Here is a 114393-nt window from a genome sequence, read left to right as displayed (position 1 = left end):
AGGCCTTCGTCTTCAACACCGGACAGTTCTGCATGGGCGGCCCCCGCCTGCTGGTGGCCCGCTCCGTCCACAACACCCTGCTGGGCATCCTCGCCCAGGCCGTCCCCGGCGTCCCGGTGGGCGACCCCCGCGACCCCGAGACCGTCGTCGGACCGATGGCGGGACCGAAGCACCTGGCGAAAGTCGAGGAGTACGTCGACCTGGCCCGCAAGGAGGGCGGCCGCATCGTCTGCGGCGGCGAGCGGCTCGACCTGGACGGCGGCTACTACTACAAGCCCACGGTGATCGCCGACCTGCCGAACGACTCCCGCGTCGTCCAGGAGGAGGTCTTCGGCCCGGTCCTCACCGTGCAGCCCTTCGACTCCGAGGACGAGGCCGTCGAGCTCGCCAACTCCACGCCGTACGGCCTGGCCTCGGGCATCCAGACCGGCAACCTCGCCCGCGCGCACCGCGTCGCCGACCGGCTCCAGGCCGGCATCGTCTGGGTCAACGACTGGGCGATGCTCGACCCCGCGGTCCCCTTCGGCGGTGTCAAGGACTCCGGGTTCGGCCGCGAGTACGGCCCCGAGGCGCTCACCGCCTACACCAAGGTCAAGTCCGTCGTCGTCTCGCTCGACTGAGCGCCGCCCTCAAGGAGTTCCTGCGATGTCCATCACCACCCGCGCCGCGGTCGTCGAGTCCGGCGGCGCACCCTTCACCCTCTCCGACGTCGTCCTCGACGAGCCCGGCCCGCACGAGGCGCTCGTCCGCATGGTGGCGACCGGCCTGTGCCACACCGACCTCGGCGTCGCGAGCGGCGGACTGCCCTTCCCGCTCCCGGGAGTTCTGGGACACGAGGGCGCCGGGGTCGTCGAGGCCGTCGGTGCCGCCGTCACCGGCGTCGCCCCCGGCGACCACGTCCTGCTGTCCTTCACCTCCTGCGGCGGCTGCCGCAACTGCCGGGGCGGGCACCCCGCGTACTGCGCGACCTGGCTGCCGCTGAACCTCATCGGGGGCCGACGGGCGGACGGCAGCAGCACCGTCAGCCGGGGCGGCGAACCGCTCGGCGGCCACTTCTTCGGCCAGTCCTCCTTCGCCGAGCGGGCCCTGGCGGACGAGCGCAGCCTCGTCAAGGTCGACGCGGACGTACCACTGGACTCCATCGCACCCCTGGGCTGCGGGGTGCAGACCGGAGTGGGGGCCGTCTGGAACGTCCTGAAGCCGGTCACCGGCAGCACGGTCGTCGTCCTCGGCGCCGGAGCCGTCGGCCTGTCCGCGGTGATGGCCGCCGCGCTGACTCCGGCCACCACGATCATCGCGGTCGACAAGGTCGGCGAACGGCTGTCCCTCGCCAAGGAGTTGGGCGCCACCCACACCGTCGACGCCGGTGAGTCCGACCTCGGCGAGGCGATCGCGTCGCTCACGGGCGGCCAGGGCGCCGACGGCATCGTCGAGACCACCGGCAGCGTCGCCGTGCTGCGCCAGGGCGTCGACGCGCTCGCCGCCCGCGGCACCCTGGTCGTCGTCGGCGCCCCGCCGTTCGGCACGGAGGTGTCCCTGGACGTGAACGGGCTGCTCGGCGGCAAGCAGATCGTCGGTCTCACCCTCGGCGACAGCGAGACGCAGACCCTCATCCCGGCCCTGGTCCGCATGGTGAAGGAGGGCCGCCTCCCGCTGCACCGCCTGATCAGCACGTACCCGTTCGCCGACATCGACCAGGCGGTGCGCGACATGAAGGCGGGCAAGACGATCAAGCCCGTGCTCACGTTCTGACCGACGTCAGTCGACCAGCAGGACCAGCTTTCCCGTGGTCCGGCCGGTGCCGCCGAGCCTGTGTGCCTCGGCGGCATCGGCCAGCGGGAAGGTGCCGGCGATCGCGGGGCGCAGCTTCCCCGCCTCCACCAGCTCCGTGATCGCCGCAAGGCCGCTGTACGAGGCGTCCACGAGCATCCGCAGCGACCGGACACCGAGCCGCTCGGCCTCCTCGTGGAAGTCGTCCGAACCCACCGGCAGGATCGACACGACGATCCCGCCCGGGCGCAGCACGCGCAGCGAGCGCGTCGAGGTGTCGCCGCCGATCGTGTCCAGGACGACGTCTACGTCCTTCACGGCCTCGGCGAAGTCCGACTCCCGGTAGTCGACCGCCTCGTCCACACCGATCCCGCGCAGGAACTCGTGCTTGCCCGCGCTCGCCGTGCCGATCACATACGCGCCCCGCGCCTTGGCGATCTGCACGGCCACGTGCCCGACCCCGCCGGCCGCCGCGTGGATCAGCACCCGCTGCCCGGGCCGCACGTCCGCGTACTCGACGAGCGCCTGCCAGGCGGTCAGCGACACCAGGGGCAGCGCACCCGCCTGCGTGTGGTCGAGCGAGGCCGGCTTGTGGGCGAACCAGCGCGCCGGGGCGGCGACGTACTCGGCGTGCGAGCCGTGGCCGAACGGGTACGACAGCATGCCGAAGACCTCGTCGCCGGGCTGGAAACGGGCGACGCCGATCCCCACGGCCTCGACGGTGCCGGAGACGTCCCAGCCGAGGACGAAGGGCGGCTCGCCCAGGAAAGCGCCGGTGGCGCGGTGCTTCCAGTCGGTCGGGTTGACTCCGGCGGCGCGCACCCGGATCAGTACTTCGTTGGTCCGCGGCGCGGGCCGCTCGATCTGCACTTCCTTGAGGACCTCGGGACCGCCGAGGACGTCCTGGCTGATGGCTCGCATGGTGTTCACAGTGCTCATGGTCGTCCAGCCTGCCGGGAGCCGCCCCTCGGGACAATGGCATGATGGCCACCCTTCGATAGGATCGTGCCATGCGACATGTGGAGCGGGTCGTGGTCCTGGCCCTCGACGGCGTCTATCCCTTCGAACTCGGCATCCCCAGCCGGATCCTCGGCGCGGCGGACGGCCGGTACTCCGTGCTCACCTGCACCGTCGACGGGCGCCCGGTCCGCACCAACGCGGACTTCTCGATCACCGTGGAACACGGTCCGGAGGTGCTGGCCACGGCCGACACCGTGATCGTCGCGCCGGTCTCACCGTCCCTCGTCACCGCGGAACTCCCCGACGAGGTGGCGGCCGCACTCGCGCTGATCCGGCCGGAGGCGCGCATCGTCTCCATCTGCACCGGCGCGTTCGTGCTGGCCGCGGCCGGACTGCTCGACGGCCGGACGGCGACCACGCACTGGCACCTCGCCGACACCTTCCGGCGCATGTTCCCGCACCTCGCGCTCGACCCGGACGTGCTGTTCGTGGACGACGACCGGATCCTCACCTCGGCCGGGGCCGCCTCCGGCGTCGACGTCTGCCTGCATCTCGTACGCAAGGACCACGGCAGCGAACTGGCCAACACGGTCGCCCGCCGCTGCGTGGTCCCACCGTTCCGGGACGGCGGCCAGGCGCAGTACATCGAGCAGCCGGTCCCGGAGGCCGGCGCCGCGAGCACCTCCGCCACCCGTGCCTGGGCCTTGGAACACCTCGACGAGCCGCTCACGCTCGCCGACCTCGCCGCCCACGCCCGCATGAGCCTGCGCACCTTCGCCCGCCGCTTCCACGACGAGGTGGGCCTCAGCCCCGGCCGCTGGCTGATCCAGCAACGTGTCGCCAGGGCCCGGCACCTGCTGGAGGCCAGCGACCTCTCCGTGGACCAGATCGCCGCCCGCATCGGTTTCGCGACCGGAGCCTCACTGCGCCAGCACCTGCACGCCGCGATCGGCGTCTCGCCGCAGGCGTATCGGCGGACGTTCCAGGCGGCTCGCTGAACGTGGTGTCGAGCCGGCTTCGAGTCCTGGCATGGCTCCCTCTGCCCGTCGGGATGTCGGGGTATTCGTTGATTCACCAGATGGTGTAGATCAATCACCGTTTGACCGTCTCGCCGTTCCTCTCCGCTGATGCTCGGAGAGCGCCCGTTGCCATCCCGGGGGGAGCGTTGTCCGTGACCTTTGGGATGCCCGGCCGCACGCAAGATCCGACCAACAGAGACGAGTCACCGTGCACTTGACTCCGCATGAGCGGGAGCGCTTGCTGATCCACGTCGCGGCCGATGTGGCCGGCAAGCGCCGCGACCGGGGGCTGCGTTTGAACTACCCCGAGACGATGGCCCTCTTGACCATTCACGTCTTCGAGGCGGCGCGCGACGGTAAGACGGTCAGCGACATCATGGACTCGGGCCGACGGGTGCTCACCCGTGACGACGTGATGGACGGCGTCCCGGAGATGATCAAGAACGTCCAGGTGGAGGCGACCTTCCCGGACGGCACCAAGCTGGTCACCATCCACGACCCCATCCCGGAGGCCACGGAGAAACCTGAGGTCTACCCGGGCAAGGTCGAGCACCCCCAGCCACCCCGCAAGCCGGGCTCCCCGGTCGACTGCGACGACAGCGGCAACTCGTCCGCACGCTCCGACGAGGACGACGAGATTGCCTGCCGGTACGACGCGATCTGCTTCAACGTGCACCTCGACGGGGCCACGCAGGGCGTCAGCCTGCAGACGGACGCCACCACCTTGCCGGGGCCGGGCAAGACGAAGATCAAGGTGAAGAACGAGTCGGACCGTCCCATCCAGGTCGGCTCCCACTATCACTTCGCCGAGGTCAACCCCGGGCTCAAGGTCGTCAGCGTCGAGGTCCCCGCCGGTGGGACAGCTCCCCAGGACCGCAGTCTGTGGAACTGCGATGCGGCGAGGGGCCGGCGGCTCAACATCGCCGCGGGCACGTCCGTGCGTTTCGAACCGGGCGACGAGTGCTGCGTGGAACTGGTGCAGATCCAGGGTGAGGTCACGGCCGGCGGCAGCGACATCAGCGACCTCACCAAGATCCAGGGACTGCGCGAGGGGATCGTCCGATGAGCAATCCGCAGGAACGAGACCGGGGTCGGGCGCCGAAGCCCAGGAAGAGCCGGCCGAAGCCGAGTAATGAGCTGACGCGGGCGGACTACACCGCGCTGTACGGGCCGACCACGCGGGACCGGGTCCGGCTCGCCGACACCGACCTCACGCTGGAGATCGAGGCCGACTGGAGCGGCGGTCCCTCGTACAGCGGCAATGAGATGATCTTCGGCGGCGGCAAGGTGATCCGCGAATCGATGGGGATGTCGCACCTCGCCAGGGACGGGCGGAACAGCAAAGGCGACGCCACGGACCACAGGCCCGTGGACACCGTCATCACCGGCGCGCTGATCCTCGACTGGTGGGGCGTGGTCAAGGCCGACATCGGCATCCGCGACGGCAGGATCGCGGCCATCGGCAAGGCGTACAACCCCGAGACGATGGACAAGATCTCGAGCTTCGAGACGCCGGATCGCGGGCCCACGAAGGAAGCCCCGCCGGTGACGCCGACAAACTTCGTGATCGGGCCGAGCACCGAGGTCATCTCCGGCAACGGGCGGATCCTCACCGCGGGCGGGGTGGACACCCACGTTCACTTCATCTGCCCCGAGGAGATCCACGAGGCGCTGGCCTCGGGCGTGACCACGCTGATCGGCGGCGGCACGGGACCGGCCGAGGGCAGCACGGCCACCACCGTGACACCGGGCGCCTGGCACATCACCCGGCTCTTCGAGGCGCTGGACGAGTTCCCGGTCAACATCGGCCTGCTCGGCAAGGGCAGCACGATGAACAAGCACGAGCTCAACGCGCAGGTGGACGCCGGTGTCTGTGGCTTCAAGGTCCACGAGGACTGGGGCGCCACGCCCGCGGTGATCGACCGGGCCCTGGACGTCTGTGAAGAGCGCGGTGTCCAGCTCGCTCTCCATGCCGACTCACTGAACGAGTCGGGGTTCCTGGAGAGCACACGGGCAGCCTTCACCGGCGACGCCAGGAACGCAGACGGGAAGTTCTCGGCGAAGAAGGCACGCTCCCTCCACGTCTTCCATGTCGAGGGCGCCGGCGGCGGTCACGCGCCCGACATGATCGAGCTGGTCAAGGACCCGAACGTCCTGCCGGCCTCGACCAACCCGACGCGTCCCCTGACGGTCAACACCGTCAAGGAGCACGTCGACATGATGATCGTGTGCCATCACCTCAACCCGGAGATCCCGGCAGACAGGGCCTTCGCCGATTCCCGGATCCGGCCGTCCACCATGGCCGCGGAGGACCTCCTCCACGACATGGGCGCCATCTCGATGATGTCCTCCGACGCCCAGGCAATGGGCCGCATCGGCGAAATGATCATGCGTACCTGGCAGACCGCGCACGTCATGAAGTGCCGCTACGGGGCCCTGAAGGAGGACCTCGAAGCCGCGAAGGTCCGCACGATCACCGATGACACAAACCACTCCCTCAACGACCAGCAACTCCAGCCCAACGACAACTTCCGCGCGCGCCGGTACGTCGCCAAGTACACGATCAACCCCGCGATCACACACGGCATCGACCGCCACACCGGCTCCGTTCAGACCGGGAAGCTCGCCGACCTGGTGCTGTGGGAGCCGAAGTTCTTCGGCGTCAAACCGCACATGCTCCTCAAGGGCGGCCAACTCGCCTACGCCCAGGTCGGCGACGCCAACGCGTCGATCACCACGCCACAGCCCTACCTGCCGCGCCCGGTCTGGGGCTCCACCGGCCGCTCCCCGGGACGCAACTCGGTCAACTTCGTGGCCCCTGGCGTTGCCGGCAACCTCAACGGAGACGGCACCAGCAGCAATCCGGGTCTCGGACTCGACAAGGACTTCGTGGACATCACCAGCACCCGGCACGTCACGAAGGCCGACATGAAACTGAACGACACAGTCCCCGACAGCCTCGACGTCGACCACAACAGCTTCGAGGTCACCATCGGCGGTGCGACGACGAGTGACGCCCGCACCGAACTCAACGGGGCAACCGTGCCGCGCTCCTACGTCACCGAAGTCCCCCTGGCACAGCGGTACTTCCTCTTCTGAACGGCCGCCGGACCCGCTGTACGGCCCCGGGCGGGTTCGATGTGCCCGCCCGGGCCACCGCGTCACCATCCGACCCTGCGAAAGGTCAGCCGCTCACCCATGAGCCGCGCAGCCCTGCTTCTCCTGGCCGACGGCCGCTTGCCTGCCGGCGGGCACGCCCACTCCGGCGGCGTCGAAGCCGCCGTCGCCTATGGAGCCGTACACGACAAGCACAGCCTGGAGGCGTTCTGTCGCGGACGTCTGCACACCGCCGGCCTGACGGCGGCGGGGCTGGCCGCCGCGGCCGCCGCCGGCGTCGATCCGCTGCTGCTGGACGACGCCGCTGACGCGCGTACCCCCGTTCCAGCACTGCGTGCCATCGCCCGTCGGCTCGGCCGGCAGATGATGCGTGCGGCCCGTGCCACCTTCCCGTCCGCAGACCTGGAACTGCTGGCCGCCGCGCGTCCCCAGGGCGCCCACCAGCCCATCGTCCTGGGCCTCGCTGCCCGGGCCGCCGGGCTCACCCCGCTGGACGCCGCCTACGCCTCCGCGTACGAAAACATCGGCGGCCCGGCCACCGCGGCAGTGCGCCTGCTGAGCCTCGACCCGCTCGACGCCTCAGGGCTGCTGGCCCGCCTCAGCTCCGACACCGACGCCGTCGCCGCAGCTGCCGCCCAGGCGGCGGACCGCGTCACGGCCGAGGGCATCGACGTCCTGCCGTCCGCGTCCTCGCCACTGCTGGACATCGCCGGTGAACAGCACGCCGCCTGGACCGTCCGGCTCTTCGCCTCCTGAAACCGCCCCTTCCCGCCTGGAGTTCTTCGTGCACCTCGACCACCCCGGGACCATGCCGCAGCGCCACACCCACAGCGCCGAGCCGCTCCGCGCCGACGGCAGCCGCCGCGCCCTTCGCGTCGGCCTGGGCGGCCCCGTCGGCTCCGGCAAGACCGCGACCGTCGCCGCGCTCTGCCGCACCCTGCGCGACCGATGGCCCATCGCCGTCGTCACCAACGACATCTACACCCGCGAGGACGCCGAGTACCTGCGGCGCGAAGCCGTCCTGCCGCCCGAGCGCATCACCGCAGTCGAAACCGGCGCCTGCCCCCACACCGCGATCCGCGACGACATCTCCGCCAACCTGGAAGCCGTCGAACACCTCGAAGCAACCCTCCACCCCCTCGACCTCGTGTTCATCGAGTCCGGTGGCGACAACCTGACCGCCACCTTCTCCAAGGGACTTGTTGACGTGCAGATCTTCGTCATCGACGTGGCCAGCGGCGACGACATCCCCCGCAAGGGCGGCCCCGGCATCACCACCGCCGACCTCCTCATCATCAACAAGACCGACCTCGCCCCGCACGTCGGCGCCGACCTGGACACCATGGCCATCGACGCGAAACGACAGCGCGGTGACCTTCCCGTCATCTTCACCAGCCTCACCTGCGACGACGGCATCCGCGCAGTCGCCGACTGGGTCACCGGCCACCTCACCCAGTGGCGTGCCGGGGCAGCCGTATGAGCCCCTCCTCCCAACTCGCCGCCACATCCGGCCCCGCCATTCCTTCACCGGGTGCCCAGGAGCCCGCCGGACACCTCGACGGCGTACGTGCCACGGCCCGGATCCGCGCCGCGCACAACGGACGCGTCACCACCCTCCCGCAGCTGCGCAGCGACGGCCCCTTCCACCTACGGCGCCTGCGCACCCACGGCAACACCGCCAAGGTGGGAATCATCGGCGCGATGAGTGCCCCACTGGGCGGCGACCGGCTCACCCTCGACATCACCGCCGCGGACCGGGCCGAACTGGAGGTCACCACAGCCGCCGCCACACTCGCCCTGCGCGGCCCCACCACCGACGCCGCCACCTACGACGTGCGGCTCACCGTTGGGGAGCACGCCACCCTGCGCTGGCTGCCGCAGCCCCTGATCAGCGCCGCCGGCAGCAACCTGCACCAGACGTACACCGTCGAACTCGCCGCCACCGCACGGCTCGTGCTGCGAGAAGAGCAACTCCTGGGCCGGGCCGACGAGGAACCCGGCCACCTCGTCAGCCGGATCCTGGTCCACCGCGCCGGACGCCCGCTGCTCGACCAACACACGGCGTACGGGGCTCCGGAACCCGGCTGGGACGGCCCAGCCGTCCTGAACGGACACCGCGCCGTCGGCCAACTCCTCGTGGTGGGCCCGCGCTTCGACGTCCGACGAGACCCCGTACTGCTCGGCGAAGGAGGCAAAGACGGGTGCGCCGTCCTCGCACCGCTGGCAGACGGCCCGGCACTGCTCGCCACCGCCATCGCACCCACCACCTCAACGCTGCGAGAACTGCTCGACGAGGCATACGCACACGCGCTCGATCGCTCATGCGGATAGGCCGCCGCCCCATATACGAGGTTTGCGAACCAGAGCCGGTGAAGCTGAGCCGATGTGCTGCCCAGTAGCAGCCTGCGGACGCAGCCGACGCTCGCGTGCGTCACGAATGCACGGCACCTCGAATTACGGCACGGTCCCGTCCATCGCGCCGGTACGTTCCAGGCGGCGCACTGATCCGTTACGGACGGCCGACCTTCACCGGCTGGCGTGCAGGGCGACCAGCAACTGCCAGATCTGGTCGGCGACTTGCTCGGGAGAGCCTTCGAGGAGCCCGTGCAGCCAGTCGGCCAGGACGCCGGCGAAGGTCGCGGCGACCGCGGAGGCGACCAGCGGGGCGTCCGCCGCGCCTGCGAGGCGGCGCTCGGTCAGGCTGCGGGCCCGTAGATCGCGGTGCAGGACGCGGCCGAGCGGGCCGCCGCCGCCCGGGGTCAACAGGGCGCGGTACAGGGCCGCGTGCGGGGCAAGGCCCGCGAAGAACTCCAGCAGCGCGGCAGGCGCGTGGACCGGATCGGGCCGGCCCCGCCAGGCGTGCAGCGCATCGACGGCGTCCCGTACGACATCCGCGCAGGCGTCCACGGCCAGCGCTTCCAGGTCGGCGTAGTGGACGTAGAACGTGGCCCGGCCGACACCGGCCCGGCGTACCAGCGCGGCGACCCCGACCTCCGCCAACGGCCGCTGGGCGCACTCCGCGAGCAGAGCCTCGCGCAGCCGCGCCCTGGTGCGGGCGGCGCGGGGATCCTCGGGCACGCCGCGGGTCACCGCGCGACGAGGACGGCGGCCAGGGCGAGGGCGCCGGGGAGTGCCTGCGCGAACAGGATGCGGATGTTCGCGGTGACCGCGCCGTACACGCCCGCGACCACGACGCAGGACAGGAAGAACACCTGCGCCCTGAACCCGGTCGGATCAGCGGCGATCAGACCCCACACCAGACCGGCGGCGAGAAAACCGTTGTAGAGGCCCTGGTTGGCGGCCATCGGTGCGGTCGCCCGCGCCATCTCACGGTCGAAGCCATGGAACGACCTGCCCGGCTTCTTCTGCCACAGGAACATCTCCAACACCAGGATGTACGCGTGCAACGCGGCCACCAGTCCGACCAGCACGCTCGCGACGGTCTCCATGCCTCACCTCTATTTTCTGGACGCCTGTCCACTATAGCTGGACGTCTGTCCAGGAAATGCCTGCTGGCGGAGAGTGACGGAATCCTCACTTCCGGGAGGCCGTGAGGTTGATCCTTTCGGGTGAGGACCCGATAGGCTCCCCATCGGCGCTGCGAGTTGACGCGGTCACGATCCGTCGTCTCGCGGTGCGTACTCATGAGTGCGCCGCCCCTGCACACCCCCCCCGTTGTTCGACGTGTTGCCTCGAAGGATGCAGATGGAACTCGCCACTCCGCCGCCGGCGGCGCGGGCCCCGGTCACCTGGTACAGCTGGTGGCTGATGCCGCTGTCGCTGGGAGGCGGGACGGTTGCCGCCACGTTCATGAGCTCCGAGCGGATCACCGTGGCCGTCGCCGGTCTCGCGGCGACGGCGGCGAGTTCCGTGTGCGTACGCCTGCTGCTCCGCACCCGCGCGCAACTGCGCCGCACGGAGAGCTCGTTCCGCACCACACAGGCCGAGCACTCCCAGCAGTGGCAGCAGCATGTCGCGGGCCTGGAGCGGCGGTACTCCGCCGAACGCGCCGCGCAGGAAGCGCAGTTCGCGGACCAGGCCGGCGCCTATGAGGCCCGGCTCGGCGAACTGCGGGAAGGCTACGAGGCGAGGCTGGCCGAGCAGGCGGAGGCGTACGAGGCCCGGATCACGGACCAGATCACGTCGTACGAGGCACAGCTCGCCGACCAGGCCGCGGTCTGGCAGGAGCAGCTGGCGCACCAACTCGCCGCGGTCGCCCGGCTCGCCGACGAGCAACTGCCCGAGTCGCTGGACCGGCTGCGTTCCGGTGAGGCCATCGACGACATCCTGCCGACGGTCGCCCAGTGCGCCAAGGTCGGCGCCGACCTCCAGGCCGAGCTGCGCAAGCTGCTGCGGACCGCGCTGATCGGCGTCGAGCGGGAATTCGACCGCTCGACCTCCGCCGAGCACGCCGTGATCAGCATCGGCAGCCGCATCCACGTCCTGACCAGCAAGCTGCGCGGCCGGCTGCACGAACTGCAGGGCGAGCACGGCAGGTTGCCGGCCGTGGCGCGTGGCCTGATGGAACTCGACCAGGAGATCGGCCCCGCCGACTGTCTCGCCGCCAGCATCGGCGTGCTCGGCGGTTCGGACCGTCCCGGCCGGCAGTGGCAGGAGCCGCAGCGGCTGCTGAGCGTGGTGCGCGGCGGCATCGGCCGGATCAAGGACTTCCACCGCGTCGACGTACGCCATCTGCCCGAACTCGGCGTCGACGGCGGCCTGGTGGACCACCTGACGCTGATCTTCGCGCACCTTCTGGACAACGCGGCGCGCTATTCGCCGCCCACCGAACCCGTCGTTGTCTCCGGCAAGGAGGTCCCGAACGGCGTCGGCATCGAGATCCAGGACTCCGGCAAGGGCCTGAGCGAGGAGAAGAAGCGCGAGGCCGAGCAGGCCCTCACCGGCACCGAGGCCGGTCCGGGCCTCGGCGGTATCTCCGAGGACGCGAACATCGGCCTGCGCGTCGTCGGTGCGCTCGCCCGCCGCTACGGCATCCGTGTCACCTTCGCGGACTCGCCCTGGCTCGGCACCTCGGTGGTCGTCGTGGTCCCGCACAAGTACTTCAGCCCGCTCCCCGCGACCACGCAGACCCAGGCACCGGCCGCCCCCGCGGCCCAGGCCGCTGTGACCGCCCCGGCCCGTGAACTGGCCCCCGCCGACACCGTGGCCGAGCCCGCCGGCGATGACGTCGACACGACGCCGGGCGGGCTGCCCCGGCGCCGGAGCAAGCGAGGCGAGACGGCCGGACACCAGCCGGCCGAACGGACCGGCGAGCGTGCCGTCGTCGCCGTACCGCCGGACGCGTCCTTCGCCGGTCTGGCAGCCTTCGCCACCGCCGGACGTGAGCCCGCAGAGCCCGGCCGGGCCGTCGGCACGGCCGATGGCCGCGAGTCCACCGAGCCCCGCACTGAAGAGAGCGACTAGTCCACATGACGCAACAGGGAACCGACGTGAGCTGGGCGCTCCGCGATCTGGTGGAGTCCATCCCGGAGATCCGCTTCGCCCTCGTGGCCTCCAGTGACGGCAAGGCCATCACCTCCTACGGTGCCGAAGACCCCGACGACGTGGACCGTTTCGCCGCCGTGGTGGCCGGCCTGCAGGCGCTGGCCCAGCCGGTCGCCGAGCAGTTCCCCAAGTACGCGGGGCAGTTGCGGCTGGCGATGATCGAAGTCGACGGCGGTCATCTCTTCGTCGTCCGCGCGGGTGTGGAGACGTATCTCGGAGTCCTGGCCCGCGAGGGCCTCGACCAGGGCCTGCTCGGACACCAGATGAGGGATCTGGCCCGCAGGATGGGAGAGCTCCTCGGCACCACTCCGCGCCTGGAGGAGCACTCTGGATGAGTGCTCCCCGCCGGCCCGCGGACCCCTCCGGTCTCGAGCGCTACTACGTCGTCACCCGGGGACGTAGCGGACCGGTCGGTTCGGCGTCGAGTCTCGACGTGGCGACCCTCATTGTCTCCCTCTCCGCCCCCGTACCGGGCATGCAGCACGAGCACGAGGACATCCTCCGGCGCTGCCGCGATCCGCTGTCGGTGGCCGAACTCGGCGCCCACCTCGGACTGCCGTTCAACATTCTCGCGGTGCTGCTGGCGGATCTGCTCGAGGCAGGCCGCGTCGAAGCCCGTGACCCCATCCCGGCGCACGACGCCGGTCGCGGGCCCGACCTCGCGCTCCTTGAGGAGGTACTCAGTGGACTTGAAAGGCTTTGACCATCCTGGCCGGACGGCCGGTGACGGCACCCGCTCGGTGAAGGTGATGATCGCCGGGGGCTTCGGCACCGGGAAGACCACCATGGTCCGCTCGGTCAGCGACATCAAGCCGCTCACCACCGAGGAGACCCTGACCCAGGCCAGCGCCGACGTCGACCACCTCATCGGGGTGGCCGACAAGGCCGAGACCACGGTGAGCCTGGACTTCGGCAAGATCGGTATCAACGACGAGCTGGTCCTTTACCTGTTCGGCACCCCGGGCCAGGAGCGGTTCTGGTTCCTGTGGAACGGCCTGTTCAAGGGCGCGCTCGGCGCGGTCGTCCTGGTGGACACCCGCCGCCTCGCCTCCAGCTTCCGGGCGATCGAGGAGATGGAGCGGCAGGACGTCCCCTTCGTCATCGCGCTGAACGTGTTCCCCGACTCCAAGGACCACCCGGTCGACGAGATCCGGGACGCCCTCGACATCGCCCCGCACATCCCGATCGTGGCCTGCGACGCCCGCGACCGGGCCTCCAGCCGTGACGTACTCGTCGCCCTGATACGTCACTTGAAGGAACGCTCGGCCGTCGCAGGGGAGCCCCGATGAACGACCAGCCCCTGAACGATCCCGACGCGCCCGGCGGCTGCCCCGTCGCCCACGGCGACGGCATCACCCGGCTCTACGGCCCCGAGTCCGCGACCGACCCGCACGGCATCTACGCGCGGCTGCGCAAGGAGTACGGTGCCGTCGCGCCGGTCCTGCTGGAGGGCGACGTCCCCGCCTGGCTGGTGCTCGGCTACCGGGAGAACCGGCGGGTGCTGGACAACCCCCTTCAGTTCAGCCGGGATTCACGGATCTGGCGGGACTGGAACGAGGGCCGGGTCAGCGCCACCTCACCACTCATCCAGATGGTGGGCTGGCGCCCCGACTGTGTCTCGCAGGACGGCGAGCCGCACCGCAGGCTGCGCGGTGCCGTCACCGACAATCTGCAGGCCGTTTCGGGCCGCGGTATCCGCCGCCATGTCACGCACTTCGCGAATAAGCAGATCGACGCGTTCGCGGGTGAGGGCCGCGCCGATCTGGTGGCCGACTTCGCCGAGCATCTGCCCATGCTGGCGCTCACCCGCGTCCTGGGGCTCGCCCAGGCCGAGGGACGCACGCTCGCCGAGTCCTGCGCCCAGGTCATCAAGGGCGGCGCGGACGCCCTCGAACACAACGACCGCATCGTGGGCATCCTCACCGAACTCGCCGAGCGCAAGCGCGTGGAGCCGGGCTCCGACTTCACCACCGGGCTCATCGGGCACCACTCCGGTCTCGACGAGGACGAGATCGTCCAGCATCTGCGGCTGGTGCTGATCACCGCGCACACCACCACCAGCAACCTCCTTGCCCGGGTGCTGCAGCTGATCCTCACCGACACCTCCTGGCTCTCCGGGCTGGTGAGCGGCCAGCTCAACGTCTCCGGCGTCGTGGAGGAGGTCATGTGGAACACTCCGCCGCTCGCCGTGCTGCCGGGACGTTTCGCCACCGCCGACCTCGAACTCGGCGGCTGCCCCGTCAAGGAGGGCGACCTCCTGGTCCTCGGCCTCGCCGCCGGCAACCTGGACCCCGAGATCAGACCGGACGCCGCCGTCTCCGTCCAGGGCAACCAGTCCCACCTTGCCTTCAGCGGAGGACCCCACGAATGCCCGGGCCAGAACATCGGCCAGGCCATCATCGAAACAGCCGTGGACGTCCTCCTCCACCGACTCCCGGGCCTACGCCTGTCGGTACCGCCGGAGGACCTCACGTCGACCGCTTCCACCTGGGAGTCGAGGCTGGACAGCCTGCCGGTCGAGTTCGCAATCTGAGGGGACTGATAGCGCCCCGAAGGGGCGCGGGGCTGTATCGATATGCGGCTCCGCCGCGTGGGCGCGCCCAGCCCCCACCGGCCCGCAGCCAGCGAAGCCACGTCACACGGCCAACAGATCGTCCACAGACCCCCGCCCCGCCAGCTCCGCCACCGCGGCCGGCCCCTCCTTCGCGGCCGCATAACGGCCAGTGACCAGCGCCCACTCGTAATTGCCGTTGATCCAGTGCTGAATGGCCTCCACCCCCATCCGCACCCGCGCCCGCTCACCCTCATCGAGCCGCAACTCGTCGCACATCTCGGGGACACGCGCCTGAAGGCCGACGTACTCGTCGAGGCACTCGGTCGTTATCCGGTACGCCTCCCGCCCCGCCTCCTCCCACGAGCAGCCCCGCTCCCGGTGCAGCACGGCGATCAGGTTATGGCCGTCCCCACGGCGCCGCTCGCGCTCGAAGGAGTGGATGTCGTTCATGAACCCGATGGTGTCCGAGGCCAGATCCCGCATCCGCTCCATCACTGGATGCGCCATCGCCTGAGCGGGCACCTCGAAACCCCGGCTGCGCTCACCCGCGTCGATGCTGTGGTGGATGCCGACCGTACGGCGCCGGAACAGCGCGTACTCGTCGAGGTCCAGGGTGCTTTCCAGACCCCGGGCGGCCAGGTCGACCTCCTCGCAGTGCGCCACGAGGAACCGCCCCCAGGACGCGGCGAACCGGGTCCGCCAGGTCAGGGACATGCCATCAGAGAGGTGATTCCAGACCTCCGCCCAGGCCAGGGTGATCGGGCAGACGACCCGGGGTCGGAAGCCCGCCGGCCGCAGCGGCGTGACGATGAGCTCGCGGGCGACCTCGGTTATTCGGTCGGCGCGGTCCGGCTGGTTCGCGTCGAACTGGTCGTCGAAGAGGAAGGCGAGGGAGAACCAGTTCATCAGGACGACCATGTCGTTCGCCGAGGCGTACGGATAGGTGCGCGCGGCGGCCTGCGGCAGGTCCCAGGACCTGTACTCCTCGAATCCGGCCTGGCTGCGCACCAGACCCATGTCCCAGATCCAGCGGAGATGACGTGCCCGGGCGTACTCGAGGTGCTCGCTGACGGGAGTCTCGAAGGGGAGGTCGAACCGGACGTCCTGCGACATGCGCTTCCTTTCGGGGGTCGGAACGCAGAGCCCCCCGCCCCTGCGAGCGGGCGGTCGCCGCGACCGCCCGCGCCCTCGAACTCGGCTTCGCGGTACGAAAGTTGAACCGGTAAGCGGTACGAGGCTGCCCCGAGCGTAAATGATCTATACCGTAACCGGACGGTGATCTGTGTTACTGCCCGTGCTCTCTGAGCTGCGTATACTCGCGCGCCCTCGACGTAAGTGAGAGATACACGAGCCTCCGCGATCGCGCCCAGGCTCACCCGGCCCGTCCGCGGTGCGCGCGGCACGGCCACACTGAGGGCACGCCATCCCCGTACGACATTCCTTCAGGAGGCCGGCCCGACGATGACCACACCACCCGCACGCTCCGCCAAGCAGCGCCTGCAGGACACGCTTCACCGTCTGGAGAACGACGTCGACACCTGGGTCGCCACGGCCGACGGCGCCGGGGGAATCCCGTATCTCGTGCCGCTGTCCTTCTCCTGGGACGGCACGACGGTCCTCCTCGCCACCCCGCCCACGAGCCCGACCGGCCGGAACCTGCGCGAGACGGGCAGAGCGCGGCTCGGGTTCGGGCCGACCCGGGACGTGGTGATCGTCGAGGGCACGGTGCAGCCGGTGGAGCCCGGCGACCTGCCCGAGGAGGAGGCCGATCTCTTCGCGGCCCGGACCGGCTTCGAGCCGCGCCGCCAGTCCACCCCGTACCTGTACTTCCGCATCCGCCCCCGCCGCGTCCAGGCCTGGCGGGAGGCCGACGAACTCGTCGGACGCGACCTGATGCGGGACGGGGAGTGGCTCGTGGCCGACTGAATCCGCGGAACGGGGTTAACCGGGACGTGCGGGGAACCGTACGTCCCCGACCCTTACGGAGGAGACATGGCACTGGTGGAAGCGGGCCTCGTGGTGCTCGACTGTGCCGAGCCCGAGAAGCTCGCCGTGTTCTACAAGGAACTCCTGGAGGCGGAGGAGACGCACGCGACCGCCAACCGGGTGGAGATCAAGGGCGCGGGCGGCACGCGGCTGGCGTTCCGCCGCGATGTGAACGCCACGCCGCCGAGTTGGCCCCGTCCCGAGAACTCCCTCCAGGCCCACCTCGACTTCGTCGTGACCGATCTCGACGAGGCCGAGCGCAGGGTCGTCGGGCTCGGCGGGCGCCCGCTGGAGACCAAGGACGCGTCCGGTCCCTTCGAGGAACGCGGCTACGCCGATCCGGCCGGCCACTCCTTCACCCTGCGCTGCGTTCCGCCCACGGCACCGAAGCAGGGGTAAGCGGGCCGGTGCGTCACGTGCGGGTTCGTCGTGGCTGGTCGCGCCCGCGCGGCGGAGCCGCATAGTTCATGCAGTCCCGCGCCCCTTCGGGGCGCTCCTGTCCCCGGCCGGCCACACCCCGGTTGAGCGCTCCACGGCCTTCGCTCCCGTGCGGTTCAGGGCGCTGCGGACCACGGCGAAGATGGCGCCCTGGATGGCGGAGGCCAGCAGGATCTCGCCCCAGCCTCGCTCCCGGTCCAGGGGGTCGGGTGCGTCGTCCTCGTGCCGGATCGCCTTCCACGTCGCGTTGAAGGCGAGGGTCGCCAGCGCTCCGCCCGCCCAGCCGATCACGAACCCCATGGGTTTGTAGGCGAGGGGGAGTTTGAGCTTCTGCTGCTTCTTGCCCACGTCTGCCTCCTGTGTGGTCAGGGCCGCCCTCGCGCCGGAACCTCCTCGGCCGGGGGCACCGGCCCGGGCGGTGTGCCCTCGCCGAACGGCCGGCCGCCCAGCGTCTCCCGGTGGTGCGGGGTCCGCCAGCCGGACAGGTCCGGTCCGAGGGGCACGATGCCCGTCGGATTGATGCCGGTGTGCACCTGGTAGTAGTGCCGCTTGATGTGGTCGAAGTCGACGGTGTCACCGAAGCCGGGCGTCTGGTAGAGGTCACGGGCGTACGCCCACAGCACCGGATTCTCCGACAGCTTCCAGAGATTGCATTTGAAGTGGCCGTGATAGACGGCGTCGAAACGCACCAGGGTGGTGAACAGCCGGATGTCCGCCTCGGTGATCGTGTCGCCAACCAGATAGCGCCGCTCCTCCAGCCGCCGGGACAGCAGCTCCAGCCGCCGGAACAGGGCAGTGCAGGCCGCTTCGTAGGTCTCCTGGTCGGCGGCGAACCCGGCCCGGTACACACCGTTGTTGACGTCCTCGTAGACGTCCGCCATGACCGAGTCGATCTCGTCGCGCGACGCCCGCGGGTACAGATCGGGCGCCCCGTCCCGGTGCAGGGCCGTCCACTCCGTGGCGAGGTCCAGGGTGAGCTGCTGGTAGTCGTTGGTGACCAGCTTCCCGCTGGGTACGTCCACGATCGCGGGCACGCTCACCCCGCCGGGGTAGCCGGTCTCGCGCCGGTCGTAGGCCTCACTGAGGAACCGGATGCCGAGGACCGGATCACGGCCGTCGGGGTCCAGGGTGAAACGCCAGCTGCGGTCGTCCTGGATCGGGTCGGCGACAGCCAGCGACAGGGCGTCCTCCAGGCCCAGCAGCCGCCGGGAGATCACCGCCCGGCTCGCCCAGGGACAGGCACGGCTCGCCACCAGCCGGTAGCGGCCCGGCTCCACCGGCCAGCCGTCCCGGGCGTCCTCGGTGATCCGGTCCGTGAAGTGGGATTTGGACCGCTTGAAGGGCTTCCTGCCGTAGGTGCTGTTGCCGTCATCGCCGCTCATCACCGGGCTCCTCACTGCCGACTACCTCCCCGGTTTCCCCGATTTCCGCAGACGAGACGGTGTGAGCCGGACCGAGAAGGGCAGTCGGCGATGATGAGTGGGAAACCCTCGGACGCGTCGAAACCCGCCGGCCGGAAGGCCGATCGCAGAACTCGCGTCACCGTGCTGGTGGCGCTCGCCGCCAACCTGGTCATCGCCGTGGCCAAGGCGGTCGGCGGCCTCGCGGCGGGCTCGCCCGCGCTGCTGTCGGAGGCGGCGCACTCCGTGGCCGACAGCCTGAACGAGGTCTTCCTGCTCGCGGCGCTGCGCCGCAGCCGCCGCCCCGCCGACCAGCGCCACCCCTTCGGCTACGGCAAGGAGCGCTTCTTCTGGTCGCTGCTCGCGGCCGTCGTGATCTTTGTGATGGGCGGCTGCTTCTCCTTCTTCCAGGGCTTCGAGGCCCTCAGGAACGGCGCCGAGGAGAAGCTCAGCGGCTATGTGGCGGGCCTGGTCGTGCTGGGCGTCGCCTTCGTCGCCGAGGGCGGCTCGCTGGCACGGGCGCTGTACCAGGCGCACCGCCAGGGCGGCCGGGACCGGCTGCGCGACCCGGCGCTGCGCACGGTGATCGCCGAGGACGGCACGGCGGTGCTGGGCGTGAGCCTGGCCGCGGCCGGCATGCTGCTGCACATGACGACGGGGCAGGTCGTGTGGGAGGCGTGCGCCTCGTTCGCGATCGGCGCGCTGCTGGTGTACGTCGCCTACCGGCTGGGACGCGACGCACGCGACCAGCTCATCGGGGAGGCCGCCGCCCCGGAGGCGGCCGAGCGGATCCGGGCCCTGCTGCGGGAGCAGCCCGAGATCGACAGCGTGGAGGCGCTGTACACGATGAAGGTCGGTCTCGACGCGACCCTGGTCGCCGCCCGTATCGACCTGGTGCCGGGCATGGACAGCGAACGGGTCGAGGAGGTCGCCGTCCGCATCAAGCGCACCCTCGCCCGCAGCGTGCCCGAGGCGGGCGAGATCTTCCTCGACGTGACCGACCGGTCCGCCCAGGAGGCACGCGAAAGCCCCGCCGCGACGGGGGAGCGCGGCGGGGCCTGAGGCTCGGGTGCCCGGCGGACACGGGTTCATGCGTCACGCCGGGCAAGATTTTTCGCGCGGTCACCCGCCGTCGGACGGCTCCAGCACGAACACGGGAATCTCCCGGTCGGTCTTCTTCTGGTAGTCGGCGTACGGCGGATATGCCGCCACCGCACGCTCCCACCACTCGGCCTTCTCCGCGCCGGTCACCTCACGGGCCGTCATGTCCCGCTTGGCCGGGCCGTCCTGGAGCTCGACTTGCGGGTCGGCCTTGACGTTGAAGTACCAGACGGGGTGCTTGGGAGCACCGCCGAGCGAGGCGACGACGGCGTAGCGTCCCTCGTGCTCCACGCGCATCAGCGGCGTCTTGCGGAGCTTCCCGCTCTTCGCGCCACGGGTCGTCAGCAGGATGACGGGCATTCCCGTGTCCATCAGGGTCGTTCCCTTGGTGCCGCCGGAACTCTCGTACAGCTCCACCTGGTCGCGCACCCACTGCTCCGGGCTGGGTTCGTACTCTCCCTCAAGAGGCATGGCATTCCGTTCCTCGGTCGGCCAACTCATGTGCAGCCCAGTCAACACCGGTCCGCACGGGTTTCATCCATACCCGGTGCCCTGAACCCGCCGTGTCCATTACTTCGGCGGTAATCGCCCCGGCCCGGCCGCCTCCGGCACAGTCGTGACCGACCCCGCCGGACGAGAGGCCCACCATGACGAAGAGCACCGACATGACGACCCGCGCCGTGGTGGAGGAACTGCTGCTGCGGATCGGCCGGGGCGACGCGGAGCGCATCGCCGAGCTGTACGCCGAAGGGTCCGACTGGAAGCTGAGCTGGCCCGAGGACGAGCACGGCCGCACCGCCACCCCGTGGATCCGACCCCGCTCGACCCGCGCCGACGCGGCCGCCCACTACCGGGAACTCGCCGCGCATCACGTCCCCGGCGAGGCCGCCACGGAGATCGAGCGCATCCTGGTGGACGGCGCCGATGCCGTGGTGCTCGGCGAGATCCGGCAGACCGCCAAAGCCACCGGGCGCCCGTATCGCGCCAGATTCGCCCTGCACCTCACCGTCGAGGACGGGCTGGTCGTCCGGCACCACGTGTACGAGGACAGTCTCGCCGTCGCCCGCGCCTTCGCGCCGTGACGCCTGTGCCCGTCACGCGGGCGTCGCCAGCATCCGTACGGCGAGCGCCAGCATCACCGCGCTCGACACCAGCGCGGTCGCCAGCCGGCCCCGCCGCCCGGTCAGCGCCCGTCCTAGCAGCGCGCCGCTCCCGGCGAGCAGCAGCTGCCAGCTCGCGGACGCGAGGAAGGCGGCGAGCACGAACACCGCCTGATCCAGGGGCGGCATCGGGTCCGCCGTCCGGGTGCCGAGCACGAGGGCGGCGAAGTAGATGACGGTGGTGGGGTTGAGGAGCGTGATGCCGAGCAGCCCGAGATACGCCCGCGCGGGGCCCGGGGGAGGGGACGCGGACCGGGTGGTGAGCCGACGGCCCCGGTACCGGCGTACGGCCGTGACCGCGCCCCAGACCGCCAGCGCGATCAGCACCAGCACGGACGCCCACCGCAGCGGCACCAGCGCCGGCTCCAGCGCGAGGGCGAGCGCGGAGCCCCCGGCCATGGCCGCCAGCGCATAGATCCCGTCGGCCGTCGCGACACCGAGCGCGGCGCTGGAGCCGATGCGCAGCGAGGTACGGGCGGACAGGGAAACCAGGTAGGCCCCGACTGCACCGACGGGCACGGCGATGCCGTAGCCCGCGATCAGGCCCGCGACGAGTGCGCCGGTCATGACGCGGGAAGCGTCGGCCTCCGGGGGCAGCCGGGCTGCTGCTGGTACCGCACCGGACGAACGGCGGCGGTCGACGGCAGCGAGGAACGGGTCATAGGCATGGCCGGATTCTGCGGGCGGCGACCGCGCACCGACAAGCGAATTTCCCCGCGGCGCTACGTCATGGCATCGGGACGACGGCGATCCCCGGCCATATCGCGCGGCCGGGTGATCTGGCCGAACTTGATGTGGCCGCAGTAGATGCCCAGGGCATCCAATGGCGGACGGAACGAGGCACTCCATCGTCTGCGAGGCCCCCATGACGCAAACGGAACCCGTCGCCTTCCCGCAGGACCGGACCTGCCCCTATCAGCCGCCCACCGCCTACGACCCGCTGCGCTCCGCCCGCCCCCTCGCCCGGATCACGCTCTACGACGGCCGCCCGGCCTGGCTGGTCACCGGCCACGCCCTCGCCCGCGACCTGCTCGCCGACCCCCGTCTGTCGAGCGATCGGACCCACCCCGACTTCCCGGCACCCACCGCCCGTTTCGCGGGGGTCCGCGACCGCAGGACCGCTCTGCTGGGCGTCGACGACCCCGAGCACCGCACCCAGCGGCGCAAGGTGATCCCCGGATTCACCCTCAGGCGTGCCGCCGAACTCCGCCCGCGAATCGGACAGCTCGTGGACGAGCGGCTCGACGCGATGATCGCGCAGGGACCGCCCGCCGACCTGGTGACCGCCTTCGCGCTGCCCGTGCCCTCGATGGTGATCTGCGCGCTGCTCGGCGTCCCCTACGCCGACCACGACTTCTTCGAGGAACAGTCACGACGGCTGCTGCGCGGCCCGACGGCCGCCGACACGCAGGACGCGCGCGCCCGACTGGAGGCGTACTTCGGCGAGTTGATCGACCGCAAGCAGACCGAGCCCGGCGACGGCCTCCTCGACGACCTCGTCCACCTGGGCGACGGGACGCCGACCCGGCAGGAGCTGATCTCCCTGGCGGTCATCCTGCTCGTCGCGGGCCACGAGACGACCGCCAACATGATCTCGCTCGGCACCTACACCCTCCTCCAACACCCCGAACGCCTGGCCGAGTTGCGCGCTGATCCGGCCCTGCTCCCCACCGCGGTCGAGGAACTGCTGCGCGTGCTGTCGATCGCGGACGGGCTGCTGCGCCGAGCCACCGAGGACATAGAGGTGGACGGCACCAAGATCCGTGAAGGCGACGGCGTCCTCTTCTCGACCTCCGTCATCAACCGCGACGAATCCGTCTACGCCGATCCCGACACCCTGGACTGGTACCGCCCGGCCCGCCACCACGTCGCGTTCGGCTTCGGTATCCACCAGTGCCTGGGGCAGAACCTGGCCCGCGCCGAGCTGGAGATCGCCCTGCACGCCCTGCTCGACCGCCTGCCCGGGCTGCGTCTCGCCGCCCCGGCGGACGAGATCCCCTTCAAACCCGGCGACACGGTCCAGGGGATGCTGGAACTCCCCGTGACCTGGTAAGAGGCTCCCCTCATGCATATCGACATCGACACGGACGTCTGCATCGGCGCGGGCATGTGTGCCCTGACCGCCCCGGACGTCTTCACTCAGGACGACGACGGATTCAGCAGCCTGCTGCCGGGCAAGGAGGACGGCGGCGGTGATCCCCTGGTGCGGGAGGCGGCCCGGGCCTGCCCGGTCAGCGCCATCACGGTGTCCGACACGGGGAGTTGACCCCGGCCCGCCGTCACTCGCAGGACGCGAGCAACAGCCGTACCGCCTCCCGTGCCTGAGCCGCGGGCGCCGTGCTCCCGGTGATCCCCGCCGTGACCATGGCGCCCTCGGCCAGCAGATACACGGCCGAGGCGAACGCGGAGTCCCGCCCCGCGTCGGCCACCAGCCCTCCGACGTAGTCCCGGAACGCCTCCTTGTGCGCCCGGACCCGCTCCGCCACCCGGGTGGACGTCGCGCCCAGCTCGCCGTACGAGTTGATCCACGCGCAGCCGCGGAAACCGGGCTCGCCGAACCACCGCTCGAGCCAGTCGAAGACGGCGAGAATCCGCTGCTCGCGGTCCTCGTGCCCGGCCACGAACTCGGCCAGCCGCCCGCGCCAGCGCACGTCCCGGCGCTCCAGATACGCCTCGACCAGCTGCTCCTTCGCCGGGAAGAGCTGGTAGAGCCGCTTGAGCGAGACGCCCGACGCGCCGCGGATGTCGTCCATGCCGACGGACTGGATGCCCCGCCCGTAGAACAGCTCCTCCGCGGCGTCCAGTGCCTGCTCCCGGGCGACTGCGCTGTCCATGGGGCGACCACTCCTTGACGTGAGAACGAGCGTTCTCCTACCGTAGCAGCCAGCCGGGAGAACGCACGTTCTCCGCCTGATCGAGGAGACATCGTGACCGCCCGACCGCCCCTGCCGCCGTTCACCCGGGAGACCGCCGCACAGAAGGTCCAGGCCGCCGAGGACGCCTGGAACAGCCGCGACCCGCAGCGGGTCTCGCTCGCCTACTCGCCGGACTCGGTCTGGCGCAACCGCGGCACCTTCGTCACCGGCCGCGCGCAGATCGTCGACTTCCTCACCGCCAAGTGGGAGCGCGAGCGGGACTACGCGCTGCGCAAGGACCTGTGGGCCTTCGACGGCGACCGCATCGCGGTCCGCTTCCAGTACGAGTGCCGGGACGCGGACGGCCAGTGGTGGCGCTCGTACGGCAACGAGCTCTGGGAGTTCGACGCACACGGGCTGATGACCCGGAGGGAGGCCAGCATCAACGACGTGCCGATCGAGGAGCGGGAGCGGCGGATCTTCGGCGCCCGGCCCGACAGCGAACGCGGGCGGTCCTTCCCGCTTGAGTAGGGTTCCCGGGTGACCGAACAGGCCGGGAAGCCCTTCCTCTACGTCGTCGTCTGCGCGGCCGGGATCGCCGCGGAGGTCAGCAAGCTGATCACCGCCGCGCAGGAACGGGACTGGGAGGTCGGCGTCATCGCGACCCCCGTCGCCATGAACGGCTTCTTCGACACCGCCGCGGTCGAGGCGCAGACCGGGCGCCGGATCCGCTCCGCCTGGCGGACCCCGGGCGATCCCCGCCCCTTCCCGCCGCCCGACGCCGTCGTGGTCGCGCCCGCCACCTTCAACACCGTCAACAAGTGGGCGGCGGGCCTCGCCGACACCCTCGCCGTGGCCACCCTGTGCGAGGCATACGGCCTCGGCGTCCCGATCGCCGCCCTGCCCTGCGTGTCCGACGCCCTGGCCGCCCACCCCGCCTACCAGGACAGCCTCACCCGGCTGCGCGGCATGGGCGTCCGCTTCGGCGAGCCCTACTCCGGGGAGCCGGACGAGCACGGCAGGCGGCCGGAGTTCCGCTGGGAGCACGCACTCGACCTTCTTGAGCGCTGACCTACCGGCAGCCGACCGTCGGCCCCACGAGCATGCCGCCGGTGTACACGGCCTGCCCCTGCGGCATCCAGTAGCCCAGCTTGGAGACGACGGTGGAGCACCCGTCCGGCACCGCGACCCGCACGACGACCTTGGCCGGACGCCCGGGCTGAAGGTCGGTGAGCGCGCAGTCGAGGGCGTGCGACTGACGGGTCGTCGACGGGTGGCGGCCGACCAGCGGATTGACGCAGCGGGCGTCGGACGTGGTCAGCTCCACCCCGGACGCCTCCTCCCCGATGAGCCCGAAACGCGCGCTGCCGTCACCGCGGTCGCTGTCCCGCGAGACGGTGTACGCCAGCGTGGTCACCGAGCCGGACCGCAGCGTGGTGCGGTCGACCCGGACGCTGTGCGTCGGCTCCGGCTTCGGCGCGGTCAGGGTGAGCGTGGCGCGGACGGTGCCGCGCAGATCCACATCCGCGGGCGCGGACCGTACCCGGACGTCGGCCTCGATGTCGTAGGTCCCCGGGCCCGGGTAGGCGTGCGAACCGGGAAGCGGCCCGGACGCCACCGTCGCCCCGTCGCGGCGGGCCGTCCAGGTGCCCGAGGTGAGACAGGCGGAGCGGCGGCAGGTCGCGGGCGCCGAGACCGCCATCATCGGGGTGCCGCTGCCCGTGCACAGGCTGACCGAGGCCTGCTGTCCGCCCGTTCCGCGCAGGGTTCCCGCGGGCGCGCACAGGGTGGCCGGGGGCTCGGCCACCGGACCCTGCTCAGGGATCGGCCGCCCCCAGGCCGGCGAGACCACGGCGAGCACCAGCACCGCGGCCCCGATCAGTGTCCTCAGCGTTGTCGGACGTGTTCGCACCCTGTGCCTCCCGCACGGCCCCGACCGGCCGGACGCCGGTCGTCTGCACCGAGAATGCGGGACCCCGCGGATCGCCCGACGGCTCCCACGCCGGGCGGTCACCTGCAGGCAGCAACGGGTGTTCAGCGCGTCCGGCGGACGTAGCCCTCGCTGCCCGGAGTCGACACCATCACGTCCCGGCGCACGATGCTCAGCCGGTCGCCGAAGCCCGAAACGGCCTTCCGCAGGCCGCTGTCGGTGTACTCGATGTCGACCACCCGGTCGTCGAAGGCCTCGGCGTAGACCCCGCACTCGTCGTACTGACCGCACTCCTCCGCGACCGCGAAATCGAGCCCGGCCTTCTTCCGCTGCCCGGCCAGCTCCACGGTGTTCTTCTGGCCGATGGCGAGGTGCCGGGCATGGGCGTGCCGGGACAGCAGGGCGATGAAAGCGGTCGCGTCGTCCGCGGTGAGCAGGCCGTTCGAGCGGCTGTAGCTGTCGTAGTTGTCCGGCTCGACGGCGTCGAAGCCCTTGTCGGCGCAGCCGTCGATCCACTCGCCCACCCGTGCGGCGATCCGCTCGCGCTTGGCCGCGGTACCGATGTCGAGCAGCGCCTCGTCCCAGTCCTCGTCGACGACCACCTCGCCGTCCGCGTCGCGCAGCAGCAGGTCGGCGGGCCACGACCGCTCGGCGTCCGGCTGGGCCTGGAAGGCGTTGACGTAGCAGATGTTGTACAGGCCGGGTGCCGGGGACGCCGTACGGTCGCGGGCGACGATGCGGACGCCGGACGGGGGCTTGTAGGGGCCGCCGATCTGGTAGTCGAAGCCGGCGTGGCGTGGCGGGAGCCGCACCCGTGAGGACGTGGCCTCTTCGGCGGACCCACAGGCCGTCATGGCGAGGGAGAGAAGGCCCGCGACGGTGGCGAGAGCTGCGACGCGGGGGACAGCCATTCCGTTGTGCGGCACGTCGGTGATCAAATCGCCCGCGGGCCAGGGCCGTCAAGCGGGGATCGCGCTGTCCGGAGGGGATCGATGGGGGAGGAGCGGGCGGGACGGACGACGTACGCTCCCCTGTGTAGCCAGCCACCCCCGAAGGCAGGAGCAGCAACGATGCAGTACGTGAAGCTCGGTTCGACGGGCCTGGACGTCTCGCGGATCTGTCTGGGCTGCATGACCTACGGCCTGCCGGACCGCGGCGTGCACGAGTGGACCCTCGACGAGGAGGCGTCACGCCCGCTGATCCGGCAGGCGCTGGATGCCGGGATCAACTTCTTCGACACCGCGAACGTCTACTCCGACGGCACGAGCGAGGAGATCGTCGGCAAGGCGCTGCGGGACTTCGCCCAGCGCGACGAGATCGTGCTGGCGACGAAGGTCAACGGCCGGATGCGGCCAGGACCCAACGGCGGCGGCCTCTCCCGCAAGGCGATCATGACGGAGATCGACCACAGCCTCAGCCGCCTCGGCACCGACTACGTCGACCTCTACCAGATCCACCGCTTCGATGCGCACACGCCGGTCGAGGAGACCATGGAGGCGCTGCACGACCTGGTGAAGGCGGGCAAGGTCCGCTACATCGGGGCGAGTTCGATGTACGCCTGGCAGTTCTCGAAGATGCAGTACACGGCGGAGCGGCACGGCTGGACCAAGTTCGTCTCCATGCAGAACCACTACAACCTCCTCTACCGCGAGGAGGAGCGCGAGATGCTGCCCCTCTGCGCCGACCAGGGCGTCGGCGTACTGCCCTGGAGCCCCCTCGCCCGCGGCCGGCTCACCCGCGACTGGGGCACGGTCACCGAGCGCAGCGCCAACGACAACTTCGGCAGCCGCCTCTACCCCGAGAGCGACCGCACGGTGGTCGAGGCGGTCACGCGCATCGCGAACGACCGCGGCATCCCGCGCGCCCAGGTGGCCCTCGCCTGGCTCCTCCACCAGGACACCGTGGCCGCACCGATCGTCGGCGCGGCCAAGCCGCAGCACATCGAGGACGCGGCGGCGGCAGTCGAACTCCGGCTCAGCGACAAGGAGATCGAGGAGCTGGAGCAGCCGTACGATCCGCATCCAATCATCGGCCACTGAAGCGCCCCTTCAGGGGCGCGGGGAACTGCGCGATCAGCCCCCACGAACCCGCAGCCAACAGACGGCCTAATGGGGCCCGTGCGCCGCGAATGCGTTGCCGCACGGCCCCGCCCCCTCGCTCTCCGGCAGCCGCACCCGCTCCCCGCTCATCGTCAGCGTGCGGTAGTGCTGCCCGATGCGCTCGGCCGACCGGCCGACGTAGTGGGCGATGAAGGACCGCCGGAACCGATCGGCGGTGCGATTCGGCTGCGACCCGTGCACCAGGCTGCCGTTGAAGAACAGGACGTCTCCCGGCTCCATGTCGACGGGCACGGGCGACAGACCGGGCGGCGGCGGCACGTACTCCCGTGCGAAGGACAGCTCCTCGTCCGCCTCCTCGGGACAGAAGATGTCCATCCGGTGCGTGCCCGGCACGATCTCCAGCCCGCCGTTGTCCCGGTCGATCACATCGCAGGCGATCCACGCGGCCACGCAGGTGCCCGGCTCGACCCGCAGATAGAAGTTGTCCTGGTGCAGCGCCTGACCCCGAGCGCCCGGCGGCTTGAAGTAGAACATGCTCTGCGCGGCCAGCACCTCCTCGCCCAGCAGCACCTCCAGCACCTCACGCAGCCGTGCATCCAGCAGCACGCGCCGCGCCAGGTCGTTGATCACATGCGGGTGCATCACTCTCGGGTGGGTGAGCAGCGGGTCGCTGGACGGACGCGGCTCGAAGTGCCCCGGCACCGGCCCGGCCGCGTGCAGCGCCGTGAACTGCGCGCACAACCGGTCGATCTCGTCGTGACCGAACAGCTTCCGTACGACCGTGAAGCCGTCCTCCCGGAAGCGATTCAGGCCTGCCTCGGTCAGGATGGGAGCGCCGGCGGCGCCGATGTCCGTGGCTGTCATGCGTCCACTCCTCGGTCGGGTGTCCTCGGTACGACACGCTAGGCCGCAGGGTGCTTCAGGAGGATGCCCATGAGCACTGACGGATTGCCCGGGACTGCTGCGCCCGGCGTCCCCGCACCGCCCCCGGGCCTGGTGGTGGTCGGCCGGTTCGACCAGCCCGAGGGCTACGCCGTCCAGCGCCCGCGCGGCGCCGACAGCTGGCTGTTCACCTGGACGACCGGCGGACGGGGACAGCTGCGCCAGGGGAGCGCGCGGGCACGGGCGGCGGCCGGGGACCTCGTCGTGCTCGCGCCGGGCGTCCGGCACGGCTATGGGGTCGAACCGGGCGCCGGGCACTGGGAGTTCTGGTGGGTGCACTGCCAGGCACGTCCGTCGTGGCCGTCCTGGCTGCGGCCGTACGACACCGGGGACGGGATGTACGTCGTCACGCCCACGCCGGCCGGGCTGCACGGCCGCCTCGACGCCGCGTTCCGCCGGATGCTCGCCGACGCCCGCTGGACGGGTACCGGGACACCGCCGTCGACCGGGCCGGAGGACGACCGGGTGGCCGTGGCGCACGGCACCGCGGCCCGGGAACTCGCGCTGTGCTCCCTGGAGGAGATCGTGCTGCTCACGGCGGCAACCGCCCGGACGTCTTCGCCCCGCCCCGGCGTGGACCCGAGGGTGCGTAGGGCGCAGGAGCTGATCGACGCCGACCCGGGTGCCCCGCACACCGTCCGCTCGCTCGCCGAGCAGGTCGCGCTGTCGCCCTCCCGGTTCGCGCACCTGTTCACGCGGACGCTCGGGCAGTCGCCGATGCGGGCGCTGCGCGAAGCACGGCTGCGGCATGCCGCGCGGCTGCTGGAGAGCACCGATCTGACCGTGGAACGGGTGGCCGCGGCTTCGGGCTTCGCGAGCCCGTTCCATTTCAATCGGGTGTTCCGGCAGCGGTACGGGGTGCCGCCCGGAGCGTACCGGGGCGGGTCCGTGGCCGGGTGAATGAAGGCCGCTATTTCCATGTCGGTACGGCGCCAGCCGGAAATGGATCCCAATAGCACCCCGGATTGACATTCTGTCAAGTCTCCGTCAAGACAAGGTAATCCACAAAACCATGAGATCACTTGTTCCGCTTCGCTGAGCTGTGCAAAGGTGTGCCCTGTCGGCGTGCAGTCAGAACATGCAGCCCACATACCCCTTGGTATGGACTTTACGCCGGATGCCCTTGAGAGGAAATGCAGCCTTGAAAGACGCTGGCCTGCCGAATTCCCCCACGTCCGCGCCCTTGTTCGAGGTGACGGACGAACAACTCAGCACCGAGCTGAGGAAATGGACGGGAACGGCGCCCGCGCTGCACCCCGTCGGTGAACTCCTCGACCGGCACTGGGAAGCGGCCTTCGCCTACGCACGGCTGTGCACCGACGGTCCGCGGGCCGCGGGCATGCTCACCACGGCGGCCTTCACGAGGCTCTTCGGCGAGTCCCTGCGGCAGACCGGGCCGACGGCCGCCTGGCGGCCCCATCTGCTCGTCACCGTGCGCCGGATCGCCGCCGAGTGGGACGGCGACCGCAGACGCGAACAGCTTCACCCCGAGCTGAGATCCGAGGCCGAGGGCGGCGACCGTGTCGCGGCACGCCTGCTGCCGCCGGCGGACCGGCGCCTGATCTCCGGGGCCTTCCAGCGGCTGACCCAAACAGCCCGCTGCCTGCTCTGGCACGTCGAGGTGGAGGGCGAGCCCCTTCGGACGCCGGCCGCACTGCTCGGCCTCGACGAAGAGTGCGCAACCGTCGAACTGCAGCGCGCCCGGGAGCGGTTGCGCGAGGAGTGCCTCCAGGTGCACCGCGAACTCGCCCCCGAGCAGGAGTGCCGGCGCTTCCAGCGGATGCTCGACGTCACCTACCGGCGCGGCGGAGTCGACGTCGACCCCGATCTGCGCACGCACCTGGACGGCTGCAAGCACTGCCGCCACACCGCCGGCCAGCTCGACCACTTCAACGACGGGCTCGGCACGGCACTCGCCGAAGCCGTCCTCGGCTGGGGCGCGCGGGCTTACCGCGAGTACTGGGTGCAGGTACCCGAGGTGGTCGAAGAGATATCCCTCGGGCAGGAGCTCCAGGCACAACCGCCTTTTCCAGGCGAGGAGTTCGCACCTCCGATGCCTTCCCATCGCCCGCCCTCCCCCCGCTCGGCCCACAAGGCCGCCCGCCGCGCCGCACGCCGCCGCAACGTCACCATGGCCGTCGCGATCGTGGGCGGCCTGATCGTCCTCCCCCTCGTCCTGTGGTCCGCGTTCGGCTCCGGCGACGACACCACCCCGTCCGACGGCGACCACTCCTCCGACGCACCCGTCACGGGCACAACGCCCGGCAACCCCTCCTGGGTCGGGTCGGGCGAGGAGGCGGACGGCGCCCTGAGCGGCCGGCTGCACAACGTCGACTCCGGTCTCTGCATCGGCATCGAGGGCAAGAAGGCCGTCGACGGCGCGGAGGCCGAGGTCACCCAGTGCTCCGCCGCGGCCGGTCAGCAGTGGACGTACGAGACCGACGGGCTGCTGCGCAACGTCGCCGACCCCGACCTCTGCCTCGACTCCCACCTCGGCTACTCGGTCCGGCTCGCCCCCTGCACCGGGACGTCCCAGCCGGACACGAAGAACGTCCGCTACGACTTCACCCTCCAGGGCAGCCTGGTCCCCCGCTGGAACCAGGACCTCGCCCTGACCTCCGCCGGCGACAGGGCCGGTGCGCTGGTGCTCAAGAACCGCGACGACAGCACGGCCCAGCGCTGGGTGATCGACACCGCCAAGACCGACCTCCAGATGGAGGTCGTCAACTGGGAGGCGGCCGCAGCCGCCCCGAAGCCGCCCGCCGTGCCGACGCCTTCGAAGGCGACCACACCCACACCCACCGCCACGCCCGAGCCGACGCCCACCGCGACCCCGTCGCCCGCACAGCCGACGCCGACCTCGTATCCCTCCTGCTACGGGTACTACTGCTCCTGGAACAACCAGGACGGCCAGTACGGCTGGTACGGATACGGACATGGGTACGGCTATGGGAACGGCGGCCACGGGTACGACGGCTGGCGTCGCTGAGCGGCACGGCGGAGGGTCAGGCGCCGGTGCCGGGGCTGAGGACCGTCAGCCACACCGAGGACTCGTTGCCGCCCACCGGAACCTCACCGGCCGTCCACGCCACCTTGAGCGGGTCCCGCTCGTCGGGCGGCGTCACGAGCAGGGCGTCGGGTGTGGCCGTACGGGCCCCGCTGATCTCGGGGCTGGAGTACGACAGCCCGGCCCAGGCGCTGCTGCCGGGCGTCAGCGTGACCGTGGCGGGAGAGCCGTCGGAGCGCTTCGGGTCCGGGCCCAGTTGCTTGCCGGAGTCGTCGACGAAGGCGGCGCCCGGATAGCCGCGCACCGTGCAGGTGCCGGCCGAGGTGTTGGTCAGCACGATCGGGTAGTTCCGCTGCCCGGCTCCCGGGTTGACGCGCCCGACGGACGCACGCAGCTCGGAGGTGTGGCAGCGGGTGCTCGTGGCGGGCCGGGTCTGCTCGGCGGGGGCGGACGAGGTGGGCGTCCCGGGTGTTTCCGGGGTTTCAGGTGTTTCAGGCGTGACGCTCGGCCGGGTGGTCGTGGGGGAGGCCGAAGCGGGGGTGCTGGTGCCGGTCGCGGGACCCGCCGTGCCGGGCAGCGTTTCCGGAGTGCTCGCGGTGTTGCTGCCGTCGATGCCGTCGCCGCACCCGGTCAGCAGTCCCAGCACGGCGACAGCGCTCGCCAGCAGGGTCGCCCGGCGTACGGACCGGTGCGTGTTCGCCATGGTTCTCAACGCTCCTGAGATGTCCCGCACCCGTCGTGACGCGTGCGTACGGCGCCTTGTGCCCCGTCACTCGTGTCCGATGCGCGCGGAGCGGGAAAAGTTCGCGCCTTTCATCCCTTCGCTCCTACCGAGTCCAGGATGCGCTCCGACTGGGAGGGATCGCTGTTCTGGCGGATCTGCACATACACCTGAGGCCGCGCGTCGCCGCCTGCCGGAGTGAGCCCGGCCTCCGTGATCGACCCTCCGCCGCCCGGGCAGTCGGTCCAGGTGCGGACCCGGCCGTGCCATAGCTCTCCGGTGTAGGAACGGCCGCCGTCGTAGTGGCAGCCGGCGTGGGTGAGGGCGTTCACCCGCCCGGTGACGTCGCCGTGCTCACTCAGGCCGACGAACACGCCGTTCACGTCCGACGTCAGGTCCTGCCACTTCGCCAGGTCGTCCGCGACGGCGAACCCCGGCTCGCGGCCCGGAGGCAGGCCGATCGACGCGGGATCCCACCCCGAGTCGCGTACCTGCCGGCCCCATGCGCCGGGCACTTCGGCCGTCACCCGGCCGCTGGAGTCCTCGACACGGACGCCGGGGGCCGGGGACTCACGGGTCACCAGCGCCACGGTCACACCGACGGCCGTGAGCAACAGCAGCGCGGAGGCGGTCAGCGCGATGGCCCTGCGGGGCCGCCGGGCGCGTGGCGCCGGGGACGCCAGCCGCTCGATCTCCTCGGCGAAGGCCTGGGCCGTGGGCCAGCGGCGCCCGCGGTCCGGTTCCAGTGCGCGCAGCAGGGCCCGCTGGACGCCGGGGTCGAGGCCGGGGCGCAGCCGCCCGGGCGGTACGACGTGTCCGGGCTCGCCGGGCACGGCGCCGGTGACGAGGTGGTAGCCGACCGCACCCAGGCTGTACACGTCGGCCCGCTCGTCGATGCCCGCGCCGGGCCCGGCCTGCTCGGGCGGCCGGTATCCCGCCGAGCCCGCCGCGAGGGTGAGACCGGACGCCTCCGCCAGGCTCTTGGCCAGCCCGAGGTCGGCCAGCAGCACCCGGGCGGCGCCGCCGGGGGAGGTGCGCAACAGCACGTTGGACGGCTTGATGTCCCGGTGCACGATCCCGGCCTGGTGCAGCGCCGCGGCGCCCCGAGCGGCCGACGCCGTCAGGCGCAGCGCCTCCGGCACGGGGAGCGGGCCCTCGGTGAGCAGGTCGGCGAGGGTGCCGCCGTCGGCGTACTCCATCACGAAGTACGGCCTGCCGTCGGGCAGTTCGCCGATGTCGTAGACCTGGACGACCCGGTCGGAGCCGGCCCGGCGCAGCATCCGCGCCTCGGACAGGAAGCGCTCGCGGACGTCCAGCCGGTGCGCCCAGTTGTCGGCGAGCACCTTGACGGCCACGAGGGCGTCGAGCTCGTCGTCGTGGGCGAGCCAGACGGTGCCGAACGCCCCGGTGCCCAGGCGGCGTTCGGGGCGGTAGCGCCCGATCCGCTCGACGGAGTGCATACGACTATCATGCCTGGCCTCAGCTCCGCACCGAGGGACCCGTGCCGAGGATCTGTCGACCGCGAAACCGAGGGGAGCCCCCGTGTCCGACGCCGCGCTCACCGAGGACCTGGCCCGGCGCGCGGCCGCGGGCGACGGTGCCGCCCTGGACGAGCTGCTGCACGCGATCCGGCCCGAAGTCGTCCGGCGCTGCGGGCGGTTCCTGCCCAACCGGGAGGACGCCGAGGAGGCCGCGCAGGACGTGCTGCTCCAGATCGCCCGGAAGATCACCGGGTTCCAGGGCCGCAGCCGCTTCAGCACCTGGCTCTACACCGTCGTCGCCAACTGCGCCCGCCAGAAGTACCGCGAGCTCAAGCGACGGGCCGCCGAACAGCCCGCCCCGATCGACGACGCGCAGTACGTCGACCCGCGAACGACGAGTGTCATCGCCGGGTCCCGCGTCGACCTGCTGGAGGCGCTGGACCGCCTGGAGCGCGAACACCCGCACCTGGTAGCGCCGTTGGTCTACCGCGACATCTGCCAGCTGAACTACACCGAGGCCGCCGAACGCGCCGGCGTCCCCCTGGGCACCCTGAAGTCCCGCCTGCACGAGGCCCGCAAGCAGGTACGCCCCTGGCTGTCCGAAACACCCTGAGGCTGCAGCGCCCCAAAGGGGCGCGGGGAACTGCGCGACCAGCCACGAAGGCGCCGCAGCCGACCAACGACCCATCGCGGCATCCCCAGCGGAGCGCTCACGTGTCGAGCGGCCCGATCTCCGCCCAGATCGTCTTGCCGTCCCCCGTGTGCCGGCTCCCCCACCGCTGCGTGAGCTGGGCAACCAGCAGCAGCCCGCGCCCGCCCTCGTCCCAGGTCTTGGCGCGTCGCAGATGCGGAGCCGTATGGCTGGTGTCGGACACCTCGCAGATCAGCGTGGCCGTGTCATGGATGAGCCGCAGCCTGATGGGGTGGGTGCCGTACCGGATGGCGTTGGTGACCAGCTCGCTCACCACCAGCTCCGCCGTGAACGAGGCGTCCGGCAGCCCCCAGAGGTCGAGCTGCCCGACGACCTGCTTGCGGATCGGGGCGACCAGCGCCGGGTCGGCCGGGATGTCCCAGGTCGCGACGCGGGAGGCGGGCAGCCCCTGGGTACGGGCGAGCAGCAGGGCCACGTCGTCGGAGGCGCCGCCCGTGGGGAGCAGGGTGTGCAGGATGCGGTCGCAGGTCTCGTCCAGGGAGCCGGAGGGGGCGGCGAGGGCATCGCAGAGCAGCGCGTGCCCGGCGTCGACGTCACGTTCGCGGGACTGGATCAGCCCGTCGGTGTAGAGCGTGAGCACCGTGCCCTCGGGCAGTTCGATCTCGGCCGACTCGAACGGCAGCCCGCCCAGGCCCAGGGGCGGCCCCGCCGGCAGGTCGATCTGCCGGGGCCGGCCGCCGGGCGGCTGCATCACGGGCGGCGGATGCCCGGCGCGGGCCAGCGTGCAGCGCCGGGACACCGGGTCGTAGACGGCGTACAGGCAGGTGGCGCCGACCGCGGCGGTGCTGCTGTCGCCGCCCGCCTCCGCCGACAGCCGTACGACCATGTCGTCGAGGTGGGTGAGCAGCTCGTCCGGGGCCAGGTCGATGTCGGCGAGCGTGCGCACGGCGGTGCGCAGCCGGCCCATGGTGGCCGAGGCCTGGATGCCGCGGCCGACGACGTCCCCGACGACCATCGCGACCCGCATCCCGGACAGCGGGATCACGTCGAACCAGTCGCCGCCCACCCCGGCCCGCGCCGCCGGAAGGTAGCGCGAGGCCGCGTCCAGTGCCGCCGTCCGCGGCAGTGACTGGGGGAGCAGGCTGCGCTGCAGGGCGATGGCCGTCTCGCGCTCGCGGGAGTAGCGGCGGGCGTTGTCGATGCAGACCGCGGCGCGGGCCGTGATCTCCTCGGCCAGCAGCTCGTCGTCCGGCGTGAAAGGGTCCGGGCGGCGGAAGCGGGTGAGGACGGCGACGCCGAGGGTCGCGCCGCGGGCCCGGATCGGCACGCCCATCGTGGAGTGGATGCCGTACTCCCTGACCCGCTCCATACGGGCCTTGTCCCAGGTCAGCCACTGGGTGAGGTCACCGGAGGGCACCGCCGCGACGATCGTGCGGCCGGCCAGCAAAGAGTCGGCCTGGGGAGAGGTGGCCGGGTACACGTCCAGCTGGCCCGGCTTCATGACGGCTTCGGGGCTGCCGGGATTGATCGACTGGTGGGCCGCCCGACGCAGCGTGACCGGCGCGGTCACCGGCCCCGTGGCAGGCTCGCCCGTGGGCTCGGGCGGGTCCAGGAGGTCGACGCTGACGAAGTCGGCGAGCGCGGGCACGCACACGTCCGCGAGCTCCTGTGCCGTGCGGGTGATGTCCAGGGTGGTGCCGATGCGGACGCTCGCCTCGTTGACCAGCTGGAGCCGCTCGCGGGACTCGTACTGCTCGGTGAAGTCGTGCGCGGCGACACACACCCCGCGCGCCCGTCCCGTGGCGTCGGTGATCGGTGCCATCCGGGCCAGCCAGGCGTTGACCCGGCCGTGCACGCCGATCGGCACGTAAGCGCGTACGTCGTTGCCCCGGCCGGTGGTGAGGACCCGGTGCAGCTGCTGTTCGATCCTCTCGCCGTCCAGCCGGCCGCTGAGCTCGGGCACGCGCAGTCCGCGGATCCGTTCCTCGGGCAGTCCGATCACCTCGGCCATGGCGTCGTTGATCCGGTGCAGCCGGAGCCGCTCGTCGTAGATCGCGACGGCACAGGGCGACTGGGTGAGGCCGGCCTGTTCCAGCGGATCGTCGGGCTGCGGCGGCCGGTCGCCCTCCAGCGGGGTGACCGCCAGCCAGTCGCCGGTGCCGCCGTTCTTCGGCTGCCGGTGGTGGACGAGCAGCCATACGGTGACTGTATGGCCGTCGCGGTGGCGCAAAGTGACCGTTCCGTTCCAGCGGGGCGATCGGGCGGCGGGCGGCGGGCCCTGGATCAGCTCGGCGGCGGGGCGCCCCACGACCTCCTCGGCCGTCCAGCCCAGCAGTCGCCGGGCCCCCTCGCTCCACTCGGTCACCGTGCCGTCGCCGTCGAGGACAGCCCGGGCCGTGGCGGCCTCGTCGAACGGGTACACCGGGCTCATCGTCGTCGCTCCATCGCGCGTACGCACAGTGAACAGATGGGTCACTTCAGTTCCAGCCTAGTGCGTCGCGGTCCCGCGTGAACGGGAACCATGAGTAGTCCGGCACCCTGGGTCAAGAGAGAGATCCGGCCGATGTGACCCCTGGGACAGAAGCACCTCACCCGCCCCTTGACGGCCTCATGTGGGTCACCGTCAGAATCTGTTTGTTCACGATCAGTTGTGAGTACTTCTGGGCCCTGATGAGGGAGAGCCGCCATGACGGTCACTCGCAGATCGGTTTTGATCGCCTCTACGACCGCACCCGCCGCCGGGGTGCTCCTGGCCACCCCGGCGGCGGGGGCCGCCGAGGCGGTCGCGGGCGCATCCGGCCGCCGCACCGTCGCCCTGCGCGACGGCTGGCGCTTCGCGCTGGTCAACCCGGGCGGCATCACCGACCCGACCGGCGCCTACGCCGACGCCGCCGCGCCCGCATACGACGACTCGGACTGGCGCGAGGTCGCCGTCCCCCATGACTGGAGCATCGAGCAGACCCCGACCACCGAGCACGGCACGACCAGCGGCACCGGCTTCCTCCCCGGCGGCCTCGGCTGGTACCGCCTCGCCTTCACCCTGCCGCCCGCCTTCGCCGGCCGCCGGATCTCGGTGGAGTTCGACGGCGTGTACATGGACTCGTACATCTACTGCAACGGCAAGGAAGCCGGCCGCCACCCCTACGGCTACACCGGCTTCGCCCTCGACCTCACGGACCTCCTGCACACCGACGGCACCACCGAGAACGTCCTCGCGGTCAAGGTGCAGAACCAACTCCCCAGCAGCCGCTGGTACTCGGGCAGCGGCATCTACCGCGAGGCCCGGCTGGTGGTCACCGAGCCGGTGCACGTGGAGCGCTGGGGCACCTACGTCACCACGCCGGAGATCACCGAGGAGCGGGCCGTCGTACGAGTGCGGACGTCCGTGGTGAACGAGTCGGGCGACGTCCAGGAAGTCGAGGTGAGATCGCGGGTCGTCGACGCCGACGGCCGTACGGCCGCCCGGACGTCCACCACCGTCACCGTCGGCGACCGGACGACGCAGACCCACGAACTCGCCGTCGGCAGACCCAGGTTGTGGGACTTCACGGACCCGCACCGCTACACCCTCCACACCGAACTCCGCATCGACGGCAAGGCGGTCGACACCTACCGCACCCCCTTCGGCATCCGCACCCTCCGCATCGACCCGGACGACGGCTTCCGGCTCAACGGAGTCCCCGCCAAGCTCAAGGGCGTCGACCTGCACCACGACCTGGGCGCGCTCGGCGCGGCGGTCAGCGAGGACGCGGTGCGCAGACAGATGGTGATCATGAAGTCGATGGGCGTCAACGCCCTGCGCACCTCGCACAACCCGCCCGCGCCGGAGGTCATCCAGGTCTGCGAGGAACTGGGCGTGGTGATGCTGGTGGAGAACTTCGACTGCTGGCGCACCGGCAAGAACCGCTACGACTACGGCCGGTTCTTCGACGAGTGGTGCGAGAAGGACACCACCGAAATGGTCTGCGCCGCCCGCAACTCGCCCGCCGTCATCATGTGGTCCATCGGCAACGAGGTCCCCGACTCCACGACCACCGCCGGACTCGCCATGGCGGACCGCATCATCGCCGCCATCAAGGCCGCCGACGACACCCGCCCCCTCGTCATCGGCTCCGACAAATACCGCCGCCTCCCGGCGAAGGGTTCGGCCGCCGACCTGATGCTGGCCAAGCTCGACGGACTCGGGCTGAACTACAACACCGCCAAGTCCGTCGACCAACTCCACGCCGCCTACCCCCACTTGTTCCTGTTCGAGTCGGAGTCCTCGTCCGAGACCTCCACCCGCGGCACCTACCAGGAGCCCGAGCGCCTCAACACCGGCGAGAACTACACCCCCGGCAGGCGGGCGACCTCCTCCTACGACAACAACCTCGCCTCCTGGACGATGAGCGGCGAGTACGGCCACAAGAAGGACCGGGACCGGAAGTGGTTCACGGGCCAGTTCCTGTGGTCGGGCATCGACTACATCGGGGAGCCCACGCCGTACGACGTCTTCCCGGTGAAGGCGTCCTTCTTCGGCGCGGTCGACACGGCGGGCTTCCCGAAGGACATGTACTACCTGTTCCAGAGCCAGTGGATCAGCCAGCCGATGGTGCATCTGCTGCCCATGACCTGGAACCACGCACCGGGGGATGTCGTGGAGGTCTGGGCGTACGCCAACGTCGACACCGTCGAGCTGTTCCTCAACGGCACGTCCCAGGGCGTACGGCGCTTCGACACGAAGAAGACCGTCGACGGCCGCGCCTACCTGGAGACCACCGAGGCCACCGGCGACGACAAGACCTTCACCGACGGCCCCTACCCCGGCAGTTACACCAGCCCGAACGGCAGCGCGGGCAAGCTCCATCTGACCTGGAAAGTGCCGTACGCACCCGGCGAGTTGAAGGCGGTGGCCCGCAGCGACGGCAAGGTGGTCGCCACGGATGTGCTGCGCACGGCCGGAAAGCCGTATGCCGTACGGCTCACCCCGGACCGCAAGTCCCTTGCCGCCGATGGCCGTTCGCTGGTCTTCCTCACCGCGGAGGTCGTGGACGCCCGCGGGGTGGTCGTGCCCGACGCCGAGCATCTGATCGCCTTCGACGTGACCGGCGGCTCCCTCGCCGGGCTCGACAACGGTCGGCAGGAGAGTGCCGAGCGCTATCAGGCCAGTACCCGGACCGCCTTCCACGGCAAGGCGCTCGCGATCGTCCGGTCCGGCACGAAGGCAGGCACGCTGAAGGTGACGGCGCGGGCGCAAGGTCTGCGCACGGGCACGGCGTCGGTGCGCACCACTCCCGCCCGGTCGGCGGCGACCACTCCTGCGGCGCCATTCAAGCCCGACCACCCGGCGCCCCCGAACTACCCCTACGCGGACGCCAGTTACTCCGGCCGCCCGGACTCCCTGCCCGCGGCGATGCTCGACGGCGACCCGGCCACCGGCTGGTCCAACGCCTTCTTCAAGGCCGCCACGCCCCTGCTGCCCGCCTTCGACGGGGCCCGCGAGGAGGACTGGGTCTCCGTCGACTGGGGGCGGTCCCGGACCCTGGAGCGGGTGGAGGTCTGGTTCACCGTGGACTCGACGCACTCGCTGCCCGCGTCGGTCGAGGTCGCGGTGTGGGACGGCCGCCGGTACGAGCCGGTCGACGGGGCGGGCGTCGACTGGGCCGGCGCCTCGGGCGAGCCGACCGTGATCACTTTCGACGCCGTACGGGGCTCCCGGCTGCGGCTCACCATGACGAGTGGTCATCCGGGCGAGGCCCGAGGGGCGATACGGATCAGCAGGCTGGAGGCTCCGGCCGGCTGATCGGCCCACGTGATCCGGGCGGGACGGTGTCCAACCAGTCCCGTCCGGACCGTTGACGTGCCGTCAACTCTCCCACAAGCATGGTTCGCGCCCGCATCTGGGAGCGCTCCCACGCCGGTAGCGTCACCCGTACCTCTCCCGAGGAGCCCAGACGTGAAAAGACGCAGAACCGCCTTGTTGTCCCTGATGGCCCTGCTGGCGGCGGCGCTGACCGCGCTGCCGGCCGCCGCCGACGAGGTCGAGCAACTCAAGAACGGCACCTTCGACACCACCGTCGATCCCTGGTGGACGACGACCAACGTCACCGCCGGTCTGTCCGGCGGACAGCTCTGCGCGGACGTCCCGGGAGGCACCGCCAACCGCTGGGACGCGGCCGTCGGCCAGAACGACGTCACCCTGGTGAAGGGGGAGTCGTACCGGATCTCCTTCACCGCGAACGGCACGCCCGAGGGCCATGTGGTGCGTGCGATCGTGGGGCTGTCGGTGGCTCCGTACGACACCTGGTTCGAGGTGAGCCCGCAGCTGAGCGTCTCCGGCAACTCGTATGCCTACACGTTCACTTCGCCCGTCGACACCACCCAGGGCCAGGTCGGCTTCCAGCTCGGCGGCCAGGCGGACGACTGGCGGTTCTGCATGGACGACGTGTCGCTGCTGGGCGGGGTGGAGCCGGAGCCGTACGAGCCCGACACCGGCCCGCGCGTGCGGGTCAACCAGGTCGCCTATCTGCCCGCGGGACCCAAGAACGCCACGCTGGTCACCGACGCCACCGGCAAGCTGCCCTGGCAGCTGAAGAACGCCGCCGGGACGACGGTCGCCCACGGCTGGACCGTGCCGCGCGGCACCGACGTGTCGTCGGCGCAGAACGTCCACTCGATCGACTTCGGAGCCCACCGCGGGCGCGGACAGGGCTTCACCCTGGTGGCCGACGGGGAGACGAGCCGCCCGTTCGACATCGACGCGCGCGCCTATGAGCAACTGCGCGTGGACGCGGTGAAGTACTACTACACGCAGCGCAGCGGCATCGCCATCCGCGACGACCTGCGGCCCGGCTACGGACGCCCCGCCGGCCATGTGAACGTCGCGCCCAACCAGGGCGACGCGAACGTCCCCTGCCAGCCCGGCGTCTGCGACTACACGCTCGACGTGACCGGCGGCTGGTACGACGCCGGCGACCACGGCAAGTACGTCGTCAACGGCGGCATCTCCACCTGGGAGGTGCTCAGCACCTACGAACGCTCCCTGCTGGCCCGCACCGGCCACCCGGCGAAGCTCGGCGACGGCTCGCTCGCCATACCGGAGAGCGGCAACAAGGTGCCGGACATCCTCGACGAGGCCCGCTGGGAGCTGGAGTTCCTGCTGAAGATGCAGGTGCCGGACGGGCAGCCGCTCGCCGGCATGGCCCACCACAAGATGCACGACGAGCAGTGGACCGGCCTGCCCCTGCTGCCCAGCGACGATCCGCAGAAGCGCGAACTGCACCCGCCGACCACCGAGGCGACCCTGAACCTGGCGGCGACGGCCGCGCAGGCGGCACGGCTGTACCGGCCCTACGACCGCCAGTTCGCGACCGAGGCGCTGGCAGCCGCCCGCAAGGCCTGGTCCGCGGCGCTCGCGCACCCCGCGGTCCACCCCGACCCCAACGACGGCACCGGAGGCGGCGCCTACCCCGACACCGACGCGACCGACGAGTTCTACTGGGCCGCCGCCCAGCTGTATCTCACCACCGGGCACAAGGAGTTCGAGAAGCACATCCTGAACTCGCCGGTCCACACGGCCGACATCTTCGGACCCCTCGGCTACGACTGGGCCAGGACGGCCGCCGCCGGACGACTGGACCTGGCGACCGTCCCGAGCAAGCTGCCCGGCCGGGACAAGGTGCGCCAGTCGGTGATCAAGGGCGCCGACACCTACCTGGCCACCCTGAAGTCACAGCCGTACGGCATGCCGTACGCCCCCGCGGACAACCTCTACGACTGGGGCTCCAACCACCAGATCCTGCACAACGCGGTCGTCATCGCCACCGCGTACGACCTCACCGGCGCCTCGAAGTACCGGGACGGCGCACTGCAGAGCATGGACTACATCCTCGGCCGCAACGCGCTGAACATCTCCTACGTCACCGGCTACGGCGACGTCGACGCCCGCAACCAGCACAGCCGTTGGTACGCCCGCCAGCTCGACCCGAATCTGCCGAACCCGCCGAAGGGCACGCTCGCCGGAGGCCCCAACTCGAGCATCCAGGACCCCTACGCACAGAGCAAACTCCAGGGCTGTGTCGGCCAGTTCTGCTACATCGACGACATCCAGTCCTGGTCGACGAACGAGCACACCATCAACTGGAACTCCGCCCTGACCCGGATGGCGTCCTTCGTGGCGGATCAGGGCTGAGGCTCGCGCGTTCCACCTCCACCAGTTCCCCTGGCCGCTCATGGGCGGTCAGGGTGTGGAGCCGGGCCTGATCGAGCGGCTGGTGGACCTCGACGTACTCGCCGTGCGGCAGCCGCTTGATCACACCGGTCTCCCGGCCGTGCGCCACCAGCTCCTTGTCGCGTAGCTGGAGGCCCAGGCAGATGCGCCGGGTGACGACGAAGACGACCACCGGGACCACGAACACGGCGATCCGCACCGCCCATGTCACCGTGTTGATCGACAGATGGAGCCGGGTCGCCACGATGTCGTTGCCGCCGCCCGCCAGCAGGATCAGATAGAGGCTGATCCAGGCCGCGCCGATGCCCGTACGCACCGGGCGGTTGCGCGGCCGGTCCAGGAGGTGGTGCTCTCGCTTGTCCCCGGTGATCCGGCCCTCCAGGAACGGATACACGCCGATGAAGAGCAGCAGGAGCGGGAAGACGACGACCGGGATCAGCACACCCATGACCAGCGTGTGCCCCCACACATTGATCTCCCAGCCCGGCATCACCCGGACCAGACCCTCCGCGAACCCCAGGTACCAGTCCGGCTGGGCGCCCGTGGAGACCTGATCGGCGCGGAAGGGACCGTACTGCCAGACCGGGTTGATCGTCGCGACCGCCGCGATCAGGGTGAGGACGCCGAAGACCAGGAAGAAGAAGCCGCCCGCCTTGGCCATGTACACCGGCATGAAGGGCGAGCCGACGACATTGCGCTCGGTGCGGCCGGGGCCCGCGAACTGCGTGTGCTTGTGGTAGAAGACCAGCAGGATGTGCGCCACCACCAACGCGGCCATGATGCCGGGGACCACCAGGATGTGCAGCGAATAGAAGCGGGCCACGATGTCGTCGCCGGGGAACTCGCCGCCGAACAGGAACATCGTCAGATACGTCCCCACGATCGGCACCGACAGCAGCGCGCCCTCGACGAACCGCATCCCCGTCCCCGACAGCAGGTCGTCCGGCAGCGAGTAGCCCATCAGGCCCTCGAACAGGCCGAGGAACAGCAGGGACCAGCCGAACAGCCAGTTGATCTCACGCGGCTTGCGGAACGAACCCGTGAAGAAGTGCCGCATCATGTGCGTCAGCATCGCGGCCACGAAGATCAGCGCCGCCCAGTGGTGCAGCTGCCGCATCAGCAGCCCGCCGCGCACATCGAAGCTGATCTCCAGGGTGGAGGCGTACGCCTCGGACATCCGGACGCCGTTCAGCGGGACGTAACTGCCGTGGTACACCACCTCGTTCATCGACGGATGGAAGAAGAAGGTGAGCCACACGCCGGTGAGGATCAGCACGATGAAGCTGTACAGGCAGACCTCGCCGAGCAGGAACGACCAGTGGTCGGGAAAGACCTTCCGCAGGTACTTCTTGCCGAGCGTGTGGGTGCCGAGGCGGCCGTCGAACCAGTCGGCGAGCCGCTCGCCCTTCCCGGGCCGCACGGTGGTGGTCACGCCTCCTCCTTGTGGACGTGCGTGAGCTTGTCGGGATTGCTGACGATGTAGACGCCGGACACCCGGTCGCCCTCGGGCGTGAGGTCCATGACCATCACCGCGTACGGCTCGTCGCCCTGGAACAGCACCATCGCCTCGTCGCCGTTGACCCGGCGGTAGCGCAGTTCGAGGCCTTGTACGGCACCCCGGGCGCCGAGCGAGCCGATGAGGCGGACCGCCTTGTCCCGGCCGCGCACCGGGCGGAGCGCCGTGCCCCTGCGCTTGCCGCCGCCGTCCGACCACACCGTCACGTCCGGGGCGAGGATCTCCATCAGCGCGGCGATGTCCCCGCCGAGGGCCGCCTGCACGAACCGCTCGGTCGCCTCCCGGCGCACCCGCGGATGCGCCTGGTACCGCGGCCGACGCGCGTGCACATGCGCCCGCGCCCGATGCGCCAGCTGCCGTACGGCCGCCGGGGTGCGGTCGATCAGCTCCGCGATCTCGGTGTGGGCGTACCCGAACACCTCGCCCAGCACGAACACCGCGCGCTCCAGCGGCGTGAGCGACTCCAGCACCACCAGCATCGCCAGCGACACGGATTCGGTGCGCAGCGCGGGATCGTCGGCGTCGTCGTCGGCGACCAGCGGCTCCGGCAGCCAGGGACCGACGTAGGTCTCGCGAGAGCGGTTGATCGCGGCGCGTCGTCCCAGCGCGTGGTTGACGGCGATCCGGACCAGATACGCCCGGGGGTTGTCGATCCCGTCGAGATCGCGGCCCCGGCCCCTGGCCGTCCAGGACAGCCAGGTCTCCTGGAGCACGTCCTCGGTGTCCGCGACACTGCCCAGGATGTTGTAGACGAGGCCGAACAACAGCTCACGGTGGTCGACGAAGACTCCGGTCGCCTCGCTGAGTCGCTCGTCGGTGTCGGGCACAGGGAACTCGGACATGAACAGGCCTCCGCAGTGGTGCGCTCACTACTGCGAGGGCCGCAGGGGGCCGGATTGTGACATCGACGGCCGGATTGTGACCTACGCCTCACCGCTCGCCCGTGCCGGACTCAGGACGCGTCGTGGAAGACGAGCCCCAGCGAGTGCCGGTGGCCGGAGCGCACCGGGCTCACCCCGTGCCGCATCGCCCCGGCCGACCAGCCGCGCCGGGTGCGCACGGGCCGGTCCCGGGTCGTGAAGACCAGGCCGTGGCCCTGCTCGAGCGCGGTGGCGGTGCCCCGCGACTGGGCCCTGGGCCGCTGCTCCACCATCAGGAACTCGCCGCCGGTGTAGTCGGTGCCGTACGCGTCGAGTCCGACGACCACCTGGAGTGGGAACAGCATCTCGCCGAACACATCACGGTGCAGCGCGTTCCAGTCGCCCTCCCCGTAGCGCAGCAGGATCTGCGCCGACCGGTCCTGCCCGGCCGCGTGGCAGCGCTCCAGCCACTCGTCGAGCGAGTCCGGCCAGGGCGCCGGACGGTCGAGCCGGACCGCCCAGTCACGGGCGATCGGCAGCAGACGCGGATAGAGCGCGGCGCGCAGGGCGGCCACCGGGGCGGGCAGGTCATGGGTGAAGTAGCGGTACTCGCCCGAGCCGAAGCGGTGCCGTGCCATGTCGACGGTGGTCCGGAACAGCTCCGGCTTCTCGTACAGCGCCGCCAGGTCGCGGCACTCCGCCGGGGTCAGCAGCCGGTCCGTCCGCGCGCTGCCGTACGTGTCCAGTTCCTCGGTGAGGGCGGCCCAGTCCGTCCCGTGGACGCGGCGGCGGGCCCGGTCGGTGGTGAGCGTCATGAGAGGGTCACCGTCCTGTGCGATTCGTTCGTCCTGCTCTCTCTTCCTCTGCCGAGTCTGCCGCCCTTCCCGCGCCGTGTCCGGCGGGAATCGGACATGGCGTTCCGACCTCGGGGTACCGCGCTATTGACGCTGTGACCTGGCGGTATTTACGGGTAAGTACCCGCGCGGTACCCTCAAATGCATGCCAGCCCTCAACGTGGAGTTCAGTGACCGCGAACTGGAGGACCTGCGGCAGATCGCCAAAGAGCGGGGTACGTCGATGAAGGCCCTCGTGCGTGAGGCCGCAGCCGCCGACATAGCCCGCCACCGTGCCCTGCAGGAGGGCGCGGAGGCCTTCCGCCGGTTCTTCGCGTCCCACGCCGACGAGTTCGCGGCCGCCTTCCCCGACGACGAACCAGCCATCAAGAGCGAGGGGCGGGTCGCCTGACCGATGGCTCCCGTCGTCCATATCGACGTCCCGTGGCTGCTCCAGCGCCACGAAGAGGTCCTGCCAGACCAGCCGACCATCAACGACTTCTCGGCCCTGGTCGCCGCCGTCGCGCGCCATCGCGTCGACCCGCCGCGCCTCGGCGTGGACTCCGACCCGGCCTGGCGGGCCGCCGCCCTGCTGCACACTCTCGCCCTGCTCAAGCCGCTGCCGGCGGCCAACGCCCGCTTCGCCTGCGCCACCGCCGTGGCCTACATGTTCGTCAGCGACGTCGGCATCGACCCGCCCTACGGCGCCCTCGTCGACCTCGCCCGCGACCTGATCTCCGGCAAGGCGGACATCTACGGCGCCGCCGACCGGCTGCGCTCCTGGCAGATCTGACACGGCCGGACGACGCGATGGCCCGCCCACCCCGAGGCCGCCGGCCGAGGGCGGGGGAACAGGGCCGGCGGCCGGGTTCGCGCAAGAGAGCCTCCCCCAAGCTCTCGGCTTCGCTCGAGCCAGGGGGGACCCCCACCCCTGCGCGCGGCCATCCGAGGTGGCCGCCACCAGTGGACTACGCGGGGGCGTGCGCAGGGGAGCGTGCGCGGCGCGCCGGCGAGTGCGCCCGATTCACACGGGGCGCGGGGAAAAACGGGAAAACAGGTGCCCAGAGGCGAGTTGCGGACGCTTCTGACTTTCTTTCAATGAGGCGGATGTTGCTCGAGTGCCTTGTTGGTCATGAGTGTGTTGTGCAAGGGTGAACAGCGCATGTGGGGGGCATTGGCGGAGTCGCATTCGTCCTGGGGGGAACAGGGCCGGATCGGCACGCGAATTCATGCTCCCCGCGTCGTCGCCCAAAAGGTACGCACCAACACTGAGTTCCCTTTTCGGCGGCCGGAACATCTGAGAGTCACCTGCGCGTGGGAAGGAATCCGCTCAGTGCCCACCCCCCACCCTCCTCGCCCGCCCTACCCCCCGCCCGGCGGGGTTCCCGCAGAATCCGACGAGGGCCTCGCCACCCGGCTGAGAGGCCGTACGGACGCCGAGGCCTCTCCGTCCGTCGCGCTGCTGATGGCACGGCACTGGCGGCCCGCTCACGAATACGCGGTCATCTGCCTCGCCGCGAAATCGGACGTCGCCTCCATGGTCACCGCCGCGGCATTTCACCAGGTTCTCGACCGGCTGGCGCTGGGCGAGCCGGCCGACGCGGTGCGCCCGCGGTTCCTCGTGGCCGTCCGGGACACCGTCGGACGGTGGTCGTCCGAGGAGCGAATATCCGGTGTTCTGCCGGATTTGGTGAAACCCGCCGGGGGTCGCGGCATGCGTGCCGCGAAGTCCATGACGCCGGAAAATCGCAAGCTGGCCGAGCGTTCATTCCACGCCCTTCCCGGACTCGCCCGGTGTCTGCTGTGGCACACCGAGGTCGAGGCGGAACCGATAACCGTTCCCGCCGGACTGCTGGGCATGGACATCGACACCGCGACGGCCGCTCTCGAACAGGCGCGTGAAAAATTCCGCGAGGGTTGTGTACATGCTCATCGGGAACTCGCACCGAGCAAGGATTGCCGCTTCTACAACCGACTCCTCGATGTCCCGATCCGCCGAGGTGGCGCACTGCTTCCGGATGTTCAGCAGCATCTCGGAGAGTGCCGCTACTGCCGTTTCGCCGCCGAACAACTGAGTCATTTCGAGAGCGGATTGGGTGTGCTGCTCGTCGAGGCCGTGCTCGGCTGGGGAGCGCGCCGCTATCTCGACTCCCGTCCCGGCCGCGCCGAGCAGGCCACGCGGGCACGCGGCTCCGGCCGGCACGGCAGAGCGCGCCAGCGGGTCCTGTCCCGTGTCCCCGCGCCGGCCCGTCGTCGTATCGCCGATGTCCCGCGGCCCACCCGGGCGCTGCTCACGAGCGTGGGTATCGCCTCCGCCGGGCTCTTGGCGGGCGTGCTGGTCTCCAGCCTGTGGGCCACGGACGGCGGAACCGACCCGACCGAGTCCGCCGCCGCGACCGGTGCCCCGGAAACGACCACCCGGCCGGGCACCGCCCAACTCCCCACCGCACCCCTGCAGTCCACGCTGCGCAACGAGGCCGCGAACCTGTGCCTGGACATCCGCGGCGAGGTCAAGGCCGGCGCCGGGACCGAACTGGCAGCCTGCTCGTCCGACGCGACCCAGCAGTGGTCGTACGAGGTCGACGGACTGCTGCGCAGCGTGGCGGATCCGAACCTGTGCCTGGACTCGCGTGCGGACGCCGGTGTCGTCATCCTCGGCACCTGCGCCCCCGACGACTCCGAGCGCGGCGACGACGTCCGCTACGACCTCACCGTGCGGGGCGAGTTGCTGGCCCGCTGGCAGGAGGGGCTCGCGCTGACGTCCACCACCAAGGACGAGGGCGCCGACATCGTCGTCAAGGTCCGTGACGGTTCCGCCGAGCAGCGCTGGCTGACCGACCGGGCGTCGGCCGACACCGGGTCGCTGTCGATCGCCGGGACCGACGCCCCCGCCGTGCCGCCCACCCGGCTCTCCGGCCGGACGGCCTGAGGGGGCGCGGTTCCCGGCTAACTCACCACGTCCTGTGGGGGGTTGCCCGCCAGGAACCCGGCCACGTTCTGGACGGCGGCCAGCGCGATCCGGATCAGCGTCTCCCGGGTGACTCCCGCGGTGTGCGGGGAGAGGACCACGTTCGGGGCCCTGAGCAGACGCAGGGCCGGGGTGGGCGGTTCGGGGTCGAAGACGTCGATGCCCGCCCCGGCCAGGACCCCCTGCTCCAGCGCGTCGGCGAGGGCGTCCTGGTCGATCAGTGCACCCCGGGCGGTGTTGATCACGAACGCGGTCGGCTTGAGGAGCGCGAGGCGTTCGGCGTTCAGCAGCTGCCGGGTCTGCTCGGTGAGGGGCGTGTGCAGGGAGACGTAGTCGGCGGTGCGCAGCAGCTCGTCGAGCGGCACATGGCGGGCGCCGCCGAGGCGGGCTTCCGTCTCCGGCGGTACGGGGCGCCGCCCGGCGTAGACGACGGTCATGTCGAACGCGACCGCGCGCCGGGCGACTTCCTGCCCGATCTGCCCCAGGCCCACGATGCCGAGGGTCTTGCCCGACAGCTCGGTGAGGGAGCGCTGCAGCCGGGGGAGCGCCCAGTCGGCCTCGACGAGGGCGGTGTGCGCGGGGATCAGCTGCTTGGCCAGGGCGAGCATGAGGGCGAAGGTCTGCTCGGCGACGTTCTGCGCCTCGGCGCCGCTGGAGCCGATCGTGCAGACGGGCACGGAGCGGGCGCGGGCGGCGGTCACGTCGATGTAGTCGAAGCCGTGGCTGGCGCACTGCACCAGCTCCAACTCCGGTGCGGCGGCGATGTGTTCGACGGTCACCGGGGCGAGCGCCGTCACGATGACGTGCGCCGCGCGCAGGGCGGCGGGGTCCTCGTCGGTGGCCTCGACGACGGTGACGTGCGCCTCGCCGGGGAGCAGGCCGGCGAGTCCGGCTCCGGTCGCCCGGCCGCCGATGTGGGGTGGGACGACGGCGAGGACGTTCTTCTTCGCGTCGGTCATGCGGGGTCCTCGATGAGGTCGGCGGGGCCCACCGTGGCGGGCGTGGCGTGTCCGGACAGGGCGAGGGTGAGGTCGAGCTCGGCGAGCAGACAGCGGATCACGTGCTCGACGCCCGCCTGTCCATCGAGGCCGAGCCCGTAGACGTACGGCCGTCCGACCAGCACCGCCCGCGCGCCGAGGGCGAGCGCCTTGAAGACGTCGTCGCCGGTGCGCACCCCGCTGTCGAAGAGGACGGTCAGCCGGTCGCCGACGGCCTCGACGACCCGGGGCAGCGCGTCGGCCGCGGCGACGGAGCCGGCGACCTGGCGCCCGCCGTGGTTGGACACCACGACCCCGTCCATCCCGGCGTCGGCGGCGAGCCGGGCGTCGTCGGGGTGCAGGATGCCCTTGAGGACGATCGGGCCGTCCCAGTTCTCCCGCAGGAACGCCAGGTCGGGCCAGGTCTTGCCGGGATCCGCGAACATGCCGACGAAGTGCATCACCGCGGCGTTCGGATCCTCGTGCACCGGCTTGGCCAGGCCCGCCTGGAACGCCGGGTCCGAGAAGTAGTTGGCGGTGCCCACGCCGTGCAGGAACGGCAGATACGCCTGGTCGAGGTCGCGGGGACGCCACGCCAGCATCGGCGTGTCCAGCGTGACGACCAGCACCGAATACCCGCTCGCCTTGGCCCGGTTCAGGAAACTCCGGGTCACCTCGCGGTCCTTGGCCCAGTACAGCTGGAACCAGCGCTCGGCATCGCCCATCGTCTCGGCGACCTGCTCGATCGGCGTGCTCGACGCGGACGACAGGATGTACGGCACGCCCTGCGCGGCGGCGGCACGGGCAGCGGCCGACTCCGCGTCCGGGTGCATGATCGACAGCACGCCGACCGGCGCCAGCGCCACCGGGGCGGGCAGCGCACGGCCCAGCACCTCGACCGACAGATCCCGCTCGTGCACGTCCCGCAGCATGCGCGGCACGATCCGGCGGCGCCCGAAAGCGGCCCGGTTGGCACGCGCCGTGCTCCCGTCGCCGGCACTGCCCGCCACATAGCCGACGGGGCCGGGACCGAGCCGCTGCTCGGTCAGCTCCTCCAGCCGCGTCAGATCGGTGGGCAGCCGGGGCACGGCGCCCGACATGCCGTTGAGGTAGATCTCGTACTGGAAGTCGGCCCAGTGCTTGCCCATCTCCCGCATCCCGCCTCTCGTCGCTGAGAACGCGCAGTACGCCGACCATACCGACCGGTAGGCAGACGGGACGATCAGGGTCGGGCCACCGACTCGCGCAGGACGCGGGCGAGTTCGCGCGGCTGGGAGAACATCGGCCAGTGGCCGGTGTCCATCTCTACGAGTTCCCAGTGGTCGCTCTTGAGTGCCTCGGCCACCGCGTCCATCGGGTCCTCGCCGTCGAGCAGGCATGTGATGTACGTCGCCGGCAGCTCTGCGATCGGGCCCTTCAGGACGGCCGGTTCGGTCAGGGTCGCGCCCGGGTGCGGTGTCTGGCCGGCCACGATGCGGGCGATCTGCTCATCCGTCAGGCCCTGGCCCGCGTAGTGGTCGGCACCCGCCGACGGCCAGGAGCCGTTGTGCGCGGCGATCTCCTCGCGTACGTGGTCGCTCGGCCAGCCCGACAGGAAGCTCTCCCCGTCGACCGGGACATTCGAGTCGACGAACACCACACGGGCCAGCCGCTCGCCGATGCGCTCGGCGGCCTGCCCCACCGGGATTCCCGCGTAGCTGTGCCCGACCAGGACGACATCCCGCAGATCGAGGCGCTCGACCTCCGCGACGATGTCCTGGACATGGGTCTGCTGCCCCGCCGGCACACCCTGCTTCTCCGCGAGGCCGCTCAGGGTCAGCGCGTGCACCTCATGACCGGCCGCACGCAGCTCCGCCGCCACCTCGTCCCACGCCCACGCTCCGAGCCGGGCCCCTGCCACCAACACGAATGGAGTCATGCCCGCAACGTAGTCGAGGGGTCTGACAACGGGGTGTCGCCTCCCGTGCTCCCGGCCCGTTTATCGGCGGCACCGGTGTGTCGACCGTCCGCGCGAGCCGCGCACCCTCAGGCCTGTACACCGCGCGCGGTTCCGGGAACAGCCGCAGCAGCGTCGTGGGTGGTGCAGGTGACGATCACGGTGGCGAAGGTCGAGACGGACCGCACGATGTCGAGCCCGAACCGGCCGATGAAGTCCAGTCCGGTGCCGTACAGCGCCAGCAGACAGACCGGCAGGAAGAACCAGCCCGGCGAGATCGCCGGCAGCCCGCTCACGAAGTCGGAGCGGCCGGATCGACGTACTCCGGGGCTTTCGTGGCGATGATGCTCGCGGTCGCCAGACCGAAGACGAACGGCAGCAGCGTCGCGATCTGCGACAGGAACGCCACAGAGGAGGGTTCATCCATCTTTCGGGCCGTGACGGGATGGTTCCTCCATCGCCTCCCTACTCGCCGTCCGCCGGGGTGTCCTCGGGTTCCGTGTCGGGGCCCTGGGCGCGCACCCGCTGGACGTGTTCCAGGGAATCCCTGAGTTCGGCGAGCCAGTCGTCGGTGTGGCGCTGGACCAGGCGGACGCACCAGGCGAGGGCGTCGCTGCGGCTGCGGGCGACGCCGGCGGCGATGAGTGTGTCCAGGACCTGACGTTCGGGCTGGCGTAGCCGGGTCATGACCGGTGCGGCGATATGTGTGAACAGGGTGCGCTCACCGCCGCACTCCACGCCCCAGGACACCTTCCGGCGGAACCGGTGCTCGGCGTCGCGGGCCACCGCGATCCGGGCTTCGCGGGTGCGCTCCCGGAACTCCTCGATCCGGCCCTGCACGGCCGCCTCCCGCTCGGCCGCCGGGGCGTCCGCCGCCAGGCGCGGTTCGGCGATCCGGCCGATGACGGTGATCTCCTCGCGGTCCACCGCCACCTCGACCAGCTCTTCGAAGAGGTCGTCGGGCAGTCGGCCGGCGAACCAGCCGCGCAGCTTCTCTCGTTGCTCTGTCGTAATCATGTAATGACGATTACTCCATTCCGGCGTGAAGGCAAGGGGCCGCGGCGGAGTGCGCCGAGGGCTGAACCGGAATGTTTCAGGACGATTAACGAGCACCGGGGAACCGGCCACTCAAGCGCTTTCGGCGATCAAGAGTGGCTTGGTTGTGGGCTTGGAACGTTCGAATTCTGTGACTTCACGCCACTGATTCAATACGCAAGGTTACTGAAACCCATGGGTCCGATGTGACCTCCGGCGGCGTTCTCGGCAGACTCGCGCTCGCCGATCCGGCACCGATCGAGCCGGCTGAGGCAGACCCTCTTTTTCGAGCGGAAGGATGCACACAATGCGGAACACCGCGCGCTGGGCAGCGACTCTCGGCCTCACGGCCACCGCCGTCTGCGGACCCCTCACGGGGGCCGCGCTCGCCACCCCGGCCGCCCCCGCCTCGCTCTACGCCCCCTCGGCGCTGGTACTCACCGCCGGTCACGGCGAGAGCGCGGCCACCGTCACACCGGAACGCGCAGTCACCCTGACCTGCGCCCCGAAGGCCTCCGGCACCCATCCGGTGGCCGCCGACGCCTGTGCCGAACTGCGCGGCGCGGACGGTGACTTCGACGCGCTGAAGAGCAAGGACGGTGTGCTGTGCACCAAGCAGTACGACCCGGTGGTCGTCACCGTCGAGGGCGTCTGGCAGGGCAAGCGCGTCTCCTATGAGCGGACCTTCGGCAACGAGTGCGTGAAGAACTCCTACGGGGCGAGTGTCTTCGCGTTCTGAGGGACCGGGATCGCATGGGCCCCGTGATCACCAACAGGGCACGTAGCTGGGGAGTGCGGACCCTGTGACGGGGCCCCTGTGATCTCGCACAAGGCCGGCGGGCGGAGTGGGGCCGCCCGCCGGCCCTCAAGCTCAGTCCCGGTCCTCCGGGACACGGGGAAGCTCCTCGGGGACACTTGGAAGTGCTTCCGGGACACCGGGAAGCGGAGGGAACCGCTCCAGTAGTCCCGATGCGCGCAGCAGCCGGCGCAGCAGTGGATCGTCCGCGACGAGCCGCAGCCGGCCACCGCGCGCCACGGCGCGTTCCTCGGCCCGGCACAGCACGCGCAGGCCGGAGCAGTCGAAGAAGTCCACACTTCGCAGATCGACCAGTACGTCCGGCTCCGGCCCCGCGGTCGCCGCGTCGAGATGCTCCGCGAGGAACCCCGCGGTCGCGAGATCGATGTCACCGGCCGCCTCGACCACGGTGAACGGACCGTGCGGGCGGGTCAGGGCATGAGCGTTCGGCGCGGGCCGCGCCGTTCTGAAGGCGTCCACGACCGTGCCCTCCGCCCGCTCGCGGGCGCGGTCGTCTGCTTCCGGCGTCATGTCCGCTCCACCTCTACAGGGGGCGCATTCGATCTCGGTAGGTACCCCGCCGCGGTCTTGACCATCCCTGTGGAGCGGCCCGACAAGATCTGGTTCACCCGACCCGGTGAATTTCCCTTGCTGGCATTGACTTTCTGTCAGTCCTCGGAGGTACGCCGAGTCCGCCTGCGGTGGCTCGTGTCGCACCAGGGGTAACGGCGGCTGCGCCGGCAGGTGCACAGGGCGACCCGGAAGCGGTCGGAGGTGACGGTGGTGCCGTCCTCCAGTTCCACCTCGACGGGTCCGTCCACGAGGAGTGGGCCCGGCTCGTGGAGGGTGAGACGGCGCGGCCGGTCAGCGGGGGCGTTCGGCACGGATGACCACCAGCTCTTCCTTGTCCTGGGCCGCGCTCAGCAGGCCTCGCTCACGCAGCCAGTCCTCCCGGGCGTGCAGCACCGGGCCGAACGCGATGCGCCGCCGCAGTGTCACGGTGGTCCTCAGACCTGATGCACGCAGATGCGCGAGGGTGCGGCCGGGACCGCTCAGCGCGGAGTGCACGACCAGCAGGACTCCGCCCGGGCGCAGCAGGGCGGGTGCCTCCTGGCAGAGCGGATCGAGGACGAACCGGCCGTCGCGGCCCGCGTCCCACGACCGTGCCCCGCCACGAGCCCGCGGGCGGGGGTCGGGTGCCGGCACGTAGGGCGGGTTGGCGAGGATGAGGTCGAACGTCTGCTCGCGCACCGGGGCGAACAGATCCCCGTGCCGGATACGGACCGGAAGTCCGGCCAGCCAGGCGTTCAGCCGTGCGGTCCACACCGCCCGCCATGACACGTCCACCGCGGTCACCCGGGTGCCCCGGCGTGCGGCCTGGAGCGCCAGCGCACCCGTCCCGGTGCCCACGTCGAGAACCTCCGCGTTCGGCGGGAGCCGTTCCTGGGACAGGGCACCGGCCAGCAGCGCGGTGTCGTCCTGCGGGGCGTACACGCCGGGTGGGGAGAGCGAAAGCGCCAGAGCGTTCATGCCTCCCAGGTACCCCTCATTTCACGAGATACCGGATATGTCGTGCTCCAGCGGCGTGCGGAGCGACGACCGGCCGGCGCGCCACTGCGTGAGCAGGGCGGTGGCGAGACGGTCCTCCAGGTATCCGGTGACGTCGACACCGAAGGCCACGTCCGCCGCGAGGTGCGGTTCCGCGTCCAGCAGCCCGCCGATCACGTCGTGGCGTACGACCTGCTCGTGGACCGCGTCGGCCTCGACGTGCTCGTCGTAGAAGAACACGGCGGCGGGACCGGCTCCGGTGCGGCGCAGGGCATCGGCGAGTCGCCGGGAGCCGGGCGACGAGGTGATCTCGACCGCCGCGAAGTGGCCCACCAGGGCACCCCGCAGGGACCGGTGCAGGCCGAGGAGGGACATCAGGTTCACCGTGGCCAGGGTGTCGGCGGAGGCAGCGTCGAGGTAGCGGCCGTACGTCGGGTCCAGGCCGAGGTCCGTCATCAGGTCGGCGAACAGGCAGGCGTGCAGCCGCTCGGGGCGGCCCCCGCCGTACTCGTCGAACTCCACCGCCGCCATGGCCGACTTGGCCCGGCCCGACAGCCGCGGCAGCACCCAGGCGTGCGGGTCGGCCTCCTTGAGGTGGTACAGGGAACGCTGGGCCGCGTACTCGCGCAGCTGCCACAACTCGCCCTCGTCGCAGAGGTAATGGGTGACCCCCGCCCCGTCGACGGGCTCGACGAGGAGCTCCGCCAGCGAGCCGTCGACGGTGTCGTGGACCGGGGAGTCCGCGCGCAGGGCGGACAGGAAACGGTGCTCCAGTGCCGCGCGGACGCGCAGCAGATCCGGGTCCCACTCACGGTCCGGGGGCACGCCCGCGAAGCCTCGGTAGTGCAGTTCGTAGCACAGGTACAGGGCGAGCTGGAGGTCGTCGCCGTAGGCAGGTGCGGCGGTGATGTCCTCGGCGCGCGGCAGCGGTCCCGCGCCCAGCAGGTACTCCCCGACGGCTGCGGAGATCCGGCCGCGGGCCGACGGCAGCGAGGGTTCCGTGCGGTGCTGCTCCATGCGGCCCGGGTACCCCGGTGCCGCCGTGCGACCCGTCCGGCCGGAGCCGGCCGCAGGTCAGTCGCCTTGGGACTCTTCCTGCGCCTGCGTGTTGGGGGTGATGGCCTCGCCGGCCTCACCCCTGCGGTGGCGCCGGCGCTCGGAGTCCTCGGGGTCCTCGACGCGGTGTTCGGCCTCCCTGGTCTCGCGGAGGACCTCGTCGACGGCCCGCTCGGGCTGGTCGTCGGGCCGGTGATCGTGCTGGGGCACGGTGTCTCCTCGGTCGGTACGGTTCTGTGCAGTGCAGTGCAGTGCTGTTCGGTTCGTCAGTCCGTCGCGGCCGCGACCCGCAACGGCACCGGCTCCGGGGGAGGGGCTTCCTCGGCGTGCCGGGTGATCTCCGCCCACCAGGCGGAGCCGTCCTCGAGGTGCCGCAGCAGGATGCCCTCGCGCAGTGCCCAGGGACAGAGGGTGACCGCCTTGAGGCCGGTCAGCTTCATCGCGGTGTGCCCGACCACCGCGCCCGCCAGGCTCTGCTTGGCACGCGGCGCGGAGATGCCGGGGAGTTCGGCGCGTTCGGCGGCGGGCAGCGCGGCCAGCCGGTCGATCGCCGCGCGCAGGTCCGAGCGGCGCAGCAGCCGTTCGGTGAACGGGCCCTTCCGGCCGGGCGCGGCTCCGCACAGCCGCCCCAACTGCTGGAACGTACGGGAGGTGGCGACCGCGCTGCGCGGCCCCTCCCAGCGGATCCGGGCCGCCACGTCCCGCAGCTGGTGCCGGACTCTGCGGCGCAGCGCCTTCACCTGCTCCGGCGGCGGGGGATCCTGGCCGTCGAAGAACTCACGCGTCAGCCGTCCCGCGCCGAGCGGCAGGGAGGCCGCGAAGTCCGGCAACCGGCCGCGGCCGAAGGCCACTTCGAGGGATCCGCCGCCGATGTCGAGCAGTGCGAGCGGCCCCGACTGCCAGCCCATCCAGCGCCGGGCGCCCAGGAAGGTCAGCTCGGCCTCGACCTCGCCCGGCAGGGTGCACAGCTCGACTCCGGTGCGCGTCCGTACGGCGCGCAGGACGTCCTGCCGGTTCGGGGCGCCCCGCACCACAGCCGTGGCGAAGGCCAGCGGGCCCGCGGCGCCCCATTTCGAGGCGGTCGCGCTCGCCTGGGCCACCGCGTCGACGAGTCGTTCCACGGCCGTCTCGGGAATGCGGCCGCCGGGCCCGACCTCGTCGGACAGCCTCAGGCGCCACTTGGCGGTGTGGACCGGCAGCGGCGCCCCGCCCATCGCATCCGCCACCACCAGCCGGACCGTGTTCGACCCCACATCCACCACGCTGATTCGCATGGGCTGACGAGTACCCAGCCGACGGACGGACGAACGGGAACGGGCATGCCGCCGCACGGGTGGCCACCAGTCCCCGACTCGCCAGCCGGTGAGCCACCACGGGACGGTGCCGGGAGCGAGCGCGAGGAAGAGCGTGCTGCCGAGTGTCGCCGTCCGCTTGCGCATACGGCCACTCCGACAGCGGGAGGGGCCGCCGTCTCCCTGCAGACGGCGGCCCCTCGGTCGGGAGGCGGTACGGCTCACATGTGGACGACCGGCGCGGCGTCCGGGTCCTGCTGCGGCACCCCGCGGCGGAAGAGCAGGAACGCGATCACCGCGCCCGCCGCGAAGAAGCCCGCCGACCACCAGAACGCGGTGGTGTAGCTCTCGATCGTGGACTGCGCCTGCACCAGCTTGTCCGTGGCGTCCCGGCCGGACAGGTAGCTCGTCGCGGCGCTCGCGGCGAGCGTGTTGAGCAGCGCCGTACCGATCGAACCGCCCACCTGCTGCATGGCGTTGACGGTGGCGGAGGCAACGCCCGCGTCCTCGGCGGCCACCCCGCCGGTGGCCATCTGCATGGCCGGCGGCATCACCAGGCCGAGGCCCACGCCGATGATGATCAGCTGCGGCAGCACGTCGCTCACATAGTCCGAGCCGAGCCCGATGCCGGTCAGCCAGGCCATGCCGCCCGTGGCGATCGCGAAGCCCAGCGGGATCACGGCCTTGGGGCCCAGCCGCGGCACCAGCATCGTGGTACCGACCTGCGCCGACACCATCAGCGCCGCGACCATCGGCAGGAAGGCCACGCCGGTCTTCGTCGGGCTGAAGCCCAGGTTCAGCTGGAGGTAGTAGGTGAGGAACAGGAACACACCGAACATGCCGGCGCCACTGATCAGCACGGCGAGGAGCGAGGCCCCGCGGTCGCGGTCCAGCAGGATGCGCAGCGGCAGCAGCGGGTGCGACGCCCGGGTCTGCCACCACGCGAAGGCCGCCAGCAGAACGCCGCCCGCCAGCAGGAAGCCCCAGGTCTGCGGCGCGGACCAGTCGTGCGTCTCGGCGTTGGAGAAGCCGTAGACCAGCCCGAACAGACCACCGGCGACCAGGATCGTGCCGGGCACGTCGAGCTTGGAGCCGGCCGCGTCGCGGTGGTTGCTCAGCAGCATCCAGCCGCCGACGAAGGCGACCAGCGCGATGACCACATTGACGTACAGCGTCCAGCGCCAGTCCAGCGCGTCGGTCAGGATGCCGCCGAGCAGCAGGCCCACTGCACCGCCGGCGCCCGCGATGGCGCCGTACACGCTGAACGCCTTGGCGCGCTCGCGGGCGTCGGTGAAGGTCGTGTTGAGGAGGGAGAGCGCGGCGGGCGCGAGCAGGGCGCCGAAGACACCCTGGAGGGCACGGGCGACGACCAGCATCTCGAAGCTGGTCGCGGCGCCGCCGAGTGCGGAGACGGCACCGAAGCCGACGATCCCCACGAGGAAGGCGGTCTTGCGGCCGAACAGGTCGGCGATCCGTCCGCCGAGCAGCAGCAGGGAAGCGAACGCGAGCGCGTACGCCGTCACGATCCACTGCCGGTTGCCGTCGGAGAAGCCGAGGTCGGCCTGGGCCGACGGCAGGGCGATGTTCACGATCGTGGCGTCGAGGACGACCATCAACTGGGCGAGCGCGACGATCGCGAGGATCCACCACCGCTTGCCGGAGGCCGCCTCGGTCGACGCCGCGGCACCCGCGCGGGCGCCTTCTGCCAGGGTCTTCTGGGACATCGGGAACCACTCCAGGGAAGTCGTTCGAAGGTCAACAGGTCGCCGAAAGTCAAGAGACCGTAAACGAAACTGTTTCGTACACATCGAGGCTAGGTCTGTTTCTGCGAAACGGCAACGTTTCGCAGGGGGTGGGGGTGTGTGACGTGCGCAACCTCACCGAGTATTCCTTGACGGGAATATAACCGCAGAGGCATATTGGACTCATGTCCGACGCCGCCCTCTGGGCCGCTCTCGCCGATCCTCACCGGCGGGCCATCGTCGCGCTGCTCCTGGAGCGGCCGCGGCCCGTGGGGGAGATCGTGGAGGCATGCGGGCTGAGCCAGCCGAGCACGTCGAAGCATCTGCGGGTGCTGCGTGATGCCGGTCTGGTGCGGGTCCGGCAGGACGCGCAGCGCCGGGTCTACGCTCTCGACCCCGCGCCGATCGAGGAACTCGACGCCTGGCTGGCCCCGTACCGCAAGCTGTGGAACCGCAGCCTGGACGCGCTGGGCCGCCGCCTGGACGAGACGTCGGACGACTCCACCGAGGACCCCTCTCCGAAGGACTGATCCGCCATGTCCGTCGAACGCACCGGCACCTATCTGACCCTGGACGACGGCCGCCCCGCCGTCCGCTTCACCCGTACCTACGACCATCCCGTCGACCGCGTCTGGCAGTTCGTGACCGACGCCGACGAGCTCGTCCACTGGTTCCCGTCCCGCGCCGAGATCGAGCTGCGCCCCGGCGGCACAGTCAAGTTCAGCGGCGACCCGGCCATGGAGGAGACCACGGGCACCGTGCTCGCCGTTGACGAACCCCGGCACCTCTCCTTCGAATGGGGCGGCGACGAACTCCACTTCGACCTCGAAGCCCTGGACGACAAGCGCACCCGCTTCACGCTCACCAACATCCTGACCACCGAAAACACCGCCGCCCGCAACGGCGCCGGCTGGGACGTCTGCCTCACCGCCCTCGACGCCCGAGCCAGGGGCGACCACTTCGAGGGCCCGCACGCCGGCGTGAACGCACCCTGGGAGGAGGTCTACGCAAGCTGGGTTGCGGCCGGGGTTCCGTCCGGTGCCTCGATTCCCGGCGTGGACTGAAGCGCCCCAAAGGGGCGCGGGGAACTGCGCGACCAGCCACGACGGCGCCGCAGAAGGCCAACGACCCATCGCGGCACCCCCAGTGGACCGCTATGCCATCTGACGCTTGACCAACTCATGCAGCCGCCCACCCGTGTCCGCCAGCAACTGCGCAGGCGGCCCCTGCTGCGCGACCTTCCCGTCCTCCATCACGATGACGCGATCAGCGTCCAGCACCGTCGACAGACGGTGCGCGATGACGATGCGGGTGGCGTTGAGTGCCTTCGTGCTCTCGATGACCGTGCGCTGCGTCTCGTTGTCGAGCGCGCTGGTCGCCTCGTCGAAGAAGAGGATGCGGGGCCGCCGGATCAGCGCCTGCGCGATCATCAGCCGCTGCCGCTGGCCGCCGGATATCGCGCCGTTGCCCGCGACGATCGTGTGCAGCCCCATCGGCATCCGCTGGATGTCCTCGGCGAGCCCCGCCATCGCCGCCGCCGCCATCGCCTCCTCGGGCGTGTAGGGCTCGGTGCCGCAGATGACGTCCAGGATGGAGCCGGTGAACGGCTGCGCATGCTGGAGCACCACCCCGCACTGCCTGCGTACGGCGGACTGGTCGAGCGCCGCCAGGTCCTGACCGTCGTACAGCACACTGCCCGAGACCGGCTTGTCGAAGCCGATGAGCAGCCGCAGCAGCGTCGACTTGCCGCAGCCGCTGGGGCCGACGATCGCCACGAACTCGCCCGGCCGCACCTCGAACGACACGTCGTCCAGGACCAGGGGGCCGTCGTCCGAGTACCGGAACGACAACCGCCGTGTCTCGATCGCTCCGGTCAGCGGTCCCGGCCGGGTGCTCGCCGTGCGCACCTCGGGTGTCGCGTCGAGCACCGGCTTGATCTCCTCGAACAGCGGCAGCGCGGCCACCGCCGAGACGAAGGCACCGGTGAGCTGGGTGACCGAGGTCAGCAGCATCGTCACCGACGTGTTGAAGGTGAGGAAGGCCGCCGCCGACATCTCGCCGCGCGCCGGACCGGCCAGCAGCATGAACATCAGCAGGGTGCACAGCGGCAGATACACCGCGCTCAGCACCGCGTTGAGGTTCTTGATGTGGCCCGCCTTCTGCTGCAACTCGCGGCTGCGGGCGAACTCGGACGCCCAGGCGGCGTACGCGTAGTTCTCGGCCGCCGCGACCCTGAGCTTGGGCAGCCCGCGCAGCGTCTGGAAGGCCTGGTTGTTCAGCTTGTTGCCGAGCACGACGAGCCGCCGCTGCCAGCGCACCTGCCACAGCCCGAGCCCCAGGAACACCGCGGCGATGACCACGAGCATGCCGATCGCGGCGAGGGCCATCGGGACGCTGTACCAGAACAGCAGCGCCAGGTTCATCACGCCGACCGTCAATGACTGGGCGACCACCGGGCCGACTCCCGCCATGAGCCGGCGAATCGAGCTGATGCCCATGGCGGCGCTGGCCAGCTCGCCCGTCGACCGCTCGGTGAAGAACTTGGTCGGCAGCCGCAACAGGCGATCCCAGACGGCGGGTTGGAGGGTCGCCTCGATACGGCCCTCCAGGCGCAGGATCGTCAGGTTCTGCAGCAGCATGAACGCCGCCGCCACCACGCTGCTGACCATCACCGCCAGACAGACCTGCACGATCAGACCGGTCTGCGCCTTCGGTACGAACTCACCGAGCACCTTGCCGGTCGCGATCGGTACCAGCGCGCCGATGGCCACCGTGACCAGGCCGCTGATGACGAGGCTCGTCAGATCGCCGCTCGTGCCCCGCATGCTGAACCGCAGCAGCCGCAGCGGGGTGAGCCCGCGGTCCGGCAGCGGACGGTAGAACATCACCGCACGCGGCTCGAACTCCTCCGCGTTGGCCTTCTCGATCGGCGTCTCCCGGCCGGTCGCCGGATGGACGGCGACATATCCGCCGCGCCGCCACAGCAGGGCGACCGGCGCTCCGGACAGCGCCCGGTGGCCGACCATCGGGCCGACGTTGTCCCGCCACCAGCGGCCGTCCAGGCGTACGGCCCTGGTGCGGACGCGGGACGCGACGGCGATCTGCTCGACGGGATCGAGCCGGTCACTTCCGGTGCCGGTCTGCGCGGGCTCCGCGAGAGTGATCCCCGAGGCCTGGGCGACCAGCTTGCACGCGGCGTAGGAGGCGTCCGCGTCGGCGGCCGTCGCACGCTTCGCCGATGACTTGCCGATCGACGCGAGAAGCGTCCGGTCGGCCTCGGCGCGCACCGCCTCACCGGCCTTGATACCGGCCGCCGTCCGTGTCTCGTGGGTGCGCTCCAGCTGCTCGATCCAGCGGTCCAGCGTCGCCAGCAGCCGGTACTGCTGGTCGACCATGCCCTGCCAGACACCCGGGTCCATCAGCAGGTCGGCGGCGGCCTCCGCGCCGTACAGGGAGCCGTACTGCACGCTGCCCGGCGGCACCTGCATCCAGAACACGTCGTCGTCGGTGGGCGCGGCGGCGTTGTCGCCGGCCATCGGCGCCTGGAAGAGGATCGACAGGCTGCGGCCGACGCCGAGCGCGAGGGCGTACTCCAGCGGGCTGGTCGTGGGCGGGACGTACTGGGGGTTGCCGTACTCGTCGTACGACCAGGTCTGGGTGTTCGCGGGCTGGTACAGCTCGCGCAGCCCGATGCGGTGGACGACGCAGCCGCGGGACGGGCGGGCGACCAGGGTGTGCTGGGGCCCCGGCACCGGGCCGAGCAGCAGCGAGCCGGTCTCGAGGCGGCCGAGGTGGTGCCAGTGGCCCTGCTGCTCGGCGTCGACGGCGAACAGGTCCATGGCGCCGGACGCGACCAGCCACAGCACCTGCGGGCCTTCGAGATCGAGGCGGTTGAGCCCGGTGCAGTCGATCGGCGTGCCCATCTGACCCAGCGCGCCGAGGACCAGGTCGCCCTCATGTACGGACGTCATCTCACCGCTCCTTGACCAGCGCGGCGTAGGCGCCGCCCGCTGCGACCAGGGCGTCGTGCCGCCCGCGTTCCACGATCGTGCCGTGCTGGAGTACGACGATCTCGTCGCTGTCGCGCACGGTGCTGAGCCGGTGGGCGATGACCACGCAGGCACAGCCGCGCTTGCGCAGGTTGTCCATCACCGTCAGCTCGGTCTCCGCGTCCAGGGCGCTGGTCACCTCGTCGAGGACGAGGATGCTCGGCCTGCGCACCAGCGCCCGCGCGATCTCCAGGCGTTGCCGCTGTCCGCCGGAGAAGTTCCGGCCGTCCTGCTCGACCCGGCTCTGGATCCCGCCCGGCCTGCGCATGACGACGTCGTACAGCGCCGCGTCCCGCAGCGCGTCCACCACCGCCTCGTCCGGGATCGACGGGTCCCACAGCGCCACGTTGTCCCGGACGGTGCCCTCGAAGAGGAAGACGTCCTGGTCGACGAAGGAGACGGAGGCGGCGAGCGCGCCCCGCGGGATGTCGTCGAGGCGCTGGCCGTCGATGCGGATCACGCCGTCCCAGGGAGTGTAGAGGCCCGAGATGAGGCGGGACACGGTGGACTTGCCGCTGCCGGAGCCGCCGACCAGCGCGACCTGCTGGCCCGGGCCCACGGTCAGGTCGAAGCCGGTGAGCAGGGGCTTGTCGAGCGGGTTGTAGCCGAAGGTGATGTTCTGCAGCTCGACGTGTCCGTGCAGGCGGCGCGTCGAGTCGCCAGTGCCGGAGCGGCCGTAGAGCGGGTCGGCCTGGAAGTTCTCGACGTCCTTCAGGCGGGCCACGTCGGCGGCGAAGTCCTGGATGCGGCCCGCGACGCCGTTGAGGCGGGTGATCGGGGCGGTGAAGCGGGTGACCAGCGCCTGGAAGGCGACCAGCAGACCGACGGATATACCGCCCTCGACCGCCCGCATCCCGCCGATCCACAGGATCAGCGCGCTGTTGAGGGTCGCGAGCGTGGGTGCGACCACGCCCAGCCAGGCGCTCGGCACGCCGAGCCGCTGCTGCTCCTCCAGCGTGGTGGCGTGCTGCCCGGCCCACTTGCGGAAGTAGCCGTCCTCACCGCCGGTCGCCTTCATCGTCTCGATCAACTGCAGGCCCGTGTACGCGGTGTTGGTGAGCCGCGCGCTGTCCGCGCGCAGCTTCGCCGTCCGGGTCGCGCGCAGCCGGATGACGACCCGCATCGCCACCAGGTTCAGCAGGGCGACGCCGATGCCGACGAAGGTGAGCTGGGGGTCGTACGTATAGAGGAGGATGGCGTAGAGGACCACGACCACCGCGTCCACGCCCGCCGCCGCGAGGTCGCGGGCCAGCGTCTCGGCCACCTGGTCGTTCGACTGGAGGCGCTGCACCAGGTCGGCCGGGCTGCGCTGGGAGAAGAACGTCACCGGCAGTCGCAGCAGATGGCGCAGGAAGCGGGCGCTGGAGAGCGTGGAGGAGATGATGCGGCCGCGCAGCAGGTTCGCCTGTTGCAGCCACGTCAGCACGAGCGTGAGCAGCACGCACGTCCCCATCGACGCGAACAGCACGCCGAGCAGGGACGTCTGGCCCCCGATGAGGAACATGTCGATGTACGTGCGGCTCAGCGCCGGCACCGACGCGCCGACCACCACCAGCAGCAGGCTCGCCAGCACCGCGGCGGGCATCGTGCCCGCGGTGCCGCGCAGCCGGGCGGGCATCGCACCCAGGACGCCCGGCTTCCGGCCGCCCTTCGCGAACTCCTCGCCCGGCTCCATGACCAGGACGACGCCCGTGAAGCTGGAGTCGAAGTCCTCCATCGGCACGAAACGGCGGCCCTTGCCGGGGTCGTTGATGTACACCCCGCGGCGGCCGAGGCGGCGCCCCATGCCGTCGTAGACGACGTAGTGGTTGAACTCCCAGAACAGGATCGCGGGCGCCTTCACCTCGGCGAGGGCCGCGGTGTCCATCTGCATGCCCTTGGCCGTCAGGCCGTAACTGCGCGCCGCTTTCAGCAGGTTGCTGGCGCGCGAGCCGTCCCGGGACACGCCGCACGCGATGCGCAGCTCCTCCAGCGGCACATGCCGTCCGAAGTGGCCGAGCACCATGGCGAGGGAGGCGGCGCCGCATTCGACGGCCTCCATCTGGAGCACGGTGGGCGTACGGACGCTCTTGCCCCTGCCCTTGGGCACCGGCCGGCGCTTCGGTGGCGCGGCCCGGCGCCTGCCGCGGGTCTCCTGTGCGGCGCTCACGGCAGCAGCCAATCCACGGGACGCTGATCGTCCAGCCGGATCTGGCCTTCGGCCGCGGTCATGGAGGTGAGGGCGAACGGCGGACCGTCCGCGGACGACCACTTGTAACCGCTCTTCGTGCTCTTCTTCTTGTCGAGCCTGACCAGCACGGCCACCGGCCTGCCGTCCTTGGTGAACTGCTCGCCCAGCTGGCTGTCCCCGAGGAACGCGGCGATCTGCTGCGCCGACTGCGCGGAGCGGTCCACCGACTTCACATGGCCGCGCAGCACGCCGTACTCCTGGGTCGGCACGGACTGGACGGTGAGGTCGACAGCCGCGTTCTCGGGGATGGAGGCCGCGTTCTCGGCGGGCACGTAGACCGTCGCGTACAGCGGGTCCTTGGCACGGGCGACCTTCTCTACGGCGGCGACGTTCGCGCCGGTGGAGATGATCTGCCCGATGGTGGCGGCGAGCGCGGTGAGCCGGCCGGCGGCGATGGTGCGGACGACGGTGTCGCCCTCACTTGTACGGACCTTCAGCACCGGCGAGTTCGCGGGCAGCCGCTCGCCCTCCTCGGCGAGGATCGCGGTGACCTGGCCGGCGACCGGGCTCTGCAGGATGTAACTGCCCTGTCCGTGCGTGAGGATGGCGGGCGCGCTGACCGTGGAGGCCACCGAGCCGGTCACCGCCCACACCGAGGCGGCCGCCATGACGATCACCGTCACGGAGAGGACGAGCCAGCCCTGAGGGCGGGCGAAACGCACCGGAAGGTCGAGTTCCTCCGGCGATTGGAGCTTGGCGAGGGCCTGCTGGCGGAACTGCACGGAACTTTCCCTCACCTGCAAACGACAACGGACCGGCTCTCCCGAACCGGCTGAAGGATGGCATCCGAGAGCCCCGGAACCGGTGTACGGCTCCGGGACTCTGCGGCACAGGCTGCGATCAGAGACCGGCGACCAGGCTGGTGACCGGCGCGGTGTTCAGGCCGGTGGCGCCCTCGACGGTGCCGACGACCGTGTCGACCAGGCCGGAAACCGGAGCAATGCCGTCCACGATGCCGGTGACGGTGCCAAGGGCGTTCACGGACAGACCGCCGGAGACGTTGTCCAGCTCGGCGTCGGAGATCTCGACGGTCTCAACCTGGGGGGTGGAGTTCATGATGGAACTTCCCTTCGTATGGATATTTCACAAGGGGGGAAGCGGCCCCCTTCTGGGGACAGACCGAAGGCCGCGAACCGCAGGTGCCGGGCACCCGTTTCCGGGGTCCCTTCGCGGCCCCCGCGGTGCAACGGATCAAAGCACGCGGCCACCGTGGGCTTCCAATCAACCAGTGGCCTCACCAGGACACTTGAGTCCCACAAGCACAGTTCCGTGCAGGCGTGCGCACGGCTCGGCGGCGAGTTCTTCACATCCGGCACCGCATCGGCGCGCGCGACCCCCTTCCGGTCGCGCGGCAGAATCCGACACTCCGGCCACAAAGGCGTGCCGGGGGGCGCGGGTATGTGCAGAACCCTCGACCACGGTGACTTGGTTGCGTATTCAATGTGCAGATTCGCTGAAGCCGGGATTCCGATCGTGATTCCAAGCAGACCGTAATTGATCGAATACTGAACGTGTCAGCCCAGTAGGGCGTACGTGTCGGCGAACGCCATCCGGCGGCCCAGCTTGGTCACCACCGATTCGATCAAGACATCCGCGCCGCCCAACGTCTCCATGGAGAGGCCCAGTTCGGGGGCCCAGGGAGCGAAGGCCGGCGCCGGCGCGCACGGCGCCGACCGTGGCCGAATCGGCGTAGCCCGTAAGCGGAATTGAACGCCCCGAGCGCCCGCTGCGTACCCATGGCCATCCAGGCGCCCCAACAGTTGCCGCACGGCAGCACAGACCCCGTCCCCGGGAGGTCGAGAAGTTTGAGTCACAAGCGAATTCCGAAGCGCAAGGCCGCGATAGCGGCGGGCAGCGTCGTGGCGCTCGGCGCGGCCGCGATTCTGCTGCCCAACGCGAACGCGTCCCAGGACGGCGCGTCGGACAGCGCCGCGCCCAAGACTCTGAAGGCGGCGGACGCCTCGGATCTCGCCTCGCAGCTCGCCGGGCTGCTCGGCGACGCCTTCGCCGGCTCCTACTACGACGAAGCCGATCAGCAGCTGGTCGTCAACGTGGTCGGCGACAACAACAACGTGATCGTGGAGGCCAAGAAGGCCGGCGCGGAGGTCCGCCAGGTCGACAACAGCATGGCCGAACTGGAGTCCGGCGCGGCGACGCTGAAGTCCGAGGCGACCATCCCGGGCACGGCCTGGGCCGTCGACCCGCGCACCAACAAGATCCAGGTCACCGCCGACTCCACGGTCACCGGCGCCAATTGGGACAGACTGGAGTCGACCGTCCAGGAGCTGGGCGGAGACATGGCGACCATCAAGAAGTCCGCCGGCACCTTCAAGACGTTCGCGTCGGGCGGCGACGCCATTTTCGCCGACGGCTCGCGCTGCTCCCTCGGCTTCAACGTCACCGCGGGCGACGGCACCCCCGCCTTCCTCACCGCGGGTCACTGCGGGGTCGCGGCCGAGGCGTGGTCGGACTCCGAGGCCGGGGCGCCGATCGCCACCGTCGACCAGGCCGTCTTCCCCGGCGAGGGCGACTTCGCGCTCGTCAAGTACGACGACCCGGCGACCGAGGCCCCGAGCGAGGTCAACCTCGGCGACCAGACCGTTCCGATCGTCCAGGCCGCGGAAGCCGCCGTCGGTCAGGAAGTCTTCCGGATGGGCAGCACCACCGGTCTCGCCGACGGCACCGTCACCGGCCTCAACGCCACGGTGAACTACCCGGAGGGCACCGTCACCGGGCTCATCCAGACCGACGTCTGCGCCGAGCCCGGCGACAGCGGCGGCTCGATGTTCACCCAGGACGGCAGCGCTGTCGGCCTGACCTCCGGCGGCAGCGGTGACTGCACCGTCGGCGGCGAGACGTTCTTCCAGCCGGTCACCACCGCCCTGGAAGCGGTCGGCGCGACCCTCGGCGACGCGGCGGGCGGCGGTGCGGGCGCGGGCGAAGAAGCGGGCGCTGGCGGCGAGGACGCCGGAGCCGGTGAAGATGCCGGAGCGGGCGAGGAAGCGGGCGCCGGTGAGGAAGCCGGTGCCGGTGAAGAGGCCGGAGCCGGTGAGGAAGCCGGTGCCGGCAACGCCGAGGGTACGGGCAACGGCCTCGGTGAGATCGTCGGCAACGGCGTCGGCGTGAACTGACGCACCGATTCCGGCGGTGAACTGACGCACCCATTCCGGCGCACAGATCCGAGCCGATCCGCAGGAACGTGGTCCGGCCCTCCGGCGGGAGGGCCGGACCGCCTGTGCGTGGGGCCGGATCGTCTGTGCGCAGGCCGGGCTGCCTGCGCTTGGGGCCGGACTGCGTGGTGCATCGGACGCCTGTGCGTGGGGCCGGACTGCGTGGTGCATCGGACGCCTGTGCGTGGGGCCGGACTGCGTGGTGCATCGGACGCCTGCGCGTGGGGCCGGACTGCGTGGTGCATCGGACGCCTGCGCGTGGGAGCGGACCGCATGGTGCCTCGAACCGCCTGTGCGTGGCCGGACTGTGGTGCACCGGACGCCTGTGCGCAGGGTCGCACCGCCTGGTGTGCCGGTGCGGCGGCGAAGCCCCCTCACTCCCGTGCCCGCAACAGCAGCAGCGCCACGTCGTCCAGCCGTTCCTCGGTCGCCGCGCTCCGTTCCACGAGCCGGTCCGCCAGCTCGTCCAGGGGGAGGTCGCCGGCCTCGCCGAGCCGTTGCCCGAGATCGGCGAGGGCGTCCTCGATGTCGATGCCGGGGGATTCGATCAGCCCGTCGGTGTACAGGACGAGGACACAGCCGGGGGCGAGGTCGACCTCCGTCGTCGGATACGTGGCCGACGCGTCGATGCCCAGCAGCGGACCGCCCGCCAGGTCGAGCACCCGGACCCGGCCGTCCGCCCGGCGCAGCAGCGGCGGCGGATGCCCCGCCCGCGCCATCACGGCCCGCCCGCGCGCGGGATCGAGCCGCAGATACAAACAACTGGCGAACAGATCGGCACCCAGGTCGATCATCAGCCGGTTGGTGCTGCGCATGACCTCCTCGGGGGCCTGCCCGACGGCCGTGTACGCACGTACGGCCGTACGCAGTTGCCCCATCAGCCCCGCCGCCGTGACGTTGTGCCCCTGCACGTCCCCGATCACCGCGGCAGCCAGCGGCAGGCTGGGCACCAGGTCGTAGAAGTCGCCGCCGATCTCCATGCCCCGGGTCGCGGGCAGATAGCGCGCGGCGGCGTCGATGCCGGGCAGCCGGGGCAGCGAGTGCGGCAGCAGCGCCGCCTGCAGCCCGTGGGCGAGCTGGTGCTTGGCGTCGTAGAGCAGCGCCCGCTCCAGCGCCTGCGCGATCAGCCCGCCCAGACTGTTGAGCACCGCCCGCTCGTCGGCGGGAAACGGGTGCGGCTCGGCATAGGCGAGCACACAGGTGCCCACCGGCCGACCGGAGGCGATCAGCGGCAGATAGGCCCAGGCAGCGAAGCCGTCCGGGGTCGCCTGCCGCAGCGGGTACAGGCGCTCCAGTTGCTCCCGGGACTCGAAGAACGCCGGCACCCCACTGGTCAGGGCGTGTGTGCCCGGCGTCCGCTCGGTCATCGGCAGTCCGTCGAACCGCTCCACGATGTGCGGGTCCGGATAGCCGCGATGCCCCAGCACATGCAGCCGGCCGCCCCGCGAGCCGAGGAGCACCAGGGCCTGGCAGCCCACGGCCGGCGCGATCTCGTCGGCGACCAGCTGCACCACGTCCTGCACGCTCACCGCCTCGGTCAGCGCACCGGCCAGGCTCAGCACCTGGGAGATGGTGACCAGCCGGGACGGCGCACCGCCCGGCTGCGTCCCGGCCCTGCTCATCTCGGCCACGGCCCGCGCCCGGCTGATGCGCACGCTCAGCCCCGTCGTACTCGGATACAGCCGGAACGACAGCCAGTCGCCCGGCGGGCGCAGCGCCACGAACGACGTGGACTGCTGGCTGAGCAGCGCCGCCCGGTAGCGGTCCTCGTACACCGGGTCGTTCAGCCAGGGCACCGCCGCCCACAGCTGCGTGCCCAGCAGCCCGCTCACCGGCTTCCCGATCAGCTCGGCGGCCGCCGCGTTGGCGAAGCAGATCCGGCCGTGCAGATCGAGCGAGCACAGGCCGTACGGCAGCCGCGCCACCATCCGCGCCGCCTCGACCGTGCCGAGCGTGCCGGCCGTGCCGCCGAGCAGCGGCGCCGACAGCAGATCCGGCTCGGGATGGGGCGGGCGGTTGTCCTGCACGGCACGCTCCAGCCGTACCGCGAGCCGGTCGCAGGCGGCCGTCAGGTGATCCCGCTCCCGGTCGGACAGCTGAGGTGCGTGCGCCCCGGGCCAGGTCACGAACACGGCCCCGTACTGGGTGGTCGGCGTCGCCACCGGCAGCGCCGCCAGTGCGAACGGGTAGGGGAGCACCACGGCGATGCGCGGATAGCGACGTGCCATGTCCTCCTCGCCGCCGATCCAGACCAGCCGCCGCTCCCGCAGCGCGTCCGCCACCGGGATGGGGGCGCTCAGGCCGACCCGCTCCCACGGGGCGGCGAACGCCCGGGGCAGCCCCGCCATGACCGCCATCTCCAGCACCGGCTCGTCGGCGGCCAGCAGATACACCGCGCCGGAGTGCGCGTGCACCTCGTCCATCATCGAGGCCAGCGCGAGCGACAGCAGCGGTCGGCCGACCCGCGTCCTGGTGGCCGCCGGCGCCTGTGCGGGCGGCTGCTGCCCCTCGGACACGCCGACCACCTCCTCGCAGGGCCGCGCGGACGGGTTCCCGGGATCAAATCTCTCTCCTGCCGGGCCGTCGCGCACGGCGAGAGCCCTACGAGCGGTGCGCGGCACGCGCAGGGGAGGGCGCGTAGCCGCCGAACGGTCACAGGGGCTGCGCACGCGCCCCATACGCGCTGTAATGACGGACGTGGTCACTGAGGGCGATGCGGAACGCGGCACGCGAACCCTGCGTGCCGAAACCGCCCTCAAGACGCTGACGGCCGATGCCGAGTCCCCCGACCGGCTGCGCCGGATCCTCGAACAGATCCTCGTCTTCGCGCGGGCCTCGTTCGCCGCCGTGTACACCCCGAGCGGAGACGGCGAAGCGCTGTGCCTGGTCGAGTCGGCAGGTGTGCCCAGGACGCTGTACGGACTGCGCGACAGCTATCCGGTGTCCGGACGGTCCCCGGTGGCCGACGCCCACCGCTTGGGGCAGGCCGTATGGCTCGGCCCGCCGGAACTCGCCGAGGGAGCCGAGTCACGGCGCGTGCCCTCCCGGGAGTTCTTCCTGGCCGCCCTGCCCGTGCACGGCGCCGGCGGTGGCGCGCTCGTCGCCCTGAGTGACAACCCCGACGGCTTCGACACCGACGACCGGGCCTGCCTCGAACTGATCGCCGACGCCGTCGTCTCGCCCGTGCCGACGGCGTCCGCCGAAGGCGGCGAACTGCCCTCGGGCGAGTTCAGCCTCGCCATGGACAGCGGTCGCGTGGAGATCGGCGACGACATCCTGGAGCTGTTCGGTCTCGACCCGGCGGACTTCGACGGCCGCGTCGAGACCCTGCTGGGCCTGACCGTCCCCGAGGACCTGCCGTCCCTGATGTCCGTCGTCGAGGCCGACCACATGTCCATCGGCGAGCGCGAGCTGGAGTTCCGGGTCCTGCAGCCGGCCGGCCCGCCGAAGTGGCTGCGGCTGCGCGGCCGGCTGGTGCCCGGCGGCGAGGGCCGCCCGGCCCGGCTCGTCGGCACCGTCGCCGACGCGTCCAAGCTGCGCTCCGACGTCACCGACGTGGCCCGCGTCCAGCGGCTGGCAGCCGCGCTGGCCATCGCCGGGACCGTACGCGACGTCGGCAAGGCCGTGGTGACGGCGCTGCGCGGGCCGCTGCGGGCCGACCGGATCGCGCTCGCCGAGCTGGAGGCGGACCGGCTCGTCGTCACCGTCCTCGACCCGCCCGAACCGGAGTCCTGGCCCGAGGTGTGGCGCACCGAGTGGCGCACCGAGTGGCCCGACGCGCCCGTGCGCGCGATGCCCACCCTCGCCGCCGCCCTGCGCGAGGGCCGCGCCCAGATCTGGCCCGCCGGTACCGCGCTGGAACCCGCGCTCGCCGAGGTCGGCCCGGGCGGCCTCGCCGTGCTGCCGCTGCCCGGGGCGGGCCGCATGGCCGGCGCCTGTCTGATCGGCTGGGACACCCCGCACGACTTCGGGCCCGACGAACGTGCCCTGCTCACCGCCTCCGCCGGCCTCGCCGGGCAGGCCCTGATGCGGGCCCGCGCCTTCGACGCCGAGCACGAACTCGTCGGCATGCTCCAGCGCCAGCTGCTGCCGCGCCGCCTGCCCCAGTTGCCCGGCGCGGAAGCCGTCGCCCGCTACCTGCCCAGCACCGCGGGACTGGAGCTCGGCGGCGACTGGTACGACGTGATCCCGATGCCCGACAACCATGTGGCCCTCGTCATCGGCGACGTCCAGGGCCACAGCGCCGCCGCCGCCACCCTCATGGGCCAGATGCGTACGGCACTGCGCGCCTACGCCGCCGAAGGCCACCCGCCGGACGTCGTGGTCTCCCACTCCAACCGGCTCCTGATGGAGCTGGAGACCGACCTCTTCGCCACCTGCTGCTACGTCGACATCGACATGGAGGAGGGCTCCGCCTGGTGCGTCCGCGCCGGCCATCTGCCGCCGGTGCTGCGCCATCCGGACGGCAGTACGGAGATCGCCGAGGCGGAGGGCGGCCCGCCGCTCGGCGTGGTGAAGCAGGCCGAGTTCCCGATGAGTCCGTTGCGACTGCAGCCCGGCACGCTGATCGCCCTCACCACGGACGGTCTGGTCGAGTCCGTCGACGCCGACATCGACGAGGGCATGGAAGGGTTCGCCCGCGACCTGGCCCGCTCCGACCCCGCCCACCTCGGCCTCGTCGCCGACGGCCTCCTCGGCAACGCCCGCCGCAGCGACGACGTGGCCCTGCTCCTGCTGCGCTATGACGGCATGGACATCCGCCCGCTGCGGGAGAGCTGGACGGTGTGGCGCGTCCCCGAGGCCGTCCGGCACGCCCGCCGCTTCACCCGGCGCACCCTGCGCGCCTGGGGCGTGACCGAGGAACAGGACGCCGTCGCGCTCGTGGTCTCCGAACTGGTCACCAACGCCCTGGTGCACACCGACGGCCGGGTCCGCCTCGACCTCACCCTCGTCAACCACCGGCTGCGTGTCGCGGTCGCCGACGCCTCGCCCCGCAGCCCGATCAAGCCGACCAGCATCGGTTGGGAGGCCACCGGCGGCCGTGGCATCCTGCTCGTCGAGGCCATGTCGGTGTCCTGGGGGACCGTCCCGGTCAGCGGCGGCAAGCAGGTCTGGAGCGAGATCGTTCTCGAGCGGATCAAATAAAGGGTTAACGTTCCCTTTCCGCCGAACGAGGCTATGGTGAACCAGATGAAGGCTCTCGTGCTGTCCGGGGGCGCCGGTACGCGCTTGAGGCCGATCACCCATACATCGGCCAAGCAACTCGTACCGGTCGCCAACAAGGCTGTGTTGTTCTATGGGTTGGAGTCCATCGCCGCCGCAGGCATAACCGAAGTCGGCATGATCGTCGGCGACACCGCGGCCGAGATCGAGGACGCCGTCGGCGACGGGTCCAAGTTCGGCCTGCAGGTCACGTACATCCCGCAGGAGCGGCCGCTCGGGCTGGCTCACGCGGTGCTGATCGCCCGTGACTATCTCGGCGACGACGACTTCGTGATGTACCTCGGCGACAACTTCATCGTCGGCGGCATCACCGACCTCGTCGACGGCTTCCGCGCGAACCGCCCAGACGCCCAGATCCTGCTCACCCGCGTCCCCGACCCGCGCGCCTTCGGCGTCGCCGAACTCGACGCGACCGGGCAGGTGATCGGCCTCGAGGAGAAGCCGGAACACCCCAAGAGCGACCTCGCCCTCGTCGGCGTCTACCTGTTCACCCCGGTGATCCACGAGGCCGTGCGCGCCATCGAGCCGTCCTGGCGCGGCGAGTTGGAGATCACCCACGCCATCCAGCACCTCATCGACGCACGCTCCGACGTCCGCTCCACGGTCATCCAGGGCTACTGGAAGGACACCGGGAACGTCGTCGACATGCTCGAGGTGAACCGGACCGTCCTGGAAGGCCTCGAACGCCGCATCGACGGCGAGGTGGACGAGCGGTCCGAGACCATCGGGCGGGTCGTGGTCGAGGAAGGCGCGCGCGTCACCGGCTCACGCATCGTCGGCCCCTGCGTCATCGGCGCCGGAACCGTCGTCAGCGACTCCTACGTCGGCCCGTTCACCTCCGTCGCGGAGAACTGCCGTATCACCCACAGCGAGTTGGAGTTCTCCATCGTCCTGCGGGACTCCTCGATCGACGGAGTGGGCCGCATCGAGAGCTCCCTCATCGGGCGGCACGTCCAGGTGACCCCGGCGCCGAACGTGCCCAGTGCTCATCGACTCGTCCTCGGAGACCACAGCAAGGTGCAGATCCACACATGAACCTCCTCGTCACCGGCGCCGCCGGGTTCATCGGCTCGACGTACGTCCGTACGCTGCTAGGGCCTGCGTCGGAAGTGGCGTCTGCCGGCCGGCGCCTGGCACGCCCTCTCGCCGCACCGGGCGAAAGCCCAAGTACGTCCAGTACGAGGGCTTCCGCCCGGCACGCCGAGAGCACGCACCAGACCCCGCCCGGCCCGCCCTCCGGGCGGACGACGCCACTTCCGACACAGGCCCTGGCCGCCGACGGCCCCGACATCACGGTGCTCGACAAACTGACCTACGCCGGCACGCTCGACAACCTCGAACTCGACCATCCCCGGCTGGAGTTCGTGCAGGGCGACATCTGCGACGCCGAACTCGTGGACAAGCTGATGTCCCGGGCCGACCAGGTCGTGCACTTCGCGGCGGAGTCCCACGTGGACCGCTCGATCATCGGCGCCACCGATTTCGTACGCACCAACGTCCTGGGCACCCAGACCCTCCTGGACGCCGCCCTGCGGCACGGTGTCGGCACGTTCGTGCACGTCTCCACCGACGAGGTCTACGGCTCCATCGACACCGGATCGTGGCCGGAGGACCACCCGCTGAGCCCCAACTCGCCCTACTCCGCCTCCAAGGCATCCTCCGACCTGCTCGCCCTCGCCTACCACCGCACCCACGGCCTGGACGTGCGCGTCACCCGGTGCTCCAACAACTACGGCCCGCACCAGTTCCCCGAGAAGGTCATCCCGCTGTTCGTGACCAACCTCCTCGACGGCAAGAAGGTCCCGCTGTACGGCGAGGGCCTCAACGTCCGGGACTGGCTGCACGTCGACGACCACTGCCAGGGCGTCGAACTCGTCCGCACCCAGGGCCGCCCCGGCGAGGTCTACAACATCGGCGGCGGCACCGAGTTGAGCAACAAGGAGCTGACCGGGCTGCTCCTGGAGGCCTGCGGCGCGGGCTGGGACCGGGTGGAGCACGTAGAGGACCGTAAGGGCCACGACCTGCGCTACTCGGTGGACTGGAGCAAGGCCCGCACCGAACTCGGCTACCGGCCCCGCCACGACTTCGCCACCGGCCTCGCCGACACCGTCGCCTGGTACCGGGACAACCGCGCCTGGTGGGAGCCGCTCAAGCAGCGCGTCGCACGGGAGAGCGCATGAACTGGCTGGTCACCGGAGCGAGCGGCATGCTCGGCCGCGACCTGGTCGATGAACTGCGCGGCCGGGGCGCACCCGTGGTCGCCCTTGACCACGCCGCTCTCGACATCACCCGGCCCGACGCCGTCTCGGCCGCCTTCGCCGAGCACCGCCCGGACGTCGTCGTGAACTGCGCGGCCTACACGGCCGTCGACGACGCCGAGAGCGACGAGGAGCGGGCCCTGCGGATCAACGGCGACGGACCGCGACTGCTGGCCAGGGCCTGCGCGGCGGGTGGCGCCCGTCTGGTCCATGTCTCCACCGACTACGTCTTCGCCGGCGACGACCGCGCAGCCCCCTACCCGGAAGACCATCCCCCGGCCCCGCGCACCGCGTACGGCCGCACCAAGCTGGCCGGCGAGCGCGCCGTACTGGAGGAACTCCCGGCCGCGGGCGCCGTCGTGCGCACCGCCTGGCTGTACGGCGTCCACGGCCGCAGTTTCGTCCGTACGATGATCGAGCTCGAGGGACGCCGGGACACCCTGGACGTCGTCGACGACCAGCGCGGACAGCCCACGTGGAGCGCCGACGTCGCCGCACGCATCGCCGACCTCGGCCCCCGCGTCGGCCCCGGCGCGCACGGCGTGTTCCACGCCACGAGTTCCGGCGAGGCCACCTGGTACGAGCTGGCGCGGGAAGTCTTCCGGCTTCTCGGCGCCGACCCGGACCGGGTGCGCCCCACCGGCAGCGAGGCCTTTCCCCGCCCCGCACCCCGCCCCGCCTACAGCGCCCTCGCGCACGGCCGGTGGCAGCAGATCGGCCTGCCGGCTCCGCGCGACTGGCGGGACGCCCTGAATGAAGCAATGCCCCATATCCGCAAGGAGATTACGTCGTGAAACGTCATGAGTTCCTGCGGGAACTCCACAAGGTCAGCGCGAACCGGAACTACCTGGAGATCGGTGTCAACGACGGCCGCAGCCTGACACTGTCGCGTGTGCCCAGCATCGCGATCGATCCCGCGTTCAAGGTGGTCACGGAGATCCGCTGCGACGTCCATCTGGCGAAGGCGACGAGCGACGACTTCTTCGCCCGCCAGAACCCCCTGGGGCATCTGAAGGGCGGCCGGCACCCGCTGCGCAATCTGGCCCGCAACCGCAGCCCGTTCGGCCACTGGCAGCGCACCACCCTCGACCTGTCGTTCATCGACGGCATGCACCTCTTCGAGTACACGCTGCGCGACTTCATCAACGTCGAGAAGCACTCCGACTGGGCCAGCGTCATCGTCTTCGACGACATGCTGCCGCGCAACGTCGACGAGGCCGCCCGGGACCGGCACACCGGCGCCTGGACCGGCGACGTCTACAAGATGGTCGAGGTGCTGAACCGCTTCCGCCCCGACCTGGTGACCGTCCTCGTCGACACACAGCCGACCGGCCAGCTCGTCGTCTTCGGCGCCGACCCCGGCAACACTGTCCTCTCGGACAAATACGACGAGATCCTCGCCGAGTACGTCGTCCCCGACCCGCAGAAGGTGCCGGAGACGGTTCTGGAACGGACCTCGGCGGTGAAGCCCGAGACGCTGGTCGGGGCCGGTTTCTGGGCGCCGCTCGTGCGGGCCCGCAACCGCGGAACCAAGCGGTCCCGCGGCTGGGAGCCGCTGCGCCGCAGCGTGGAGCAGCTCAGCGTCAGTCGCTGAGTCCGCGCAGCCGCCGGTAGTAGGCGGAGCAGTCCTGGTACGACGGCAGCAGCCCGGACCGCTCCGCCTCCGCCAGCGAGGGCGCGGCCGCGTCCTTCTCCGACAGCACCGGCGGGATGTCCCGGGGCCACTCGATCCCCAGGTTCGCGTCCAGCGGGTCCACCCCGTGCTCACGACCGGGCGCGTACCCGGTCGAGCACAGGTACACCACCGTCGCGTCGTCGGTGAGCGCCATGAACGCGTGCCCGAGCCCCTCCGCGAGGAACACGGCGTGCCGGGTGTCGTCGTCGAGCCGCACCGCCTCCCACTGCCCGAAGGTCGGTGACCCCACCCGGATGTCGGCCACCACGTCGAGCACGGCACCGCGCACACAGGTGAGGTACTTGGCCTGGCCGGGCGGCACATCGGCGAAGTGCAGACCCCGCAGCACGCCCCGGCGGGAGACCGAGCAGTTGGCCTGGGCGAGTGTCAGGTCGTATCCGGTGGCCTCGCGGAACTCCTCACCGCGGTACCACTCGTGGAAACTGCCCCGCTCGTCCGGGAACACCTTGGGCTCCAGCACCCAGGCACCTTCGATCCCCAGTGGTCGCATCCGTTCACGCCCTCCGATTCCTGATGCGGGCCGCCGCCTTTCGTACGACCCTGCCCAGCGCGCGACGCAGCCGTCGCAGCGCGCCGGGAGACTGCTTCCGCTTGCGCACCACGCGCACCCCGCCGACACCGGCCGTGAGGGTGAACGGCAGCGCGAGGAAGCGCGGTGCGGCGGTGCGCGGACTGATCGCCACCTTCCACGTCGCGCCCTTCAGCCGGTCGGCGGGCAGGACGGCCTCCAGCCGCGCCCCGGATCCGTCCGCGTACAGGGTGCCGGGCACATCCACCTGCGCGTCACCGGAGCTGACGCGGAGCAGGACCTCGGTGTCACCGGTGACGTACAGCGGCAGCGCGGCGCGGAGCCGGCCGCCGGAGACCGAGACGGCATCCGGCGACAGCCCGCCGAGGCCGAGGCGGGTGCTCGCGCGGTCGATGTCCAGGGAGAGGTTGGCGTGCGGTTCGGTCCAGTACGGCAGCACCACACGGCCGCCCACCACACCGGCGTGCGGGGCCTGGCGGGCATCCCGAGGGGCCGGACCCAGCCGGCACTCCTTGGTCCAGCCGCCCAGCCGGACCCGGACGTACGCGTCCCACACGCCGTCGCCCGCCACGGCCGTGGGATCCACGGTGGCCCCGGCGCGCAACTGGAGCCGTACACCGTCCCCGTCCTCGATCCGCTCGCGGGTGAACTCCACCGGCTGGAAGTACTGGGCGGCGCTGGAGCGCTCGCGCAGCAGCAGATCGACCCGGGCCTCGCCGAACCGGGCGGCGGTGTCCGCGGAGACCCAGGCGACCGGGTCGGACACGTCCAGCGGCGTCCGTTCACCGTCGGCGGGAAACAGCAGGGGTTTGCCGCGCGACACGTACTCGGCGGTGAAGTCGATCCGCAGCGTGCCGTCCTGCCAGGTGAGGCTCTCCGGCGCGGCCTTCGGTACGACGGAGCCCTCCCATTCGGCGAAGGCCTCGACCTCGGCAAACCGGTCGGCGGCGATCAGGGCGGCGACGACCTGCTGGGTCGGCTGCAGCCCGGCCGCGACACCGGGGCCGAAGCGCTCGACGACGACGCCGCGCATCGCGTCGAAGAGCTCCTTGCGGTAGTCGGCGGGCATCGCCAGCAGCCTGCGGCCACGCATCCGCTCGACGATCTCCACCCGCAGCCAGCGCCGGTGCAGCCGGTCCCGCAGCGGTCCCGGCTCGGTGTAGCGGTCGACGACGTCGAGGGCCTCGCAGAGGTTCTTGAAGTATCCGACGGGGTCGAAGCGTTGGAAGCCCGCGTTCGAGGCGTCGTCCCGTTTGACGTGGTAGTAGCAGACGTAGTCGCTGAGGACCGAGACGTTGTCCGCGCGCAGATACGCCTCGGCGATGAAGACGTGGTCCTCCAGCCGCCGCCGGCCCTCGGGGAAGCGCAGGCCGATCCGGTCGAGGAACTCCCGGCGGATCATCTTGTGCGGGGTGAGGCTGTCGATCAGCGGGGCGTTCTCGACGGTGGCGTGCGGGTGGTTGCGGCGGAACAGCTCCACCGGAACGCCGCGGCCCTTGCCGGCCATCTTTCCTACGACGACGTCGGCGCCGTTGGCCACGCCGTAGTCGTACATCCGCTCCAGGGCCTCGTCGCCCAGGTAGTCGTCGTTGTCGACGAACATCACGAACTCGCCCTTGGCGGCGGCGATGCCGACGTTGCGGGGCTTGCCGGACCAGCCGGAGTTCGCCTGGTGGATGACCTGGACGAGACCGGGGTGGTCGGCGGCGAGCGCGTCGAGGCGGGCCGGGGTCTCGTCGGTGGAGCCGTCGTCGACGAAGATGACTTCGTACTCGTCGGGCGGCAGGGACTGCCGCAGCAGCGAGGCGATGCAATCCTCGACATATGGCCCGGGGTTGTACACCGGGACGACGACGCTGACCTTGACCGGCATCCGGCTGAAGCCCCCTTAATTCGCTTCCCGTTTCCACTGTGGCACGGTGGGCGTCGCCCGATGCTAACCCGTTTGCCTGGGCCACCACGCGCAGGGTCAACCGCGTGGCGCCGATCACCGCGGCTTAGGCTGACGACGTGCGCCTGCTCCTGATGTCCGACACCCATCTCCCCAAGCGCGCCAAGGCGCTGCCCGCGCAGCTCCTCGCCGAACTCCCTTACGCCGACGTGGTGTTCCACGCGGGCGACTGGGTCGACACGGCCACGCTCGACCTGCTGGAGTCCCACAGTCGCAGACTGATCGGCGTGTACGGCAACAACGACGGTCCCGAGCTGCGGGCCCGGCTCCCCGAGGTGGCGTACGCCGAACTCGGCGGCCTGCGGTTCGGTGCCGTCCACGAGACGGGCTCCGCCCAGGGGAGGGAGGCCCGCTGTGCCGCGCGCTTCCCCGACCTGGACGTCCTGGTCTTCGGCCACAGCCACATCCCGTGGGACACCACCGCTCCCAACGGGCTGCGCCTGCTCAATCCCGGCTCCCCGACCGACCGGCGCCGCCAGCCGCACTGCACGTACATGACGGCGACGGTGGCCGACGCCCGCCTCTCGGACGTGGAGCTGCATCGGTTGCCGCCGGCTCGCTGAACCGGCGGGGACCAGGTCGGCGGGCCGGCCGGGCAGGGGATCACCCACCGTTCAGCCGCGGCGCCCCAAGACCCGCCGCACCCCTATGACCACCAGCACCACCGCGGCCACCGCTCCGGCGATCCCGGCCGCACGCTTGGCGACCGGCACCCCGATCAGGCGGAACACGTCCAGCGGCTGGTCCGGGTACACCTCGGTCTCCGCGGCGGTCTCCCCGGCTCCCACCGTCTCGCGCAGCCGCTCGGAGAGGCACGCGGCGAACTGGCCGACCAGCCGGTCGCCGACCTCCGCCAGCACCCCGCGCCCGAACTGGGCCGGGCGTCCGGTCACCGTGAGATCGGTCCGTACGGACACGGCCGTACCGCCGTCGCGTTCGCTCAGCGTGCCGGTGACCGTGGCTCGCGCGGTGCCCTGGCCGCGGGTCTCCCGGCCGCCGGCGATCAGGACCATGCGGTGTGCCGACTCGTCCTGCTCCTCGAAGACGGCCGTGCCCTTGTAGGTGACGGTGATCGGGCCGACCTTGACCTTCACCGACCCGGTCACGGTCTTGCCGTCGTACTCCTCGACACTCGCGCCCGGCATGCAGGGTGCGACCCGCTCGATGTCGAGGAGCGTCCGCCAGGCGTCGTCGACCGGGACGGGCACGGTGAACTCGTGGTGCAGCTCCATGACTTCCTCCTTCACGCTCCCTGCGGATGGATGGCTCCGGCCGTCGCCGTCAGCGGGGCCCCGGTCCCGCCCCAGCGCAGCGCGACGATCTCGGCGGCGACGGACACGGCGACCTCCTCGGGCGTACGGGCGCCCAGGTCGAGCCCGACCGGGGAGCGCAGCCGGGACAGCTCGCGTTCGGTGAGTCCGGCCTCGGTCAGCCGTTTCGTCCGGTCGTCGTGCGTACGGCGGCTGCCCATCGCCCCGATGTACGCGGCCGGCCGGCGCAGCGCTTCCTCCAGCAGCGGCACGTCGAACTTCGGGTCGTGGGTGAGGACGCAGATCGCCGTGCGCTCGTCGGTGCCGGTGGAGCGCAGATAGCGGTGCGGCCAGTCCACGACCACCTCCACGCCCGCCGGGAACCGCTTCGGCGTGGCGAAGACCGGGCGGGCGTCGCACACGGTGACCCGGTAGCCGAGGAAGTCACCGATGCGGGCGACCGCGGCGGCGTAGTCGATGGCGCCGAAGACCAGCATGCGCGGCGGTGGGGCGAAGGAGTGCAGGAAGACGGTGACGGCGTCCTCGCGGCGTTCCCCGTGCGGGCCGTAGTGGCGCAACCCCGTGGCGCCGAGGGCGAGTTCGCCGCGGGCGTCGGCGGTGACGGCCACGTCAAGGCCCTCCGTGCCGAGCGTGCCGGACACCGTGTCCGGCCAGACGGCGAGGGTGGCGCCGCGCGGGGCGGGGCCGTCGGTCACCGTGGCGACGGTCACCGGGCGGTGTGCGGCGACCGACTCGGCGACCGCGCCGAAGGAGGGGTCCAGGGCGGCCGTCACGGGACGTACGAGCAGGGTGATCTCGCCGCCGCAGGTGAGGCCGACCGCGAACGCGTCCTCGTCGCTGTACCCGAAGGTCTCAAGGCGGGCCTCGCCGCTCGCCACCACGTCCTGGGCGAGTTCGAAGACGGCTCCCTCGACGCACCCGCCGGACACACTGCCGACGACCTCGTCGTCCGGTCCCACGGCCATCGCCGCACCGGGATCGCGCGGCGCGCTGCGGCTGGTCGCGACGACCGTGGCGAGTCCGAACGGGACCCGTTCCGTGTACCAGCCGTGCAGCACCGGGAGGATGTCACGCATCGTCGGCTCCTTTCACCACTGCCGCCAGCCGTTCCAGCGCGGCCACGCTGTGCCCCTCGACGAACGCGTCCACGCTCGGCAGCGCCGCCGCCATCCCGCCGGCCACGGGCGCGTAACCGGAGCGCGCCTTGCGGGGGTTGGCCCAGATCACCCGGTGGGCCAGCCGGTGCAGACGGCGCATCTGGTCCGCCAGCAGTGCGGGGTCGCCGCGCTCCCAGCCGTCGGAGAGCAGGACCACCACAGCGCCGCGCGCCAGACCGCGCTGTCCCCAGCGGTTCAGGAACTCCCGCAGCAGTTCGCCGAGTCGGGTGCCGCCGCGCCAGTCGGGCACCGCCGCCGCGAGCGCGGCCATCGCCAAGTCCGGGTCGCGTTGCGACAGTTCGCGGGTGACGTGGGTCAGCCGGGTGCCGATGGTGAAGACTTCGGTGTGTGTCCCGCGGGCGGCCGCGTGCGCGAAGCGGAGCAGCGCGTCGGCGTACGGCGCCATGGAACCGCTGACGTCCACCAGCAGCACGACCCGCCGGGGCCGCTCGGCCCGGGCGTGCCGGAGCAGCCGTGCCGGCTCACCGCCGCGCCGCAGCAACTCCCGTACCGTCCGGTGCGGATCGACCTGCCCGCGCCGGGCCGGACGCCGCCGCGCACTGCGCCGGGCCTCGCCCCGCAGCGCGAACGCGGCCAGCAGCCGGCGCACCTGCTCGCGTTCGACCGCGTCCAGCTCGGCGACGTCGCGGTGCCGGAGGACCTCGGCGGGGCTGGCCAGGGCGGCGGCGGGCGGTCCCTGCCGATCTCCTTCGTGGTGGCCCCCGGTGTGCGCGTCCCGTACGACCAGGCGCAGCCGGGGCTGCGGGGTGGCCCGTACCGCCTCCGTGGCGGGTGAGCCGGAGCCGAAGTACGCGGCGAACACCCGCTCGTACCGCTCCAGATCGTCCCGGCCCCCGCACAGCGTCAGCCGCCCCGCCCAGTACACGTCCGCCCGCACCTCCGGCCGCAGCAGGTCCACCGCGCTCAGGAACGCGTGCAGCCGTTCCGTGCTCGCGTCGACGCCGGCCGCCCGCAGCGCACGGGCGAAACCGAGGAGCGCGGCGTCCGCGGCCAGCACGCTCCTCACGCCCCTCGTACGGCGAGCACCGCCGCCAGATCCAGCCCCCGCGCCCGCTCGGCGTCCTCCCGGTACTTCAGCACCGAGCCCAGCGTCGCCACCGCCAGCTCCGCGTCCACCTCGGTCGCGCCGAGCGCGTCGAGGGCCTGCGCCCAGTCGATCGTCTCGGCCACCCCGGGCGGCTTGAGCAGGTCCTCGCCCCGCAGCGCCTGGACGAGTGCGGTCACCTGCTCGGCCAGGCGTGCCGAGACGCCGGGCAACCGCCGCCGCACGATGGCCAGTTCGCGGGCGAAGCCGGGGTGGTCGAACCAGTGGTAGAGGCAGCGGCGCTTGAGGGCGTCGTGCACCTCGCGGGTGCGGTTGGAGGTCAGGACGACGACCGGCGGCTGCTCGGCCCGCAGCGTGCCCAGCTCGGGGATCGTGACGGAGAACTCGGACAGCAGCTCCAGCAGGAACGCCTCGAACTCGTCGTCCGCGCGGTCGATCTCGTCGACCAGCAGCACCGACGGATGCGTCTCCAGGGCACGCAGCAGCGGCCGGGCGATCAGGAACCGCCGGTCGTACAGCTCGCCTTCCAGCCGGTCGGCGTCGGTGATCCCGGCCGCCTCCGCCGCCCGCAGATGCAGCAGCTGGCGCGGGAAGTCCCAGTCGTACAGGGCCTGGGAGGCGTCGATGCCCTCGTGGCACTGCAACCGGATCAGCGGGGCGTCCAGCGCCTCGGCGAGCGCCGACGCGAGCGCCGTCTTGCCCACGCCGGCGTCGCCCTCGCAGAACAGCGGCCGGTGCAGGCGCAGGGCCAGGAAGCAGGCGACGGCCAGACCCTCATCGACGAGGTACCCCGTCTCCTCCAGCCGGGCCCGCACCTGCTCCGGCCCGTCGATGTGCGTGATCGGCCCTCACCCCATTCCGGCGGCCGCCAGCACCGCCCGCTTGGTGAGCACCCGCGCGAGATGCGCCCGGTACTCCGGCGACGCGGACGTGTCCTGCGACGGCCGGGTGCCCTCCGCCGCCGACTGGGCGGCCCGCGCCACGTCCTGCGCGTCACCCGCGCCCGACAGGGCCTCCTCGGTCGCGGACGCGCGCAGCGCCGTGGAGCCCATGTTGGTCAGGCCCACGCGGGCCTGAGTGATCTGCCCGTTGTCGCGCCGCACCAGCGCGGCCACGCCGACGATCGGCCAGGACTGTGCCACCCGGTGGAACTTCTCGTAGTGGAAGCCCCAGCCGTCCGTCTTCGGGATCCGCACCTCGACCAGGAGCTCGTCCGGTTCCAGCGCGGTCTGCAGGTAGTCGACGAAGAACTCGCGCGCCGGGATGGTGCGCCGCCCCCGCGGCCCCTGCGCCACCAGCTCGCCGTCCAGCGCCAGCACCGCGGCGGGTGGATCCCCGGCCGGGTCCGCGTGCGCGAGCGATCCGCCGAGGGTGCCCCGGTGGCGTACGGCGGGATCCGCGACCGTGGCGGTGGCCGTCGCCAGCAGTCCGGCGTGGCGGCGGACGAGCGGGTCGTGGATGACGTCGTGGTGGGTGGTCAGCGCGCCGATGACGAGGGTGTTCCCGTCCTCGCGCACCCCGCGCAGCTCGGGGATGCGGCCGACGTCGACGACCAGTTCGGGGAAGGCCAGCCTGAGCCGCAGCAGCTGCAGCAGACTCTGCCCGCCGGCCAGCACCTTCGCGTCCTCGCCCGCGTCGGCGAGGGTGCGCACCGCCTCGTCGACGCTGCTCGGCCGGGCGTAGTCGAATGCCGGGGGGATCATCGCGCCGCCTCCTCGATCGCTTCCCACACCCGCTGCGGGGTGCAGGGCATCCGCACGTCGGCCACGCCCAGCGGACGCAGCGCGTCCACGACCGCGTTCACGACGGCCGGCGTCGAGGCGATCGTCCCCGCCTCACCGACTCCCTTGACCCCCAAGGGATTCAGGGTCGACGGCGTCTCCGTCCGGTCGGTCACGAAGTCCGGCAGGTCCGCCGCCGACGGCACCAGGTAGTCGGCCATCGTGCCGGAGAGCAGGTTGCCCTCGTCGTCGTAGACCGCCTCCTCGTACAGCGCCTGCGCGATGCCCTGGGCGAGGCCGCCGTGCACCTGACCCTCGACGATCATCGGGTTGACGACCTTGCCGACGTCGTCGACACAGACGTACGACCTGATCCGGGTCTGCCCGGTCTCCGTGTCGACCTCGACCGCGCACAGGTGGGTGCCGTGCGGGTAGGAGAAGTTCTCCGGGTCGACGAGGTGCTCGGCGTTGATGGTGGGCTCCATGCCGTCGGGCAGGTCGTGCGAGGAGAACGTCTCGAAGGCGACCTCCTGGATGGTCTTGCGGGCCTCGGGTGAGCCCTTCACCGAGAAGACGCCGTTGGTGAACTCCAGGTCGTTCTCGCTGGCTTCGAGCAGATGCGCGGCGACCTTGCGGGCCTTGGCGACCACCTTCTCGGCCGCGTGGTGCACGGCGATCCCGCCGACGACCAGCGACCGCGACCCGTAGGTGTCCATGCCCTGCGGGACGGCCCTGGTGTCGCCGTGCACCACCTCGACGTCCTCGAACGGCACGCCCAGCGCGTCGGCGGCGATCTGGCTCCAGCAGGTCGCATGGCCCTGCCCGTGCGGGCTGGTGCCGGTGACGACCTCGACCTTGCCGGTCGGCAGCATGCGGATGGTCGCCGCCTCCCAGCCGCCGGCCGCGTACCTGAGGTCCCTGAGCACCCGGCTCGGCGCGAGCCCGCACATCTCGGTGTACGTCGACACGCCGATGCCGAGGCGTACGGTGTCGCCGCGCTCGTTGCGGTCCGCCTGCTCGGCGCGCAGTTTGTCGTAGCCGAACAGGGCGAGTGCCTTCTCCGTGGCGGCCTCGTAGTTGCCGCTGTCGTAGGTGAGCCCGGCGACGGAGGTGTACGGGAACTCCTCGTGCCGGATCCAGTTGCGGCGCCGCAACTCGATGGGATCCAGGCCGAGTTCGACGGCCAGATCGTCCATGATCCGCTCGATGGCGAAGGTCGCCTCGGGCCGGCCGGCGCCCCGGTAGGCGTCGGTCGGCGTGCGCGTGGTGAAGACGCCCGTGCACGTGAAGTCGTAGGCGTCCATCTTGTAGATCCCCGGGTACATGAAGGCGCCCAGCAGCGGAGTGCCCGGGGTGATGATCATCAGGTAGGCGCCCATGTCGGCCAGCAGGTCGACCTTCAGGCCGAGCAGCTTGCCGTCGCGGGTGGCGGCGATCTCGATGTCCTGGATCTGGCCGCGGCCGTGGTGGGTGGCCTGGTAGTTCTCGGAGCGGGACTCGGTCCACTTCACCGGCCGGCCCAGCTTGCGGGCCACGGCGAGCGCGAGGGCCTCCTCGCCGTACACCTGGAGCTTGGAGCCGAAGCCGCCGCCCACGTCGGGCGCGATCACCCGCAGCTTCTGCTCGGGGATGCCGGTGACCATGGCCAGCAGTACCCGTGCGATGTGCGGGACTTGGGTGGAGGAGTACAGGGTGTACTCGCCGGAGGCCGCGAGCGGGGTGACGACGACCGCGCGGGGCTCCATCGCGTTGGGGATCAGGCGCTGCTGGATGTAGCGCCGCTTCAGGACGAGGTCGGCGCGCTCGCGTACCGCGTCGAAGCTCTCGCCGGTGGCGAGCGGCCAGACGTAGCAGCGGTTGGTGCCCTTGTCGGAGTGGACCAGCGGGGCGCCCTCGGCGAGCGCGTCCTCCAGGTCGAGCACCGGGGGCAGCGGCGTGTAGTCGACCTCGATCGCCTCCAGCGCGTCCGCCGCCGTGTACCGGTCCCGCGCCACGACGACCGCGATCGGGTCGCCCGCGTACCGCACCTCGTCGACCGCCACCGCCGGATGGTCCGGCATGACGATGTCCTCGGTCACCGGCCACACGCACGGCATCGAGCCCATGCCGTCGGCGAGGTCACGTCCCGTGAAGGCGGCGATGACGCCCGGCCGGTCGAGGGCCGCGGAGACGTCGACGCGATCCAGGCGGGCGTGCGCCATGGGGCTGCGCAGGATCGCCAGGTGCAGCAGGCCGCTGACCTGGATGTTGTCGGTCCAGTTGGTCTGGCCCGTGATCAGGTGGGCGTCTTCCTTGCGGGCTCGGGAGCGGCCGACTTCGGGTCCGGCCATCTGGTCGGTCATGCCGGCACCTCCTGCCCGGAGGCGGCGAGCACCGCGCGCACGATGTTCTGGTAGCCGGTGCACCGGCAGAGGTTGCCCTCCAGGGCCTGGCGTACGTCGTCCGAGCTGGGGTGCGGGTTCTCCCGCAGCAGATCCCGGGCCGCCATGATCATGCCCGGGGTGCAGTAGCCGCACTGCAGGCCGTGCTGCTCGTGGAACGCCTTCTGCAGCCCGGTCCACTCGCCGTCCTGGGCGAGCCCCTGGACCGTGGTCACTTCGCTCCCGTCCGCCTGGACGGCGAGGACCGAGCAGCTCTTGACGCTCTCCCCGTCGAGCTCGACCGTGCAGGCCCCGCAGTTGGAGGTGTCGCAGCCGATCGGGGTGCCGGTCAGACCGAGGCGGTCGCGCAGGTAGTGGATCAGCAGCAGACGGGGCTCGACCTCGTCCTCGTACGTCGTGCCGTCCACGTTCACCGAGATGTGGGTCATGTGCCCTCCAGGCCGTGCGGCGGAAGCGAGGGAAATCGGCGACGAAACGTGATGCAGGTCACTCGATGTACGTCACTCTATGACCGCACCTCGACGGCGGCGAGTGCTGCGACGGGCTTCGTTGACGGTTAATCCATTGCTGCGGTGCGTCCGGTTCTGCTGCACTGCTGGGGACATACGTCGTCACACACGAGGAGCACAGATGCGCACTGCGTGCATGTCCACCCACGAAGGAATCCCTCCGATGACCAAGGACATGACGCTCAGTGCACCTGCTCAATCTCGGAATTCTCGCGCACGTAGACGCCGGTAAGACCAGCCTGACCGAGCGGCTGCTGTACGCCGCCGGAGTCGTCGACGAGATCGGCAGCGTCGACGCCGGCTCCACGCGGACCGACTCGCTCGCGCTCGAGAAGCAGCGCGGGATCACCATCAAGTCCGCCGTCGTCTCGTTCCCCCTCGACGACGTGACGGTCAACCTCATCGACACCCCCGGCCACCCGGACTTCATCGCCGAGGTCGAGCGGGTCCTCGGCGTACTCGACGGCGCCGTCCTGGTCGTCTCGGCCGTCGAGGGCGTCCAGCCGCAGACCCGCGTCCTGATGCGCACCCTGCGGCGGCTGCGCATCCCCACCCTGATCTTCGTCAACAAGATCGACCGGCGTGGAGCGGGGTACGACGGGGTGCTGCGGGCGATCGCCGAGCGGCTCACGGCCTCGGTCGTACCGATGGCCACGGTCACCGGACTCGGCACACGCGACGCCCGCGTCACCCCGGGGCTCGCCCCGGCCGCGATCGACGTCCTCACCGACCACGACGACGACCTGCTGTCCGCCTACGTCGAGGACACGGTCTCGTACGACCGCCTGCACACCGCCCTCGCCGACCAGACCCGGCAGACCCTCGTCCACCCCGTCTACTTCGGGTCAGCCATCACGGGCGCGGGCGTGGACGCTCTCATCGCCGGGATCAAGGAGTTGCTGCCCGCGGCCGAGGGTGATCCGGACGGGCCGGTGTCGGGCACCGTCTTCAAGGTCGAGCGGGGACCGGCGGGGGAGAAGATCGCCTATGCGCGGATCTTCTCCGGGACGCCGGCCGTCCGCGACCGGATCGGATTCGGAGACGGTGACACCGAGGGCAAGATCACCGCGATCAGTGTCTTCGAGGAGGGCGCGGACTCCCGTGCCGAGACCGTCCCGGCGGGCCGCATCGCCAAGCTCTGGGGCCTCGACGCCATCCGCATCGGCGACGCGATCGGGGAGCCGCGCAAGGCGTACGAGCACTTCTTCGCGCCGCCCACCCTCGAAACCGTCGTCGTCCCGGGCGCGGGCGTGGACAAGCGGTCCCTGCACCTCGCCCTCACCCAACTCGCCGAGCAGGACCCGCTGATCGGCCTCCGGCACGACGAGATCCGGCAGGAGATCTCCGTGTCCCTCTACGGCGAGGTCCAGAAGGAGGTCATCCAGGCCACACTCGCCGACGACTACGGCCTGGACGTCACCTTCCGGGAGACGTCGACGATCTGCATCGAGCGGCCCGTGGGCACGGGGGCGGCCGTCGAGTTCAACAAGAAGGACGCCAACCCGTTCCTCGCGACCGTCGGCCTGCGCGTCGACCCGGCACCGACCGGCTCGGGCGTCGCCTTCCGGCTGGAGGTGGAACTCGGCTCCATGCCGTACGCGTTCTTCAAGGCCGTCGAGGACACCGTGCGCGAGACCCTTATGCAGGGCCTCAGCGGCTGGCAGGTCACCGACTGCACGGTCACCATGACTCACTCCGGCTACTCGCCCCGGCAGAGCCACGCCCACCAGGGCTTCGACAAGAGCATGTCCAGCACCGGCGCCGACTTCCGGGGCGTGACGCCACTGGTCCTGATCGAGGCGCTGCGCAGGGCGGCCACCCAGGTGTACGAGCCCATGCACCGCTTCCGCATCGAGACGCCCGTGGACACCCTGGGCGCCCTGCTCCCGGTGCTGGCCGCGCTGCGGGCCGTACCGCAGACCACCGGGACCAGGGGTGGCGCCAGCGTTCTGGAGGGTGCCGTTCCCGCGGGCCGGGTACACGAACTGGAGCAGCGGCTGCCGGGGCTCACCCGGGGCGAAGGCGAGCTGGAGAGCGCCTTCGACCACTATGCGCCGGTCATCCGCGGCACGGCCCCGCGGCGTCCGCGCACCGACCACAATCCGCTCAACCGCAAGGAATATCTGTTGAACGTGACGCGCAGAGTGGGCGGTTGAGCCGGGCGGGATTTAACTTACTCCAGAGTCAGGGGTGTTGACGGTGTCCTGAAATTACCGGACGGTAGTGAACATGCCGAATAAGCGTGCGCGTGTGCTCCTTGTTCTGGTTCTCCTCTGTGGGTTCCTGTCGGTGGCGGGCGCCCGCCCCGCCACCGCCGCCTCCGTCCCCGACTCCCTCTGGTTCGACGAATCCCCGCTCACCGTGCAGAACGGCCACTTCACCGACGGCCACGGCCGCGAGGTCGTGCTGCGCGGCTACAACGTCTCCGGCGAGACCAAGCTCAAGGAGAACAACGGCCTGCCCTTCGCCTCGGTCGCCGACGCGAAGAAGTCCGCGACCGCGCTGAGAGCGCTCGGCGGCGGCAACTCGGTCCGCTTCCTGCTGTCCTGGGCGTACGCCGAGCCCGTGCGCGGCCAGGTGGACAACGCCTACCTGGCCGCCGCCACCGCCCAGATCGGCGCGTTCCTCGACGCCGGGATCCGGGTGTACCCCGACTTCCACCAGGACCTCTACTCCCGCTGGCTCTTCGACTCGGACAGCTGGTACACCGGCGACGGCGCCCCCAAGTGGGCCGTGGACCTCGGTGACTACCCCGACGAGTACTGCGGGATCTGCCCCTTCTGGGGCCAGAACATCACCTCCAACGCGGCCGTGACGGAGGCGACGTACGACTTCTGGCACAACACGTACGGCCTGCAGGACTCGTTCCTCGACACCGCCCAGAAGACGATGGCGTACGTCAAGCAGAACCTCTCGACCGCCCAGTTCGCGGGTGTCGTCGGCTTCGACCCGTACAACGAACCCCACGCTGGCGTCTACGACTCGGGCCAGTCCAGCCGGGCCTGGGAGAAGGACGTCCTGTGGCCCTTCTACGTGAAGTTCCGGGCGCGGATGGACGCGGCCGGCTGGCAGGCCAAGCCGGCGTTCGTCGAACCGAACCTGTTCTGGAACGCCAACCTGGACTTCCAGAAGCAGGAGGGTGGCCTGCTCGACGCGGGCACGCTGGGACCGCGCTTCGTCTTCAACACCCACTTCTACGACCAGAAGGCGATCTCCGGCATCTTCATGTGGGGCAAGGCGGCGGACGGACAGTACGCGGGCGACTTCGGCATGGTGCGTGACCGGGCCTCCGCCACCAAGACGCCCGCGATCATCAGCGAGTTCGGCCACCCGCTGACCGGCACGGTCTCCGACAAGGCGCCGACGGTCCTCAAGGCGATGTACCAGGCCCTCGACTCCCGGGTGCCGGGGGCGAGTTGGTGGACGAACCCGACCGGCTCCGGTCCCGTCCTCTCCGGCAGCCAGTGGCAGTGGGACATCTACCACGGCCGCCACCACGAGCTGATGAACGACAACCCCGACAAGGTGCAGACCGAGGGCGACGCCTGGAACGACGAGGACCTGTCCGCCGTACGCCTCGACGACTCCGGTACGGCCGTCCTGCGCCAGGACACGCGGCTTGTCGACCGCGTTTACCCGAGCGCCACCTCCGGCACGACCGTCGCCTTCACCTACGAGGACCGCTCCCGCGACGGCTCCACGACCCTGACCTGGAACCCGGTTCCCACGTCACTGCCCAACGTGAACCGGCTGGTGGGCTCCGGGCAGTACAGCCTGCTCGTGTGGCGCTCGGGCAGCGGCTCGGCACCCACCGAACTGCACCTCCCGGCAACCTTCCCGACTTCGACCACCACCGTCGTCTCCGACCTGGGCACGGCCTACGCCCCGCCCTCATACACGACGTCGACCCCGATCGCGGCGGCCCCCGAACCAGGCGGCACCGGCAGCCGCCGCCTGCTGCTGACGGACTCCGACTCGGGCACGCTGCACTACGCGCTCGTCACCAACGGCGCGACGAATCCCTCGTCGTCCCTGCTGAACGCGGCGAAGGCCGAACTGGCGGCCTGGGCAGCCCAGCGCGTCGGCTGACAGCCGCCCCTCGCGTCGGGGTCGAACCGGACCCCGACGTGGGGGCAGGTTGCAGCAGGCCCGGCCCGGACGTCGTAGGATCACCCACCGCTGACGGGCACATAGTGGGGGAGACGACGTTGCGGAAACCCGACGACCGACGCGCCGCCGTCCCGCGCTTCGCGACCGAACTCGTCGCCTGGGTGGCCACGCCCTGGGCGCTGGCCGGGTACTCCTGGCCGCTCGCGGTGCTGTCCGTGGTGGTGCTGATCGGGCTGCCGACCGTGTTCACCACACCGTGGGACAAGGCCCACGGGATCGTGCCGGTGCCCGGGGCGGTCACGATCCTTCTGGTACTGCTCCAGCTGGTGGCGGCCGTGGTCTCCGCCTGGCTGGCCTGGCCCGTGTGGGCGGCGGTCGCGGTGTCCCTGCTGGCCGCCGCCACGCTGGTCACGGAACGCCCGCGGTGGCGGTGGCTGGTGTCCGGGCACCGCGCCACCGCCTGAACCGCCCGGGTCTCAGCGTCTCAGCCGGAGGTTCCCGTCCAGTCCGCGGCCACATGTCCCAGCCGCACCCGCTGCGGATGGTCGCCGACCGGGACGGACACGGTCTTCTTGCCGGTGGCGAAGTCGATGGCCGTGACCTGGTCGGTGCCGCTCTCCGACACCACGCAGCTCTTTCCGTCGCCGCTGACGGTCGCCCAGTACGGCTTCGAGGCGGTGACCAGCGGGCCCTCCTGGAGTGTGGCGCGGTCGACGACCGTCGCGTAGTCGTCCATCGTGCCCGCGACGCACAGCTTGCTGCCGTCGGGGCTCATCGAAATGCCGTGGTGGCGCGAGTCGTTGACGAACGTGGTGCGGTCGTCGCTGGTCGCCGGGTTCTTCGGCAGCGTCTTCGTACGGGTGATCTTGTCTGTCGCGATGTCGTACTCGAAGAAGCCGTTGAAGAACGAGACCTGGAAGTACAGCTTGGACTCGTCGGGCGAGAACACCGCGGGCCGGACGGCGTCCGAGTAGTCCGTGAGGCCGATGGCGTCCAGCCGCTGCCGCATGTCGATGACCTTGACCCGCTCGTACGTGGTCGCGTCGACGACGGTGATGTACCGGTTGCCCTTCGTCCAGTCCAGCCAGGGCGCGTCGGTCGCCGTGTTCACATCGCCGATGCCCATGTTCCAGAGGTACTTGCCGTCCTTGGTGAAGATGTTCTCGTGCGGCTTGTCGGCGGTGGCGACCGAACCGAGCTGCTTGCCGGTGACGATGTCCAGCACGTGCACGGTGTTGGAGGTGGACGCGGACACGGCGACGCGCTTGCCGTCGGGGGAGACCGTCATGTGGTCGGAGCGGTAACCCGACACGGGGAAGCGCCAGTTGATGTCGCCGGTGGCCAGGTCGATCGAGACCACGTCGGCGAAGCTCGGACGGGAGACGACCACCGACGAACCGTCCGGCGTGGTGTACATGTCGTCCACGAACTGGTCGTGGCCCTCGCCGACGCTGTTGCGGATGGCCATGAAGTAGATCCACTTGATCGGGTTCGCGTTGATCTCCGCCATCCGCGCGTCCTTGTCGGGGATGACGTTGATCCGGCCGATCTTCGCGAAGTCGCCGGAAGCCTTGATGACGTCGGCGGTGCCGTCCCAGTTGTTGCCGACGAACAGCCCTTCGCGCAGGGCGGCGGCGTCCGAGGGGCCGGTGGCGGCGGTGGCCGCGGTCGCGGGGGCGGTGACGGTCAGGACGAGGGCGGCGGCCATGGAGCAAAGGTGCCTGGGGCGGATGGCAGGCATGGGTGCTCTCTTCTCTGGGGGGCGGGTGCCAGGGGCGGGGCATGCCAAGACGGGGTGGTGAATCTGAACACAACTACTTTCACAGTGGACTTACTGAAAAGTAAGGAGCGGGTGTCCTGTTCGACAAGACCGCGCACACGACAAAATTGATCGACGGGGTCAGGCGAGGGAACGGGGAGGGTTCGTGACGGGCAGGCTCAGGGCGCCGACCGGCCGGTACAGGGGCAAGTCCGCCGAGGAGCGGCAGGCCGAGCGCCGCCGCCGCTTCCTCGACGCCGCGCTCCAGCTGTTCGGCGACTCACCCGGCTACCGGGCCACGACCGTGGCCGCGCTGAGCGAGGCCGCCGGGCTCTCCACCCGCCAGTTCTACGAGGAGTTCCGCACCCTCGAGGACGTCCTGGCCGCCCTCCACCTCCAGGTCAACGACTGGGCCGAGGAGGCGGTGCTCGCCGCGGTGGCCGCTGCGGACGGCCTGCCGCTCGCCGAACGCGCCACCGCGATCTTCCGCGCCTACGCCGCCAACGTCACCGCCGATCCACGCCGTATCCGCATCACCTTCGTCGAGATCATCGGCGTCAGCCCCCGCCTGGAACACCAGCGCCTGGCCCGCCGCGCCCGCTGGGTCGACCTGGTGTGCGCGGAAGCGGGCGCGGCGGTCGCCCGGGGCGAGGCGGCGCCCCGCGACTACCGGCTCGCCGCGACCGCCTTCATCGGCAGCGTCAACGGCCTGCTCCACGACTGGAGCGCCGGGTGGGTGGACGCCACGCTGGAGGAGGCGGTGGACGAACTGGTCCGACAACTGCTGGGGATTCTGCGGCCGGCGGGGTGGGAGGCGGGGTGACGGGCCGGGGAGAGCGGTCGCTCGTGGCCGCCGAGTTGACGGTGCGGTACATGGTCGTGCCGGCCGCCGATGCGCTTAGCGTGCGTCAGTCACTCAGCCCGTTCACCGCGGCAACCTCCGGGGCGATCCCGTCGCCAGCCTCGAACAGCCCTTCACGGACCCCGTCCCCGAGAACCGGGATACCGCTCGTTCTCAACCGGCGACGGCTTCAGCGTTCTGCAGGAAGGCGCCGCCGCGGAGCGGTTCTGGACGAGTGACCGCGCGAACTGCTCGCCGCGGGCTTGCAGCCGCTTACCGGCAGCGCAAACGGGCGTTGAACATGTGCACGGCACGCCACAGTTCGGCTTCCGGGTCTCCGGCAGGAGCGATGTAGAACACCCTCAGCATCGGGTGGTGGCGCTCGTAGCCGTCGTAGTGGTCGCGGTGAACGTTGTGCCAGATCGTGATGCGCATGGACTGCTCCTGGGCGGGCTTGGACAGGGTTCAGCGGGCGCGCGCGGTCAGCAGGGAGCTGCCGCACTCGTGCATCCAGGCCTGGTGGACCTCGAAGTCGGGATTGGCCGGCGGGACGGTCCAGACCGGCCGCCATCGGGGTGTCCGGCCCGGGCGGTGAGCGCGGCGCAGATCTCCTCGGCGGCGTTCGTGATGCTCACGCCGACGCCGTTCTCGGTAACGATGGCGAGATTGCCGCCGCCAGCAGTGATCACGGAGGTCAGGGACGGGGCGGAAGGCGTTGGCCGAGTTCAGCTGGAGTCGAGGCGGCTGCCCACTCTTTCGGGTGAGATCTTCGAGCTGACACACTCCGGAGGGTGTCGGGGGAACCAACTGTGGAGTTCTGCGCTCGAGTTGATCCTGGCCACGAGCGAGCCGGCCGTACGGATCGGGCCAACGTACGTTTTCCGGTACGTCGACGTGCGGCGCTCCACGGGAGTCGCGGTCCCGGATACGTTACGGTGAGCCCGGCGGAGTGGGTTTACGCGTACGGCTACGAGGCGTTAGCCAATGGACGAGGCAGGGGGTAGCGTGACGTCAGAGCGCGGCAGTCGGTCGGCGGTGACTGCCCGGGGGCGAACGGCGGTCGGCAGGTCCCCGGGACCGCGTGCGGCGGAGATCAGGGCCGCGGCTCTCGTCCTGTTCGCCGAGCGCGGGTACGCCGCCACCACGATGGCCGACATCGGCGAAGCCGTGGGGATGCGCGGGCCGAGTCTGTACAAGCACGTGGGGTCCAAACAGGAACTGCTCGCGCAGATCATGACGGGCACGATGGACGACCTGCTGCGCAATCACCGCATCGCGGTGGCCGGCTGCGAGGACGTGGTGGAGCGGCTGCGCCGGACCGCCGAGGCGCATGTCCGCTACCACGCCCGGCACCGCCTGGAAGCGTTCGTGGGGACCCGGGAGATCCGCAGTCTGGAGGAGCCGCACCGCACGGAGGTCCTGCGGCGGCGGGCGGCCTACGAGCAGGCGTTCCGGACGTTGCTCACCGAAGGTGTGGAGGCCGGCCGCTTCGCGATCACCACGGTGAAGCTGACCTCCTACGCGATCCTGGACCTCGGGATGGGTGTGGCTGTCTGGTACCGCGAGAACGGTGACATGACGGAGGATCAGGTCGTCTACCAGTACGGCGACTTCGCCCTGCGGCTGGCCGGAGTGCGCTGAGCCGCCCGGTCAGGTGTGGCGTACCACCCTGGTGGCGATCTCGGTGGCGGTGTCCGCGGCGGTCAGTCCGTACACGAGGGCTGAGGCGAGTCCGCCCGCGTAGGCGCGGTGCCACAGACCGCCCGTGTCCGATCCGGCGGCCAGGAGTCCGTGGAGCGGTTCGCCGTCCTCGCGCAGTACGCGGGCCCGGTCGTCGATGCGTACGCCGTGAAACGGGAAGGTGATGGCCGGCACCGTCTCGATGACGTAGTACGGCGGTTCGTCCAGCGGCAGACGGTCCAGTTCTCGGCCGGGCGCCGGTTCCAGCCCTGCCGAGGTCTGCTCGTTGAACCGTTTGACGGCGTCACGGACGGCGTCGCCCCGGTATCCCCATTCCTCCGGCAGCCAGGCCAGTTCGTCGAGGTCTTCGGCGAGTCCGACGCGGCCGCCTCGCTTGCTCGCCAGGGCGAACTTGTCGACGGCGACGGCACCCTCGACGTACGAGCCGACGATCCAGTCGCAGAACACCCGGGCGTCGGCGATGAGCAGACCGCGGCTTTCGGGCTGCTCCAGCAGCGCCATGGCGGTGAGGTGGTCGCCCAGGGTCTCGTCGGCGAACCGCTCGTTCCGCAGATTGAACAGGAGGGCGTGCTCGCTGTAATACAGCGACATGTCGACGAAGTCGGCCGGGTCGGCGAAGGGGATGCCGCTGGGAATGAGGTGGCCGTAGAAGCCGGCGTCATGGTGGCCGGCGGCAGCGCCGACCCGGGTGGCCAGGCGGTAACCGCCGCCGCGGCTGTGCGGGTTGGAGCGGAGTTCCATGCGGTCGGCGTGGGGGTGCACATGCGCGGTGCGCAGGGCGGGGTCGCCCTGGAATCCGCCGGTCGCGAGAAGCGTGGCCCTGGCCCGTACCTGTCTGCGGGTGCCGTCGGCCGTCCTCAACTCCGCTCCGACCACGGTGCCGTGCTCGACCATGAGCCGTTCGGTGTCGGTCTCCAGCAGTAGCTCGCCGCCGCTGTCGAGGACGAGCCGACGGCAGGTGTCGACGTAGTGGTTGGTGTCGAACTGGTGGCCGCGGCCGAAGCTGAGGATGCGTTGGGCGTCCTTGGCCTCCACGCCGAGGGAGCGGATCCAGGAGATGCCGTCGTCGAACCGGTCCACGAGCGCGCGCTTGAGCGCGACGTCTCCGTGCGGATTGTGCTGGTCCATGACGTCGTGGCTCGGGGCGGTCCACGCGTAACCGGCGAAGCGTGCGGAGCCGCCGACGTCCCCGCCGATCTCGGCGATCACCACGGACAGACCGTTGCGAACGGCGCGGGCGCCGGCGGTCAGTCCTGCCATACCCGCACCGACGATCAGCAGATCGACGCCATCTGGGCGCATGGGACGCTCCTTCGGCCAAGGGATCGACTCTCCGGCGAGGTTCACGAGGTCCACCCGACCTCTTGCGAGTAAACCGAACCCGATTCAAAATCTCAACCGTCGCACTCGTGTGGATACGGTGACCATGTCGCGCGGTATCGTCACACATGCACGTCCAGCACGTCGATTTTCCGCTCCGCTTCCCGGGAAATCCGTGCGTGAAGGGTAGCTGTACTGAGTTCAGTTCTGTACCGTCCCGGGCGTCGGCAGGGTATGGGACCGTGCCGTGGGAAGGAGAGTCGGAGCATGAGTGCCACTCATCGGTCCGCCGCAGCAGAGGCGGAGTCGGCGACGTACGATCCGGTCACGGTGCGCCGCGCGATGCTCGCCGGCAGCCTCGGGACCCTCATCGAGTACTACGACTTCAGTGTCTACGGCTATCTCGCCGTGGTGATCGCTCCGCAGTTCTTCCCGAGCGACGATCCCGCGGCCTCACTCCTGGCGGCGCTCGCGGTGTTCGCCACCGGCCTCGTGGTGCGGCCGGTCGGCGGTGTCTTCTTCGGGTGGCTCGGCGACCGATGGGGCCGTCGCAAGGCACTCGTCTCCTCGGTGGTGTGCATGGGAGTGGCCAGCAGCATCACGGGACTGCTGCCCACCTACAGCCAGATCGGCGTGGCCGCCGCCGTACTGCTCCTGCTCGCCCGGCTGGTGCAGGGCATCTCCACAGGTGGCGAGTCGGTCGGCGCCTACACCTACATCTACGAGTCGGCGCCGCCCAAGCGCAGGGCCTTCCTCGGTGCGGTCACGCCCATCGGGTCCAACCTCGGATTCATGTTCGCGGCCGCCACGGCCGGGGTGATCTCCGCGCTCGCCACGAAGGACCAGATGGCCGACTGGGGCTGGCGGTTGCCCTTCCTGATGGCTATACCGCTCACCGTGTTCTGCCTGTGGGCCCGGCTGCGGATCGAGGACACCCCGGAATTCGAGGAGGCGGCACGCCGCGCCGACATCCCCACGGCTCCGATCCGCGAGGTCCTCTCCACCCACCGCGCGGCACTTTGGCAGTCCATCGGCCTGTCCATGGCGCAGGGCGGCGCCATCTTCCTCGGGCTGACGTACATCGGCATTTACCTGACCAACGACCTGGGGTACGACTCCACGCAGGTGCTCTGGCTGAGCGCGGGCGTCGTGCTGGTCACCGTGCTGCTGATGGTGCCGGCCGGCTGGCTCGCAACCCGGTTCGGCTCGCGTCGCATCCTGCTGTGCGGATTGCTGGGATTTCTGGTGACGGCCTACCCCACGATGATGCTCATGGACCAGGACAGCCTGGCCCTGGCCGGCCTGGCTTACCTGCTGTTCATGCTGAGCAGCGCGTTCGTGCAGGTCCCGGCGGCCAGTCTGTGGCCGCATCTGTTCGAGCGCCGGGTCCGCTACACCGGCATGGCGATCGGGTACAACGTCGGCACCGTCCTCGCGGGCGGTACGGCTCCGTACATCGCGACCTTCCTGGTCCAGCGGACCGGAAACCTGCTCTCCCCGGCGTTCTTCGTCATGGCGGTCTGCGTGATCGGGATCGGCGCCCTGGCCACCGTCCGCAAGGATGTGTAGGAGGGGGCGGCGGGTGCGACTACCCGGCCTGCCCCGTCCCTCTCAGAGCTTCTCGAAGATGTCGGAGCCGGCGACGGACATGGCCACGAAGACACCTGCCGACGTCACCAGCGTCATGACCAGGGCGATTGCCGCGACCAGCGGGTACGAGCCGTTGGACCAGTAGTCGAACAGGATGGTCCCCATGACCTGGGTCGTGGGCGCCCGTACCAGCAGCGAGGCGGTGAACTCGTGGGTGAGCAGCACGAACATCAACGCTCCGGCACCCGCGAGAGTGGGGCGCAGCAGCGGCAGCACGATCTCGGTGTTGGTCCGCAGTGCGCCCGCCCCGCTGGTACGTGAAGCCTCCAGGTACGTATCGCCGAGCGCCACCATTCCGGACAGCTGCATGCGGGTGGCGAAGGGCAGCATCAGCGTCACGTAGACGAGGACGATCACTGTGCGGGTGCCGTAGAGAATGAACGGCTCGCGACTGTACGTCAGCAGGAAGCCGGCGCCGAAGACCACCGCGGGAATCCCGAGGGGCATCGCCACGATGAAGTCGACCGCGGCCCGGATGATGCGGAACCGGCGCCCCTTGAGCAGCAGCGAGGCGGCGACGAAGCCGAGCGGGAGCGCGATGGCGACGGAGATGACCGAGGTGACGAGGCTGTTGACGATCGCGTCCGTGATCCCCGACTCCTGGAACACGCGCCGGAAGTTGTCGAGCGTGAAGCCGCTCGGTTCGATCTTCCCGCTCCAGAAGGCGGAGAGCGACACCACCGTGAGCGCGCCCAGCGGCAGCGCGAGCGCGACCAGACCGTAGAGGACGATGCCGGTGACCGCCACCCACGACGGCCGCCCGCCGGACCGGAACGCCTTGCCGCCGTGCGTGACGAAGCGGCTGTGATCGCCGAGGATCACCTTCTGGAAGAGGACGACGGCGATGCCGAAGAGCAGCAGCGGTGAGCCGATCGCGGCCGCCCTGCCGTAGTCGACCGGGCTCTGCGACACGGCGACGTACATGTCGGTGGTGAGTACGTTGATGCCGTTGTTCCTGCCGAGCAGCAGCGGGCCCGTGAACTGGCCGAGTCCAAGCAGCAGGGCCACGAACCCGCCGTACACCAGGACCGGGCGCAGCAGCGGCAGCGTCACCCGGAAGAACACACCTGCCGGCGACGATCCGCTCATCTGTGCCGCCTCGATCAGCTCCGAATTGATGTTGCCGAAGCCCGCGCTGACGAAGAGATAGACGAAGGCGGTCAGGCCGAAGCCGGTGATGAGGACGATCCACGGCAGCGTGTAGATGTCGACGGGGCCCTCGTCGAGATGGTCCCACCAGGGCAGGTTGCGCAGTGCCGCGTTGAGGTAGCCGGGGCGTGGCGAGAACAGGAACGCCCAGCCGGTCACCGCGGCCACGGCCGGGACCACGATAGGCAGGACGGGCAGGACACGCAGCAGCCGCAGGCGGGGTGGCAGGCGGGTCGCCGCCCAGGCCAGGAACGTGCCGAGGACGAGTGCGATGGCCAGCGAACCCAGCGCCATACCGGCCGTCGTGCGCAGCGTCTCGGCCATGTCCGGGTTGTCGAAGGCGGTGCTGTAGCCACGGGCGTCGTCCTCGAAGGCCAGCCGTTGCAGGCCAACAAGGGGAGCGATCACCAGGTAGCCGATGGCGGCCAGGAAGGCGAGCGCGCCGAGCCGCGGCAGATGGCGCCGCGCACGGTTGAGCGCCGTCGGCCGTGGTGGGGCCGGGTGCGGCGGTGTCGTCGTGGGGGAGGGAGAGGGCGCGGGTACGGCGGGTGCGGCCACGACGTCACGCTCCCACTGCGGCGGGGGCGTGCACGGCTGTCCGTACCCCGTCGGCGTCGTAGTAGATGGCCGCGTCCTTGGCGAACCACGCGGTCACACGCTGCCCGCGCGACAGGCTCCGCGCCCATGGCTTGCCGGTCAGCGGTGCCCGCGCGTGCAGACGGCTGCCCGCGATGGTGACGACCACGTCCATGTGACGCCCGCCGAACTGCGCGTCGACGACCTCCGCCGGGAGGCCGACGCTGTGGGCCGGCGGTTTCTCGTCGGCCGGACAGAGCTGAAGGTCGTCGGGGCGCAGCCGGGCGGCGACCTCGTTGAGTGAGCGGGGCACCGGCAGCTCGTCGGCCACCGCCTGGCTCGCTGCGTCCGCCTGGCTTGCGGCGCCTGATGAGGCATCGGCGCCCGGGTCGCCGGCGAGTACCCATTCCCCGCCCTGACGCCGGAGCGGAAGCCGGTTCGACATGCCGATGAACCCGGCGACGTATTCGGTGGCCGGTTCCTCGAAGACCCGCTCCGGCGTGTCGAGTTGCTCGATCCGCCCCGCCTTCATGATCGCCAGGCGGTCGCCGAGCGCCAGCGCCTCGCTCTGGTCGTGGGTGACGAACACGGCGGTGAAGCCCAGCCGGGCGTGCAGCTCGTGCAGTTGGGCACGCACCTGGTCGCGCAGCCGGGCGTCGAGGTTGCTCAGCGGTTCGTCGAAGAGCACCAGGTCGGGTTGGGCGGCCAGGCCGCGGGCCAGGGCGACCCGCTGCTGCTGGCCGCCGCTGAGCTGCGCCGGATATCGGTCGAGCAGGGCGGAGCATTCGACCAGCTCCGCCGCCTCCTCGATCCGTGTACGCGCCTGCTCACGGGGCACCCGCCGGGTTCTCAGGGGATATCCGATGTTGCGGCGCACTGTCATGTGCGGCCACAGGGCGTACGACTGGAACACCATCCCGATCCGGCGCTTGTTGGGAGGGAGGTTGACCTTCCCGCGTACATCCAGCACCGTCTGGTCGCCCAGGGAGATGCGTCCCTCGTCGGGCGTCTCCAGACCGGCCAGACAGCGCAGAGTCGTGGTCTTCCCGCAGCCGCTCGGGCCGAGCAGAACGATGAACTCGCCCGGCTCGATCTCCAGCGACAAGTCGTCCACGGCGATCGCCGGCGGCTTGCCGGCGAACCTTTTCGTCAGACCCTCGATGCGCACGTGGGACACGGGGGACTCCTTATTTCCAAGTGTTCAAGGATCAGGTGAGTGGGCACCCGTCGCCGCGGGTGCCCACGCTGCTGGGCATCGTTCCTGGCTGAAGCGGTCCGTCGCCCCTGCCGGAACTACTGGAACAGGGACTTCCACTTCTTCTGGTACGCGGCCACGGCGTCGGGTGTGAGCTTGGCCGGATCCTGCACGCGTACCTTGTCGTTGGTGATCACTGTGCCGGGGACCTTGGGCAGCACCGAGCCCGCGGACGGCGTGATCAGCTCCTGCCCCTTGGCGGTCACCATGAAGTCGGCGAACAACTGGCCGGCGTTGGGGTGCGGGGCGCTCTCCAGCACCATGCCGTAGTACCGGGCACCCCACGCGCCGTCCGGCGGCATGCGGTAGTCGACCGGCGCACCCTTCTTCTTCGCGGGCTCCAGCGCGATCGGCGCTATGAAGCTGCCGGCGGCGATCTCGCCGGACTGCAGGGCCTCACCCATGGGCAGAGAGCTGGGGTAGATGCGCGGTTTCTGGGCGGCCAGCTTCTCCACGAAGTCGGCGCCGTACGTCTCCTCCAGCCACAGGTAGAAGTCGACGATCGAGGGGGCGGTCGGCTCGATGACGCCGATCTTTCCGCCTGCGAGCGAGGGGTCGAGCAGGTCCGGGTAGTCGGTCAGCCCCTTGGAGTAGAGCTTGGAGTTCCAGCCGAACGTGAGCACCGCGGAGTTGGTCTCGAAGTAGTTGCCGTCGTGGACGTACTGCTTGGCGTCATAGTCGCCCTTGCCGGTCAGTTCGGGACCGGTCGGCGCCAGGAACCGCTTGGCCTCGGCCTGCGGCTTCACCCACGACAGACTCGCGCTGACATACATGTCGGCGATGCCCTTGCCGGTGTTGAACTCCGTCTCGACCTTCACGCCGAGGTCACCGTCGACGCCCCGGACGGTCTTGACGTCGATCCCCGGGTACTTGGCCTCGAAGGCCTTTGCGAGGTTGTTGAGGGCGGTCAGATCCTGGGCCGAGTAGACAGTGATCTGTCCTTCTTTCTTCGCCGCTGCGACCAGTGCGTCCATGCCCGCCGACGCGGGCACGACCTTGGACTCGGCGTTGTTGTCGTTGCCGCCGCCGCACCCGGCGGCCAGCAGTGTGGTGATCGACAGCAGGATGAGCAAAGCCCCGCGCCGTTGCGGATCTGATCTCATTCTCGGCTCCCTTATGTGAAACCGGCTCCCGGCCGAACCGGCGCACAAGCGAGAGAACTTTGCGCTGGACGGTGACCGGATCGCCAAGATTTCGTGAAATTACCAAACTGAACTAGGTTAGGCAATAGAATGCGCAGCCATGCGACGAAAGGGTGGTTCAAGGGTGGCTCGGGGGTGTGTTCCATGCCGGTCGCCCCTCGGTGGCCAGTCTGTCTGCAGAGTGCGGGGCGGTGGCCCGGCGTACGGCCGGGCCACCGCCCCGTGGCGTCTGTTGTACTTATTTCAATTCAGTTGAGGCGCGAGGTGCCCTCGATCCGCACCAGTGTCTTACCGGTGTTGTCGCCCCGCAGCAGTCCCGCCAGCGCCACCGGCGCCTGCCGCAGCCCGTCGATGATCGTTTCGCGGCAGCGGATGCGGCCCTCGCGGACCCACGCGCCCATGTGCCGTTGCATCTCGGGCAGTAAGCGGGTGTGGTCGCTGCCTCGGAAGCCGCGAATCGTCAGGCCCTTGGTCACCGCCAACATGAGGTTCGCGGGCCCGTGTGGCGACTCCTCAGCCGCGTACTCCGAGACCATGCCGCAGATCGCGACGCGGCCGGACCTCCGCAGTGCTCCGAGGGCGGTCTCGAGATGGTCGCCGCCGACGTTGTCGAAGTACACGTCTATGCCGTCCGGAGCCGCCTGGCGCAGGAGGTCGGGGAGCGTTCCGCGCCTGTAGTTGAACGCGGCGTCCAGGCCGAGCTCCTCCAGGAGGTAGCGCACCTTCTCGTCGGAACCGGCGCTGCCGATGACACGATGCCCGCGGATCTTCGCCATCTGCGCGGCGAGGCTGCCGACGGCGCCGGCCGCGGCGGAGACCCACACGACGTCGCCCTCGTGCAGGCTCGCGGCGTGGAGGAGGCCGGCGTACGCGGTGAGTCCATTGGCGCCGAGCGCACCGAGGTAGGTCTGTGGAGGCGCGGCGTGTACATCGAGTTTCGTGAGCGTGCCGACACCGCCGAGTGCCTGCTTCTCCGCCTCGACGACCGCGTAGTCGCGCCAGCCCGCTGCGTGCCAGACCGTGTCGCCGGGGGCGAACCCGTCGGCGCGGGACTCGACGACCTCGCCGACGGTCATGATCCCGTCCATCGGTCCTTCGAGAGGGAAGGCCGGGAAGTATCCCGCCGGCGCCGTCTCCCTGAGCCGCAGCCGGAGAGCGGCGTCGACGGAGGTCCACGTGTTCCGCACCAGTACCTCGCCCGGCCGCGGCTGCCGCACCTCGACTTCGACGACGCGGAAGTCCGACGCGCGGACCTCCCCGCGTGGGTAGGCGATCGGCCGGACCTCGCGGCCGATCCTCGTCGCGCCTCGCCGGGACGTGTGGCCGGACCCGGCTCTGGGCCTCACCCGCGTTCCGCTGTCGTGTGCGCGTGACCGGCGTGACCGATGGTCTGGCCGCCGTCGACCAGGAACTCGCCCCCCGTTGTGTAGGAGGCCTCGTCGCTCGCGAGGAAGAGCACCATGCGGGTGACCTCCTCGGGTTCACCGATGCGCGGTACCGGCTGCTGGGCGAACAGCTCGGGAGCGGCGCCCTCGCCCATGGGCGTACGGATGACTCCCGGATGTACGGAGTTGATGCGCACCCCGGTGCCCGCCATGTCCAGCGCGGCGGCCTTGGTCATTCCCCGGATGCCCCACTTGCTTGCCACATAACCGATGCCGTCCGCGAACCCCATGAGGCCGGCGGCCGAGGAGATGTTGACGACGGCTCCACGACCGCGGCCGCGCATGCCGGGGAGCACGGTGTGCATGCCGAGGAAGGTGCCCACCACGTTGACGTCGAGAATCCGGCGGAAGTGTGCGGGCGACTGCTCTTCCACGCCACCGAAGTGAATGATCCCCGCGTTGTTGACCAGGACGTCCACGGGGCCCAAGGAGTCCTCGACGGTGCGGACGACGGACTGCCAGTCCTCTTCGCTGGTGACATCGAGGTGGCAGTACTGAGCGTGGGGAAGTTCCTCGGCCAGGGCCTTTCCCTCGTCGTCCAGCACGTCGCAGACGGCGACCCGGGCGCCTTCCGCGGCCAGCCCGCGTACATGTGAGACACCCATGCCCCGAGCACCACCGGTGACGATCGCGACTTTTCCGTCGAAGCGCATCCCGAGCTTCCCTTCTGCAGGCGTTTGCAGGCGTTTGCAGGCGTTGCCATGGCCGGTCAGTCGGGGACGAGCACGGCCCGCCCTCGCATCCGGCCCTGACGGAGCCGGTCGATCGCCTCCGGTGCGGCGGCCAGCGGGAACCGCTCCGTCTCGACGTGGATCGCCCCCGAACGTGCCAGCGCCACGACCTCGGCGAGTTCGGGGCGGGTGCCCCAGAAGGGCAGTGAGAGCCTGAACCCCGGCGGGAGAACGCCGGGTTTGGAGACGGTGAGGTGACCGCCTCCGCTGCCCACGACGGCCACTTCACCACCCGCGCGCAGGATGCCGGTCGCGAGTTCCAGCGTCTGCGCGGTGCCGACGAAGTCGAGCACGGCGTCCACTCCCGTGCCACCGGTCCGCGCCTTCAGAACACGCCCGGTGTCCGGCCGTACCAGCGTGCCGAAGTCCGCGCCCGAGCGGTCCGCGAGAGCGAGCGCATCCTCCCGGGTGTCGACCGCCAGCACGCGGGTCGCGGTGGTCGCGCGGAGGATCTGTACGGCCAGGTGGCCGAGCCCGCCGATACCGATGACGGCGGTGGTGGTGCCCTCCTCGAGTGCGGGCCGGAGGCCGGCCACGGCGTGGTACGACGTCAGGCCCGCGTCGGTGAGCGGCGCCGCCTGATCGGCCGGCAGGTCGCCGATCGGCACCAGATGGCGGGCGGACGGAACGAGCACGTACTCGGCCATGCCGCCGTCCCGGCCCAGTCCCACCCCGTGCCAGGCGAGGGTGTCACGCCGGTCGCAGTAGTTGTCCCGGCCCGTGGCGCAACGGTCGCAGGCGCCGCAGCCCCACGGTCCGTACAGCGCCACCCGTTCACCGACCGCCACCCCGTCGGCGTCGGGCCCGAGGGCCGCGGCCCACCCGGCGACCTCATGGCCGAGGGTGAACGGAAGCCGGTAGGGGAGCGCTCCCGGAGCCGCGTCGACGACGTGCAGATCGGAGTGGCAGAGTCCGGCGGCATCCACCCGCACCAGCACCTCGGTGCCGTGGGGGACAGGTTGCTCGACCTCGGTCGGCGTCGGAGGTTTCCCCCAGGCGGTCAGCCGCAGTGCCCTCATCTTCACCGTCCCACGTCTTGTCAGCCCCGTGGCCGCCACGGTAACAGAGGTGAAGTCGGTTCAATATGCGGCGTGCGGTGAAGTTCATGTGCGGCGTTCAGTGAAGGAGTGATCGGTTTGATGCGCGGAGTCGGTCAGGCGGACAGGTTCGCGGGCAAGGTCGCGATGGTGACGGGCGCCGGCTCCGGCATGGGCGCGGCGGTTGCCCGGCAGTTGTCCGCGGAAGGGGCACGGGCCGTCGTCCTGGCGGATGTGAACGGCGACGGCGCCGCGGCCGTCGCCAAGGAACTGCCCGTCGCGCGGCCGGTCACCCTCGACGTGGCGGACGCGGCGGGCGTCGACGGCGCCGTCCAGGACGTACTTAGCTGGTACGGGCAGCTCGACGTCCTGGTGCACGCGGCCGGCGTCGACGACCCCGAGGCCAAGCGGCGCATCGCGGACGCGGTGGTCGAGGGGCGGCCGGTCGAAGTGACCGATTCCCTCGACGACGCGTCCTGGCGGCGCGTCATGCGGGTGAACCTGGACGGTACCTTCCATGTGCTGCGCGCCGGCGTGCGGGCCATGCGGCCCTTCGGGGCCGGAGCGATCGTGGTGATCGGCTCGTCGTCGGCCTTCGACACCCCGGTCGGCTACCCCCATTACGCCGCCTCCAAGGCGGGTGTGCACGCCCTGAGTCAGGCCGTGGCCAAGGAGGCCATCGCGTCCGGGATCCGCGTGAACGTGGTGGCTCCGGGACCGACGGAGACAGGGATGGCGGCGCGCACCCCGGAGGCGCTGCGTGCCGGATTCACCGACCCGCGGGTGCGCCCGTACGCGACACCCGAGGAGATCGCCGACATCGCACTCTTCCTGGCCAGTGATGCCGCGGCGAACCTGGTCGGCGCGGTGCTGCTCGCCAACGGCGGCCGGTTCACTGCCTGATCACTGTCTGAGCGGTTTCCGGTCCGTCCCGCGTTGTCGGGAAACCGACGGGGCCCGAATCGACACGTGCACGGGTCTTGCCCGGTCCGGACGGCGGTGCCTATGTTCATGAATTGAGTTCAGTTCTTAGTTCATAGTGTTGGCTCAGAGTTCCTGTCTTGATGCCGTTCTCCAGCACACGAGCACGATGGAGACCCCATGCGCCCTCGCCACCCCGAGATCGACCCCCAGCTGCTGTCCGAAACCGACGAACAGCGGCAACTCCGCACCGTTCTGCGGGACTTCTACACGGAGGCGAGCGGTCCCGAGGACGTCCGCAAGCATCTGGCCACCCCGCGTGGATACGACGAAGTGCTCTGGACACGACTCGCCGGCGAGATCGGTGTCCACGGACTGGCCGTGCCGGAGGAGTACGGCGGGTCGGGCTTCACGTTCGCCGAACTGGCCGTGGCCCTGGAGGAAGCCGGGCGCGCCCTGTACTGCGCGCCCCTGTTGCCCACGGTGGCCCTCGCCGCCCACGCCCTGCTGCACAGCGGCGACCGGGACGCATGCGAGCGCTACCTGCCGCGGATCGCGGACGGCACGCTCACCGCGACCGTGGCCGGATTCGACGCCGGAGAGTCCGGAGAGCCCGACGAGCCCGGCGACCCCGCCGTCACCGCCGAGCAGGGTGGCTCCGGCTGGGTGCTGCGCGGTCAGGCGGACTTCGTGCTCGACGGGGCCGGAGCGGACCTCATCCTGGTACGGGCCCAAACGCCCGCCGGCGCCCGGCTGTTCGCGTGCGAACCGACCCCGGACACCTGCTCGCGGACCGCGCACCGCGTCCTGGACGAGACGCGCCGCCAGGCACTGGTGGAGTTCCGAGGAGCACCGGCCGATGCCGTCGGCACGGCGGAAGTCACCGGCGACACGGTCTCGGCGACCCTCGACATCGGGCGGGCCGCGCTGGGGGCCGAACAGGTCGGCGGCAGCGGGCACGCGCTGGACGCCACGGTCGAATTCACCGCACAGCGCCACCAGTTCGGGCGCCCCATCGGTTCCTTCCAGGCCGTCAAGCACCGGCTGGCCGATGTACTGGTCGCGCTGGAGGCGGCGCGCTCGGCGTCCGCGTACGCGAGTGCCTGCGCCGCCGTCGGCTCGCCGCAACTGCCGGTGGCAGCGAGCGCCGCCGCCGTGGTCTGCTCCGAGGCCTTCCGGCTGGCGACGGCCGAGTACGTCCAACTGCACGGCGGCATCGGCTTCACCTGGGAGCACCCGGCGCATCTGTACGTACGCCGCGCACGCGGCAGCGAGGTGCTGTTCGGCACCGCGGACCGGCATCGGACCCGACTCGCCGAACTCATCGGTCTCTCCACACGGTCCGCCGCCTGAACAGGCAAAGAGAGCAGGCAGTCAGAGCAGACGACAGGCAGTCAGAGCAGACGAAGAGAGCCGCATGACGTCACGCACCGCGCCCGCCCTCGCCGCGCCTTTCACGCTCGGCGGTCTCACCCTCCGCAACCGTCTTGTCGCCACCGCCCACGCCACCGCAGCCGTCGCCGACGGTGCCCCCACCGAAACCGACGCGGCCTACTGGAGACGGCTGGCCCAGGGCGGCGCCGGGATGGTGATCACCGGAGGTACCGCCGTGGCCTCCGAGTCGACTCTGCCGCAGCGCTATCTGACCGAAGCGTGGCGCCCCGAGATCAAGGACGCCGTGCGCCGCCGCGCCGAGGCCATCACCGACGGGGGAGCCGTGGCCGTCGCGCAGCTCGTCCACCTCGGCCGGGAGACCCTGGGCGCCGGCACCTACTACGCGCCGGTCTCCGCCGCGGCCGTCCGCTCGCCCCGCGAGGCGACCGCGCCCCATCCGCTGAGCACCGAAGAGGTACGCGGCGTCGTCGACGCCTTCCGCATCTCGGCGGCGAACAGCGTGCAGGCCGGCTTTCACGGCGTGGAACTGCATGCCGGCCACGGCTATCTGCTCGCCCAGTTCCTGTCCCGGGTCAACAACACCCGCGACGACGAGTACGGCGACCGGATCGCCCTGCTCGCCCAGGTGATTGACGCGATCCGTACCGAGATCGGTGAACTCCCCATCGGCGTACGGGTGTCGGTGGAGCCCGGCGAGGACTCAGGACTCGGCCTGGACGACCTGACCGAGCTGCTTCCGCGTCTGTGCGCCGCCTCGCCGTTCGCGTACGTCAACGTCACCACCGGTGTCCGCAACACATACGTCCCCGGCATGGCCACCACCCGCCCACCGCTGCTGGACTCCGTGGCCCGGCTCCGCCCGGCCGTCGCACTGCCACTCCTGGTCAGCCAGAGCTTCCGGACGGTCGCCGACATCGAGCGCGCGCTGGACTCCGGGGCCGATCTGGTCGGCATGGCCCGGCCGTTCATCGCCGACCCGGACTTCGCCCGCAAAGTGATCGCAGGCGACGAGCGATCCGTACGCCCCTGCACGGGCTGCAACGAGGGCTGCCGGACCTTCGAGCCCACGGGGTCGTGCGCGGTGAACCCCGAGCTGGGCCCGCCGGGAGTGGCCACCCGCCCGGCCGTACCGCTGCTGCTCACCCGGCCGGGCAGCCGGAACCGCCCCGTCGCCGTTGTGGGGGCGGGCCCCGCCGGCATGGAGTGCGCGATGGCCCTCGCCCGGTCCGGCGCCGAGGTGATCGTCTTCGACACGGCCGGGCACACGGGCGGACAGGCCCGCCTCGCCTCCCTCGCCCCGCACCGCTCCGGCTGGCAGAAGTTCGTCGACTACCAGCGCGACCAGCTCACCGACCTCGGGGTGCGCGTGTCGCTCGGTACCTCCCTGGGTGAGGACTATCTGGCGGCGTACTCCCAGGTCGTGCTCGCCACCGGCGCCGAGGAAGCGTCCGTCGCCGTGCCGGGCGAGCTGCCGACCCTCACAAGCACGGAGTTCCTGCACCGGTATGCGGATGTCGTCCCCGACGCGGCAGCCGTCGTCGTCCTCGACGACGGCTTCGGCTGGTGGCAGGGCATCAGCGCCGTCGAGAGCGCGCTGGCGGCCGGTGCCCGGGAGGTCACCGTCATCACCCCCGGCACCGGGTTCGCGACGGGTCTTTCGCCGGAGAACCGCACCCAGTTGATGAACCGGCTCACCGGCGCGCCCTTGCGCGTCGTCGCGATGAGCACCGTGACCTCGACAACCACCGAGGGTGTACGCCTGCGCCATGTCCTGGACGGTCAGGAGACACATCTCACCGCCGATGTCCTGGTCACCGTCGGCGAACGCCGCCCGCGCCGCCCTCACTTCACCCCGGGCCCCCACCAGACGGTCCGCGCGGTCGGCGACTGCGTCGTGCCGCGCCGTATCGCGCACGCGGTCGCGGAGGGGCGCGCGGCCGCGGAGGCCGTCGCCGCGAGGCCGCTGTGACGAACCGGCCCGACGCGCCGGCCACCCCGCCGGGTGAGGCCGGTGTAGCAGGACCTGGCCCGGGCCCGGCTCCGGCACCGCGACGCAGCGCACCGTGGGCGACGGTCCGGCCGTGGGTGAGGAATCCGTCCCCGGGCCGACCCGGGGCGCCCCGCCCGGGGGCCGGCCCACGCCCTCACGACGCCGGAGACCGGATGGCGTGCACCGCGGGGGCCGGCCGGCGGGCCTCCGCTCCCTTCCGACCGTGTGCACTCGGCGCGATGCCTTGCGGCCGGCCGTGCGACCGGAAACCGAGCCTGCATCTCCTGCCCCGCACCCTCCGCCCCGCACCCTCCGCCCCGCACCTTCCGCGCAGTGTTTCCGCAGAGAGGCAGTCACCTCATGGCACACCACTACGACCGCATCCTCATCGGAGGACGGCTCACCGCCCCCTCCACCGACCGCGTCGCGCAGGTCGTCTCACCCAGCACCGAGGAGGTCATAGGCCACGTCCCGCTGGCCTCCACAGAGGACATCGACGCCGCCGTCGCCTCGGCCCGGCAGGCCTTCGACGCCGGCCCCTGGCCGAGCTGGACCGTGAGCCGGCGCGCCGCGGCCCTGCGCGACCTCGCCGACCGCCTGGACACGCGGGCGGCGGAACTGGCCGAGCTGGCGATGGCCGAGACCGGCAGCCCGCGCGGCTTCGCCGAGGGCTACTTCGCCGTCGCTCCCTCCCACTACCTGCGTTTCTACGCCTCGTTGGCCGAGGAGTTCGTCTTCGAGGAGGAGCGGGTCAACGGACCGACCCGCACCCTCATCGTGCGCGAGCCCGTCGGCGTCGTCGTGGCCATCCCCGCCTGGAACGGCCCACTCACGCTGACCGCCCAGAAGATCGCCGCCGCCCTCATGGCCGGCTGCACGGTCGTCGTCAAGGCGCCCGTGCAGGACCCGCTCGCCTGCCATGTGTTCGCCGATGTCGTCGCCGAATCGGAGGTGCCCGAGGGCGTCATCAGCCTGTTCGCCGCCGATGTCGCGGAGAGCGAGTACCTGGTCGCCCACCCCGGTGTGGACAAGGTCAGCTTCACGGGCAGTACGGCGATCGGCGCCCGCATCGCCGAAGTATGCGGCCGCGACATCCGCCGTACGACGCTGGAACTCGGCGGCAAGTCGGCGGCGATCGTCCTTGACGACGCCGACATCGACACCGTCGTCCCTGCTCTCGTCGGCTGCGGCGCCGCCTTCATGCAGGGCGAGATCTGCACCGCCCAGACCCGCATCCTGCTGCCGCGCGCCCGCTACGAGGAGTTCACCGAGGCCCTGGCCCGCCACATGAGCACCCTGCCCATCGGTGACCCGGCCGACCCCGCGACCGTGATCGGACCGCTGATCACCGAGGCGCACCGGGCGCGCGTCGAGGAGTACATCGCCCTCGGCAGGAAGGAGGGCGCCACCGTCGCCTGCGGCGGTGGCCGACCCGAGGGCCTGACGACCGGCTGGTACCTCGAGCCCACCCTCTTCACCGACGTCACGAACGACATGCGGATCGCACAGGAGGAGATCTTCGGCCCGGTCGTCGTCGCCATCCCGCACGACGGTCCCGACCATGCCGTCGAGCTGGCCAACGACTCCCCGTACGGGCTCTCCGGAACGGTCTGGACCCAGGACGAGGACGCCGCCCTCCGGATCGCCCGCCGCGTACGCACCGGAACGTTCAGCATCAACAGCTACACCCTCGACATCAACGCCCCCTTCGGCGGCAGCAAGAAGTCGGGCATCGGCCGCGAGAACGGCCCCGAAGGCCTCGACGACTACCTCGAACCCAAGTCGATCGCCTTGTCGGGCGCGCCCCTGAACGGCTGAAAGACCGCCTGCTCCCTCACGAACCCGCTCTTTCACGAACCCGTTCCTTCCGAACCCTTCGTCTCAAAGAAGAGAAGAGAGGCAACCATGGCGCGTCGCATAGTGGTGTGTGGCGGAGGTTCCGCCGGTGGAGTGCTGGCCGCACGGCTGAGCGAGGATCCCGCGAACACTGTCACGCTGGTCGAGGCGGGTCCCGACTACCGCACCGCGCAGGAGACCGCACCCGAGGTGCTCGACGCCGACCAGTTCGGGTTCACCACCCATGACTGGGGCTACGAGTCGGCCGATCACGTCGTCGAGGGCGACAGCATCCCGATGTTCGGGATCGTCGAGCAGGGCGTCGTGCCCGTCCTGCGCGGCAAGGTCATCGGCGGCTCCTCGTCCGTCAACGGTGCCAACGCCCTGCGGCCCACCCCCGAGGACTTCGCCCGCTGGACCGGACTCGGCAACGACCGCTGGTCCTGGGACGAGGTCCTTCCGTATCTGAAGAAGCTGGAGGACGACCCGGTCGGCGGGGAACTGCACGGCACCGAAGGCCCCGTACACATCGAACGCTTCACCGAGGGAAACGGGCTGCGCCCGGTCATGTCCGCCTTCCTGGAGGCCTGCGCCCAGGCCGGCCACACCATTCACCAGGACATGAACGGCGCCGGCCGGCGCGGCGCGGGCCCGGTCCCCTTCAACCGCAAGGACGGCATCCGCCAGAGCTCGGCCCTCGCCTACCTCGGACCGGCCCGCGGACGCGACAACCTGACCGTGCTCGGCGGACAGACCGTCGACCGCGTGGAGTTCACCGAGGACGGGACGGCCCGCGCCGTGATCCTCGCCGACGGCACCGCGCTCGAAGCCGACCTGGTCGTCCTGTCGGCCGGAGCCATCGGCAGCCCGGCGATCCTGATGCGCTCCGGCATCGGCC

At 71.0% G+C, this 114393-nt stretch carries 103 protein-coding genes and 2 pseudogenes (2 of these 105 running past the window's edge); 52 read left to right on the top strand and 53 right to left on the bottom strand.

The window, feature by feature from the left end:
* Together OG828_RS04310 and OG828_RS04305 are read left to right on the top strand one after the other, a co-directional pair.
* Positions 1 to 620 carry the final stretch of an aldehyde dehydrogenase family protein gene (locus OG828_RS04310; RefSeq protein ID WP_328500148.1) on the top strand. It extends 835 nt beyond the left edge of the window, so the window shows 620 of its 1455 coding nt (coding positions 836-1455); its start codon lies beyond the left edge, outside the window; its stop codon occupies positions 618 to 620.
* Between the two features lie 25 nt (positions 621 to 645).
* Positions 646 to 1752, top strand: coding sequence for an NAD(P)-dependent alcohol dehydrogenase (locus tag OG828_RS04305; RefSeq protein WP_328500147.1), 1107 nt, complete (start codon positions 646 to 648; stop codon positions 1750 to 1752).
* Positions 1753 to 1758: 6 nt separating this feature from the next.
* On the opposite strand, the gene OG828_RS04300 is transcribed toward OG828_RS04305, so the two are convergent.
* A complete protein-coding gene (locus OG828_RS04300) occupies positions 1759 to 2709 on the bottom strand; it encodes an NADP-dependent oxidoreductase (protein ID WP_328500146.1) in 951 nt (316 codons plus the stop codon).
* 71 nt (positions 2710 to 2780) lie between these two features.
* Between OG828_RS04300 and OG828_RS04295 the strand changes: the two genes are divergently transcribed.
* From OG828_RS04295 to OG828_RS04265, 7 genes and pseudogenes are all read left to right on the top strand, one after another.
* Positions 2781 to 3728, top strand: a complete 948-nt coding sequence (locus OG828_RS04295; protein WP_328500145.1) for a GlxA family transcriptional regulator — start codon at positions 2781 to 2783, stop codon at positions 3726 to 3728.
* A 229-nt stretch (positions 3729 to 3957) separates the two neighbouring features.
* A pseudogene (locus OG828_RS04290) lies at positions 3958 to 4254 on the top strand (urease subunit gamma); the annotation flags it as partial.
* 165 nt (positions 4255 to 4419) lie between these two features.
* Positions 4420 to 4815 (top strand): urease subunit beta, encoded by a 396-nt coding sequence (locus tag OG828_RS04285; protein WP_328504797.1) that lies wholly within the window; start codon positions 4420 to 4422, stop codon positions 4813 to 4815.
* Positions 4812 to 6848, top strand: a complete 2037-nt coding sequence (gene ureC, locus OG828_RS04280) for an urease subunit alpha (protein WP_328500144.1) — start codon at positions 4812 to 4814, stop codon at positions 6846 to 6848. The genes OG828_RS04285 and ureC overlap by 4 nt, the downstream gene beginning before the upstream one ends.
* A 99-nt stretch (positions 6849 to 6947) precedes the next feature.
* Positions 6948 to 7622: an urease accessory protein UreF gene (locus OG828_RS04275; protein WP_328500143.1), complete on the top strand. Its 675-nt coding sequence runs from the start codon at positions 6948 to 6950 to the stop codon at positions 7620 to 7622.
* 28 nt (positions 7623 to 7650) lie between these two features.
* Positions 7651 to 8346 carry an urease accessory protein UreG gene (gene ureG, locus OG828_RS04270; protein ID WP_328500142.1) on the top strand — a complete coding sequence of 232 codons (696 nt, stop codon included), beginning with the start codon at positions 7651 to 7653 and terminating at the stop codon, positions 8344 to 8346.
* A complete protein-coding gene (locus OG828_RS04265) occupies positions 8343 to 9197 on the top strand; it encodes an urease accessory protein UreD (protein ID WP_328500141.1) in 855 nt (284 codons plus the stop codon). Before ureG ends, OG828_RS04265 begins: the two co-directional genes overlap by 4 nt.
* A 195-nt stretch (positions 9198 to 9392) precedes the next feature.
* Here the strand turns inward: OG828_RS04265 and OG828_RS04260 are convergent, their stop codons facing one another.
* Positions 9393 to 9956, bottom strand: coding sequence for a TetR/AcrR family transcriptional regulator (locus OG828_RS04260; RefSeq protein WP_328350304.1), 564 nt, complete (start codon positions 9954 to 9956; stop codon positions 9393 to 9395).
* Positions 9953 to 10315, bottom strand: coding sequence for a DUF1304 domain-containing protein (locus OG828_RS04255; RefSeq protein WP_210569926.1), 363 nt, complete (start codon positions 10313 to 10315; stop codon positions 9953 to 9955). The genes OG828_RS04260 and OG828_RS04255 overlap by 4 nt, the downstream gene beginning before the upstream one ends.
* Before the next feature lie 256 nt (positions 10316 to 10571).
* Between OG828_RS04255 and OG828_RS04250 the strand changes: the two genes are divergently transcribed.
* Genes OG828_RS04250 through OG828_RS04230 form a run of 5 tightly spaced genes read left to right on the top strand, consistent with a single transcriptional unit; the run spans position 10572 to position 14904 of the window.
* Entirely contained in the window at positions 10572 to 12290 is a 1719-nt protein-coding gene (locus OG828_RS04250; RefSeq protein ID WP_328500140.1) for a sensor histidine kinase, read from the top strand.
* Between the two features lie 5 nt (positions 12291 to 12295).
* Entirely contained in the window at positions 12296 to 12706 is a 411-nt protein-coding gene (locus OG828_RS04245) for a roadblock/LC7 domain-containing protein (protein ID WP_015655861.1), read from the top strand.
* Positions 12703 to 13074 carry a DUF742 domain-containing protein gene (locus tag OG828_RS04240; protein ID WP_328436646.1) on the top strand — a complete coding sequence of 124 codons (372 nt, stop codon included), beginning with the start codon at positions 12703 to 12705 and terminating at the stop codon, positions 13072 to 13074. Before OG828_RS04245 ends, OG828_RS04240 begins: the two co-directional genes overlap by 4 nt.
* Complete coding sequence (locus tag OG828_RS04235) at positions 13055 to 13660, top strand: GTP-binding protein (protein ID WP_328436645.1); 606 nt, start codon at positions 13055 to 13057, stop codon at positions 13658 to 13660. Before OG828_RS04240 ends, OG828_RS04235 begins: the two co-directional genes overlap by 20 nt.
* Complete coding sequence (locus OG828_RS04230; RefSeq protein WP_328500139.1) at positions 13657 to 14904, top strand: cytochrome P450; 1248 nt, start codon at positions 13657 to 13659, stop codon at positions 14902 to 14904. The genes OG828_RS04235 and OG828_RS04230 overlap by 4 nt, the downstream gene beginning before the upstream one ends.
* A 102-nt stretch (positions 14905 to 15006) precedes the next feature.
* Here OG828_RS04230 and OG828_RS04225 read toward each other — a convergent pair whose 3' ends face one another.
* Positions 15007 to 16038 carry a 7-epi-alpha-eudesmol synthase gene (locus OG828_RS04225; protein ID WP_328500138.1) on the bottom strand — a complete coding sequence of 344 codons (1032 nt, stop codon included), beginning with the start codon at positions 16036 to 16038 and terminating at the stop codon, positions 15007 to 15009.
* Positions 16039 to 16386: 348 nt separating this feature from the next.
* Between OG828_RS04225 and OG828_RS04220 the strand changes: the two genes are divergently transcribed.
* The gene (locus tag OG828_RS04220; RefSeq protein WP_328350289.1) at positions 16387 to 16851 is read left to right on the top strand and encodes a pyridoxamine 5'-phosphate oxidase family protein; all 465 of its coding nucleotides are present in this window, start codon (positions 16387 to 16389) and stop codon (positions 16849 to 16851) included.
* Between the two features lie 66 nt (positions 16852 to 16917).
* On the top strand, positions 16918 to 17310 hold the full coding sequence (locus OG828_RS04215; protein ID WP_210569928.1) for a VOC family protein: 393 nt from the start codon (positions 16918 to 16920) through the stop codon (positions 17308 to 17310).
* A 66-nt stretch (positions 17311 to 17376) separates the two neighbouring features.
* Here the strand turns inward: OG828_RS04215 and OG828_RS04210 are convergent, their stop codons facing one another.
* Both OG828_RS04210 and OG828_RS04205 read right to left on the bottom strand, forming a co-directional pair.
* Positions 17377 to 17649 (bottom strand): DUF4235 domain-containing protein, encoded by a 273-nt coding sequence (locus OG828_RS04210; protein ID WP_328371574.1) that lies wholly within the window; start codon positions 17647 to 17649, stop codon positions 17377 to 17379.
* A gap of 65 nt (positions 17650 to 17714) precedes the next feature.
* Positions 17715 to 18731 (bottom strand): glutathione S-transferase family protein, encoded by a 1017-nt coding sequence (locus OG828_RS04205; RefSeq protein WP_328500137.1) that lies wholly within the window; start codon positions 18729 to 18731, stop codon positions 17715 to 17717.
* Between the two features lie 162 nt (positions 18732 to 18893).
* On the opposite strand from OG828_RS04205, the gene OG828_RS04200 reads away from it, so the two are divergent.
* Positions 18894 to 19811 (top strand): cation diffusion facilitator family transporter, encoded by a 918-nt coding sequence (locus OG828_RS04200; protein ID WP_443062490.1) that lies wholly within the window; start codon positions 18894 to 18896, stop codon positions 19809 to 19811.
* Between the two features lie 60 nt (positions 19812 to 19871).
* Here the strand turns inward: OG828_RS04200 and OG828_RS04195 are convergent, their stop codons facing one another.
* Complete coding sequence (locus OG828_RS04195) at positions 19872 to 20321, bottom strand: nitroreductase family deazaflavin-dependent oxidoreductase (RefSeq protein WP_328350282.1); 450 nt, start codon at positions 20319 to 20321, stop codon at positions 19872 to 19874.
* 176 nt (positions 20322 to 20497) lie between these two features.
* Here OG828_RS04195 and OG828_RS04190 point away from each other — a divergent pair, with 176 nt between their 5' ends.
* A complete protein-coding gene (locus OG828_RS04190; RefSeq protein ID WP_328500135.1) occupies positions 20498 to 20932 on the top strand; it encodes a nuclear transport factor 2 family protein in 435 nt (144 codons plus the stop codon).
* A 12-nt stretch (positions 20933 to 20944) separates the two neighbouring features.
* Here OG828_RS04190 and OG828_RS04185 read toward each other — a convergent pair whose 3' ends face one another.
* Positions 20945 to 21577: a LysE/ArgO family amino acid transporter gene (locus tag OG828_RS04185; RefSeq protein ID WP_328500134.1), complete on the bottom strand. Its 633-nt coding sequence runs from the start codon at positions 21575 to 21577 to the stop codon at positions 20945 to 20947.
* A 298-nt stretch (positions 21578 to 21875) separates the two neighbouring features.
* Here OG828_RS04185 and OG828_RS04180 point away from each other — a divergent pair, with 298 nt between their 5' ends.
* Together OG828_RS04180 and OG828_RS04175 are read left to right on the top strand one after the other, a co-directional pair.
* Positions 21876 to 23063 carry a cytochrome P450 gene (locus OG828_RS04180; protein ID WP_328500133.1) on the top strand — a complete coding sequence of 396 codons (1188 nt, stop codon included), beginning with the start codon at positions 21876 to 21878 and terminating at the stop codon, positions 23061 to 23063.
* Between the two features lie 12 nt (positions 23064 to 23075).
* A complete protein-coding gene (locus tag OG828_RS04175) occupies positions 23076 to 23276 on the top strand; it encodes a ferredoxin (protein ID WP_328350274.1) in 201 nt (66 codons plus the stop codon).
* A 13-nt stretch (positions 23277 to 23289) separates the two neighbouring features.
* Here the strand turns inward: OG828_RS04175 and OG828_RS04170 are convergent, their stop codons facing one another.
* Positions 23290 to 23844 carry a TetR/AcrR family transcriptional regulator gene (locus OG828_RS04170; RefSeq protein WP_328436636.1) on the bottom strand — a complete coding sequence of 185 codons (555 nt, stop codon included), beginning with the start codon at positions 23842 to 23844 and terminating at the stop codon, positions 23290 to 23292.
* Positions 23845 to 23937: 93 nt separating this feature from the next.
* Here OG828_RS04170 and OG828_RS04165 point away from each other — a divergent pair, with 93 nt between their 5' ends.
* Both OG828_RS04165 and OG828_RS04160 read left to right on the top strand, forming a co-directional pair.
* Positions 23938 to 24396 carry a nuclear transport factor 2 family protein gene (locus tag OG828_RS04165; protein ID WP_328500132.1) on the top strand — a complete coding sequence of 153 codons (459 nt, stop codon included), beginning with the start codon at positions 23938 to 23940 and terminating at the stop codon, positions 24394 to 24396.
* Positions 24397 to 24405: 9 nt separating this feature from the next.
* Entirely contained in the window at positions 24406 to 24936 is a 531-nt protein-coding gene (locus tag OG828_RS04160) for a flavoprotein (protein ID WP_328436634.1), read from the top strand.
* Position 24937: 1 nt separating this feature from the next.
* On the opposite strand, the gene OG828_RS04155 is transcribed toward OG828_RS04160, so the two are convergent.
* Both OG828_RS04155 and OG828_RS04150 read right to left on the bottom strand, forming a co-directional pair.
* Positions 24938 to 25777 carry a hypothetical protein gene (locus OG828_RS04155; protein WP_328500131.1) on the bottom strand — a complete coding sequence of 280 codons (840 nt, stop codon included), beginning with the start codon at positions 25775 to 25777 and terminating at the stop codon, positions 24938 to 24940.
* Between the two features lie 122 nt (positions 25778 to 25899).
* Positions 25900 to 26649 (bottom strand): endo alpha-1,4 polygalactosaminidase, encoded by a 750-nt coding sequence (locus OG828_RS04150; RefSeq protein WP_328504796.1) that lies wholly within the window; start codon positions 26647 to 26649, stop codon positions 25900 to 25902.
* A gap of 216 nt (positions 26650 to 26865) precedes the next feature.
* Between OG828_RS04150 and OG828_RS04145 the strand changes: the two genes are divergently transcribed.
* Complete coding sequence (locus OG828_RS04145; protein ID WP_328500130.1) at positions 26866 to 27834, top strand: aldo/keto reductase; 969 nt, start codon at positions 26866 to 26868, stop codon at positions 27832 to 27834.
* A 66-nt stretch (positions 27835 to 27900) separates the two neighbouring features.
* Here OG828_RS04145 and OG828_RS04140 read toward each other — a convergent pair whose 3' ends face one another.
* The gene (locus OG828_RS04140; RefSeq protein ID WP_328500129.1) at positions 27901 to 28719 is read right to left on the bottom strand and encodes a phytanoyl-CoA dioxygenase family protein; all 819 of its coding nucleotides are present in this window, start codon (positions 28717 to 28719) and stop codon (positions 27901 to 27903) included.
* A gap of 69 nt (positions 28720 to 28788) precedes the next feature.
* On the opposite strand from OG828_RS04140, the gene OG828_RS04135 reads away from it, so the two are divergent.
* Positions 28789 to 29697 (top strand): helix-turn-helix domain-containing protein, encoded by a 909-nt coding sequence (locus tag OG828_RS04135; protein ID WP_328500128.1) that lies wholly within the window; start codon positions 28789 to 28791, stop codon positions 29695 to 29697.
* Between the two features lie 241 nt (positions 29698 to 29938).
* Positions 29939 to 31786, top strand: a complete 1848-nt coding sequence (locus OG828_RS04130; RefSeq protein WP_328500127.1) for a ricin-type beta-trefoil lectin domain protein — start codon at positions 29939 to 29941, stop codon at positions 31784 to 31786.
* Between the two features lie 16 nt (positions 31787 to 31802).
* On the opposite strand, the gene OG828_RS04125 is transcribed toward OG828_RS04130, so the two are convergent.
* Positions 31803 to 32507: a DUF4232 domain-containing protein gene (locus tag OG828_RS04125; protein ID WP_328500126.1), complete on the bottom strand. Its 705-nt coding sequence runs from the start codon at positions 32505 to 32507 to the stop codon at positions 31803 to 31805.
* A gap of 110 nt (positions 32508 to 32617) precedes the next feature.
* Complete coding sequence (locus OG828_RS04120; protein WP_328500125.1) at positions 32618 to 33985, bottom strand: serine/threonine-protein kinase; 1368 nt, start codon at positions 33983 to 33985, stop codon at positions 32618 to 32620.
* An 82-nt stretch (positions 33986 to 34067) separates the two neighbouring features.
* Here OG828_RS04120 and OG828_RS04115 point away from each other — a divergent pair, with 82 nt between their 5' ends.
* Positions 34068 to 34619 carry an RNA polymerase sigma factor gene (locus OG828_RS04115; protein WP_328500124.1) on the top strand — a complete coding sequence of 184 codons (552 nt, stop codon included), beginning with the start codon at positions 34068 to 34070 and terminating at the stop codon, positions 34617 to 34619.
* 97 nt (positions 34620 to 34716) lie between these two features.
* Here the strand turns inward: OG828_RS04115 and OG828_RS04110 are convergent, their stop codons facing one another.
* On the bottom strand, positions 34717 to 37089 hold the full coding sequence (locus tag OG828_RS04110; RefSeq protein ID WP_328500123.1) for a SpoIIE family protein phosphatase: 2373 nt from the start codon (positions 37087 to 37089) through the stop codon (positions 34717 to 34719).
* Positions 37090 to 37344: 255 nt separating this feature from the next.
* Between OG828_RS04110 and OG828_RS04105 the strand changes: the two genes are divergently transcribed.
* The gene (locus OG828_RS04105) at positions 37345 to 40440 is read left to right on the top strand and encodes a glycoside hydrolase family 2 TIM barrel-domain containing protein (RefSeq protein WP_328500122.1); all 3096 of its coding nucleotides are present in this window, start codon (positions 37345 to 37347) and stop codon (positions 40438 to 40440) included.
* Positions 40441 to 40593: 153 nt separating this feature from the next.
* The gene (locus OG828_RS04100; RefSeq protein ID WP_328350246.1) at positions 40594 to 42828 is read left to right on the top strand and encodes a glycoside hydrolase family 9 protein; all 2235 of its coding nucleotides are present in this window, start codon (positions 40594 to 40596) and stop codon (positions 42826 to 42828) included.
* Here OG828_RS04100 and qcrB read toward each other — a convergent pair.
* The 3 genes from qcrB to OG828_RS04085 all read right to left on the bottom strand — a co-directional run bounded on the left by qcrB (position 42773) and on the right by OG828_RS04085 (position 46058).
* Positions 42773 to 44299, bottom strand: a complete 1527-nt coding sequence (gene qcrB / locus OG828_RS04095) for a cytochrome bc1 complex cytochrome b subunit (protein ID WP_328500121.1) — start codon at positions 44297 to 44299, stop codon at positions 42773 to 42775. The genes OG828_RS04100 and qcrB overlap by 56 nt on opposite strands.
* A complete protein-coding gene (sigJ, locus tag OG828_RS04090; RefSeq protein WP_328500120.1) occupies positions 44296 to 45225 on the bottom strand; it encodes an RNA polymerase sigma factor SigJ in 930 nt (309 codons plus the stop codon). The genes qcrB and sigJ overlap by 4 nt, the downstream gene beginning before the upstream one ends.
* A gap of 110 nt (positions 45226 to 45335) precedes the next feature.
* Positions 45336 to 46058: a 2OG-Fe(II) oxygenase gene (locus tag OG828_RS04085; protein WP_328500119.1), complete on the bottom strand. Its 723-nt coding sequence runs from the start codon at positions 46056 to 46058 to the stop codon at positions 45336 to 45338.
* A 184-nt stretch (positions 46059 to 46242) separates the two neighbouring features.
* Here OG828_RS04085 and OG828_RS04080 point away from each other — a divergent pair, with 184 nt between their 5' ends.
* The 3 genes from OG828_RS04080 (at position 46243) to OG828_RS04070 (ending at position 49005) form a co-directional block, all read left to right on the top strand.
* Complete coding sequence (locus OG828_RS04080) at positions 46243 to 46488, top strand: hypothetical protein (RefSeq protein ID WP_210569977.1); 246 nt, start codon at positions 46243 to 46245, stop codon at positions 46486 to 46488.
* 3 nt (positions 46489 to 46491) lie between these two features.
* On the top strand, positions 46492 to 46869 hold the full coding sequence (locus tag OG828_RS04075; RefSeq protein WP_210569979.1) for a toxin Doc: 378 nt from the start codon (positions 46492 to 46494) through the stop codon (positions 46867 to 46869).
* A 540-nt stretch (positions 46870 to 47409) separates the two neighbouring features.
* On the top strand, positions 47410 to 49005 hold the full coding sequence (locus OG828_RS04070; protein WP_328436622.1) for an RICIN domain-containing protein: 1596 nt from the start codon (positions 47410 to 47412) through the stop codon (positions 49003 to 49005).
* Positions 49006 to 49022: 17 nt separating this feature from the next.
* On the opposite strand, the gene OG828_RS04065 is transcribed toward OG828_RS04070, so the two are convergent.
* The 5 genes and pseudogenes from OG828_RS04065 to OG828_RS04045 all read right to left on the bottom strand — a co-directional run bounded on the left by OG828_RS04065 (position 49023) and on the right by OG828_RS04045 (position 52974).
* On the bottom strand, positions 49023 to 50003 hold the full coding sequence (locus OG828_RS04065; protein ID WP_328500118.1) for a 2-hydroxyacid dehydrogenase: 981 nt from the start codon (positions 50001 to 50003) through the stop codon (positions 49023 to 49025).
* Positions 50000 to 51169 carry a lactate 2-monooxygenase gene (locus OG828_RS04060; RefSeq protein ID WP_328500117.1) on the bottom strand — a complete coding sequence of 390 codons (1170 nt, stop codon included), beginning with the start codon at positions 51167 to 51169 and terminating at the stop codon, positions 50000 to 50002. Before OG828_RS04060 ends, OG828_RS04065 begins: the two co-directional genes overlap by 4 nt.
* A 74-nt stretch (positions 51170 to 51243) precedes the next feature.
* Positions 51244 to 51939 (bottom strand): alpha/beta fold hydrolase, encoded by a 696-nt coding sequence (locus OG828_RS04055; protein ID WP_328436620.1) that lies wholly within the window; start codon positions 51937 to 51939, stop codon positions 51244 to 51246.
* Positions 51851 to 52363 (bottom strand): annotated as a pseudogene (locus OG828_RS04050) (hypothetical protein); the annotation flags it as partial. The gene OG828_RS04055 and the pseudogene OG828_RS04050, both read right to left, overlap by 89 nt.
* A 59-nt stretch (positions 52364 to 52422) precedes the next feature.
* A complete protein-coding gene (locus OG828_RS04045; RefSeq protein ID WP_328500116.1) occupies positions 52423 to 52974 on the bottom strand; it encodes a hypothetical protein in 552 nt (183 codons plus the stop codon).
* Between the two features lie 325 nt (positions 52975 to 53299).
* On the opposite strand from OG828_RS04045, the gene OG828_RS04040 reads away from it, so the two are divergent.
* Positions 53300 to 53731: a protease inhibitor gene (locus tag OG828_RS04040; RefSeq protein ID WP_328500115.1), complete on the top strand. Its 432-nt coding sequence runs from the start codon at positions 53300 to 53302 to the stop codon at positions 53729 to 53731.
* Between the two features lie 132 nt (positions 53732 to 53863).
* On the opposite strand, the gene OG828_RS04035 is transcribed toward OG828_RS04040, so the two are convergent.
* The 7 genes from OG828_RS04035 to OG828_RS04005 form a co-directional block, all read right to left on the bottom strand.
* Positions 53864 to 54319 carry an STAS domain-containing protein gene (locus tag OG828_RS04035; protein WP_328500114.1) on the bottom strand — a complete coding sequence of 152 codons (456 nt, stop codon included), beginning with the start codon at positions 54317 to 54319 and terminating at the stop codon, positions 53864 to 53866.
* A 137-nt stretch (positions 54320 to 54456) separates the two neighbouring features.
* Positions 54457 to 54672, bottom strand: a complete 216-nt coding sequence (locus OG828_RS04030) for a CDGSH iron-sulfur domain-containing protein (protein WP_210569989.1) — start codon at positions 54670 to 54672, stop codon at positions 54457 to 54459.
* Complete coding sequence (locus OG828_RS04025; protein ID WP_328500113.1) at positions 54653 to 55318, bottom strand: HemK2/MTQ2 family protein methyltransferase; 666 nt, start codon at positions 55316 to 55318, stop codon at positions 54653 to 54655. The genes OG828_RS04030 and OG828_RS04025 overlap by 20 nt, the downstream gene beginning before the upstream one ends.
* 21 nt (positions 55319 to 55339) lie before the next feature.
* Entirely contained in the window at positions 55340 to 56353 is a 1014-nt protein-coding gene (locus OG828_RS04020; RefSeq protein ID WP_328500112.1) for an iron-containing redox enzyme family protein, read from the bottom strand.
* A gap of 57 nt (positions 56354 to 56410) precedes the next feature.
* Positions 56411 to 56602, bottom strand: coding sequence for a hypothetical protein (locus tag OG828_RS04015; protein WP_328500111.1), 192 nt, complete (start codon positions 56600 to 56602; stop codon positions 56411 to 56413).
* Between the two features lie 56 nt (positions 56603 to 56658).
* Positions 56659 to 57666, bottom strand: a complete 1008-nt coding sequence (locus OG828_RS04010; protein WP_328504795.1) for a Ppx/GppA phosphatase family protein — start codon at positions 57664 to 57666, stop codon at positions 56659 to 56661.
* Positions 57667 to 57905: 239 nt separating this feature from the next.
* A complete protein-coding gene (locus OG828_RS04005) occupies positions 57906 to 59408 on the bottom strand; it encodes an MFS transporter (RefSeq protein ID WP_328350216.1) in 1503 nt (500 codons plus the stop codon).
* 203 nt (positions 59409 to 59611) lie between these two features.
* On the opposite strand from OG828_RS04005, the gene OG828_RS04000 reads away from it, so the two are divergent.
* Complete coding sequence (locus OG828_RS04000) at positions 59612 to 59956, top strand: ArsR/SmtB family transcription factor (protein ID WP_328500110.1); 345 nt, start codon at positions 59612 to 59614, stop codon at positions 59954 to 59956.
* 6 nt (positions 59957 to 59962) lie between these two features.
* The gene (locus OG828_RS03995) at positions 59963 to 60490 is read left to right on the top strand and encodes an SRPBCC family protein (RefSeq protein WP_328500109.1); all 528 of its coding nucleotides are present in this window, start codon (positions 59963 to 59965) and stop codon (positions 60488 to 60490) included.
* Positions 60491 to 60580: 90 nt separating this feature from the next.
* On the opposite strand, the gene OG828_RS03990 is transcribed toward OG828_RS03995, so the two are convergent.
* The 4 genes from OG828_RS03990 to OG828_RS03975 all read right to left on the bottom strand — a co-directional run bounded on the left by OG828_RS03990 (position 60581) and on the right by OG828_RS03975 (position 66761).
* Positions 60581 to 63397 (bottom strand): NHLP bacteriocin export ABC transporter permease/ATPase subunit, encoded by a 2817-nt coding sequence (locus OG828_RS03990; protein ID WP_328500108.1) that lies wholly within the window; start codon positions 63395 to 63397, stop codon positions 60581 to 60583.
* A 1-nt stretch (position 63398) separates the two neighbouring features.
* Positions 63399 to 65624: an NHLP family bacteriocin export ABC transporter peptidase/permease/ATPase subunit gene (locus OG828_RS03985; protein WP_328350208.1), complete on the bottom strand. Its 2226-nt coding sequence runs from the start codon at positions 65622 to 65624 to the stop codon at positions 63399 to 63401.
* Positions 65621 to 66427 (bottom strand): HlyD family efflux transporter periplasmic adaptor subunit, encoded by an 807-nt coding sequence (locus OG828_RS03980; protein ID WP_328436614.1) that lies wholly within the window; start codon positions 66425 to 66427, stop codon positions 65621 to 65623. Before OG828_RS03980 ends, OG828_RS03985 begins: the two co-directional genes overlap by 4 nt.
* Before the next feature lie 118 nt (positions 66428 to 66545).
* Positions 66546 to 66761 carry a type A2 lantipeptide gene (locus OG828_RS03975; RefSeq protein ID WP_210570002.1) on the bottom strand — a complete coding sequence of 72 codons (216 nt, stop codon included), beginning with the start codon at positions 66759 to 66761 and terminating at the stop codon, positions 66546 to 66548.
* A gap of 749 nt (positions 66762 to 67510) precedes the next feature.
* Between OG828_RS03975 and OG828_RS03970 the strand changes: the two genes are divergently transcribed.
* Positions 67511 to 68836, top strand: coding sequence for a S1 family peptidase (locus OG828_RS03970; protein ID WP_328500107.1), 1326 nt, complete (start codon positions 67511 to 67513; stop codon positions 68834 to 68836).
* A gap of 413 nt (positions 68837 to 69249) precedes the next feature.
* Here OG828_RS03970 and OG828_RS03965 read toward each other — a convergent pair whose 3' ends face one another.
* Positions 69250 to 71400, bottom strand: coding sequence for a SpoIIE family protein phosphatase (locus OG828_RS03965; protein ID WP_328500106.1), 2151 nt, complete (start codon positions 71398 to 71400; stop codon positions 69250 to 69252).
* Between the two features lie 163 nt (positions 71401 to 71563).
* Between OG828_RS03965 and OG828_RS03960 the strand changes: the two genes are divergently transcribed.
* The 5 genes from OG828_RS03960 to OG828_RS03940 are packed head-to-tail and all read left to right on the top strand — an operon-like array spanning position 71564 to position 77950.
* Positions 71564 to 74020, top strand: a complete 2457-nt coding sequence (locus OG828_RS03960; protein ID WP_328500105.1) for a SpoIIE family protein phosphatase — start codon at positions 71564 to 71566, stop codon at positions 74018 to 74020.
* Positions 74021 to 74065: 45 nt separating this feature from the next.
* Positions 74066 to 75133, top strand: coding sequence for a glucose-1-phosphate thymidylyltransferase (locus tag OG828_RS03955; protein WP_328500104.1), 1068 nt, complete (start codon positions 74066 to 74068; stop codon positions 75131 to 75133).
* The gene (gene rfbB, locus OG828_RS03950) at positions 75130 to 76278 is read left to right on the top strand and encodes a dTDP-glucose 4,6-dehydratase (protein ID WP_328500103.1); all 1149 of its coding nucleotides are present in this window, start codon (positions 75130 to 75132) and stop codon (positions 76276 to 76278) included. Before OG828_RS03955 ends, rfbB begins: the two co-directional genes overlap by 4 nt.
* The gene (gene rfbD / locus OG828_RS03945) at positions 76275 to 77150 is read left to right on the top strand and encodes a dTDP-4-dehydrorhamnose reductase (protein WP_210570014.1); all 876 of its coding nucleotides are present in this window, start codon (positions 76275 to 76277) and stop codon (positions 77148 to 77150) included. Before rfbB ends, rfbD begins: the two co-directional genes overlap by 4 nt.
* A complete protein-coding gene (locus tag OG828_RS03940) occupies positions 77147 to 77950 on the top strand; it encodes a class I SAM-dependent methyltransferase (RefSeq protein ID WP_328436611.1) in 804 nt (267 codons plus the stop codon). Before rfbD ends, OG828_RS03940 begins: the two co-directional genes overlap by 4 nt.
* Here the strand turns inward: OG828_RS03940 and rfbC are convergent.
* The gene (rfbC, locus tag OG828_RS03935; protein WP_328500102.1) at positions 77940 to 78542 is read right to left on the bottom strand and encodes a dTDP-4-dehydrorhamnose 3,5-epimerase; all 603 of its coding nucleotides are present in this window, start codon (positions 78540 to 78542) and stop codon (positions 77940 to 77942) included. The genes OG828_RS03940 and rfbC overlap by 11 nt on opposite strands.
* A gap of 4 nt (positions 78543 to 78546) precedes the next feature.
* Entirely contained in the window at positions 78547 to 80454 is a 1908-nt protein-coding gene (locus OG828_RS03930; RefSeq protein WP_328500101.1) for a glycosyltransferase family 2 protein, read from the bottom strand.
* A 137-nt stretch (positions 80455 to 80591) separates the two neighbouring features.
* Between OG828_RS03930 and OG828_RS03925 the strand changes: the two genes are divergently transcribed.
* Positions 80592 to 81095, top strand: a complete 504-nt coding sequence (locus OG828_RS03925) for a metallophosphoesterase family protein (RefSeq protein WP_328500100.1) — start codon at positions 80592 to 80594, stop codon at positions 81093 to 81095.
* 51 nt (positions 81096 to 81146) lie between these two features.
* Here OG828_RS03925 and OG828_RS03920 read toward each other — a convergent pair whose 3' ends face one another.
* Genes OG828_RS03920 through OG828_RS03890 form a run of 7 tightly spaced genes read right to left on the bottom strand, consistent with a single transcriptional unit; the run spans position 81147 to position 88556 of the window.
* Positions 81147 to 81764, bottom strand: a complete 618-nt coding sequence (locus OG828_RS03920) for an SRPBCC family protein (protein WP_328350182.1) — start codon at positions 81762 to 81764, stop codon at positions 81147 to 81149.
* Between the two features lie 11 nt (positions 81765 to 81775).
* Entirely contained in the window at positions 81776 to 82879 is a 1104-nt protein-coding gene (locus tag OG828_RS03915; protein WP_328500099.1) for an XdhC family protein, read from the bottom strand.
* Positions 82872 to 83978, bottom strand: a complete 1107-nt coding sequence (locus tag OG828_RS03910) for a vWA domain-containing protein (RefSeq protein WP_443062369.1) — start codon at positions 83976 to 83978, stop codon at positions 82872 to 82874. Before OG828_RS03910 ends, OG828_RS03915 begins: the two co-directional genes overlap by 8 nt.
* Before the next feature lie 5 nt (positions 83979 to 83983).
* On the bottom strand, positions 83984 to 84868 hold the full coding sequence (locus tag OG828_RS03905; RefSeq protein WP_328371564.1) for an AAA family ATPase: 885 nt from the start codon (positions 84866 to 84868) through the stop codon (positions 83984 to 83986).
* A 6-nt stretch (positions 84869 to 84874) separates the two neighbouring features.
* Entirely contained in the window at positions 84875 to 85729 is an 855-nt protein-coding gene (locus OG828_RS03900) for an FAD binding domain-containing protein (RefSeq protein WP_328500097.1), read from the bottom strand.
* Entirely contained in the window at positions 85726 to 88089 is a 2364-nt protein-coding gene (locus tag OG828_RS03895; protein ID WP_328500096.1) for a xanthine dehydrogenase family protein molybdopterin-binding subunit, read from the bottom strand. The genes OG828_RS03900 and OG828_RS03895 overlap by 4 nt, the downstream gene beginning before the upstream one ends.
* The gene (locus tag OG828_RS03890; protein WP_328500095.1) at positions 88086 to 88556 is read right to left on the bottom strand and encodes a (2Fe-2S)-binding protein; all 471 of its coding nucleotides are present in this window, start codon (positions 88554 to 88556) and stop codon (positions 88086 to 88088) included. Before OG828_RS03890 ends, OG828_RS03895 begins: the two co-directional genes overlap by 4 nt.
* Positions 88557 to 88822: 266 nt before the next feature.
* Between OG828_RS03890 and OG828_RS03885 the strand changes: the two genes are divergently transcribed.
* The 3 genes from OG828_RS03885 to OG828_RS03875 all read left to right on the top strand — a co-directional run bounded on the left by OG828_RS03885 (position 88823) and on the right by OG828_RS03875 (position 93211).
* A complete protein-coding gene (locus tag OG828_RS03885) occupies positions 88823 to 90793 on the top strand; it encodes a translation factor GTPase family protein (protein WP_328500094.1) in 1971 nt (656 codons plus the stop codon).
* 73 nt (positions 90794 to 90866) lie between these two features.
* Complete coding sequence (locus OG828_RS03880) at positions 90867 to 92726, top strand: cellulase family glycosylhydrolase (RefSeq protein ID WP_328500093.1); 1860 nt, start codon at positions 90867 to 90869, stop codon at positions 92724 to 92726.
* A gap of 119 nt (positions 92727 to 92845) precedes the next feature.
* A complete protein-coding gene (locus OG828_RS03875; RefSeq protein ID WP_328500092.1) occupies positions 92846 to 93211 on the top strand; it encodes a hypothetical protein in 366 nt (121 codons plus the stop codon).
* Between the two features lie 20 nt (positions 93212 to 93231).
* Here the strand turns inward: OG828_RS03875 and OG828_RS03870 are convergent, their stop codons facing one another.
* On the bottom strand, positions 93232 to 94488 hold the full coding sequence (locus OG828_RS03870) for a YncE family protein (RefSeq protein WP_328500091.1): 1257 nt from the start codon (positions 94486 to 94488) through the stop codon (positions 93232 to 93234).
* 184 nt (positions 94489 to 94672) lie between these two features.
* On the opposite strand from OG828_RS03870, the gene OG828_RS03865 reads away from it, so the two are divergent.
* On the top strand, positions 94673 to 95329 hold the full coding sequence (locus OG828_RS03865) for a TetR/AcrR family transcriptional regulator (protein ID WP_328436600.1): 657 nt from the start codon (positions 94673 to 94675) through the stop codon (positions 95327 to 95329).
* A 291-nt stretch (positions 95330 to 95620) separates the two neighbouring features.
* On the opposite strand, the gene OG828_RS03860 is transcribed toward OG828_RS03865, so the two are convergent.
* The gene (locus tag OG828_RS03860; RefSeq protein ID WP_328350158.1) at positions 95621 to 95782 is read right to left on the bottom strand and encodes a hypothetical protein; all 162 of its coding nucleotides are present in this window, start codon (positions 95780 to 95782) and stop codon (positions 95621 to 95623) included.
* A 570-nt stretch (positions 95783 to 96352) separates the two neighbouring features.
* Between OG828_RS03860 and OG828_RS03855 the strand changes: the two genes are divergently transcribed.
* Positions 96353 to 96988, top strand: a complete 636-nt coding sequence (locus OG828_RS03855; protein WP_328500090.1) for a TetR/AcrR family transcriptional regulator — start codon at positions 96353 to 96355, stop codon at positions 96986 to 96988.
* Between the two features lie 9 nt (positions 96989 to 96997).
* On the opposite strand, the gene OG828_RS03850 is transcribed toward OG828_RS03855, so the two are convergent.
* Entirely contained in the window at positions 96998 to 98350 is a 1353-nt protein-coding gene (locus tag OG828_RS03850; protein WP_328500089.1) for an FAD-dependent oxidoreductase, read from the bottom strand.
* A 285-nt stretch (positions 98351 to 98635) separates the two neighbouring features.
* Here OG828_RS03850 and OG828_RS03845 point away from each other — a divergent pair, with 285 nt between their 5' ends.
* Complete coding sequence (locus OG828_RS03845) at positions 98636 to 99937, top strand: MFS transporter (protein WP_328350152.1); 1302 nt, start codon at positions 98636 to 98638, stop codon at positions 99935 to 99937.
* A 42-nt stretch (positions 99938 to 99979) separates the two neighbouring features.
* Here OG828_RS03845 and OG828_RS03840 read toward each other — a convergent pair whose 3' ends face one another.
* The 6 genes from OG828_RS03840 to OG828_RS03815 all read right to left on the bottom strand — a co-directional run bounded on the left by OG828_RS03840 (position 99980) and on the right by OG828_RS03815 (position 107335).
* Positions 99980 to 101725 carry an ABC transporter permease gene (locus OG828_RS03840; protein WP_328350150.1) on the bottom strand — a complete coding sequence of 582 codons (1746 nt, stop codon included), beginning with the start codon at positions 101723 to 101725 and terminating at the stop codon, positions 99980 to 99982.
* Between the two features lie 4 nt (positions 101726 to 101729).
* On the bottom strand, positions 101730 to 102920 hold the full coding sequence (locus OG828_RS03835) for an ABC transporter ATP-binding protein (RefSeq protein ID WP_328500088.1): 1191 nt from the start codon (positions 102918 to 102920) through the stop codon (positions 101730 to 101732).
* Between the two features lie 116 nt (positions 102921 to 103036).
* Positions 103037 to 104101, bottom strand: a complete 1065-nt coding sequence (locus tag OG828_RS03830; RefSeq protein WP_328500087.1) for an ABC transporter substrate-binding protein — start codon at positions 104099 to 104101, stop codon at positions 103037 to 103039.
* Positions 104102 to 104388: 287 nt separating this feature from the next.
* Entirely contained in the window at positions 104389 to 105486 is a 1098-nt protein-coding gene (locus OG828_RS03825) for an NADP-dependent oxidoreductase (protein ID WP_328500086.1), read from the bottom strand.
* Positions 105483 to 106238, bottom strand: coding sequence for an SDR family oxidoreductase (locus tag OG828_RS03820; protein ID WP_328350142.1), 756 nt, complete (start codon positions 106236 to 106238; stop codon positions 105483 to 105485). Before OG828_RS03820 ends, OG828_RS03825 begins: the two co-directional genes overlap by 4 nt.
* A 56-nt stretch (positions 106239 to 106294) precedes the next feature.
* Complete coding sequence (locus OG828_RS03815; protein WP_328500085.1) at positions 106295 to 107335, bottom strand: NAD(P)-dependent alcohol dehydrogenase; 1041 nt, start codon at positions 107333 to 107335, stop codon at positions 106295 to 106297.
* Between the two features lie 120 nt (positions 107336 to 107455).
* On the opposite strand from OG828_RS03815, the gene OG828_RS03810 reads away from it, so the two are divergent.
* The 5 genes from OG828_RS03810 to OG828_RS03790 all read left to right on the top strand — a co-directional run.
* On the top strand, positions 107456 to 108256 hold the full coding sequence (locus tag OG828_RS03810) for an SDR family NAD(P)-dependent oxidoreductase (protein WP_328500084.1): 801 nt from the start codon (positions 107456 to 107458) through the stop codon (positions 108254 to 108256).
* A 198-nt stretch (positions 108257 to 108454) separates the two neighbouring features.
* Complete coding sequence (locus OG828_RS03805; RefSeq protein ID WP_328500083.1) at positions 108455 to 109627, top strand: acyl-CoA dehydrogenase family protein; 1173 nt, start codon at positions 108455 to 108457, stop codon at positions 109625 to 109627.
* A gap of 64 nt (positions 109628 to 109691) precedes the next feature.
* The gene (locus OG828_RS03800; RefSeq protein ID WP_328500082.1) at positions 109692 to 111638 is read left to right on the top strand and encodes an oxidoreductase; all 1947 of its coding nucleotides are present in this window, start codon (positions 109692 to 109694) and stop codon (positions 111636 to 111638) included.
* A 381-nt stretch (positions 111639 to 112019) separates the two neighbouring features.
* The gene (locus OG828_RS03795) at positions 112020 to 113477 is read left to right on the top strand and encodes an aldehyde dehydrogenase (RefSeq protein WP_328500081.1); all 1458 of its coding nucleotides are present in this window, start codon (positions 112020 to 112022) and stop codon (positions 113475 to 113477) included.
* An 87-nt stretch (positions 113478 to 113564) separates the two neighbouring features.
* Positions 113565 to 114393 carry the 5' portion of a GMC family oxidoreductase gene (locus tag OG828_RS03790; protein ID WP_328500080.1) on the top strand. It continues 701 nt past the right edge of the window, so the window shows 829 of its 1530 coding nt (coding positions 1-829); its start codon is at positions 113565 to 113567; its stop codon lies beyond the right edge, outside the window.

This window comes from Streptomyces sp. NBC_00457, assembly GCF_036014015.1.
In the GTDB taxonomy this organism is placed as follows: Bacteria; Actinomycetota; Actinomycetes; order Streptomycetales; family Streptomycetaceae; genus Streptomyces.
This window is presented reverse-complemented; position numbering and strand designations above follow the sequence as displayed.

What these genes read in the sequence shown, in the direction of transcription:
- OG828_RS03960 (WP_328500105.1), top strand. Translation starts at nt 71,564, where the DNA reads ATGACGGACGTGGTCACTGAGGGCGATGCGGAACGCGGCACGCGAACC.
- OG828_RS03820 (WP_328350142.1), bottom strand. Translation starts at nt 106,238, where the DNA reads ATGCGCTTCGACGGAAAAGTCGCGATCGTCACCGGTGGTGCTCGGGGC.
- OG828_RS04120 (WP_328500125.1), bottom strand. Translation starts at nt 33,985, where the DNA reads ATGCACTCCGTCGAGCGGATCGGGCGCTACCGCCCCGAACGCCGCCTG.
- OG828_RS03800 (WP_328500082.1), top strand. Translation starts at nt 109,692, where the DNA reads ATGACGTCACGCACCGCGCCCGCCCTCGCCGCGCCTTTCACGCTCGGC.
- OG828_RS04125 (WP_328500126.1), bottom strand. Translation starts at nt 32,507, where the DNA reads ATGGCGAACACGCACCGGTCCGTACGCCGGGCGACCCTGCTGGCGAGC.
- OG828_RS04225 (WP_328500138.1), bottom strand. Translation starts at nt 16,038, where the DNA reads ATGTCGCAGGACGTCCGGTTCGACCTCCCCTTCGAGACTCCCGTCAGC.
- OG828_RS03890 (WP_328500095.1), bottom strand. Translation starts at nt 88,556, where the DNA reads ATGACCCACATCTCGGTGAACGTGGACGGCACGACGTACGAGGACGAG.
- OG828_RS03850 (WP_328500089.1), bottom strand. Translation starts at nt 98,350, where the DNA reads ATGCGCCCAGATGGCGTCGATCTGCTGATCGTCGGTGCGGGTATGGCA.
- OG828_RS04220 (WP_328350289.1), top strand. Translation starts at nt 16,387, where the DNA reads ATGACCACACCACCCGCACGCTCCGCCAAGCAGCGCCTGCAGGACACG.
- rfbD (WP_210570014.1), top strand. Translation starts at nt 76,275, where the DNA reads ATGAACTGGCTGGTCACCGGAGCGAGCGGCATGCTCGGCCGCGACCTG.
- OG828_RS03895 (WP_328500096.1), bottom strand. Translation starts at nt 88,089, where the DNA reads ATGACCGACCAGATGGCCGGACCCGAAGTCGGCCGCTCCCGAGCCCGC.
- OG828_RS04305 (WP_328500147.1), top strand. Translation starts at nt 646, where the DNA reads ATGTCCATCACCACCCGCGCCGCGGTCGTCGAGTCCGGCGGCGCACCC.
- rfbB (WP_328500103.1), top strand. Translation starts at nt 75,130, where the DNA reads ATGAACCTCCTCGTCACCGGCGCCGCCGGGTTCATCGGCTCGACGTAC.
- OG828_RS04080 (WP_210569977.1), top strand. Translation starts at nt 46,243, where the DNA reads ATGCCAGCCCTCAACGTGGAGTTCAGTGACCGCGAACTGGAGGACCTG.
- OG828_RS03860 (WP_328350158.1), bottom strand. Translation starts at nt 95,782, where the DNA reads ATGCGCATCACGATCTGGCACAACGTTCACCGCGACCACTACGACGGC.
- OG828_RS04040 (WP_328500115.1), top strand. Translation starts at nt 53,300, where the DNA reads ATGCGGAACACCGCGCGCTGGGCAGCGACTCTCGGCCTCACGGCCACC.
- OG828_RS04085 (WP_328500119.1), bottom strand. Translation starts at nt 46,058, where the DNA reads ATGACGCTCACCACCGACCGGGCCCGCCGCCGCGTCCACGGGACGGAC.
- OG828_RS04215 (WP_210569928.1), top strand. Translation starts at nt 16,918, where the DNA reads ATGGCACTGGTGGAAGCGGGCCTCGTGGTGCTCGACTGTGCCGAGCCC.
- OG828_RS03845 (WP_328350152.1), top strand. Translation starts at nt 98,636, where the DNA reads ATGAGTGCCACTCATCGGTCCGCCGCAGCAGAGGCGGAGTCGGCGACG.
- OG828_RS04300 (WP_328500146.1), bottom strand. Translation starts at nt 2,709, where the DNA reads ATGAGCACTGTGAACACCATGCGAGCCATCAGCCAGGACGTCCTCGGC.
- OG828_RS04145 (WP_328500130.1), top strand. Translation starts at nt 26,866, where the DNA reads ATGCAGTACGTGAAGCTCGGTTCGACGGGCCTGGACGTCTCGCGGATC.
- OG828_RS03870 (WP_328500091.1), bottom strand. Translation starts at nt 94,488, where the DNA reads ATGCCTGCCATCCGCCCCAGGCACCTTTGCTCCATGGCCGCCGCCCTC.
- OG828_RS03815 (WP_328500085.1), bottom strand. Translation starts at nt 107,335, where the DNA reads ATGAGGGCACTGCGGCTGACCGCCTGGGGGAAACCTCCGACGCCGACC.
- OG828_RS03995 (WP_328500109.1), top strand. Translation starts at nt 59,963, where the DNA reads ATGTCCGTCGAACGCACCGGCACCTATCTGACCCTGGACGACGGCCGC.
- OG828_RS04245 (WP_015655861.1), top strand. Translation starts at nt 12,296, where the DNA reads ATGACGCAACAGGGAACCGACGTGAGCTGGGCGCTCCGCGATCTGGTG.
- OG828_RS04240 (WP_328436646.1), top strand. Translation starts at nt 12,703, where the DNA reads ATGAGTGCTCCCCGCCGGCCCGCGGACCCCTCCGGTCTCGAGCGCTAC.
- OG828_RS04250 (WP_328500140.1), top strand. Translation starts at nt 10,572, where the DNA reads ATGGAACTCGCCACTCCGCCGCCGGCGGCGCGGGCCCCGGTCACCTGG.
- OG828_RS04075 (WP_210569979.1), top strand. Translation starts at nt 46,492, where the DNA reads ATGGCTCCCGTCGTCCATATCGACGTCCCGTGGCTGCTCCAGCGCCAC.
- sigJ (WP_328500120.1), bottom strand. Translation starts at nt 45,225, where the DNA reads ATGTCCGAGTTCCCTGTGCCCGACACCGACGAGCGACTCAGCGAGGCG.
- OG828_RS04135 (WP_328500128.1), top strand. Translation starts at nt 28,789, where the DNA reads ATGAGCACTGACGGATTGCCCGGGACTGCTGCGCCCGGCGTCCCCGCA.
- rfbC (WP_328500102.1), bottom strand. Translation starts at nt 78,542, where the DNA reads ATGCGACCACTGGGGATCGAAGGTGCCTGGGTGCTGGAGCCCAAGGTG.
- OG828_RS04055 (WP_328436620.1), bottom strand. Translation starts at nt 51,939, where the DNA reads ATGACTCCATTCGTGTTGGTGGCAGGGGCCCGGCTCGGAGCGTGGGCG.
- OG828_RS04010 (WP_328504795.1), bottom strand. Translation starts at nt 57,666, where the DNA reads ATGCGAATCAGCGTGGTGGATGTGGGGTCGAACACGGTCCGGCTGGTG.
- OG828_RS04180 (WP_328500133.1), top strand. Translation starts at nt 21,876, where the DNA reads ATGACGCAAACGGAACCCGTCGCCTTCCCGCAGGACCGGACCTGCCCC.
- OG828_RS04275 (WP_328500143.1), top strand. Translation starts at nt 6,948, where the DNA reads ATGAGCCGCGCAGCCCTGCTTCTCCTGGCCGACGGCCGCTTGCCTGCC.
- OG828_RS03830 (WP_328500087.1), bottom strand. Translation starts at nt 104,101, where the DNA reads ATGAGATCAGATCCGCAACGGCGCGGGGCTTTGCTCATCCTGCTGTCG.
- OG828_RS04065 (WP_328500118.1), bottom strand. Translation starts at nt 50,003, where the DNA reads ATGACCGACGCGAAGAAGAACGTCCTCGCCGTCGTCCCACCCCACATC.
- OG828_RS03930 (WP_328500101.1), bottom strand. Translation starts at nt 80,454, where the DNA reads ATGCCGGTCAAGGTCAGCGTCGTCGTCCCGGTGTACAACCCCGGGCCA.
- OG828_RS04230 (WP_328500139.1), top strand. Translation starts at nt 13,657, where the DNA reads ATGAACGACCAGCCCCTGAACGATCCCGACGCGCCCGGCGGCTGCCCC.
- OG828_RS04140 (WP_328500129.1), bottom strand. Translation starts at nt 28,719, where the DNA reads ATGACAGCCACGGACATCGGCGCCGCCGGCGCTCCCATCCTGACCGAG.
- OG828_RS04185 (WP_328500134.1), bottom strand. Translation starts at nt 21,577, where the DNA reads ATGACCGGCGCACTCGTCGCGGGCCTGATCGCGGGCTACGGCATCGCC.
- OG828_RS04105 (WP_328500122.1), top strand. Translation starts at nt 37,345, where the DNA reads ATGACGGTCACTCGCAGATCGGTTTTGATCGCCTCTACGACCGCACCC.
- OG828_RS04195 (WP_328350282.1), bottom strand. Translation starts at nt 20,321, where the DNA reads ATGCCTCTTGAGGGAGAGTACGAACCCAGCCCGGAGCAGTGGGTGCGC.
- OG828_RS04110 (WP_328500123.1), bottom strand. Translation starts at nt 37,089, where the DNA reads ATGAGCCCGGTGTACCCGTTCGACGAGGCCGCCACGGCCCGGGCTGTC.
- OG828_RS04025 (WP_328500113.1), bottom strand. Translation starts at nt 55,318, where the DNA reads ATGAACGCTCTGGCGCTTTCGCTCTCCCCACCCGGCGTGTACGCCCCG.
- OG828_RS04295 (WP_328500145.1), top strand. Translation starts at nt 2,781, where the DNA reads ATGCGACATGTGGAGCGGGTCGTGGTCCTGGCCCTCGACGGCGTCTAT.
- OG828_RS04265 (WP_328500141.1), top strand. Translation starts at nt 8,343, where the DNA reads ATGAGCCCCTCCTCCCAACTCGCCGCCACATCCGGCCCCGCCATTCCT.
- OG828_RS03920 (WP_328350182.1), bottom strand. Translation starts at nt 81,764, where the DNA reads ATGGAGCTGCACCACGAGTTCACCGTGCCCGTCCCGGTCGACGACGCC.
- OG828_RS04150 (WP_328504796.1), bottom strand. Translation starts at nt 26,649, where the DNA reads ATGACGGCCTGTGGGTCCGCCGAAGAGGCCACGTCCTCACGGGTGCGG.
- OG828_RS03795 (WP_328500081.1), top strand. Translation starts at nt 112,020, where the DNA reads ATGGCACACCACTACGACCGCATCCTCATCGGAGGACGGCTCACCGCC.
- OG828_RS03955 (WP_328500104.1), top strand. Translation starts at nt 74,066, where the DNA reads ATGAAGGCTCTCGTGCTGTCCGGGGGCGCCGGTACGCGCTTGAGGCCG.
- ureC (WP_328500144.1), top strand. Translation starts at nt 4,812, where the DNA reads ATGAGCAATCCGCAGGAACGAGACCGGGGTCGGGCGCCGAAGCCCAGG.
- OG828_RS03915 (WP_328500099.1), bottom strand. Translation starts at nt 82,879, where the DNA reads ATGCGTGACATCCTCCCGGTGCTGCACGGCTGGTACACGGAACGGGTC.
- OG828_RS04060 (WP_328500117.1), bottom strand. Translation starts at nt 51,169, where the DNA reads ATGGGCAAGCACTGGGCCGACTTCCAGTACGAGATCTACCTCAACGGC.
- OG828_RS04210 (WP_328371574.1), bottom strand. Translation starts at nt 17,649, where the DNA reads ATGGGGTTCGTGATCGGCTGGGCGGGCGGAGCGCTGGCGACCCTCGCC.
- OG828_RS03880 (WP_328500093.1), top strand. Translation starts at nt 90,867, where the DNA reads ATGCCGAATAAGCGTGCGCGTGTGCTCCTTGTTCTGGTTCTCCTCTGT.
- OG828_RS04205 (WP_328500137.1), bottom strand. Translation starts at nt 18,731, where the DNA reads ATGAGCGGCGATGACGGCAACAGCACCTACGGCAGGAAGCCCTTCAAG.
- OG828_RS04175 (WP_328350274.1), top strand. Translation starts at nt 23,076, where the DNA reads ATGCATATCGACATCGACACGGACGTCTGCATCGGCGCGGGCATGTGT.
- OG828_RS04035 (WP_328500114.1), bottom strand. Translation starts at nt 54,319, where the DNA reads ATGACGCCGGAAGCAGACGACCGCGCCCGCGAGCGGGCGGAGGGCACG.
- OG828_RS04000 (WP_328500110.1), top strand. Translation starts at nt 59,612, where the DNA reads ATGTCCGACGCCGCCCTCTGGGCCGCTCTCGCCGATCCTCACCGGCGG.
- OG828_RS03990 (WP_328500108.1), bottom strand. Translation starts at nt 63,397, where the DNA reads ATGACGTCCGTACATGAGGGCGACCTGGTCCTCGGCGCGCTGGGTCAG.
- OG828_RS04020 (WP_328500112.1), bottom strand. Translation starts at nt 56,353, where the DNA reads ATGGAGCAGCACCGCACGGAACCCTCGCTGCCGTCGGCCCGCGGCCGG.
- OG828_RS04005 (WP_328350216.1), bottom strand. Translation starts at nt 59,408, where the DNA reads ATGTCCCAGAAGACCCTGGCAGAAGGCGCCCGCGCGGGTGCCGCGGCG.
- OG828_RS04190 (WP_328500135.1), top strand. Translation starts at nt 20,498, where the DNA reads ATGACGAAGAGCACCGACATGACGACCCGCGCCGTGGTGGAGGAACTG.
- OG828_RS04170 (WP_328436636.1), bottom strand. Translation starts at nt 23,844, where the DNA reads ATGGACAGCGCAGTCGCCCGGGAGCAGGCACTGGACGCCGCGGAGGAG.
- OG828_RS03975 (WP_210570002.1), bottom strand. Translation starts at nt 66,761, where the DNA reads ATGAACTCCACCCCCCAGGTTGAGACCGTCGAGATCTCCGACGCCGAG.
- OG828_RS04045 (WP_328500116.1), bottom strand. Translation starts at nt 52,974, where the DNA reads ATGATTACGACAGAGCAACGAGAGAAGCTGCGCGGCTGGTTCGCCGGC.
- OG828_RS04255 (WP_210569926.1), bottom strand. Translation starts at nt 10,315, where the DNA reads ATGGAGACCGTCGCGAGCGTGCTGGTCGGACTGGTGGCCGCGTTGCAC.
- OG828_RS03810 (WP_328500084.1), top strand. Translation starts at nt 107,456, where the DNA reads ATGCGCGGAGTCGGTCAGGCGGACAGGTTCGCGGGCAAGGTCGCGATG.
- OG828_RS03900 (WP_328500097.1), bottom strand. Translation starts at nt 85,729, where the DNA reads ATGATCCCCCCGGCATTCGACTACGCCCGGCCGAGCAGCGTCGACGAG.
- OG828_RS03805 (WP_328500083.1), top strand. Translation starts at nt 108,455, where the DNA reads ATGCGCCCTCGCCACCCCGAGATCGACCCCCAGCTGCTGTCCGAAACC.